Genomic DNA, 111,356 nt, shown 5'->3' with positions numbered 1-111,356 from the left:
CGTGCTCGGCCAGCCAGGCCCACTTGGTGATCGTGAAGGAGGCGCTGGGCACACTGCCCGTGCGCTCCGCCCACGTCTTGGGGCCGCCCAGTTCCTCGACCAGCCGGCGGGCCTGCGGCGCGGAGCGCACGTCGTTCCACAGCAGGGCCGGACGCACCGGGTCGCCCTGGGCGTCCAGCGTGACGAGTCCGTGCTGCTGTCCGCCGATCGACACCGCCGCGGCCTCGCGTGCCGCGTCGCCGCACTGGCTCAGGGCCTGGCACAGGGCGTCCCACCACTGGCGCGGGTCGCTCTCGCGGCCTGCTCCGGTGGACACGGTGTGGGGCGCCTGGCCGCTCGCGACGACCCGGCCGGTGGCCGAGTCGACGACCAGCGCCTTCGTGGACTGGGTGGACGTGTCCACGCCGACGACGAGCGGACCCTCGGCTGCTGACATCGGGCTACTCCCTTTTACGCGGCTCTGCGGGGGTTCTGACCTGGGGTTTTGCGGGGCGTCCGGGCCACTGCGAGGTGGACGTCACCTTTTCGGGGACACCCTGTCCCTTCCCAGGGGTGCGTCCGCATATTAATTTGTAAACCGCCATGACGAAATAGGCGCGAGCGAGCAAGGAGCCGTGGAATGAACTACCAGCCCACTCCCGAGGACAAGTTCACGTTCGGTTTGTGGACGGTCGGTTGGCAGGGCAGGGACCCCTTCGGTGATGCCACCCGGGGGGAGCTGGACCCGGAGGAGTCGGTGCGACGGCTGGCCGAGCTGGGCGCGTACGGCGTGACCTTCCACGACGACGACCTGATCCCGTTCGGCTCCTCGGACGCGGAGCGGGAAGCGCGTGTGAAGCGCTTCCGGCAGGCGCTGGACGCCACCGGCATGAAGGTGCCGATGGCGACGACGAACCTGTTCACGCATCCGGTCTTCAAGGACGGCGCGTTCACCGCGAACGACCGGGACGTGCGGCGCTTCGCGCTGCGCAAGACGATCCGCAACATCGACCTGGCCGTGGAACTGGGCGCGAAGGTGTATGTCGCCTGGGGCGGCCGCGAGGGTGCGGAGTCGGGGGCCGCCAAGGACGTGCGGGACGCGCTGGAGCGGATGAAGGAGGCCTTCGATCTGCTGGGCGAGTACGTCACCTCGCAGGGCTACGACCTCAAGTTCGCGATCGAGCCGAAGCCGAACGAGCCGCGCGGCGACATCCTGCTGCCCACGGTGGGCCACGCCCTGGCGTTCATCGAGCGGCTCGAGCGGCCCGAGCTGTACGGGGTGAACCCGGAGGTCGGTCACGAGCAGATGGCCGGGCTGAACTTCCCGCACGGCATCGCGCAGGCGCTGTGGGCGGGCAAGCTGTTCCACATCGACCTCAACGGCCAGTCCGGGATCAAGTACGACCAGGACCTCAGGTTCGGCGCCGGTGACCTCCGGTCCGCGTTCTGGCTGGTGGACCTGCTGGAGTCGGCCGGGTACGCCGGTCCGCGGCACTTCGACTTCAAGCCGCCGCGCACCGAGGACCTGGAGGGTGTCTGGGCGTCCGCCGCGGGCTGCATGCGCAACTACCTGATCCTCAAGGAGCGGGCCGCCGCCTTCCGCGCCGACCCGGCCGTGCGCGAGGCGCTCGCCGCGGCCCGCCTGGACCAGCTCGCCCAGCCCACCGCCCCCGACGGCCTGGCCGGCCTGCTCGCCGACGCGTCCGCCTACGACACCTTCGACGCGGATGCCGCCGCCGCCCGCGGCATGGCCTTCGAGCACCTCGACCAGCTCGCCATGGACCACCTCCTCGGCGCCCGCTGAACCAGGCCCGGGAGGCGACGCTCCGGCCTCGTCCGGGTCACGGACGAGGCCGGAGGGCTTACGCGTTGTATGACAGGAGCTGAGCACTCGTTGCCGCCGCCGGGTGTTTCCCGTGTGGCTGTGCAGGGATGTGCACGGCTGCGCATGTCGGCCGGCCGCGGCTCTGGCTGATGGCGGCTGCCTGTGCCGGGGCAGGCTGCCGCCTCGTCCGTTTTCGCAGCCACCGGTGCCTCACTCGACGGGCAGACCGGTGTGCAGCACGGGTGAAGCCCGATCTCCGCACGTCCTGAATGACGTTCAGGGCGTGCTCAACACCGTGCCTCTCCTGCCCGTACTCTGAGTCCCGTCCGCACTTCTGGGAGAGTCATGACCAGTAGGTTCACCGAATTGGCCGTTGACTGCCACGATCCGGAGAGACTCGCCGCCTTCTGGTGCGAGGTCCTGGACTTCAAGGTGATCGACCGGGGCGAGGGCAAGGTCGAGATCGGCTCCTGGGTACCGACCGTCGAGGATGTCCGGGCCCGCCAGATGGCGCCCACCCTGCTGTTCATCCAGGTACCCGAGGGCAAGTCCGTGAAGAACCGGCTTCACCTCGACGTCAGCCCGATCGACGGCAGCACCGAGGACGAGGTGACCAGGCTGCTCAGCCTCGGGGCCACCAAGACGGATGTCGGCCAAGGCCCAGGCCGAAACTGGGTGGTCATGGCAGACCCGGAGGGCAACGAGTTCTGCGTCCTTCGCACCCTGGCACCGCAGAACTAGGTGTGGTGTCTCGGAAGGTCTGCCGCCGCAGCGCCTGTCCCCTGCCGGTGGCGCTCCTGGACTCGGCGGCCGCGTTCATCGGGAGCCCTGGGATCAGGGCTCCCGCCTGAGCGGCTTTGCGTGGTGTCGTCAGCGTGCGAACTTTGCGATGGCCGCCGGCGTGACGGGGGTGAAGAAGTTGACGAGGTTGCCGTCGGGGTCACGGAGCAGCAGCGACCGGTTGCCCCAGGGCATCGTGGTGGGCTCCTTGACGAAGTCGGTGACGAAGCCGGTCAGGTTCTGGTGAACGCGGTCCACGTCGTCCACGAGGAACTCGGTGATCACGCTGTGGTTGTCCGCCGGGCGGGCAGAGCCCGGGGCGAACAGCGGGACGGTGCTGGTGCCGGCGATCGCGAGGGTGGCGCCCGCGGTGTTGAGTTCGGCGAAGTCGTCGGTGGCCCACGTCGCCCGCGCCCCGGTGGCTCGCTCATAGAACTCGACGAGGCGCGCCACGTCGCTGGTGATGATGCGGATCGAGACGAACTCCATGGGGATCTCCTTGGCTGTGCTGGAGGCGTGCACTGCGCAGGCTAGGAGAGATAGTGGACAGAATCGGTCCTGTATTCGCATTAGGCTGTGCACGTGCCCCGACCCACTGCCCGCGTGCTGACCCTCCTGGAGCTGCTGCAGTCGGGCGGCACCCGGACGGTGGCCGAACTGGCCGACCGGCTCGGCGTCGAAGGGCGCACCGTGCGGCGGTATGTGGAGCAGCTGATCGAGCTGGATATGCCCGTGGAATCGGTGCGCGGCCGCTACGGCGGGTACCGGCTCGCTCCCGGGTACCGCTTGCCTCCGCTCATGCTCAGCGACGACGAGGCGCTGGCCGTGCTGCTCGGCCTGGTCGCCGGCCGCCGAGCAGGGCTGACGACGACGCAGCGCACGGCGAACGAGACGGCATCGGCGAAGATCCGGCGGGTGCTGCCCAAGCACATCGCCCGGCGGCTCGACACACTCCTGGAATCCCTCGCCTTCACGGAACAGCCCGGAGAGTTCGACACCCCGGACGCCGGGGTCCTGCTCACCATCGCCGACGCGGTGCGCCACCGCCGGCCGGTCTCGATCCGCTACACCGACCGCGACGGACGGCGCAGCGAACGCACGCTGCACACGTACGGGATCGTCGCCCATGCGGGCCGGTGGTACGTCACGGGCAAGGACGCCCGGATCGGCGAGGACCGAACCTTCCGGCTCGATCGCATCGCAGACGCGCGGACCCTGCCCGGCTCATTCGAAGCGCCCGAGGGTCCCGGTCCGGCACAGCGCGTGTTGTCAGCGTTCGCCACGGCCGAGTACCGACATGAGGTGACCTTGCGCATCCACGGGACAGTCGAGCAGATCCGCGCCCACCTGCCCGCCAGCGTCGCGAGCGTGGAGGAGCACGAGCCCGCGGCAGGTCAGGACCGGGCGACCGAGCGCTGGCTGCGCGTCGAGCTGCGGGCGGAGCGGCTCGACTGGTTGCCTCCCGTACTCGCCTCACTCGACCGGCCGTTCGTCATCGAGCGCCCCGGTGAACTGCGCGATCTCGTCACCGCGCTCGCCGATCGCCTCGCGTCCTACGCTCGCCAAGCCTGACCGCGAGGAACCGATGTCATGAGACGGCACAACTAGGAGCGTGGGTCAGTAAACAACTCCCGGAATGCCGCGCCTCGTGGTGGAGTGGGGCTGTCGGGCGCTGCTGTTGAAAAGGCGTGGCTGCCCGTCAGTCCGTGATGCGACGATCAGTTCCGCATCCTGATCCACATCCGCATCCCGGAGGTCCGTATGGACGTCACCTCGCTGCTGCCGTTGACCACGCGCCGGTTGTCGCTGCGTCTGTTCACTCCCGGCGACGCCGACGACCTGTACGCCTACCAGAGCCTGCCGAGCGTGGCGCGCTACTTGTACCGGCCGGCGCACACGCGGGAGCGCAGTGAGCAGGTTGCGGCCGAGCGCGCGGCGCACTCGGTTTGGTGCGCCGACGGGGACAAGCTGGCGCTTGCTGTGTGCCGACGCGGTGAGCCCGGCGTCCTGGGCGAGGTGACGCTCACCCTGGCCAATGCCCGCGCCGCCCAGGCCGAGATCGGCTGGACTCTCGACCCACGTCACCAGGGGCACGGCTATGCGACGGAGGCGGCCAAGGCGCTGGCCGGGTTTGCCTTCGACAGGCTGGGCGTGCACCGGCTCTACGCACGGCTGGATGTGGAGAACACCGGGTCTGTGCGGGTCTGTGAGCGCCTCGGGATGCGTCGGGAGGCGCACCTGGTCGAGAACGACCTCGACGGGGATCGCTGGGGCAGCGAGTACATCTACGCGGCGCTGGCCGCGGACATCGGCGGTCAAGCGGGCAGTTGAGCCCGACGCCGCCTCCGACGACAATCCCGACGCCGTGCAGGCCGCCGGAGACAAGGCCGCCGAGGTTGCGCGGCCGAGGGACAAGGCGCAGGCCAACTTCACCGACCCGGACTCCCGGATCATGAAGAACAGCGACGGGGCCTACATCCTGGCTACAACGCCCAAGCCGTCGTGGACGGCGCGCACCAGATCAGCACCGCCGCCGATGTGACGACGAACGCCTCGGACGTGCTGAACTACACCATGATGCTCGACCAGTCCGCCGCGAACTCCGGTAACCATTCCAAGCAGGCGCTGGTCGACGCGGGGTACTGCTCCGAGGCGAACCTCGCGGCCGCGGCCGACCGCAAGAATGAACCCGGCACCGACACGTCCATGGCCACCGGTCGTCTGACTTACGACGAGCAGGTCAGCGCCACACCGCGCGGACGCATCCCACAGGACGCCACGGCCCGTGAGCGCATGGCCCGCAAGCTGCGGACCAAACCCGGCCGCGCCGCCTACAGCCGCCGCAAAGCCATCGCCGAACCCGTATCCGGCCAGATTATGACCTGCCAGGATGGCTGTGAGCTGTTGTGCGGTGGGAACGGGGCCCGTGGCGAAGGGCGACTGCTGGCGGCCTGCCACAATCTCCGCAAGATCTTCCGGCAGGCCGGAACCGCCGGGCCGGCCGCCGCCCGAGCCTGACGGCCCGGACGGAGCCCCTGGACAACGGCCCACCGAGCCCACCACTGCGGCACCAGGCCCGAACAAACGGCCGCGACCGGCCTTCAGCCGATCCACAACCGCTCGTCGGCTGGGCCATGAGCGACCCACGCTCCCAGGCCGCGAACCGGCACCCACGCCCCGTCACTCACCGCGACCGTCATGTTGCCGAGAAGACCTCGGTGACCTTCCGCGGAGGAGCCGGCTCGATGGCGCCGTGAGGCGAGGACGGAGCGGAGAGCGCACCGCCCGTCGGCGGCCTCGCGGCGAGCGCCCGGCCCGCCGCCCCGCAGGGGCTCTTGCAGGTCGACTCCGGGCACCCGGTCGCATTGCGACACCCGGTGCCCGGCCGCTGCCGGACGCGCGAGGCACGGTCGGTGCGAGCGGAGGAGCACTCGGCGTATGCCGGATGGCCTGAGGGCCCGCCCCGGCGCCCGGCCCGCGGCTGCAGCGGAACGGCGTACCGCTCCCGCCCCGGTCACGGTGCCGGATCGGCTCAGAGTTCGTCCGGCGGGAGTGCGGCGGAGGCCAACGCCGTGGCCGGGTCCTGAGACGCCTCCCCGGCGGGCACCCAGTGACCCCGCTCCCTGCGGTACGGCCACCAACAGCCGTCGCGATCCAGGCGGAGCTGGTGCGGCTCGCCGACGACGGTCCACCGGTTGGCCCTCGCCCGCAGGGACGGCCGCTCGTCCTCCTCCCACGCCGCCTCCAGGGCGGCACGCGCGCGTGCGAGCGTGTCGCCTTCGACCGCCCACTCCTGTTCGAGCACGGACAGCGCCGCCCGGCCCCCGAGCCGCCACGCCCGTACCGCCACGTCCAGTGCCTCCCGGTCGCGCCCGGACCCCTCGGCCAGGCGCTCCAGCACAGCGGGTCGGGGAGCACCCGCGGCCAGGCGCACCGCGTCCTCGGCCGCCGTCGGCCCGACTTCCACCGGCTGCTGGTCGTGCCCGGCTCGCAGCGCCGCGGCCAGCAGACGGTACGCCTCCGCCGCGGCCCGGGAGGCCAGGAACGACAACGCGGCCGGATCGGCCACGGGTGCGGGCACCGTTTCCGTGTCCAGGGACGGTGGAACGCCCGGCCCCTCCTGGAGTACGGGCGGGGTGGGCGGCGGAGGCAGGACGTGCCCCGCCGCGTAGGCCTCGGAGGCGTCCACGCCCTCCCGGCAGGGGGCCTGCACCGCGGACGCGCCGCCGTGCGTCTGCAGGGCGTCCATGACCGCGCGTTCGCCCCGTCCACGCATCAGCAGCAGGACGAAGGGGTCCTGGTCCAGCAGCCTCGCCACCTGGTAGCAGAGTGCCGCGGTGTGCCCGCAGTGGTCCCAGGCGCCGCAGTCGCACTCCGGCTCCAGATCGCCCAGGCCGGGCAGCAGCTCGATGCCGGCGGCCGCCGCGTCCTCGACCAGGTGCGGTGGCATCTCACGGTCCAGCAGGGCAGCGACATGACCGGCCCGCTCGACCGCCATGTCGACAAAGCGATCCCATTGCTCGTCGGACAGCTCCTCCAGCAGGACGTCCGCCCGGTGCGCGGTGCCGTCCCGGTCCTGGACGACCGCCGTGAGGCGCCCCGGCCGCACGGACACCGCGCCGACGGCACCCGCGCGTGCCAGCCGGCGGCCCGTCTTCACCTGCGCCGAGTCCAGCGCCGTCTCCTCCAGGGCCTTGAGCCAGGCTCGGCCCCACCAACTCTGTGCGAAGCCCCGCCCGTGCGCGGGCGGCAGCGCGGCGAACGTGCGCTCCGTGTCACCCTCGTAGGCAGTCATCGCAGGCCTCCTCGCAGCTCGACCAGTTCGGCCAGTTCGGCGTCCGACAGTTCCGTGAGCGCGGCCTCGCCGGCCCCCAGTACAGCGTCGGCCAGTTCCCTCTTGCGGTGCAGCAGAGCGGCGATGCGGTCTTCGATCGTCCCCTCGGTCACCAGCCGGTGCACCTGCACGGGCCGGTTCTGGCCGATGCGGTAGGCGCGGTCGGTGGCCTGCGCCTCGACGGCCGGGTTCCACCAGCGGTCGTAGTGCACGACGTGCTCCGCGCGCGTGAGGTTCAGCCCGGTGCCCGCCGCCTTCAACGACAGCAGGAAGACGGGGACCTCGCCGTCCTGGAAGCGCCGCACCATTCTCTCCCGCTCGGTGACGGACGTTCCGCCGTGCAGGAACAGCGAGGCCACACCCCGGGAGGCCAGGTGCTGTTCGAGGAGCCGTGCCATCTGCACGTACTGGGTGAAGACCAGCGCACCCGCGCCCTCGGCGAGGATCACGTCGAGGAGCTCGTCGAGGAGTTCCAGCTTCCCCGAACGGCCCGCGACCTTCGGGCGGTCCTCCTTGAGGAACTGCGCCGGGTGGTTGCAGATCTGCTTCAGGCCCGTCAGCAGCTTCACGATCAGGCCGCGCCGCGCCATGCTGTCGGCGCCGGCGATCTCCGCGAGCGCCTCGCGCACCACGGCCTCGTACAGCGCCGTCTGCTCCTGCGTCAGCGACACGGGGTGGTCGGTCTCGGTCTTCGGCGGCAGTTCGGGCGCGATCCCCGGGTCCGACTTGCGGCGCCGCAACAGGAACGGCCGGACGAGCCGCGCCAGCCGCTCCGCCGCGGCCGGATCCTGGCCGCCCTCGACGGCCTGCGCGTAACGCCTGCGGAAGGTGCCGAGCCGGCCCAGCAGCCCAGGGGTCGCCCAGTCGAGGATCGCCCACAGTTCCGACAGGTTGTTCTCCACCGGCGTGCCGGTGAGCGCCACGCGCGCGCGTGCGCCGATGGAGCGCAGCTGCCGGGCGGTCTCCGAGTACGGGTTCTTCACGTGCTGGGCCTCGTCCGCGACGACCATGCCCCACGGCACGGCGGCCAGCCGGCCCGCGTCCAGGCGCATGGTGCCGTAGGTGGTGAGGACGAACTCGCCGTCGGCCAGGTCCGCGAGATCGCGCCGCGCACCGTGGAAGCGCCGTACGGGCGTGCCGGGCGCGAACCGCTCGATCTCCCGCTGCCAGTTGCCCATCAGGGACGTCGGGCAGACCACGAGGGTGGGCCCGGCGGCCGCCGCGTCGGTCTGCCGGTGCAGGTGCAGGGCGATCAGCGTGATCGTCTTGCCGAGGCCCATGTCGTCGGCGAGACAGCAGCCGAGGCCCAGCGACGTCATGCGGGCCAGCCAGTTCAGGCCGCGCCGCTGGTAGTCGCGCAGGGTGGCGGCGAGGGCGGCGGGCTGGTCGACGGGCTCCTGCGCCTCCGGGTCGGCGAGCCGCTCCCTCAGCGCCGCCAGCCATCCCGTGGCCCGTACCTCGACGCGGTGCCCGTCGACCTCCGTCGAACCCGCCAGGGCCGCGGCGAGCGCGTCGACGGGGGTGACCTTGCGGTCCTGTCGCGCGCGGGCGCGCCGGGCCTCCTCGGGGTCGACCAGCACCCACTGGTCGCGCAGCCGCACCAGGGGGCGGTCGGCCTCGGCGAGGCGGTCCAGCTCCTCGCGCGTGAGCCGCCGGTCGCCGAGCGCGAACCACCAGTTGAAGGCGAGCAGCGCGTCCGCCGACAGGAAGGACGGCCCGCCGTCCGAGAAGACCGGCGCCCCGCGGCCCTGCTCGTCGTCGGACGGCCCGACCTCCGCGCGAGCCGTCAGATCACGGGCCAGCTCCTTCGGCCAGTGCACGTCGACACCCGCGCCGGCGAGTGCCCGGGCGCCTGCTCCGAGGAGCTCGGTGACCTCCTCGTCCGCGAGCTCGACCGCATCCGGCACGGCGGCCGACAACAGGGGCGTGAGCGTGGGCCAGGCGCGCGCCGCACCGCGGAGCGCGAGCAGGGCGTCCATCCGCGCGCGCGTGCCGAAGGCGTCACCCGCGGTATCGGCCCACACGTCTGCCGCGTCCGCGACGAGCGCGGGATCGCCGACACTGTGCACCTGGAGCACGGCCCGGAAGACCGGTACCGACTCCTCGGCGGCCACGGGCGACAGACCGCGCACCTCGACGCGCAGCGACAGCCGTACGCCCGCGTCATGACCCGCGGCGACATCGGCGGCCCATGCCCGCAGCTCGGGCGCGCGCACCGGCTCCCGCACCGCGTAGGCAGGGCTGTCCGCCACCAGTGCGGCGGCGGGAGAGCGGGGGAGCGTGTCGGCGACGGCGTCCAGGAACGCCCGCACCAGCCGCTCCGGGTCGGGCAGGCGCGGCGGCTCGGCATCGTTCACCGGCACGGCGTGCGCCTCGGGCGGCATCGCGGCGGCGAGATGACGGACCCGCTCGATGTCCTCCGCGCTCAGCGGACCGGCGCGCCAGGCGTCGTGGTCGGCCTCGGACAGGCCGGGCAGGAGCAGCCCGCGGGACACGAGATGGAGGGCTTCCACGGCGGCCGCGCCCCAGAACACCGCCGCACGGTGCCCGGAAGCGCAGGCACGCGCGCGCGTGAGAAGCGGCAGCGCCTCCCTCACCGGCAACAGGACCGCGGGCACACTCACCAGCTCGACACCATCGCCGTCGCTCTGGGGCACGACGACCGTCAGCTCTTCGCCGCCGCCCGACGGGACGGCCGGGGGAGCCTCGCCGTCGAGACGCCAGAAGGCGATCCTGCCGGTGCGCGCGGGATCGCCGGGCAGGAAAACCGCGCAGCAGCTGGCGAGTTCGGAGATCTCAGGGGACGTGGCCGGGAGAGTCGTCTGCGCAGCGATGACGTATTCCTCAAATTTGACTAGTGGAGACGGAGTCGCCGAATATACATGATTCCCGGGGTTGTGAGGTGCGGTCGGCTTGTGGCTTGCGTCACTATTCAGGTGAGGCGAGGCCCGTTCCCGGAAGGCGCCGGAGACGGGTCTCAGGGACGCGTAAGGGTCCCGTCTCAGGGGCGTCTCAGGGTCGCGGTACGGAACCGCGGGGAGCGCGGGCCCGTTTTCAGGACAGAGAGCGGCAGTGGCCGCGAAGGAGGCGACACCATGTCGAAGAACGCCAAGATCGCCGCAGGGGGTGTGGCGGCCGGGCTCATCCTGTGGATCTGGCTGCCCTGGTGGGCCGCCCTCCTGATAGTGCTCGGAGTCCCGGCCGCCGCTTATCTCACACTGGACCCCTCGCAGCGGCGCAGGCTTCGCCGTGTGACCCGCAAGGAGCTCGGACGCTGAGGGCCTAACCGCGTGCCGGGACCCCGTCGGTCAGAGTGCAGGAGTCGACCACGTCGCCGTCCGCCGGCCTGCTGACCGTCCGGTCGGCGGGCGGCGGGGTGCCTCGCTCCACCCACCCGGTCAGCGCGTCGAACGCCGACCGGAAGCAGGGCAGGATCGGTCGCAGCCGCTCCGGGTACGTGTCGTACAGCCCGTCCACGTGGGTGCCGCCCTCGACCGTGTAGTAGCGGTGCAGCGCGCCTCGACCGCTCGCATCCACCATGCGGGAGTACACGTCGGAGTCGGCCGACTTGGGCAGCAGCGCGTCCAGATCGCCGTGCAACGTGATGAGCGGCCTGCCGATGCGTCCGGTGAGGGCCACCCGGGCCACGGCCCGGTGGACCGACGCGGGGCGCGCCGCGTACGCGTACGCCGCGTCGGCAGGACACGGCGCCAGGATCTGCTCGAGTGACGACCCGGCCGTCGGGCCCGGGCAGGCGGGATCGTACGACGGGTCGAACTCGGCGCGGTAGATCTTCTGCGTCAGGCCCCAGTAGGCCTTCTCGTGGTACGGCCACAGGAACTCGGAACCGCGGGCGAAGCCCGCCGCGTACAGGTCCTCGTCCCGTGCCGCTCCGAGCGTGCGGGCCACCGCCGGGGGCAGGGAGGTGAGCAGGTTGGGACCGTCGGCGGTCCACAGCGCGCCCTCCCAGTCCACGCCGCCGTCGTACAGCTCCGGGTGGTTCTCCAGCTGCCAGCGGGTGAGGTAGCCGCCGTTGGAGATGCCGGCGACGTACGTGCGGCGCGGCGCGTGGCCGTAGCGCTGGGCCACCGCACGCCGGGCCGCCCGGGTGAGTTCGGTGGTCCGCGTGTTCCACTCGGCGACCGCGTCGCCCGGCCGGCTGCCGTCCCGGTAGAAGTCCGCGCCGCTGTTGCCCTTGTCGGTCGCGGCGTACGCGTACCCCTGGGCCAGGACCCGGTCGGAGATCGCCTTGTCCGTGGCGTACTGCTTGCGGGTGCCGGGCGCTCCCGTGACGACGAGGCCGCCGTTCCAGTGGTCCGGCAGCCGGATCACGAACTGCGCGTCGTGCCGCCAGCCGTGCGTGGAGTTGAAGCGTGATGAGTCCGGGAAGTAGCCGTCGATCTGTATCCCGGGGACGCCGGACGGTGTGCGGGTGGCGGCGGCCGTCAGACCTGCCTGGTCGGCCATGTCGGTGTACGGGGTGCCCGCGAGGCCGGTGGTGGTCAGGTCGCCGAGGCAGGCCGTGCGCTGCAGCTCCGCGCCGGGCACGCGCACGCGTTCCAGACGCGCGCAGTGGCCATCCTCCGCCGCCGCGGCGGCCGGGGCCGGCCCGGCGAGCGCGGCCGCCGTCAGGACGGCGGTCGTCAGGAACGGAACACCACGGGGCAGACGCATAGGGGCCTCCAGGGCACTACGGGGAGTCACGGCGCAGAGTTGCGGCGCAGAGTCACGCGGAGAGCCGCGGCAGAGACGCAGCCGCGGGCTGCCCCATGGTGCGGGCCCGCCCCGACCGCATCCATGGGTTGGAACCACATGGAAGGAAGGCCGGGCATAGGGGTTGAAGACAGCCGGGGAGGCGGGGCTTCGCCACTCGGGCGCCGAACGGGCCTCGGAAAGCCTGCGTCAGCTCGGCCGTACGGCCATCTTGTCGAGGGCCTCCAGCAGCCCGGGAAGCTCGGGCCCCCGGCCCACCGGCAGCACCTCTCCGGGTTCCTCGTCGAGCAGGACGAACGCGATGTCGTCCGTTCTGGCCACGAGCGACCAGCCCGGGCCGTCGGCGCGCAGGGTCCGCGCGTCTCCCGGTGCGAACGACGACCGGACCCGGCCGAGCGGCGGGGGAGTGTCGACATAGGCCCGGGCCTCCGCGAGCACCCGCCGGACCCCGCTGTGCCCCGTGGCCCCGCGCCCGGCCCCGGCGGCCGCCTCCGCACCTGCCTTGGTGCTCTGCTCCCCACTCGCCTCGGCGCCCTGCTCCGTACTCGCCTCGGTGCTCTCCTGCGCACCGGCCTCGGCGCTCTCCTGCCCACCGGCCTCCGGGTGCTCCTGTGCGCCCGCTGCCGAGTCCTCCTCCGCACCTGCCGCCACGCTCCCGCCCGAGCTCTCGGCGGAGCCGGAGCCGTCGTCCGGCAGCGGGAAGTCCGCGTCGTCGACCTGCTCCCGCCACTGGGCCCACTGCACGGCGATCTCGTCGGCCCCCAGACGCCGCTGCGCGGGCCCCCACACCGTGGTGTCCGGCGGCGACAGCGCAGGCCGGTCGGCGGACTCGGGACCGGGGTCGTGGGGCGCGGGGACACCCGGAGCCGCCACGGCCACCGCAAGGGGCCAGCCGGGCAACGCGGCGACGACCGTGCGCTCGTCCGGCGACAGGTCGTACTCCATGCCGCAGTCCCAGGACGCGATGGCGACGGCGACCAGCGAGACGTCGTCGATGACGACGGTCCACCGGGCGCCCTCCCCGTCCTGGCCGAGCACCAGCCCGTAACCGTCGGCCAGCGGCGGGAGGCCGAGCGCCGCGCACGCCTCCGGATAGTCGTCGCCCAGCACGCTCGGGAACTTCGCCGGTGTCAGCAGCACCGCCGTGAGCACATAGAGCGCATCGTCCGCGGCGGCGACGGCGTCCTCGTCCGTCCCGGCCATCCCAGCCTCCCCATCGCTTCGTCCAACGGCGCGCACCCTAGTGCGACCGGAAGGCGGTTGTCACGACTCCTCCTGCCACGGCCGAGCTGCAGTTTTCCGACGGGACGGGACGAAATCGACCACCGGTGAGAGCAGCGCGCGTCACACCGCCGGAAGCCCGAGGAGCACCCGGGCCACGTCCTGCGGCGACTCGTCGCGTTCACGCGCGAGCGCGATCACGGCCCGGCACGCCAGCTCGTTCACCCCGAACGACAGCGCCTCCGGCGACACCCAGCCCGCCGCCTCGTCCATCCGCTCCTGGTCGTCCTCCGCACACGCCGAGACGTAGGTGGCGGCGGCCTCGAAGAGATTGTGCGAGCGTGCCTCCCGCCCCGGCCTTCCCTCCGCCTTCCCCTCCGCCCGCCGGCCGGCGGAGAATCTGCCCCAAGCCTCACGGATCCTGCCGAACAAGGTGACCACGTTCCCCCCTGAGGTTGCCATGGCTGATCGTCCATCTCCTGCTACTCAACGTAGAGTTGAAGCTTCGACGGCAGAAGGGGACGGCCACGGTGAAGCGCTTCGAACGGCTGGAACAGATCCGGCGGATGGACCCCTACCGGGACGCTTCGGAGATCTATCGGCTCGCATCGGCCTACGAGTTCCCGTGGGACTTCACCCGCGCTCTGGAGCTGGCCCTCTACCGCACCTACGCCGTCCCGAGCATCGGCCGACTGCTGGCGGAAACGGGGGAGCTCACGGACCGGACGCAGAAGCGGTACGACGACACGGTGCTGCTCCTCGACGCCGTCGTCGAGCACGGTTTCGGCAGTGAGCAGGGCCGCACGGCGATCCGCCGCGTCAACCGGATGCACCGCAGCTACGACATCGGAAACGACGACATGCGGTACGTCCTCTGCACGTTCGTCGTGATGCCCAAGCGCTGGATCGACGCCTACGGCTGGCGCAGGATGTCCCGCCACGAGACCATCGCCTGCGCCGTCCACTACCGCACGCTGGGACGGCACATGGGCATCAGGGACATCCCGGAGTCCTACGAGGAGTTCGAAGCCTGTCTCGATGCCTACGAGGAGGCCCACTTGGGCTGGGACGAGGGCGCGCGGCGGGTCTCCGACGCCACGCTCGGCCTCATGACCTCCTGGTACCCGCGCCCGCTGGCCCCCCTGTTGCGCACCGCCACGCTCGCCCTGCTCGACGATCACCTCCTGCGGGCCTTCCGCTACGCCCCGCCGAGTCCCGCGACCCGTGCGATCGTGCGCCGCGCGGTACGGCTGCGCGGACGCGCGGTCCGACTGCTGCCCCCGCGGAGCGCCCCGCACCACGCCCGGCAGAACTGGGAGGTCAAGGGCTACCCGAACGGCTACCGGCTGGAGGACCTGGGCACCCGCCCGGTTCCCGGCGTACGGGGCTGCCCTGTGCGGCACGTCGACCTCTCGGCCCACGACTGAACCGGTCGTGCCACCGCGGAGCGCCGGCCCCCTGCGGCGGCGGCCGTCACGGGACAGGGCCGACCGGATCAGCCCTCCCGGACTGCCAGGGCCAGGAACCGGGCGTCCTCGTCGACGTACGACGTCATGCGCCATCCGGAACCGGCCAGCAGCGGGCGCAGGTTGGGCTCGGCACGCAGGTCGTCGGGGGTGATCCGCCGCCCCTGCCGGGCCGCCAGCGCCGCCCTTCCGATCGGGTGGAACAGCGCCAGCACACCACCGGGACGCACGACGCGCGCCAACTCCCGCAGGTTTCCGGCGGGGTCCGGCAGATGTGCGACGAGGCCCGCCGCGAACACGGCGTCGAGCGAGCGCGAACGCAGCGGCAACGCGGTGACGTCGGCCAGCAGCAGCCGTCCGTCACGGTCCCTGCCGGCGCGTACGGCGGCCTGGAGCATGGCAGGCGTCAGATCCGCCCCCACGACCACTCCCGAAGGCCCTACGGCCGCCCGCAGCGGCGGCAGGGCGCGTCCGGTGCCGCAGCCCGCGTCGAGCACGCGGTCCCCCGGGCGCAGACCGAGCTCGGCGACCGCCGCCGCGTAGGCGGGTGCGTCGTCGGGGAACCGGCTGTCCCAGTCGGCGGCACGGGCGGTGAAGAATTCCTGGACGTGTGTGTGGTCGTCGCTCATGTTCCGCATGATCCCTCACCGGCACGGATGACACCTCAGCGCACACGTTCGAGCGGGACGCGATCGTTCCAGCACATCTCTCCGTCATATCCCAGCACCTTTCGAAATGCGCCCCTGTTGTGCGCCCCTGCCCGGACTAGCGTCCCGGGGCCATGGGACACCTGGACCACGCCGCTCTGGGCTGGCTGACCCCCGTGCTGTCGTACGCGATGGCCTGTACGGGCGCCGCCCTCGGACTGCGCTGCACCGTGCGCGCCCTCGGTGCCACCGGACGCTCGCGCCGCAACTGGCTCCTGACCGCGGCATCCGCGATCGGGACGGGCATCTGGACGATGCACTTCGTCGCCATGCTCGGTTTCCGGGTCAGCGGCACCGACATCCGCTACGACGTGCCGCTCACCGTCCTGAGCCTGTTCGTCGCCATGCTCGTCGTCTGCGCCGGCGTCTTCGCGGTCGGCTACGGCCGTGACCGCGGCCGGGCGCTCCTGCTCGGCGGACTCACCACCGGCCTCGGCGTCGCGAGCATGCACTACCTCGGCATGGCGGCCGTGCGGCTGCACGGCGACGTGAGCTACGACCCGGCGCTCGTCGGACTCTCCGTCCTCATCGCCGTCGCCGCCGCCACGGCGGCCCTGTGGGCGGCGCTCAACATCAAGTCGCCGGTCGCGGTCACCCTCGCCTCACTGATCATGGGGGCGGCGGTGAGCAGCATGCACTACACCGGAATGTTCGCGGTGGGCGTGCGCGTCGAGCCGTCCGGCGACGCCCTGCCCGGGGCCACGGCGATGCAGTTCATCTTCCCCCTCGCCGTCGGCCTCGGGTCCTACCTGTTCCTGACCTCGGCCTTCGTCGCGCTGTCGCCGACGGCAGGGGAACGCGAGGCGTCCGCCTCCGCCCAGCAGCCCGTCGAGGGCGCTACCCGCTAGCGGCGGACCGGGCTTCGACGGTCCGGACGCAACCCCCGGACCAGTACCCAGCGAGGAGGCCATGCCTACACCCCGTACGACCCACGCCACAGGCGCCGAGGCGCCGTCCCCGCCACCTGTGCGCGGCCGACGGGCGCACGCCGGACCACCGGCCGACGAGGGCCCGTCGGAGGCCATGGACGCGGCACCGGACCAGGCGCCCACGCGCGCGTGGCGCCGACGTGTCCGGCCCCGCACCGTACGCGCCAAGATCGTCTGCCTGCTGATGGTGCCGGTCGTCTCCCTTCTGGCCCTGTGGGCGTACGCCACCGTCACCACCGCCCAGGACATCTCAGGGCTGCGGCAGGTGCAGCGCGTGGACACCCAGGTCCGGTCTCCCCTGAGCGCCGCCGTCGCCGCGCTGCAGGCAGAGCGCGCGGCCGCGGTGCGCCACGCCACCGACCCGTCGGCGGTGCCGCGCGGCGACTACAAGGAGCTCTCCTCCCGAACGGACGAGGCCGTACGGAAACTGCGGCTCGGAGAGCGCAACACCGTCGCCGACAGCGAGGAAATGCCCGCCGGAGTGGCCCGGCGGCTGGAGCAGTTCGTCAGCGGCGTCGAGCGGCTGGGTCCCCTGCGCAGCGCCGTGCTCGACCGCCGAACGGGCTGGGAGGAGACGTACAGGCAGTACACGACGACCATCTCGGCGGCCTTCGGGGTGGGCGGTGCGCTGAGCGGCATCCAGGACGCCGGTCCGGGTTCCGACGCGCGCGTGCTGGTCGAATTCTCACGGGCGGGCGAGGCGCTGGCCCAGGAGGACGCGGTCCTCGCCGCCGCCCGCCTCGACGGAGGGCTCGACGGTGAGCGGCTGCGGCTGTTCACCGGGGCGGTCGCCACACGCCGCACCCTCACCGAGTCGGCCGTGGCCGACCTGGGCGGACCGGAACGAGCCGCCTGGCAGGCCCTTGCCGCCGACGGCGACTACGCGACCCTGAGCGCCGCCGAGGACAAGTTGCTCTCCGGTGGCCCGGGAGCACGGAACCTCGACACCGCGGCACCCCGGGCCGCCTGGGACCGGGCGCACGCGCGCGTACAGGACGGCATGCGGTCGATCGAACAGGACGCCGGGCGAGGAGTCGCGGACCGGGCCGATCCCTTCACCCGGGGCGTGCTCACCCCGGCCGGGGCCGCAGTCCTCCTCGGCCTCGTCGCGGTCGCCGCCTCGCTCGTCATCTCCGTCCGCATCGGGCGCGGCCTCGTCGTCGAGCTGATCAGCCTGCGCAACAGCGCACTGGAGATCGCCCGGCGCAAACTCCCCGAGGCCATGCGGAGGCTGCGTGCGGGCGAGGAGATCGACATCCGCTCCGAGGCCCCGCCCAAGGCGCCCGCCGAGGACGAGACCGGCCAGGTGGCGGAGGCACTGGGCACCGTGCACCGCGCCGCGCTGCGCGCCGCCGTGGAACGCGCCGAGCTCGCCAGCGGCATCTCCGGAGTCTTCGTCAACCTCGCCCGCCGAAGCCAGATCCTCGTCCACCGCCAGCTGAGCCTCCTGGACAGCATGGAACGCCGCTCCGACGATCCGAACGAGCTGAGCGACCTCTTCCGCCTGGACCACCTCACCACCCGGATGCGGCGCCACGCCGAGAGCCTGATCATCCTCTCCGGCGCGGCACCCGGACGGGCCTGGCGCATGCCGGTCTCCCTGACGAACGTGGTCCGGGCGGCCGTCTCCGAAGTCGAGGACTACGCGCGCGTGGAGGTGCGTCAGCTTCCCGAGGCCTCCGTCACCGGGGCCGCCGTCGCCGACCTCACCCACCTCCTGGCCGAGATCATCGAGAACGCCGCCCAGTTCTCGCCGCCCCACACGCGCGTGCGCGTCACCGGTGAGCCCGTCGGCAACGGCTACGCGGTCGAAGTGGAGGACCGCGGGCTCGGCATGGGCAGGGAGACGCTGGCCGAGGCCAACCGCCGCATCGCCCAGTCCGAGGCGCTCGACCTGTTCGACAGCGACCGGCTCGGTCTGTTCGTGGTGAGCCGGCTCGCGGCCCGGCACGGCATCAAGGTGCACCTGCGGACCTCGCCCTACGGCGGCACCACCGCCGTCGTCCTCCTGCCCACCGCCCTTCTGCACGGTGGTGCTGCGGACCGCGCCACCGGTGAGGCGCAGGAGACACCAGGGACCGAGGAGGCGGTGTACGCGCGCGTGCCGGATCCCGTCCCGCGCCAGGAGACCGTCGCGGCGGCGGCCAACCGGCCGGCTCTGGTGGCACCCGTCCCTGCCGCGGCGGAGAACACCGCGCCGAGCCCACCCCCAGGAGTCCCCGCCTTGCGACTGCACCGGCCCCAGGACGGCTCCCCGGACTCCGACGACCTGCCCCGACGGGTGCGGCAGGCCAGCCTCGCCCCTCAACTACGCGACGGGCGACCCGCGGAGCCCGCCCCCCCTCCGCCCCGCGGCGACGACGACCGCACCCCCGAGCTCGTACGGGACCGCATGGCGGCGTACAGAGACGGCTGGACGCGCGGTGGCGGCAGGCACCCCGGCCGCACGACCCCGCCCGCGCCGACGGCCGGCGGCAACAGCAGCGAAGGAGACCCCGCATGATCCAGGACCCGAGCATGAAGGCCGCCCAGCGGTCCGGCGAACTCGACTGGCTGCTGGACGACCTGGTCGTGCGCGTCGGCGAAGTACGGCACGCCGTGGTGCTGTCGAACGACGGACTCGCGGTGGGCGCGTCGACCGGCCTCGGCCGCGAGGACGCCGAGCACCTGGCCGCGGTCGCCTCCGGATTCCACAGCCTGGCCAAGGGCGCGGGCCGGCACTTCGGCGCCGGGGGCGTGCGCCAGACCATGGTGGAGATGGACGAGGGATTCCTGTTCGTGGCCGCCGCGGGCGACGGCTCCTGCCTCGCCGTCCTCACCGCCGTGACGGCCGACATCGGCCTGGTGGCCTACGAGATGGCACGGCTGGTCAGACGCGTCGGGGAGCACCTCCACACGCCGCCGCGCGCCGCCGCGCGCCCGCCGGCCGCCGGATGACCCGGGAGGGCGGTCCGCACAGATGACCGAGGACATGACGGGCGGCCCGGACCGGCTGGGCAGCCAGTGGTACGACAGCGAGGCCGGTCCGCTGGTCCGCCCGTACGCGATGACGGGTGGACGCACCCGGTCCGGCCCCGCCGGAGTGCGATTCGACCTCATCTCCCTCGTCACGCTGGACCCCGGCGCACCCGGTGCCGACGAGGCCGCGCTGGGACCGGAACACCGGACCCTGATCGACCTGTGCCGCACGGAGACCCAGTCGGTCGCCGAACTCGCGGCGGGCGCCGACCTTCCGGTGGGCGTCGTCAGGGTGCTCCTGGGCGACCTGGTCGAACTCGGCTCCGTCACCGTCAGCCGCCCCGTACCGCCCGCACAGCTGCCCGACGAACGGATCCTGCGCGAAGTGATCGACGGACTGCGCGCGCTGTAGAGGAGGAGGGGAGCAGACAAGACGCCATGTCAGAGATGAACGTTCATGACCGACCGGGCACCCGCCGGGCCCGCTCGCGCACGGTTGAAGGACATCCGCGCGCAGCTGATCGCCCCGATCGAGCACAAAGCGGTCGAACCCCGCGACGGCGTTTGGCAGTTGTCATCATGCAGGCTTCGCGCACGTGCTTCGACGCCCCGCGCGCAGACACCGTGTTCCCGCGGCACGTACGCACGGACGCCGGCCGATGCCCGCACTCCCGAGAGAAGTGATCGATGGTCACCGAGCACTCCGCAGCCACGGACGGCGAGACAGCCGCACTGGCGCTGAAGATCCTGGTCGCCGGAGGGTTCGGCGTGGGAAAGACCACCCTGGTGGGCGCGGTCAGTGAGATCAGGCCGCTGCGCACGGAGGAGCTGCTCAGCGAAGCCGGGCAGTCGGTGGACGATCTCGACGGCGTCGACCAGAAGGTCACCACGACCGTCGCCATGGACTTCGGGCGCATCACCATCCGGTCCGGACTCTCCCTCTACCTCTTCGGCACGCCGGGCCAGGACCGCTTCTGGTTCCTGTGGGACGAGCTGTCACAGGGAGCCCTCGGAGCCGTCGTCCTCGCGGACACGCGGCGCCTGGAGGACTGCTTCCCGGCGGTGGACTACTTCGAGCACCGGCGCATCCCGTTCGTGGTCGCCGTCAACTGCTTCGCGGGCGCACGCCGCTATGGCCCCGAGGACGTCTCGCGCGCCCTCGACCTCGACTCGGGAACGCCCGTGGTGCTGTGCGACGCACGGGAGCGCGACTCGGGCAAGGAGGTGCTGATCCGGCTCGTCGAGTACGCCGGGCGGATGCACACCGCCCGGCTGCTCGACTCCGTGGGCTGACCGGACCGCTCCGCCTCGCGGAGCCGTGCTCAGTCCGCCACGGCCTTCTGCGCCAGGACCTTGTCCACCGTGACACGGACGAGGAGTTCGCCGGGAACGCCGTTGCGGGCCCCGAACTCCTCGGCGCGTTCCTCACCCATGTACCGGGCGCCGATGCGCGCGGCCCAGTGCCGCAGATCGTCCAGGTCCTCCGAGATCCGGGCGCGGCCCTGGAGCACGACGTAGTCGAAGGGCGGCCGGTCGTCGTCCACGCACAGGGCGACCCGCCCGTCACGGGCCAGGTTGCGCCCCTTCACGGTTTCCTTGCCGGTGTTGAACACCACCTCGTCCCCGTCCAGCAGGAACCAGATCGGTGCCACGTGCGGACTGCCGTCCGCGCGGACGGTCGAGAGCTTTCCCGTGCGGGTGCCGTACGAGACGAACGCCCGCCACTCCTCATCGTTCATCTTCTGTGCCATGACCCCATCCTCCTTGCCCGGAGCCCGGGGGTGGGGAAGGCTGGCTGGCAGATCCCCCGGCCAGGGGGAGACAACGCACGGGGACGACACGGGGAGAACGGAACATGGCGCAGAAGCAGGGACTTGGCTGGCTGCTGGACGACCTGACCGAACGCGTCGAACATGTGCGGCACGCGTTGGTCCTGTCCAACGACGGACTGGTGACGGGAGCGAGTACCGGGCTGCGGCGCGAGGACGCGGAGCACCTGGCCGCCGTCTCGTCCGGACTGCACAGCCTGGCCAAGGGCTCGGGCCGCCACTTCGGCGCCGGACAGGTCCGCCAGACGATGGTCGAGTTCGACGACGCCGTGCTGTTCGTGACCGCGGCGGGCTCGGGCAGCTGTCTGTGCGTGCTCAGCGGCGCGGATGCCGACATCGGTCAGATCGCCTACGAGATGACCCTGCTCGTCAACCGGGTCGGCGAACACCTCGACGTCGATGCGCGGCAGCCGGACCGGACCTCGTCCATAGATCTCTGACCTGGGGATTCATGGCCCCGTGGGGTTGGCCGCGGAGTTATCCACAGGTCTGCCACGGATGCCGCGGAAGCGGCTACGGTCTTGTGTCAGGCGGGCGCGGACAGCGCCGGCCCGCACACTCCACGGGGGAGACGTCATGTCCGGCAACTTCATCACGCACCAGACCGAGCGCGGAGCCACGCACCGGGCCGCGGACGGGACCGGGCGGATCACCGCCCTGCACGACCCGCCGGTCGCGCCGAGCCGTGCGGCACGGGAACTGGGCCTGAGGCGCAGCGAGTTCGACATCGCGGTGTACCTCGGACGCATCCGCACCGTACGCGACGAAGGGGGAGGCGGCCGACGCGTCGCCCGGTCCGAGATCGAGCGGATCCGCGCGCAGGAGGGATTCCCCCAGGCACTGCGCGACAGTGCGCGGACCGTGGGCACGACGGAGGGCGCGGCCCTCATGGGGGTGACGAAGGACCGCTTCACCCGCCTCGCACGACTCGGGCTGCTGGTCCCGGTGAATTTCTACCTCAACCGGTACAGGGCCGTCGTCTGGATGTACCTGGCCGAAGAGATCGAGCGGTTCGCGGCCGACGTCGCAAACGCACCGCTGCTCAAGGGCCGTACCCCCGAGGGACTGCGGGACCAGCTGAAGGAGGGACTCGACCTGCGCGCCCGCAACTGGCGGGGCCGGTACCTGGGTTTCCTGCTCGGCCAGGCCGAGGACCCCTGGGCCCGCGCCGCGGCCGTGGCGTCGCTGCTCGATCCGGTAGAGGTCTCGGAGGTCGTCAGGGACCCGTACGAGCGGTCTCACCTCGGCAGGTTCCGCCCGGCCTCACCGTCCCACGGCTCGCCGGGCTCACCGGCCGCGCAGATCGCCGAGGAGATCATGACGGCGGCCGAACCGGACGAGACCGCCCGGCTCCGACGGGAACTGGCCCGCGAGCTGGACACCGCCCGAGAGCAGCGTCCGGCGCCACGGCCGGCCCCCAGGCCACGTGATCACCTCGCCGTGCCGCGCTCGGCTCAGAGGACGCGCGAACACGGGCGGGTGCCGCACCCCGCCGCTGCACGGGAGCCGGGCCCCGCACCGTACTCGGCCCGTCGACCGGCAGCGGCCACGTCCGGCCCGGCGCCGGAGAGGCCGCGGCCCAAGGAGCCCCGGCGCCCGCGCGGCCTGCTGAGCCGGCTGCGGCGCAGAGGCTCGTGACCTACAGAGCCCGGAACAGCCCTTCCTGGACGACGGACACCAGCAGGCGCCCCTCCACGTCGTAGATGCGTCCACGGGCCAGCCCCCGTCCGCCGGTCGCGATCGGTGACTCCTGGTCGTACAGGAACCACTCGTCCGCGCGGAACGGCCGGTGGAACCACATGGCGTGGTCCAGCGACGCCATGTCGAACCCCCGTGGCCCCCACAGGGGCTCCACCGGGATCCGCACGGCGTCCAGAAGGGTCATGTCGCTGGCGTAGGTGAGGGCACAGGTGTGCACGAGCGGGTCGTCGCCGAGCGGTCCCACCGCGCGCATCCACACGGCGCTGCGCGGCTCGGCGTCCGCGACGTCCTCGGCGCTCCAGCGCAGCCGGTCGACATAGCGGATGTCGAAGGGCTGGCGGCGTGCCATCCGCTCCAACTGCTCGGGCAGCGCGCCCAGGTGCTCCCTCACCTCGTCGGCGACCGTCGGCAGGGACTCGGGGGCCGGGACCTTGCGGGCCGGCGGCAGCTGGTGCTCGAAGCTCCCCTGTTCAGGCTTGTGAAAGGAGGCGGTGAGATTGAAGATCGTGCGGCCCTGCTGCACGGCGGTGACCCGGCGGGTGGTGAACGACCGCCCGTCCCGGACCCGTTCGACCTGGTACACGATCGGCACTCCCGGGCGGCCGGGGCGCAGGAAGTACGCGTGCAGCGAGTGCACCGGGCGGTCGCCCTCCGTGGTGCGGCCCGCGGCCACCAGCGCCTGTCCGGCCACCTGGCCGCCGAACACCCGCTGGAGTGACTCCTCGGGGCTGCGGCCACGGAAGATGTTGACCTCGATCTGCTCCAGGTCGAGCAGGTCGACGAGGCTCTCGGCCGGGTTCGTCATCGGTGGGATTCTCCTGTGTTCACAGCTGGCCGACATCGGTCACGCGGACGACCGCCCGGCCCTCGGCGTCCGAGGCCGCGAGGTCGACCTCGGCGCTGATGCCCCAGTCGTGGTCGCCGTTGGGGTCGTCGAAGATCTGGCGGACGCGCCACAGACCGTTCTGCGGCTCCTCCTCGATCACCAGCAGCTTGGGACCGCGGGCGTCGGGGCCGGTGCCGAGGTCGTCGTACTCGTCCCAGTACTTGTCCATCGCCTCGCCCCAGGCATCGGCGTTCCAGCCGGTGTCGGCGTCCATCTCGCCGAGCTCGTCGACCTGGTCCAGAGCGGCGAGTTCGACACGGCGAAACAGGGCGTTGCGGACGAGGACGCGGAAGGCTCGCGCGTTGGTGGTGACCGGCCGCACCTGGTCGGCCTTCTCCTGCGCCTCCTCGGCGGTCATCTCCTCCGGGTTGGCGAGCTGCTCCCACTCGTCGAGCAGGCTGGAGTCGACCTGGCGCACCATCTCACCGAGCCACTCGATCAGGTCCTGGAGGTCGTCGGACTTCAGGTCGTCCGGGATGTTGTGGTCCAGGGCCTTGTAGGCGCCGGCGAGGTAGCGCAGCACGATGCCCTCGGTGCGGGCCAGCTCGTAGAAGGAGACCAGTTCCGTGAAGGTCAGCGCCCGCTCGTACATGTCCCGGATCACCGACTTCGGCGACAGCGGGTGGTCGCCGACCCAGGGGTGGCTCCGGCGGTAGGTGTCGTACGCGTGGAAGAGCAGTTCCTCCAGAGGCTTCGGGTACGTGATGTCCTGGAGACGCTCCATGCGCTCCTCGTACTCGACGCCGTCCGCCTTCATGGCGGCCACGGCCTCGCCGCGAGCCTTGTTCTGCTGGGCTGCCAGGATCTGCCGGGGGTCGTCCAGGGTGGACTCCACGACGGACACCATGTCCAGCGCGTACGACGGCGACTCCGGGTCGAGCAGTTCGAACGCGGCCAGGGCGAAGGTGGACAGCGGCTGGTTCAGCGCGAAGTCCTGCTGCAGGTCCACCGTGAGCCGGACGATCCGGCCCTCGGCGTCCGGCGTGTCGAGTTTCTCGACGATGCCGCCGTCGAGCAGCGAGCGGTAGATGGCGATCGCCCGCCGGATGTGGCGCAGCTGCTGCACCCGCGGCTCGTGGTTGTCCTCCAGCAGGTGCCGCATCGCGGTGAAGGCGTTGCCGGGACGGGCGATCACCGACAGCAGCATGGTGTGGGTCACCCGGAAGCGGGAGGTCAGCGGCTCCGGCTCGGAGGCGATGAGCTTCTCGAAGGTGTTCTCCGTCCAGGCCACGAAGCCCTCGGGCGCCTTCTTGCGGACGACCTTCCGGCGCTTCTTCGGGTCGTCACCGGCCTTGGCGAGCGCCTTCTCGTTCTCGATGACGTGCTCGGGGGCCTGGGCGACGACGAAGCCCTCCGTGTCGAAGCCCGCCCGCCCGGCCCGCCCGGCGATCTGGTGGAACTCCCGGGCCCGCAGCGTGCGGACACGATTGCCGTCGTACTTGGTCAGCGCCGTGAACAGCACGGTACGGATCGGGACGTTGACACCCACACCGAGCGTGTCGGTACCGCAGATCACCTTCAGCAGACCGGCCTGCGCGAGTTTCTCCACCAGACGCCGGTACTTGGGCAGCATGCCGGCGTGGTGCACACCGATGCCGTGCCGGACGTAGCGGGAGAGGTTGCGGCCGAACTTCGTCGTGAAGCGGAAGTTGCCGATCAGCTCGGCGATCTTGTCCTTCTCCTCCCGCGTGCACATGTTGATGCTCATCAGCGCCTGTGCGCGCTCGACGGCCTGCGCCTGCGTGAAGTGCACGATGTAGACGGGCGCCTGCCGCGCCTCCAGGAGGTCCGTGAGCGTCTCGGTGAGCGGCGTGTAGCGGTACTCGTAGGAGAGCGGCACGGGACGGGTGGCCGAGCGGATCACCGCCGTGGGACGGCCGGTGCGGCGCGTGAGGTCCTTCTCGAAGAACGAGACGTCACCGAGCGTGGCCGACATCAGGACGAACTGCGCCTGCGGCAGTTCCAGCAGGGGAATCTGCCAGGCCCAGCCGCGATCCGGTTCCGCGTAGAAGTGGAACTCGTCCATCACGACCTGGCCGATGTCCGCGTCCTTGCCGTCACGCAGCGCGATCGACGCCAGCACCTCGGCGGTGCAGCAGATCACGGGGGCGTCGGCGTTCACGGACGCGTCGCCCGTCAGCATGCCGACGTTCTCCGTACCGAACAGCTTGCACAGCTCGAAGAACTTCTCCGACACCAGCGCCTTGATCGGAGCCGTGTAGAAGGTGACCTCGTCCCGGGCCAGCGCGGCGAAGTGGGCACCTGCCGCGATCATGCTCTTGCCGGAACCGGTGGGCGTCGACACGATCACGTTCGCGCCGGACACCACCTCGATCAGCGCCTCCTCCTGGTGGGGGTAGAGCGTGAGACCGCGCTCCTGGGCCCACGACTCGAAGGCTTCGTAGAGGGCGTCGGGGTCGGCGGTCGGCGGCAGCTGATCGATGAGGGTCACGCCCCCATCTTGCCTGGCCCGAGCCGCGATGCGGGAATCGGATGCCCGCACGAAGATCGCGAACGCTACGCTGGGTCGCCGACTGCGCGTCAGCGGACCCGGTCAACTGGACAGCGGCACATGAGGAATGGGGCGGGCAACGGCGATGATGGGACCAGCACACTCACTGTCGGGCGCCGCTGCCTGGCTCGGCGTAGGAGCGGCCACGGCCGCCGCCGGGCACCCGATGCCCTGGCCCGTCCTGCTCGCCGGAGCCCTCATCTGCGCCGGGGCCGCGCTCGCCCCGGACCTCGACCACAAGGCCGCCACCATCTCCCGGGCCTTCGGACCCGTCTCGCGGGGGCTGTGCGAGATCGTCGACAAGCTGTCGTACGCCGTCTACAAGGCCACCAAGAAGCAGGGCGACCCACGCCGCTCCGGCGGCCATCGCACGCTGACGCACACCTGGCTGTGGGCGGTCCTGATCGGCGCGGGCACCTCGGTCCTGGCCATCACGGGCGGGCGCTGGGCGGTGCTGGCGATCCTCTTCGTGCACATGGTGCTCGCCATCGAGGGACTGCTGTGGCGGGCGGCCCGCGGCTCCAGCAGCGACGTCCTCGTCTGGTTGCTGGCCGCGACCAGCGCGTGGATCCTCGCCGGGATCCTGGACAAGCCGGACGGAGGCTCGGACTGGCTGTTCACCGCGCCCGGCCAGGAGTACCTGTGGCTCGGGCTGCCGATAGTGCTCGGCGCGCTGGTGCACGACATCGGGGACGCGCTGACCGTCTCGGGCTGCCCCATACTGTGGCCGATACCGGTGGGCCGCAAGCGCTGGTACCCCATCGGCCCGCCGAAGGGCATGCGGTTCCGGGCCGGCAGCTGGGTGGAGCTGAAGGTGCTGATGCCGGCGTTCATGGTGCTCGGCGGAGTGGGCGGCGCGGCCGCACTCAACGTCATCTGACCAGGCCGGCTCTTTCAGCCCGTCCCGCCGGCGCTCTGCCCCTCGCCGCCGCCGTAGCGGCGCTCGAAGCGGGCGACGCGTCCCTCCGAGTCCACCGTCCGCGCCTTGCCCGTGTAGAACGGGTGGCTCTCCGAGGAGATCTCCACGTCCACCACCGGGTAGGTCTCGCCGTCGTCCCACGCGATCGTCTGGTCGCTGGTCGCGGTGGACCGGGTGAGGAAGGCGTAACCGGCGGCGCGGTCGCGGAAGACCACGGGGTGGTAGTCCGGGTGCTTGTCCTGCTGCATGACTGCTCCTCGTACGGCACGGGTCGGGGTGACGGCTCACGAACGGCGCGGCCGGCGGGGGCGAAGCGGTCAGCGAGGCAAGGAGTCCTCGTCGACGATGTGCACCGCCGCCTCCTCGGCGGAGGCCGCCGCACCGTCGATGCCCACGTCCGTGGCGACCAGCGCGGGTTCGTCGTCCTCGTGGGCCCCTTCGTCGGGGGCCACGAGCCGGCCGGAGCGGGCCGCCCCGACCTCGTTGTCCAACAGCTCGCCGTCGGTCCCCTGGGCATCGCCCAGGCCGTCGCCGTCGGGCGCGAGAGTGTCCGGCTGCTCCTCGGCGAGCCGCTGGTCCAGCGTTTCGCCGCGGTGGCGTTCCCCGGCCGTCACGCCGGTGTGCTCCACCGCCCAGGGCCGCTCGGGCGGGGACCAGCCGCGGTCGAGGGGGTCGTCGACACCGTCGTACTCCAGGGTGTCCTCCGCGTCGAGCAGCCCGGTGTCTTCCCTCTGCTCGGAACCGTCGGGCTGGTAGACGTCATCTCCCCATCCGTCGGCGCTGTTCACGGGTACCTCCTGGGGGTGGGGACGGGCCCCTTCTCGCCGTGGGTCGCGGCGGGTCGCCGCTGCACGGGGCACAGGCGTCGCCCGTCGCCGTACGGCGCGCCGTGCGGGCGCTCCCCGAGCCGGTGCCTCCTCCCAGACTTCCACCCCCGTTCGGGAGCACGCAACGGCACGGGCCCGTGCTGGGGACCGGGTACCCCCGGTCCGCCCCCGCAGACCGGCGGCGGGACGTGCCCGAGTCCGGTCCCTGACCGTCCGGGGGTGGGTCGTTACCGTCCGTATCCGGCCTTCCTCGATCGCAGGAGTCAGTCGGCCAGTGGTGTTCTGGGCCGGGCGCTGGGCTGTCCGGGCTGGGCCATGGAGCGTCTGGGCGGGGGCCCGGGGTGCCTGGACCGGGCGTGTGGCGTTCCGGGCTCGGCGGGCTCGTCCCTCGGCCGTCCGAGCCGGGGCCTGAGCAGCCCGGCCCCGGCACGACCAAGCCCGCTCGCCTCCCCGAGCCCGTACGTTTCACCGGGCCGGCCCCCGCGCGCCCGAGCCCGCCCCCGACGGTGCAAGGCAGCCTGGCCGGGAGCCAGCACCTTCACGAGCCGGAGCGGGGCGCTTCGGTCAGCCGTGCCAGGACCGCCAGAGGGCCGCGTAGGCGCCGTCCGCCGCGACCAGCTCGTCGTGACTGCCCAGCTCGCTGATCCGGCCGTTCTCGACGACGGCGATGACGTCGGCGTCGTGGGCGGTGTGCAGCCGGTGGGCGATGGCGATCACGGTACGGCCGTCCAGGACGCGGGCCAGGGACCGTTCGAGGTGGCGTGCCGCCCGCGGGTCGAGCAGGGACGTGGCCTCGTCCAGCACCAGGGTGTGCGGGTCGGCCAGCACCAGCCGGGCCAGCGCGATCTGCTGGGCCTGCGCCGGGGTGAGCGCGAAGCCGCCCGAACCGACCTCGGTGTCCAGCCCTTCGTCGAGGCCACGGGCCCAGTCATCGGCGTCGACCGCGCCCAGCGCCGCCCACAGCTCGGCATCCGTGGCACCGCTGCGGGCCAGGCGCAGGTTGTCGCGCAGGGAGCCCACGAAGACGTGGTGCTCCTGGTTGACCAGGGCCACGTGCGAGCGGACCCGCTCGGCGGACATCCGGGAGAGTTCCGCGCCGCCCAGGGTGATCCGGCCGTCGCGGGGGCCGTAGATGCCGGCGAGCAGTCTGCCCAGTGTGGACTTGCCGGCGCCGGAGGGACCCACCAGCGCGAGCCTCGTGCCCGGGGCGACCTCCAGCGACACCTTGCGCAGGACGTCCACGCCCTCGACGTAGCCGAAGTGCACCCCGTCGGCGTGCACCTGCCGCCCGTCGGGGGCGAGCGACGGGTCCCCGGCGTCCGGCTCGATGTCCCGGACGCCGACCAGCCGGGCCAGCGAGACCTGGGCCACCTGCAGCTCGTCGTACCAGCGCAGGATCAGGCCGACCGGGTCGACGAGCATCTGCGCGATCAGTGCCGCCGTCGTCAGCTGACCGACCCCGATCCAGCCCTGCAGGACGAACACACCGCCGATGAGCAGGACGGAGGCGAGCACGGTCACATGGGTGACGTTGATGACCGGGAAGAGCACCGACCGCAGCCAGAGCGTGTAACGCTCCCACGCCGTCCACTCCCGGACCCGGCGCTCGGACAGCTCGATGCGGCGGGCGCCGAGGCGGTGGGCCTCGACGGTGCGTCCGGCGTCCACGGTCTCGGCGAGCGCGGCGGCCACGGCGGCGTACCCGGCGGCCTCCGAGCGATAGGCGGAGGGCGCCCGGCGGAAGTACCAGCGGCAGCCGATCACCAGCAGCGGAACGGCGAGGAGCACGGCGGGTGCCAGGGGCGGAGCCGTGACCACGAGCCCGCCGAGCAGCAGGGCCACCCAGACGACGCCGATCGACAGCTGGGGCACGGCCTCGCGCATGGCGTTGGCGAGGCGGTCGATGTCGGTTGTGATCCGGGAGAGCAGATCGCCCGTGCCGGCCCGCTCCAGCACGCCCGGCGGCAGTCCGACCGACCGGACGAGGAAGTCCTCGCGCAGGTCGGCCAGCATCCGCTCGCCGAGCATGGCCCCGCGCAGCCGTACCTCCCGCACGAACACGGCCTGGACGACGAGCGCGATCACGAACATCGTGGCCGTCAGCCCCAGGTGCAGCTCGCGGGCGTCGTCCGACACCCGCTCCACGAGCCCGCCCAGCAGGTAGGGGCCGGCCATGGAGGCGACCACGGCGACGGTGTTGACGGCGACGAGGAAGAGGAAGGCCCGGCGGTGCCGGCGCAGCAGTTCCCCCACGTACGCACGTACGGTCGTGGGGGCACCGACGGGCAGGGTGCTCGCCGTGGTGGGGGCCGCCGGGTCGTACGACGGTGGCGCCACGCCGATCATGCCGTCTCCTCGATCTCTTCCAGTCGGTGCAGTACGTCGTCGTCACCGAGCGCGTCGTCGTCCAGGGTCCTGTCCCGCGCCTCGTCCCGGTGCGCGGCGGTCTCCTCGTCGGTCTCGCGCGTCACCACCGCCCGGTACCGGGGCTCGCTGTGCAGCAGCTCCCGGTGGGCGCCGACCGCCGCGACCTCGCCGTCGTGCAGGAACACGATCCGGTCCGCACGGTCCAGCAGCAGCGGCGACGAGGTGAACACCACCGTCGTGCGCCCCGTACGCAGCTTCCGCACCCCTTCCGCGATCCGTGCCTCGGTGTGCGAGTCCACCGCGGAGGTCGGCTCGTCCAGGACGAGCACCTGCGGATCGGTGATCAGGGACCGGGCCAGCGCGAGCCGCTGGCGCTGGCCGCCCGAGAGCGAGCGGCCGCGTTCGGTGATACGGGCGTCCATCGGGTCCTCGGCCCCGAGCGATCCCTGCACCAGCGCCGCCAGGACGTCCCCGCACTGGGCCGCGGCCAGCGCGTCCTCGGCGCCGACGGCACCGGACGCGGGTACGTCGAGCAGTTCGCGCAGCGTGCCGGAGAGCAGCACCGGGTCCTTGTCCTGCACCAGGACGGCGGTGCGCGCGGAGTCCAGCGGAAGTTCGTCGAGCGCGACCCCGCCCAGCAGCGCAGACGTCCCCTTCTCCGAGGCGTGCCCGCCGAGCCGTTCCGCCAGGCGGCCGGCCGCGTCCGGGTCGCCGCACACCACGGCGGTGAGCCGGCCCGCCGGAGCGAGCAGACCGGTGGCCGGGTCGTACAGGTCCCCGGACGGGACGGCCCCGGCGCGCGACCCCGTGGTGTCCGTGGCCCGTTCCAGCGACAGCACCCGGGCGGCCCGCTTGGCCGACGGCCGCGAGAAGGAGTACGCCATGGCGATCTCCTCGAAGTGCCGCAGAGGGTAGGTGAGGATCATGACGGAGCTGTACACGGTGACGAGTTCACCGACGCCGATCCGGCCGTCGTGGGCCAGGCGCACGCCGTACCAGACCACCGCGATCAGCAGGAGCCCCGGCAGCAGCACCTGGATCGCGGAGATCAGCGACCACATCCGCGCGCTGCGCACGGCCGCGTGCCGGACCTCCTGGGAGGCGCTGCGGTACCGGTCGAGGAACAGCTCCTCGCCGCCGATACCGCGGAGCACGCGCAGACCGGCGACGGTGTCCGAGGCCAGTTCGGTGGCGCGGCCGGCCTTCTCCCGCTGGACGTCGGCGCGTCGGGTCGCCCGGGGCAGCAGCGGCAGCACCGCGAGGGCGAGCACCGGCAGGCCCACGGCCACGACGACGCCGAGCGCCGGCTCGTAGACCACCAGGCTCACGCAGACCAGCACGATGGTCAGCGCCGCCGCGGTGAAGCGGGACAGGGCCTCCACGAACCAGCCGATCTTCTCCACGTCGCCCGTGGAGACGGCCACGACCTCACCGGCCGCGACGCGCCGCGTCAGTGCCGAGCCCAGCAGCGCGGCCTTGCGGGCGAGCAGCTGCTGGACGCGGGCCGCAGCGGTGATCCAGTTGGTCACGGCGGCGCGGTGCAGGAAGGTGTCGCCGAGCGCGTTCCCCGCGCAGCACAGCGCCAGCAGGCCGCCCGCCAGGGCGAGTCGCGTACCGGAGCGGTCGACGACGGCCTGGACGGCGAGGCCGACACAGAACGGCAGGGCCGAGACAGAAGCGAAGTGGAGAAGTCCCCAGGCCAGCGACTTGAGCTGCCCGCCCAGCTGGTTCCGGAAGAGCCACCACAGGAATCGAGGGCCCGAACGCGCGTCCGGCACGCCCGGGTCGGGAAACGGAAGGTCTTGGATCTGCATGGCGTCCCAGTGGCTCGTGTCAGGGAGGTGCCGTGCAACACGGCATCAAGAGGCTGCAAACCGTGCAAGGTTCGCGTCGCCGCGTGGTCGAAAGCAAGCGGTTTTCCGCGTCGGGGCACGGATTCGGCTGCCGTCCGCCGCGGTCCGGTCGCCCGGTGTGGCGGGGCAGCGCCGTGGCGGGGTGACGGCCGTGGCGAGGGAGGAAAGGAGAGGCCCGCGGCGGGGGAAGGACCGCGGCCGGCCCGGAGCCGGCGGTGGCGTCCGGGAGCGGGTGCGAGCGAGTGCGAGGATGGAGCGATGCGGAATGGCGGTGCACGGCGTACGGCGGTCGCGTTGGTGGCCCTTGGATCCCTGCTGACGGCGCTGTCCGCCTGCGGTGGCCCGTCCGGGCACCGGGCGGACCCCACGGCGGTGCCGCCCACGGGCGGTGCGGCCGGCACGCACGGCGCCTCCGCCGACCCGACCCGTATCCCCGGCGTCGGCGACCGGTTCCAGCGGCAGATCCCCGCCGAGTCCCGGCAGGTCGTCGCGGTGTACGGCGACGGCAAGGACTCCGCCGACTCCACGGTCGTGCTGTACACCAGGGAGGGCTCCGCCTGGCGCCGGGCGGGCAGTTGGGCGGCGCACAACGGGACGAAGGGCTGGACGGCCGACCACCACGAGAACGACAGGCGCAGCCCGATCGGCGTGTTCACGCTCAGCGACGCGGGCGGTGTGCTCCCGGACCCGGACGCGGATCCGGACGACGGCCTGCCCTACACCAGGTCCGCCGCCTTCGCGGCGCCGCGCTGGTGGGCCAAGTCGTACTGGCACGACTTCGACTACGTCATCGCCATCGACTACAACCGGGTCAAGGGCACCCCGCCGAACGATCCGACCCGCCCGGAAGGCACGTCCAAGGGCGGCGGTATATGGCTGCACATGGACCACGGAAGCGGCACGTCGGCCTGTGTCAGCCTGCCCAGGCAGGCGATGGAGCACCTGTTGCGCACGCTGGATCCGGACCGGCACCCCGTGGTGGTGATGGGGGACAGGGCGGATCTGAGGGCCTGACCGCGAGCCCACCGGCTGGGCGCGGAAGGGATCGGCAGCGCCCGAGCCCTCAGGCTACGGCGCGGAACACCGGCCGCCCTCGCCGGCGCTCCCGTCGATCAGCGTGTCCAGGAGTCCGCCCAGTGCCGCGCGCTGCTCCTGCGTGAGCGGGGCGAGGATCTCCTCGGCGGCCGAGCGGCGCGCGCGGCGCAGTTCCCGCAGGGCCGCGCGCCCGTCGTCGGTGAGCTCGATCCGGATCACCCGGCGATTGGCCGGATCCGGCACCCGGCGCACCTTCCCGGCCGCCTCCAGGCCGTCGACCAGCGTCGTCACCGCCCGGGGCACCACCTCCAGGCGCTCGGCGAGGTCGGCCATGCGGGGCGGTGAGCCGTAGTGCGCGAGGGTGCGCAGCAGCCGGGACTGGGCCGGAGTGATGCCGAGGTCGCGTATCTCCAGGTGGCGCTTCTGGATGCGGTGCACCCGGCGGGTGAGCCGCAGCAACTGCTCGGCCAGCAGGCCGTCGGGGTCGGGGGCGGTCATGCGGGAACAATATCAGGACGACGTTCATTGTGAGTATAGGTAACAATGAGCTACGATCCGAGCGCCGTCCCGCGGCCAGCCCTGCCGACCCCCGTAGGAGCCCATGCACCCCGATCACGAACCCACCTGGACCCCGCCCGCCGACGCGCAGGAACAGCCCCGGCAGGTGCGCCGCATCCTGAAGCTCTTCCGTCCCTACCGCGGCCGCCTCGCGGTCGTCGGTCTGCTCGTCGGCGCCGCGTCACTGGTCTCCGTCGCCACGCCCTTCCTGCTCAAGGAGATCCTCGACGTCGCGATCCCCGAGCGGCGCACCGGCCTGCTGAGCCTGCTCGCCCTCGGCATGATCCTCGGTGCCGTCCTCACCAGCGTCTTCGGCGTGCTGCAGACACTGATCTCCACGACGGTCGGCCAGCGCGTCATGCACGACCTGCGCACCGCGGTCTACGGCCGGCTGCAGCGCATGTCCCTCGCCTTCTTCACCCGCACCCGCACCGGCGAGGTCCAGTCCCGCATCGCCAACGACATCGGCGGCATGCAGGCCACCGTCACCTCCACGGCGACCTCCCTGGTCTCCAACCTCACCAGCGTGATCGCCACGATCGTCGCGATGATCGCCCTCGACTGGCGGCTCACCGTAGTCTCGCTGCTCCTGCTGCCGGTGTTCGTGTGGATCAGCCGCCGCGTCGGCCGCGAACGCCGGAAGATCACCACCCGGCGCCAGAAGCAGATGGCCGCCATGGCCGCCACCGTCACCGAGTCGCTCTCCGTCAGCGGCATCCTGCTCGGCCGGACCATGGGCCGGTCCGACTCGCTCACCCGCGCCTTCTCCGAGGAGTCCGAGCGCCTGGTCGACCTGGAAGTGAAGTCGAACATGGCGGGCCGCTGGCGCATGGCCGTCATCACGATCGTCATGGCCGCGATGCCCGCCGTCATCTACTGGACCGCGGGCGTCGCCCTCCAGCTCGGCGGCCCCGACGTCTCCCTGGGCACGATCGTCGCGTTCGTCTCGCTCCAGCAGGGTCTGTTCCGCCCGACGGTCAGCCTGCTGTCGACGGGCGTCCAGATCCAGACGTCGCTCGCGCTCTTCCAGCGCATCTTCGAGTACCTCGACCTGCCGATCGACATCACCGAGCGGGAAGACCCCGTCCACCTCGACCGCGTCAGGGGGGAGGTCCGCTTCGAGGGCGTCGAGTTCCGCTACGACCACAAGGGCGGCCCGGTCCTCGCCGGCATCGACATCACCGTCCCCGCCGGCGGCAGCCTCGCCGTCGTGGGTCCGACCGGCGCGGGCAAGTCCACCCTCGGCTACCTGGTGCCCCGGCTGTACGACGTGACGGGCGGCCGCGTCACCCTGGACGGGGTCGACGTGCGCGACCTCGACTTCGACACCCTCGCCCGTGCGGTCGGCGTCGTCTCGCAGGAGACGTACCTCTTCCACGCCTCGGTCGCCGAGAACCTGCGCTTCGCCAAGCCCGACGCCACCGACGAGGAGCTGGTGGCGGCGGCGAAGGCGGCCCAGATCCACGACCACATCGCCGCCCTGCCCGACGGCTACGACACGGTGGTCGGCGAGCGCGGCCACCGCTTCTCCGGCGGCGAGAAGCAGCGCCTGGCCATCGCCCGCACGATCCTGCGCGACCCGCCCGTCCTCATCCTCGACGAGGCGACCAGCGCCCTGGACACCCGCACCGAGGCCGCCGTCCAGGCGGCCATCGACGCCCTGTCCGCCGACCGTACGACGCTCACCATCGCGCACCGGCTCTCCACCGTCCGCGGCGCCGACCAGATCGTGGTCCTCGACTCCGGACGGCTGGCCGAACGGGGCACGCACGAGGAGCTGCTGGAGCGGGACGGGCGCTATGCGGCCCTGGTCCGAAGGGACGCACGACTGGAGCCGACGAAATGACGATATGCCAGGTTTGGTGAGATTCGGAGGTTACCGTGCCCGCATGCAGATGAACACTCCGTCACGGAGCGCGAGAAGCATGAGGAACAGGATCCGACTGACGCGCCGGGGCCGCATCGCCCTGATCGCGAGCGGAGCGGTCGTGGCCGGTACCGCCGTGGCGGTGCCCCTGCTGACCCCGGGCGACGACGAGGGGGAGCCCCGCCCCACGTCCCTGGTGATCCGTGAGGGCTGGCGCGCCACCCAGATCTACGATGCCGTCGACAAGACCCTCGAACTGCCCCCCGGCACCACCAGGAACTCGCTCGCCAAGGCGAACCTGAAGCTGCCGAACGACGCGGAGGGCAATCCCGAGGGCTATCTCTTCCCTGGGACGTATCCGCTCGGCGAACGGCCGACCCCGGAGAAACTGCTGGCGGCCATGGTCGACAACGCGAACAGGAAGTTCCACGGCGCCCCGATCGCCGCGGGTGCCCAGCGCAACGCGCTGAACGTCTACCAGGCGGTCACCATCGCGAGCATCGTGCAGGCCGAGGCCGCCACCAAGGGGGACATGGGCAAGGTGGCCCGGGTGATCTACAACCGGCTGGCGCGCGGCATGCCGTTGCAGATGGACTCCACCATCAACTACGCGCTGGGCCGCTCCGCCCCGAAGGCCGCCGCCAAGGACACGGGGATCGACAGCCCCTACAACTCGTACCAGCGCATGGGCCTGCCGCCGACTCCCATCGACAATCCGGGCGAGGCGGCGATGCGCGCCGCGATCAGTCCGGCCCCGGGCGACTGGCTGTACTTCGTCACGGTCAAGCCGGGCGACACCCGCTTCACGGCCGACCAGGACGAACACGAGCGCAACGTCGCCGAGGCCGACCGCAACCGGCGGAGCGCCTCGCCCCGCGAGGGAGCGAAGACCTGATGAGCCGACGGGGCGTCACGCGGCGGCCGGTGCCTCCTCGGCCAGCAGCCGCCTGATGTCCCGGACGGCCGCGCGCCCCGCCCGGTTCGCGCCGATGGTGCTGGCCGACGGTCCGTAGCCGACGAGGTGGATCCGGGGATCGGCCACCGCGCGCGTCCCCTCGACGCGGATCCCGCCGCCCGCCTCGCGCAGCCGCAGCGGTGCCAGATGGTCGATGGCGGCCCGGAACCCGGTCGCCCACAGGATGACGTCGGCGCTCCACCGCCGTCCGTCCTTCCACGCCACCCCGTCGGGCGTGACCCGGTCGAACATGGGCCGGCGATCCAGCACGCCCGAGTCGATGCCCGCCCGGACCGCGTCGTTCAGCGGCAGCCCGGTCACCGACACCACGCTCTGCGGCGGCAGCCCCCGCCGTACCCGCTCCTCCACCAGCGCCACCGCGGCCCGGCCCGCGTTCTCGTCGAAGGGCCCCTCACGGAAGACGGGCGGTCGCCTGGTCACCCATGCCGTGGCCGCGGCGTACGGCGCGATCTCCAGCAGGTGCTGGGTGCCCGAGGCACCCCCGCCCACCACGACCACCCGCTGCCCCGCGAACTCCTCCGGCCCCGCGTACTGCGCGGTGTGCAGCTGCCGCCCCCGGAAGGTCTCCTGGCCCGGATAACGCGGCCAGAAGGGCCGGTCCCAGGTGCCGGTCGCGTTGATCAGGGCCCGCGTCGGCCAGGTACCGGCCGAGGACTCCACGAGCAGCCGCCCGTCGCTCCCCTCGCGCACGGCGTGGACATCGACGGGGCGCCGTACCCGCAGATCGAAGGCGCGCTCGTAGGCGGCGAAGTACTCGGCCACGACCTCAGAGGACGGCCGGGCCGGATCCGCGCCGGTCAGTTCCATTCCCGGCAGCGAGTGCATCCCGTGCACCTTGCCGTACGTCAGCGACGGCCAGCGGAACTGCCAGGCGCCGCCCGGTCCGGGGGAGTGGTCCAGCACCACGAAGTCGCGCTCCGGCTCGAACCCCGTGCGCCGCAGGTGGTGGGCGGCGGCCAGTCCGGCCTGACCGGCACCGATGACGACGACCTCGACCTCGTGTGTGTTGTTCACGATTCCACCAACGGCGCCGAGGCCCTCGATCTTCCCCCCGCCGCTCACCGGCCCGACGCTCCCGCGCCCGGGCCGCCGCGTGCGTCAGGATGGGGGGCATGCCAGATGCCTTCACCACCCGAGTCCTGAACCTCGCCACCGGCTCCACCGAGCGGGTCGCCGACATCACCGGCGACTGCGAGTCCTTCCTGCGCGAGGTGGCGGCCGGCCGCGACGGCCTCCTCAACGTCTTCGTCCCGCACGCCACCGCCGGGATCGCGATCATCGAGACGGGCGCGGGCAGCGACGACGACCTGCTGGCCGCCCTGCACACCCTGCTGCCCGCCGACGACCGCTGGCAGCATCGCCACGGCAGCCCCGGCCACGGCCGCGACCACGTCCTGCCCGCCTTCGTACCGCCGCACGCGACACTGCCGGTGCTGGGCGGACGGCTGGAGCTGGGCACCTGGCAGTCGGTGTGCCTGGTGGACACCAACAAGGACAACCCCGAGCGCCGGGTGAGGTTGTCCTTCCTCGGGTGACTGTCGTGGTCGAGGGTGTGGGCCGGGCCGGGCTTCCGGGCCGGCCCACACCCGTCACCGACGGCACCGGGACGCGGTACGGCCGGCTCGCGGTCCTGGGCGGAGGTCAGGCTGCGGTCCGGGTGCGCCTGCGGTTTACCTGACGCCGTACCAGCGGCCATGCCAGCAGCAGGGCGATCACCGCGTACACCGTCACCGCGAACGGCGTGTTCACCAGGCCCGTGACGCTGCCGTCGCTGATCTGCAGGGCACGGCGCAGTTGTTGCTCGGCGTTCGGGCCGAGGATGACGCCGATCACGGCGGGCAGGATGGGCAGGCCGTAGCGCCGCATGCCGAAGCCGACCAGGCCGATGACCAGCAGGGTCACCAGGTCCACGACCTCGCCGCCGACCGCGTAGGCGCCGACCGCCGCGAAGAACATGATCCCCGCGTAGAGGTACGGCCGCGGGATGCGCAGCAGTTTGGCCCAGACCGGCGCCAGCGGCAGGTTGAGCGCCAGCAGCAGGACCATGCCGACGAAGAGCGAGGCGATCAGACCCCACACCAGCTCGGGCTCGTGCTCGAAGAGCAGCGGACCGGGCTGGATGCCGTACTGCTGGAACGCGGCCAGCATGACCGCCGCGACCGCCGTCGTCGGCAGGCCCAGGGTCAGCATCGACACCAGCGTGCCCGCCGCCGAGGCCGACGCCGCCGACTCCGGGCCGGCGACGCCCTCGATGGCGCCCTTGCCCCACTCGTCCTTGTGCTTCGACAGGCGCTTCTCCGTGACGTAGGAGAGGAAGGTGGGGATCTCCGCGCCGCCCGCCGGGATCGCTCCGAACGGGAAGCCGATGAACGGGCCTCGCAGCCACGACCTCCAGGTGCGGCGGACGTCGTCGCGGCCGAGCCAGGGGCGGCCGACCGGGATCGGCTCGGCCGGCCTGCGCCGCAGATGGGCCGCCACCCACAGGGCCTCGCCGATCGCGAAGAGACCGACCGCGACGATCACCACGTCGATGCCGTCGGCGAGCTGGAGCGAGCCGAAGGTCAGACGCTGCTGGCCGGTCATCTGGTCCAGGCCCACCAGGCCGATCGTCAGGCCGATCAGCAGGGAGGCCAGGCCCCTGATGCGCGAGGAGCCCAGCACCGACGTCACGGAGATGAACGCCAGCACCATGATGGCGAAGTAGTCCGGCGCGCCGATGTCCACCGCCAGGTCCGCGACCGTCGGCGCGAGCGCCACCAGCAGGACCGTGCCGACCATGCCGCCCGCGAAGTGGCCGATTGCGGCGGCCGCCAGCGCCTGCGCGCCGCGCCCCGACTTGGCCATCGGGTTGCCCTCCATCGCCGCGACCACGGCGGCGCTCTCGCCGGGCGTGTTGAGCAGGATCGAGGTCGTCGAGCCGCCGAACATGGCGCCGTAGTAGATGCCGGCGAACATGATGAACGCCGCCACCGGGTCCAGCCCGTACGTGACGGGCAGCAGCAGCGCCACCGCCATCGCGGGGCCGATACCGGGCAGGACGCCGATGGCCGTGCCGAGCAGGACGCCGAGGGCGGCCCAGAGGAGGTTGAGCGGGCTGAGGGCCGTACCGAAGCCGTCCAGGAGGGAGTTCAGGGCGTTCATCTCACAGCACTCCCATCAGCGGACCGCCGGGCAGCGGCACTCCGAGCAGCTTGTCGAAGACGGCGTAGGTGACCAGGGACAGCACCGCGGCGATCAGCGGATCACGGTCGAGACGGCGGCTGCCGAGGGCGAACGCGGCTCCCCAGAACAGGAGGGCACCCGCGGCGGGGAAACCGAGGGGCTCGATGAGCACGGACGCGCCGAGGAAGATCCCGGCGAGCAGGAGGACCGTGCGCCAGTCGGCCGGTTCGGACAGGTCGACGTCCTCGCCGCCCTCGGCCTGGCCCCGGCCGCCGCGCAGGACGTCGACGGCGAGCAGGGCGGCGATCACGAGCAGGCCCACGCCGACGACCACCGGGACCGTCTTCGGGCCGACCGGACCGCGCTGGGTGATGTCGACGTCCATGGTCAGCGCGTCGGTCAGGACGAGCACGCCGAGCGTCAGCAGCAGGGCGCAGACGCCGAGTTCGGAGTGCTCGCGCAGCCACGAGCCGCGCTCGGCCGCCGGGGCCGGAGCAGGTTTCGTCCGCGTCGTCACAGCCCCAGCTCCTTCAGCACCGACACCACACGCTTGTCCTGGGCGTCCAGGAACGCGCCGAACCGCTCTCCGCTGAGGAAGGCGTCGTCCCAGCCGTTCTGCTCCAGGGACTTCTGCCACTCGGGAGAGTCGTGCAGCTCCTCGACCAGCCGGGTCAGCTTGTCCCGCTCGGCCTCGGACAGGCCCGGCGGGGCGACGATGCCGCGCCAGTTGGTGAAGTTCACGTCGTAGCCGGACTCCTTCAGCGTGGGCGCGTCCTTCAGCTCCTCGACCCGCTCCGGCCCGGTCACCGCCAGCACCCGCAGCTCGCCGGCCTTGATCTGGTCCAGGTACTCGCCGACGCCGGAGACACCGAAGGCGACCTTGTTGCCGAGGATCGAGGCGAGCAGCTCGCCGCCGCCGTCGAAGGGGATGTAGTTGACCGCCTTGGGGGAGATCCCGGCGGCCCGGGCCATCAGCATCGGCGCGAGGTGGTCCGGTCCGCCGGGCGACGATCCACCGCCCACGGGGAGCTTGCCCGGGTTCTTCTTCCAGGCGGTGATCAGCTCGTCGATGGTCCGGTACGGGGAGTCCTTGGCGACCACGACGACGTCCTGCTCCTCGGTGAGCCGGGCGATCGGCGTGGTGTCGGCGAGCGTCTTCGGGGCGTGGTTGGAGCGGACGGCGCCGACGACGCCGAGGCCCATCGACATCGCCAGCTTGCCGTTGCCGTGCTCGCTGACCAGCCGGCTCAGGCCCACGGTGCCACCGGCGCCGGGCAGGTTGAACACCTCGATGCTGTGCGTGAGCCCGGCGTCCTCGGCGTTCTTCGCGGCCGTGCGGGCGGTGATGTCGTAGCCGCCGCCGGGCGTGTTGGGGACCATGAAGCGCAGGCCCGGGATCTGTGTGCCGGTCTCGGCGCCGCTGCCCGTGGAGAGCAGCGGCGGTCCCGCGAGCACGAGCACGGCGGCCCCGAGCAGGGCCAGGGGGGTGCGCAGGCGCACGGATGTCACCACCTGTCGGGTTGTGTCGAGCGGTAAGGGGAGCCCTGTGGGGGAGGGTGAGGTGGGCCACATGGTGCCCGCACGCCCGGGGTCTGTCTGCCTTGCGGAAGCAAGGGAGGTTGTGGTCATTGCGGTCGCCGGTTCCCGCCGCGGGCCGCGCATCCCTTCCCTTCGCCGCAGGTGGGCGCCATGATGGCGACCCACACACCCGCCGTACCCGCCCATCCGCCGTACCCGCACGCCCGTCGTCCCCGACGTACCCGTACATCCGCCATATCCGCGCCCCCTCCCCGTCCTCCCCGTCCTCCCCGTCAGCCGAGATCGAGTCCGCCGTGGCCCCCACCTTCCGCCGACAGACCCTCGCGGGCGAGATGCTGGTCCTCCAGCTCGCCATCGTCGTCGTGGTGCTGCTCGCGGTCGCCGCCGTCTCACTCGCCCAGTCCAGGGCGACCTTCAACCGGGTCGAGGGCCGCCGCGTCGGCGCCCTGGCCGAACAGCTCGCCGCCATGCCCCTGGTACGCAGCCAACTGTCGCGGCCCGAGCCGCAGGAGGCCCTCGCCCCGCTGGTGAACGCCACGCAGACCCAGTCCGGGGTCACCTCGGTCACGGTGGCCGACGCCGACGGCCGGATCGTCAGCTCCACCGACCCCACCGTGATCGGCGGCCGGCTGCCCCTCGGCCGGGGTGCCGTCGAGGGACGTGGCTGGTCGGGCGCGCTGACACTGCACGGCAGCCGTGAACTCGTCGCCCAGGTGCCGGTGCTGGGCGCCACCCGCCAGAACCTCGGCCGGCACCTGGGCACGGTGATGGTCGGCGAGGCCGACCCGACGGTGTGGCAGCGGCTGAGCGGCGCCTCCTCCTACCTCCTCGCCTACCTCGGCATCGCCAGCGGTCTGGGCGTGGCCGGCTCCTGGCTGCTCGCCCGGCGCGTGAAACGGCAGACCCTCGGTCTGGAACCGCGCGAGATCGCGGGGCTCGCCGAACACCGGGAGGCGATGCTGTACGGGATCGCCGAGGGCGTGATCGCCCTGGACCCGCAGCACCGGCTCACCCTGGTCAACGAGATGGGCCGGCGCCTGCTCGGCCTCCCGGAGGACTGCGTGGGCCAGAGCCTGGACGCTCTGGGCATCGACGGGCGGCTGCGCGACGTCCTGTCCGGGTCCTCGGCGGACGCCGCCGAGCGCCGCCACGACGAGGTCGTCGTCCGCCACGGGCGGGTCCTGGTGATGAACCGCATGACCGTCACGAAGGACGGCCGCCGGCTCGGCTCGGTCACCACCCTGCGCGACCGCACCGAGCTCGCGCGCCTGGAGCGGGAGATCGGCGCCTTCCGCAGCACCTCCGAGCTGCTGCGCGCCCAGGCCCACGAGTTCGCCAACCAGTTGCACACCATCTCCGGGCTCATCCAGATCGGCGAGCAGGACGAGGTGGTGCGCTACATCCGCGCGCTCAACCGGCGCCGCGCCTCCCTGGACGTCACCCTCAGCCGCCGCGTCCGCGACACCGCCGTCGCCGCCCTGCTGACGGCGAAGTCCTCCCTCGCGGCCGAACGGAAGGTCTCCCTGCGCGTCTCCGACCGCACCGCCCTCGGCCGGCTCGCCCCGGAGGACGCCGCCGACGTGGCGACCGTGGTGGGCAACCTCGTCGACAACGCGGTGGACGCCGCCGCGGCGGCGGACGGCGACGGCGAGGACGCCTGGGTCGAGGTCGAGCTCAGACAGGACGCCTCCAGCGTGGAGATCGTGGTCCGCGACTCCGGACCCGGCGTGGCGCCCGAACTGGCCCGCGAGGTCTTCTCCCACGGTTTCACCACCAAGGCCGCCCGGCAGGGCGAGCGCGGCATCGGCCTGGCGCTCACCCGGCTGGTCTGCGAACGTCACGGCGGTGAGATATCGGTGACCAACACGCCCGAGGGGGCCGTGTTCACCGCACGCATGACCGTCAGCCACCTCACCGACGCGGTGGCGGAAGGAGCAGCATCATGAGGGGTACGGGCGCCCTGTCCGGGACGGCCGCAGCGGTCGAGGCGACCGGCGCGAGCGAGGCGAGCGGGGCGGCCGACGTGATCGGCGTCCTCGTGGTCGACGACGACTTCATGGTGGCCCGGGTCCACCGTGCCTTCGTCGAGCGCGTCGAGCCCTTCAGGGTCGTCGGGGTCGCCGGCACCGGCGAGCAGGCCGTCGCCGCCGTCGACGAACTCCGGCCCGATCTGGTCCTGCTCGACCTGTACCTGCCCGACCTCTTCGGCCTGGACGTCATTCCGCGGCTGCGCGCCGCCGGGCACGACTGCGACGTCATGGTGATCAGCGCCGCCCGGGAGGCGGACACGGTGCGGGGCGCCGTCCGGCACGGCGTCGTCGACTACCTGCTCAAGCCGTTCGAGTTCGAGGACCTGCGGGTACGGCTGGAGCGCTACGCCGTCCAGCGGGGCCGTCTGCTCGGCACGGTGGTACGCAGCCAGGCCGACGTCGACCGCGTCCTGGCCGGCGTGCCGGCGCCGCCGGCCCCGGTACCGGCGCTGCCCAAGGGGATGAGCGTGGAGACCGCCGAGCTGGTCGAGCGCACGCTCCGGGAGGCCGACGGCACCCTGTCCGCGAGCGAGTGCGCGGCCCTGACCGGTGTCTCCCGGGTCAGCGCCCGCCGCTACCTGGAGCACTTCCACACCATCGGCAGCGCCGAGGTCTCCCTGCGCTACGGAGCGGCGGGCCGGCCCGAACGCCGCTACCGCTTCCGCGGCCGTCCCGCGGGACCCGGACCGCGTGCCGAGACGCCGGCCGGCGGACAACCGGCCCCGGCTCGGGATCTGCCGCGGCCACAGGGCGAGCACGGACGCCGGGAACGCCGGGAACACGGACACGCCGGCTGACCCGCCGAACGTCCCCGCACCGGCTCGGCGAGCCGTCCCACCGTTTCGCCGAGCCGTCCCGAGCAGATCGACGGGCCGTCCCGAGCGCTGGACGGGCCGTCCCGAGCAATTCGGCGGGCGCCCGCCGACCGGTTCAGCGTGCGCCCTGATCAGTTCGGCGCAGTCCTGCTCGATCCGGCGACAGGCGGTGATCGATGCGGACGGCGGCCATGATCGGTTCGGGCGACGGGGGCCTCGATCGGGGCACGTGAGGCAGGTGCCGTGATCGGCCCGTGGTGGCACCGGCCGGCGCATCACTGTCGGCACGACAGCATCCCTGCGTCCCGGGCCGGCCGGCCTCGCCGAGCCCGCGCCCATCCGGCGTCCGGACGACGGGCGAGCGCGTCGCCCGTCCCGGTCACCGTCCGGCCGCGCCTGCCCGCAGGCCGTCCATGACCAGGTCCAGCAGCCGGGCGGCGCGCGGCTGCCAGTCCCCCCGGGGGTCGATCTGCCAGAGACCGGCGATGGCGAGGAAGAGGTCGTCGGCGGTCATCCCGGGGCGGATCGTGCCCGCCTCCTCGTTCGCCCGCAGCAGCATCTCGGCCGCGGTCGTCACGGGGGCGTTCCCCGGTTTGGCGGGGCTGCCCGGACCGCTGGTGGCCTTGCGGATGGCGTCCGCCAGCCCCGCCTTGGCCATGGCGAAACGGGCGACCCGGTCCATCCACTCACGCAGGGCCTGATCGGGCTCCCGGACGGCGAGCAACATGGCCGCGCTGTCGGCGACCTGCTGCATCTCGTAGCGGTAGATCTCCAGGACGAGCGCCTCGCGACTGGGGAAGTGGCGGTAGAAGGTGCCCTGCCCGACGCCCGCCTTCTTGGCGATCGCGCTCAGCGGGACGTCCGCGCAGCGCGTCAGCTCGGCCGTGGCCACGTGCAGGATGCGCTCGCGGTTGCGCTGCGCGTCCGAGCGCATCGGGGTGTCCCTCTTCGGCTGCGGCACTCGTCCTCCCTCCGGGGTAGTGGCCGAATCCCGTCCTTGCTAAGCGGACAGCTGTCCGTTACGTTGGCATTGAACGGACAGTCGTCCGGTTGTGTTTCACCATAGCGGCGGATGCGCTCCCGCGGTGAGCGTCCGACCGCGCCCGGCCACGGGCAGTCCCCCCACGTCCGACACTTTTCCGACACGTTCCCGGTTCCCGACGCGAACTCGCTGCGTACAGCGCCAACACTTTGTCTCCTGACGCAAAAGAAGGCTGATCATGGCCCCAGCTTCCTCGTCGACGCACAGTGCCATCACCCTGAACATCAACGGCGAGAAGTACCCGCTGTCCGTCGACCACCGCACCACCCTGCTCGACGCCCTGCGCGAGCGCCTCGATCTCACCGGCACCAAGAAGGGCTGCGACCAGGGACAGTGCGGCGCCTGCACCGTCCTGATCGACGGGCGCCGCGCCGTTTCCTGCCTCCACCTCGCGGTGGCGGCCGAGGGGCGCGAGATCACCACCATCGAAGGCATGGCCGAGGGCGACCGGCTGCACCCGGTCCAGCAAGCGTTCCTCGACCTCGACGGCTACCAGTGCGGCTACTGCACGCCGGGCCAGATCTGCTCGGCCGTCGCCGTCATCGAGGAACACGCGGCCGGCTGGCCGAGCGCCGTCACCGACGACGTACGGCCCGAGGCCGGACCGCCACCGCTGACCGCCGAGGAGATCCGCGAGCGGATGAGCGGCAACCTGTGCCGCTGCGGCGCCTACGTCTCCATCGTCCAGGCGGTCGCCCGCGCCGCCGAAGCCCACGAGGAGACCACGAAGGAGGCGTCGGCATGAGGGAGTTCGACTACCGGCGCGCCCCCGACGTCACGGGCGCCGTGGCCCTGCTCGCCGCCGACCCCGACGCGCGCTTCCTCGGCGGCGGCACCAACCTCGTCGACCTGATGAAGGCCGGCGTCGAACGCCCCGCGCTGCTCGTCGACGTCCGCGAACTCCCGCTGGACCGGATCGAGCCGGCCGACGACGGCGGCCTGCGCATCGGCGCCACCGTCACCAACAGCGACCTCGCCGCCCACCCGGAAGTCCGCCGCCGCTACCCGGCCCTGACCCAGGCCGTACTCGCCGGCGCCTCCGGACAGCTCCGCAACATGGCCACCGTCGGCGGCAACCTGCTCCAGCGCACCCGCTGCGGATACTTCACCGACGTGGCGGGGCCCTGCAACAAGCGGGTCCCCGGCAGCGGTTGCCCCGCCGTCGGGGGCGAGCACCACAACCACGCCGTCCTCGGCGCCTCCGACCACTGCGTGGCCGTGCACCCCTCCGACATGGGCGTGGCCCTCACCGCCTTCGACGCCGTCGTGTCCTACGAAACGGTGGACGGGCCCGGCGAGTTGCCGCTCGCCGACTTCTACCTGCCCGTCGGCGACACCCCGCACCGCGAGACCGCACTGCCGCCCGGCGCCCTGATCACCGGCGTCACCCTCCCGCCCGCCCCCGTCGCCGCCCACTCCCGCTACCGCAAGGTGCGCGAGCGCGCCTCCTACGCCTTCGCGATCGGCTCGGTCGCCGCCGCGCTCGACGTGCGGGACGGCGTCGTGCGCGAGGCCCGGCTGGCGCTCGGCGCGGTCGCCTCCCGGCCGTGGCGGGCCCGCGCCGCCGAAGCCGTGCTGACCGGAGCACCGGCCTCCGGCGACACCTTCGCCGCCGCCGCGGACGCCGAACTGGCCGCCGCCAGGCCGCTGCCCGACAACGGATACAAGGTGACCCTCATGCGCAACCTCGTCGTGGCCGTGCTGACCGAACTCGCCGAGGAGGCCGCCCGATGACCACCGCCACGACCGGCCGTACGACGGTCAAGGGCGCCGTCGGCACCGCCCACACCCGCGTCGAGGGCCGCGACAAGGTCACCGGAGCCGCCCGCTACGCCGGTGAGATCCCCTTCGCCGATCTCGCGCACGGCTGGCTGGTCCTGTCGACCGTCGCCCGCGGGCGCATCCGCTCGGTCGAGACCGGCCCCGTCCTGGACATGCCGGGCGTGCTCACCGTGCTGCACCACGGCAACGCCCCGCGGCTCACCACCGACTACGTCGGCATGCTGGGCATCCCGGACCCGACCGCCGCCCTCTTCCAGCACGACCGGGTGCCCCACGTCGGCTGGCCGGTGGCGCTGGTCGTCGCCGAGACGCCCGAGCAGGCCAGGGAGGCCGCCGAAGCGCTCGTGGTGACGTACGAGCGGGAGCCGCACGACACCGCGCTCGTCGCCGCCCACCCGGACGCCTACGCCGCCGACGGGCACATGCCCGCGGTGACCGAGAAGGGCGACCTGGAGGCCGAACTCGCCGCGTCCGCACATGTCGTGGACGCCGAGTACACCACCCCCGAAGAGCACCACAGCATGATGGAGCCGCACGCGGCGACCGCGCGGTGGGACGGCGGCCGGCTCGAGATCGTCGACTCCAACCAGGGCGCCAGCTGGGTGCAGAGCGAACTCGCGAAGCTGTTCTCGCTCGACGAGTCCGCGGTGCGGGTGCGGTCCGAACACGTCGGCGGCGGCTTCGGCAGCAAGGGCGTCCGCGCCCACCAGGTGTCCGCCGCGATGGCCGCGACCACCCTGCAGCGCCCGGTGCGGGTCGTGCTGACCCGCCGTCAGATGTTCTCCCTCACCGGCTACCGCAGCCCCACCGTCCAGCGGGTCAGGCTCGGCGCCGACCCCGATGGCCGGCTGCGCGCGCTGGAGCACCGCTCGCTGAACCAGACGTCCACCGTCTACGAGTTCGTCGAGCCCAGCGCCGGCGTGGCCCGGGTCATGTACGACGCCGACGCCCACCGCACCGCCAACCACGTCGTACGGCTCGACGTGCCGTCACCGACCTGGATGCGCGCCCCGGGCGAGGCGCCGGGGTCGTTCGCGCTGGAGGCCGCGCTCGACGAGCTCGCCGAACGCTGCGGCGTCGACCCCATCGACCTGCGGCTGCGCAACGAACCCGAGACGGGTCCCGTGTCCGGGCTGCCGTTCGCCGGCCGCAACCTGGCCGCCTGCTTCCGCGAGGGCGCCCGCCGCTTCGGCTGGGCGGACCGCGACCCCCGCCCCGGGCTGCGCCGCGACGGGCGCTGGCTGCTCGGCACCGGCACGGCGGCGGCGTCCTTCTTCGCCGGCGCCGGGCCGTCCACGGCGCTGGTCACCGCCGAGGCGGACGGCGGCTTCACCGTGCGGATCGCCGCCGCCGACATCGGCACCGGCGCCCGTACCGCCCTCACCCTCGTCGCCGCCGACGCGCTGGAGGTCACGCCCGAGCGGGTGCGGGTGCGGATCGGCGACAGCGACTTCGGGCCCGCGATGATCGCCGGCGGCTCGATGGGCACCCGCTCCTGGGCATGGGCGGTCACGGCGGCGGCCCGGGAGCTGCGCGAGCGGCTCGCCCTGGGCACGGACATCCCGCCCGAGGGCATCACCGTACGGTCCGACACCACCGAGGCCCTCGGCGCCCTCGCCCAGAAGGAACGGCACTCCTACGGGGCGCAGTTCGCCGAGGTCGCCGTGGACACCGCCACCGGCGAGGTGCGGGTGCGCCGCATGCTCGGCATCTTCGCGGCCGGCACGATCGTCAACCCCCTCACCGCCCGCAACCAGCTCGTCGGCGGCATGACCTGGGGCATCTCCATGGCCCTGCACGAGGAGGCGGTCCGCGACCGGAACACCGGCGGCCACTACGGCCCCGACCTCGCGGGCTACCACGTCGCCACGCACGCCGACGTACCCCTGGTCGAGGCCGACTGGGTGGAGGACCACGACCCGGACGACCCGGTCGGCATCAAGGGCGTCGGCGAGATCGGCATCGTGGGCGCCGCGGCGGCGATCGCCAACGCCGTCTGGCACGCGACCGGCGTCCGCCACCGCAGCCTGCCCATCCGGCCCGACCGCGTCCTGTCGGCCGGCACGGGAGCGTCCCGTGCTTGACATCGCGGACGAGCTGAACCGCTGGCTCGACGAGGGCCGCGACTTCGCCGTCGCCACCGTCGTGTCCGTCGGCGGCAGCGCACCGCGCGGACCCGGCGCCGCACTCGCCGTCGACGGCGACGGCACGGTGATCGGCTCCGTCTCCGGCGGCTGTGTGGAGGGAGCGGTGTACGAGCTGTGCGTACGGGCCCTCCAGGACGGCGAGACGGTCCGCGAGCGGTTCGGCTACAGCGACGAGGACGCCTTCGCGGTCGGCCTGACCTGCGGCGGAGTCATCGACGTGATGGTCACTCCGGTCACCGCGGACGCGCCCTCGCGCGAGGTGTTCCGGGCCGCCCTGCCGGCCTTCGCCCGGCAGGAGCTGGCGGCCCTCGCCCGGGTGGTGCGGGGCCCGGCGGAACTCCTCGGGCGGGCCCTGCTCGTACGCCCCGACGGCGCCTGCGAGGGCGGCCTCGGCGGCCACCCCGAGCTGGACCGCACCGTGGCCGCCGAGGCCCGGGCCCTGCTCGATGCCGGACGCACCGGCACGGTCGCCCTGTCGGAGGACGGGTCGCACTGCCCCGGCGGTCTCACCCTGCTCGTCGAGTCGAGCGTGCCCCCGCCCCGCATGATCGTCTTCGGCGCGGTCGACTTCGCGGCGGCACTCGTACGGGCAGGAAAGTTCCTCGGTCACCACGTGACCGTGTGCGACGCACGGCCCGTCTTCGCCACCCCGGCCCGCTTCCCCGAGGCCGACGAGGTGGTCGTCGACTGGCCGCACCGCTACCTGCGGAGCACCCCGACCGACGGACGCACCGTGCTGTGCGTGCTCACCCACGACGCCAAGTTCGACGTGCCGCTGCTGACGGAGGCGCTGCGCATGCCGGTCGCGTACGTCGGCGCCATGGGCTCCCGCCGCACGCACGAGGACCGGGCCCGCCGGCTGCGCGAAGCCGGCGTGGGCGAGCGCGAACTGGCCCGGCTGCGCTCGCCCATCGGCCTGGACCTCGGCGCCCGTACACCGGAGGAGACCGCGCTGTCCATCGCGGCGGAGATCGTCGCCGCCCGGCGGGGCGGTACCGGCGTCCCCCTGACCGGCGGAGCGGCACCGATCCACCGGGACGGCGAGGAGCGGGGCCCGCTGGCCGCGGCGTGACGGCGCACGCCGCCCGGCGTCAGGGCAGCGCCGGGACGCCGCCCAGCCGGACGGCACACTCCAGCAGCAGCGCGTGCACGAACGCCTGCGGAAGGTTGCCGCGCAACTGGCGCTGACGGACGTCGTACTCCTCGGCGAACAACCCGGGCGGCCCGCACGCCGCCCGGGTCCGCTCGAACCAGCGGAACGCGCCGACCCGGTCGCCGAGCCGCTCGGCGGCGAGCGCCATGGTGAACCCGCAGAGCAGGAAGGCGCCCTCCGCCTCTCCCAGCGGCACGCCGGGATGCTCGAACCGGTACAGGTAGCCGTCCTCGGTGAGCCGGGACTCGACGTACGCGCGCGTGGCGGCGCCGCCGTCGTCGCCGCCCGGACAGCCACGGGCCACCGGCATGAGCAGCGCGGCCTCGGGACCGTCGTCGTCGGCGGCCCGGTACCAGCGGCCGTCGGCGCCCGCGCACCGGCGCCGGGTCTCCCGCAGCACGGTGCCGGCGAGTTCGCCGCACCGCCGCCCCGCCGGGCCCGGCAGCACCGCGGCCATCCGCCGCAGACCGCACACCACGCTCAGCCGTGAGTGGGTCCACCACCGGTCCTCCAGCTCCCACAGCCCGGCGTCCGGCCGGAGCCAGTGCCGCTCCACGACGTCCACGGCGACGGCGGCGGCGCGTTCCGCGTTCTCGCCGAGCCGGTCGTGCACGGCGGCCGCCGCGAAGAGCTGGAGCACCTCGCCGAAGGTGTCCAGCTGGAACTGGGCTCCGGCGTCGTTGCCGACGTGGTCGTCGCCGCCGGGATAGCCCGGCAGCCGCAGCGTGCGTTGCGCTCCGACCGGCCGCCCGTCGACCGTGTAGGCGGGACGGAGCCCGTCGCCGTCCGTGAGGACGCGCTCCGCGACGAAGCGCACGGCGTCGTCGAGCAGCTCGTGCGGGCCGTGCGCGGCGACCGCGAGACCGGCGTAGCACTGGTCGCGCAGCCAGGCGAAGCGGTAGTCGTAATTGCGCCCCCGATTGGCGCGCTCGGGCAGCGAGGTGGTCGCGGCGGCGACCATGCCGCCGGAGGTGCTGGTCAGGCCGCGCAGCACGGCGTACGCGTGGCGGGCGTCGCGCGGTGCGGCCAGCCGCGAACAGTCCGGAACGGCGCGGTCCCACTCCCGCTCCGTCGCCCGCCACAGCGCGTCGGCGTCGAGCGGCTCCTGCTCGACGCCCTCGGAGAGTTCCAGCACCAGGTCGTGCGTCTGCCCCTCGCGCAGCCGGAACTCGCCGGCCAGTCCCACCCCGGGCCGCAGGACCGCGTCCGGGGCGCCGGTGAACCGCATCCGCAGCCCCGCCGCCCCGGCGGTCCACGTCCCGCCCTCCCGCCGGGGGTCCATCCGCCGCTCGCCGAAGCCCGGCCGCACGTCCAGGCCCATGCGCAGCCGGGCCTCGCCGCGCACCATCCGCATCCGGCGCAGCAGCACGAGCCGGTCCGGGCGGGCCGGCAGCGCCAGGGCCTCACGGCACTCGATCACACAACCCGAGGTCAGCCAGCGGCTCACCCGGATCAGGGTGCCCTCCTCGTAGTAACCGCCCCACACGTTGCGGCGGTCCACCGGTCCGACGGTGAAGTGCCCCGTGCCGCCGATGAGCGCGGAGAACACCGCGTCGTCGTGCCACCGCGGGGCGCACAGCCAGACGATCCGGCCCCGCGGGTCCAGGACCGCCCCCCGCTCACCGTCGGCGAGCACGGCGTACTCGCGCAGCGCCCAAGGCGGACAGGACGCGTCCGGCTCCGCTGCGGACCGCTCGGCTCCGTGGCTCATGACGGTACGGCTGTCCCGGCGCCGGTGACCGAAACGGCACCCGGGTGCGTGCCGTCGGGCGCGGCCCGCTCACCCTCCGGGCGTGTCCTCATCGCCGCGTCCTCGGCCCGTCCTCGCCGGTCATGCCGTGCTCGGCGAGCGGCCCCACCACCAGGCCGGTGACGCGGCAGTCGGCGACGAGGCCGGGCAGGGCGCCGAGGGCGGCTCGCCAGCTGCCCGGGGCGGAGGCGTGGTCGGCGTCGTGCAGGAGCACCGTGCCGCCGCCGCGCAGGTCCGCCGCGACGGCGGCCCGCACCGATTCGGGCGTGGCGTCCCGCCGCCAGTCCTTGCCCCATGCCGTCCACAGGACGGGCCGGAGCCCGGCTCGCCGGGCCGCGGCCCAGCGCCCCGAGGTGAGGACGCCGTAGGACGGGCGGTACCAGCGCGGACCGTCCCGGCCGGTGACCTCGCGGACCGCTTCGGCGGCGCGCAGCAGGTCGCGTGCGTCGCGCCCCGGCGACGGCAGCCAGGGACGGTCGTGCCTCCAGCCGTGGACGCCCAGTTCGTGTCCCCGGCGCACCATCTCGCGGCTCAGCTCCGGGTGGCGTACCACGTTCTCGCCGAGGACGAAGAAGGTCGCCCGCACGCCGAGTCCGCCCAGCGCGTCGAGGAAGTGAGGCGTGGACACCGGATCGGGACCGTCGTCGAAGGTGAGCGCGACGTGGTCGGGCCGGCCCTGACCCGCCAGCCCCGGGAACCACCTCCGGCGCAGACCCGGCAGCCAGGTCACGGCCGGACCGATGTGGGCCAGCGCGACGACGGCCGGCGCCACGGCGCAGGCCACGCGTCCACGTCCCGCACGTCCCACAGGTTCCGCAAGGGACCGCTCACGCATCCGCGGTGCCTCCTCGCCTCCAGGGAGCCGGACCCGGCTCACGATCCCGCCTCCGGCGTGTCCGCTCGCGTCCGCGGCCGGACCGCTACCGGCCGCTCGCGTTCCCCACCGGTTCCGTTTCGCCGTTGCCCCGCTCTCGGTCCCGCCGCTCCGTCTCGGGCCGCTCGCGCCGCCCGCCGCCTGCGCATCCCATCCGTTCCGTGGCCGCCCTGCCGATCCTGCCGCTTCCGTCTCCGGCCGCCCCCGCCTGCCGGCGTTCGCGTTCCCACCGTTCATGATTCCTGCCGTTCGGGTTTGCGCACGCCGGAGCCCGGGCCGTCGCGCGATGACGAAGCGGTGTCCCACGAGCCGTGGACCGAGGGCGCGCGCGCCAGTCCGACGCTGCCGACACCGATCAGGGCCACGCCGACCAGCTCGGGCAGCACCCGCACCCCGAGGCCGATCTGCTCGCCGAACAGGGCCCAGCCCAGGGCCACGCTGGTCAGCGCGTCCCCGAGCGTGAGCGCCGGCTGCGAGGCCGCCAGGGACCCCGCCCGCAGGGCGCTCTGCAGCAGCACGAAGCTGATCACGCCGACGACCGCCGTGGCGTAGGGCGGCCACTGCGACAGAACCGCGCCCACCCCCTGGGGGAGCCGCCCCGTCACCTCCTTGAGCAACGCCGCCGTCCCCCCGAACGACACCGCCGACGCCAGCCCGAACAGGGCGGCTCGGGGCGAGCCCCGCACCAGCCGGCCCGCCAGGACCAGGCCGGTCACCATGCCGGACAGCGCCACGCCCGCCCACAGCCACAGGTCCGGGGACGCGGTGTCGTGCCCGGCCGACGGCGCGGCGGCGCCCAGGAACAGTGCCAGCCCCACGGCCAGGGCCACGAACGCCAGCCAGGTCCGCGGGTCGGGACGCCGGTGGAACACCATGCTGCCCACCATCAGCGTGAACAGCAGCTCCGTCGCCATCAGCGGCTGGACGACGGCCAGACTCCCCACCGAGAGGGCCGCCGCCTGCAGCACGGTGGTCACGGCGAGCAGCGCCGCACCCGCCACCCAGTACCGGTCGCGCACCAGGCGCAGCATCGAGCGCACCGCCGAGCGGGCGCCGCCACCGTCGTCCCCGTCCTGTGCCGCGGCGTGCCGTTGCAGTACCGAGGCCGCGGCGTTGGACAGCGCCGCGAACAGGGCGAGGACGACGGTGAGGACGCTCACCGCCGCGCGCTCCCGGTCATCCGAACCGCGCCGCCATCCACCGGTACAGCCCCGGAGCGGCTCCCCGGACCCGGCACGGCAGCCGCAGCCAGCCCGGCACGTACACCTCGTCCCGCCCCCGCACGACCGCCGTGCGGACCGCGTCGGCCACGCGCTCGGGCGACACCGGCCGCGGCCTGGACCGCCGGTACGGCGCGCCGCGGTGCTCGAAGAAGGGCGTGTCGACGACCCCGGGCACCACGTGGGTGACGCCCACACCGGTGCCCCGCAGCTCGTAGCGCAGGGCGTCCGCGAAGGCGCCGAGCGCGGCCTTGGCGGCGGAGTACACGGCCTCGTCGCGCACTCCGACACAGCCCGCCAGCGACCCGATGAGCACAACCCGCCCGGATCCGGACTCCACCATGCCCGGCAGCAGCAGCCGTACGAGCCGCAGCGTGGCCAGTACGTCGGTGTCGAGCACTTCGTCGATGGTGTGCGGGGGCATGTCGCGAAACTCCCCGGCCCAGCCGATCCCGGCCCCGGCCACCAGCAGGTCCACCGGGCCCGCCGAGGCCAGCGCGAAGTCGGCGAGTTGCCGGTCCGCGTCGGGCAGGGTGAGGTCCATGGCGAAGGCCGTGGCCGCCGTGTCCTCGGCGACCTTGCGCAGCCGCCCCGGATCTCGGCCGCTGAGCACCAGCCGCCAGGTGCCCTCGGCACCCAGCCGGCGGGCGACGGCCGCGCCGATGCCGGAGGACGCCCCGGTCACCAGGGCGGTGCGGGTCCGTGACGCCCCGCCGCCGGTCCGCTGCAGGGGCTTGGCGCTGTCCGCGTCGGGTGCGACGACCGGCGGGCCGGGCGCGGGCCGGGTGCGGGAGAAGGCATGGACCATGGGGGACCACCTTGGCTGCGGGGCGGACGCCACGGGAGCGGCCGACCGGGGTCGGGGCTCCACCCGTCCGGCGGGACGGGCGGTCAAGGAGTATCCCGGCCACACCGCCCGAAACGCCCCGGTGCGCAGCGGTTTGGAACCCGGCGGGACGGCAACCTGCACAGCCGTGCCTTCTCGCAGCCGGTCAACGCCCCGCCGGCCGCCGGCAGCGCGCCCCGCGCGGGGCGGCATGCGCCTGCTGGTGGTCAGCGCGAGCATGGGCGCCGGCCACGACACGGTCGCCGCCGAACTCGTCCGCCGGGCCCGGGAGCGCGGCGACGACGCGGTGGTGGCGGACGTCCTGGCGCTGCTCCCGTACGGCCTGGGCGGTGCCCTGCGCCGCTTCTACCGCGGATCGGTCCGGTACGCCCCCTGGGTCTACGCCGCCGTGTACCGCCTCTTCCTGCGCCCCGGCACCGGCCGGCGCCCGAGCGGCACCCCGCTGGCCCGGCTCGCCGGCCCCCGTCTGCGGGAGCTGGCCGAGCGCACGGACGCCGACGTCGTCGTCCCCGTCTTCCACCTCGGCGCCCAGCTGACCGGGCACCTCCGCTCCCGCGGACTGCTGTCCGTGCCCAGCGTCGTCCTCGTGATCGACTTCGCCGTCCACCGGCAGTGGCTCCACCCCGGCAACGACCACTGCCTGTGCCTCACCGACGACGCCGCGGGCCAGGTCCGGGAGAGCACCGGCACGTCCGCCGAGGCGTGCGGGCCGGTGGTGGCGCCCGAATTCTTCGCCGACGCGCCCGGCGCGGCCGGCTGGCAGCGGCTCTTCGACCGTGCGGCTCCCGGCCGGCCCCCCGTCGTGCTGTCGGCCGGCGCCTGGGGAGTCGCCGCGCGGCCGGACGCCACCGTCCGGGTGCTGGCGGACCACGGCTTCCTGCCGGTCGTGCTGTGCGGCGGCAACGAACGGCTGCGCCGCGAGCTGTCCGGCCGGACCGGGGTGCTCGCGCTGGGCTGGGTCACGGACATGCCCGGCCTGCTGCACGCGGCCCGCGCACTGGTCGACAACGCCGCCGGACAGACCGCCGTCCAGGCCCTCGCCGCCGGCCTGCCGGTCGTGGGGTTCCGTCCCCTGCCCGGACACGGCGCGGACGGCGTCCGGCGGATGGCCGCGCTCGGGGTGTCCGAGGTCGCCGAGGACGATGCCGCGCTGCTCGGGGCCCTGCGGCGGCTCACCGTGCCGGGTCCGGCCCGGCGCGAGCGGATCGCCGCCGGGCGCGCCCTGTTCCGGGACGACGCCGTGGCACGGGTGGCGGACTTCGCCGCCACGGCGCGCGCTCGCCGGTGACCCGGGCCGTTTTCCCGCCCGGCCGACGGGCACCCGGTGCGCGATCGGGAACCGGCGGATGGAGGCGTGTCGTGACGCTGAACGAGTTCCTGGCCCGGGTCGGTGACCGCGGGGAGTACCACAGTCGGGACGAGTCCGAGCAGGTCAGCACGGCCGTGCTCTGGGTGCTCGCGTCCCGGATCACCCCGGAGGAGGCCACCGGCCTGGCCGCACGGCTGCCCGCGCCGCTGGACGACGCGCTGCGCCTGGAGCGGGGGCGTCCGGAGTCCTTCGGCCGTGAGGAGTTCCTCCGGCGCGTGGCCCAGCAGACCGGGGCCCGGCCGCGGACGGCGGAATGGGACGCGGGCGCCGTGCTCTCCACGGTCGCCGACGTGGTCCCCGACGAGCAGCTCGATCATCTCCTGTCACAGTTGCCGGCGGACTGCGCGGAACTCTTCGGCAGACCGGCACCGGACTGACGCCCCGAGGAGGAACGCATGACGGACGGTGAGCGGCAGTACGACGGCGACGAGGAGACGCCCCTCGCGGGGTACGCCGCGCTGGCGACGACCTTCGCGGTGGGCGCCGGGCTGTTCACGGCGGCGGCACGGCGCCGCGGGCTGCGGCTGCCCGACACCGTGCCGCCCTGGGACGTGGCCCTGCTGGGCACGGCGACGTTCAAGGCGTCCCGGCTGCTGTCCAAGGACAAGGTCACGAGCTTCCTGAGGTCGCCGTTCACCCGTCGTGAGCAGGAGGGCGAAGCCAACGAGGTGATGGACGCACCCCGCGGCAGCGGTCTGCGGCGCGCCGTCGGCGACCTGGTGTCCTGTCCGTTCTGCGTCTCCGCCTGGGTGGCGGGCGTGCTCTTCGGCACCTACGCGTGCGAACCCCGCGCGGCCCGACTGCTGGCCGCGGGGCTGAGCGCGGTGACGGTGTCGGACTGGCTGCAGTACGCGTGGAGCCTGACCGAGCAGAGGGCGGAGGGCTGAGCGGTGTGACCGAAGTGGCCGTCATGGTCGGTCTTCAGGCCACGGGGAAGTCCACCTTCTACCGGCAGCGCCTCCAGGACGGTCACATCCTGGTGAGCAAGGACCTCTTCCCGCGCGGTGCCCGCAACAAGCAGGCCCGGCAGATGCGGTTGATCGAGGAGGCCCTGAGCGCGGGCCGGTCGGTGGCGGTGGACAACACCAACCCGTCCGCGGAGGAATGGGCCCCGCTGGTGGCGGCCGGGCACGCCCACGGCGCCCGCGTCGTGGCCTACTGGTTCCCACCCGACCTCGCGGGTTCGCTGCGGCGCAACGCCGTGCGCACCGGGCACCGGCGCGTCCCGGTCGTCGGCATCCGCGCCACGCTGAAGCGGCTGCGCCGCCCGTCGCGGGCCGACGGCTTCGACGCCGTGTACGACGTGCGGTTCGACGGTCACGGCGGTTTCGACGTACGCGCCGCACCGGCAGCGGCCGGCTGAACCGGCGCACCGGCATCGCCGCGACCGGCACCGCGGGGCGGGCGGACGGCGGCCCTCAGACCTCCGTCTCCACGGCACGCGTCGTGGGCAGCAGCTCCCGGATGTCCGGGGGCAGCGCGCCCGCGACCTTCGTCATCTGCTCGGGGGAGACGACGGCGTCCAGCACGTTCAGCACGACGGCCGAACGCTGGAGCGCGGCCTCCTCGTCGATCCCGGCCCGCCAGGCGACCCGGCCCGCGAACGCGGTCAGCCCGAACCGCTCGGCGCCCGACGGCTGCCCGGGCCCGCCCGGCGCCCCCTCCGGCGAGCGGATCTCATCGGCCAGCTCGTGCGGCAACTGCGCGACCAGATGGCCGGCCAGCCCCTCGGGGAGCCGTTCGGCCAGGGTCCGCAGTACGGCCTTCACCGTGGCCTCGGCCTCCTCGCGGCCGACCGAACGGCTCTGCTCCTGGACCGTCCGGACCACATCGGCGTACTTCATGAGCCCTCACTCCCTTCGCCGGGACACCCGTTCCTCGGGTTTCCCGTCGGGGCACGGTGACACCGCGGGGGACGGCTGCGGGACTCGGCCGGGGGAGCGCTCAGCCCTGCTCGGCACGCTCGGCGCGCTCGGCGTGCAGCTTCCTGACGCGCGCCGCCTCCTTGCGGACGTCGGCCTGGACGGCCTGTTCCCGCTCCAGCCACTCCGGGCGCTCCTGCTTCAGCGCCTCGATCTGCTCCGTCGTGAGCGGTTCCGTGACCCCGCCCCGGTGCAGGCCCGCGATGGAGACGCCCAGCTTCGCCGCCACCACCGGCCGGGGGTGGGGACCGTCGCGGCGCAGGTCCCGCAGCCACTGGGGCGGGTCGGCCTGCAGTGCGTTCAGCTCGGCGCGCGAGACGACGCCCTCCTGGAACTCAGCGGGTGTGGCCTGGAGGTACACACCCAGCTTCTTCGCCGCCGTGGCGGGCTTCATGGTCTGGGTGCTCTGGTGCGACGTCATGGCTCCAGGGTATCGAGCGTGTGCGCGACCTCTGACCACGCCGGGTGACCGCGACCGCCGACGGGCACCGGTCACCGTCCCCCCGGCCACGCCCGGTAACCTGGCCGGGTGACAGCCTCGGAAGAACCCCCCTCGTTCCGGCTCGCGTACGTCCCGGGGGTGACGCCCGACAAGTGGGTGCGCATCTGGAACGAGCGGCTGCCGGACGTCCCGCTGTCCCTGACCCAGGTCTCCGCCGCCGAAGCGGGCGGCGTCCTGCTGGGCGGCGGCGCCGACGCCGGTCTGGTGCGGCTGCCCGTCGACCGGACCGTCCTCAGCGCCATCCCCCTCTACACCGAGACCACGGTCGTCGTCGTCCCCAAGGACCACCTCGTCACCGCGGCCGACGAGGTGACCGTCGAGGACCTCGCCGACGAGCTCGTGCTGCACCCCCTCGACGACGTGCTCGGCTGGGAGCGGCCGCCGGGCCGGCCCGCCATCGAGCGCCCCGCCACCACGGCCGACGCCGTGGAACTGGTCGCCGCCGGAGTGGGAGTGCTGGTCGTGCCCCTGTCGCTGGCCCGGCTGCACCACCGCAAGGACCTCACGTACCGCACGGTCACCGACGCCCCCGCGTCGGGTGTGGCGCTCTCCTGGCCGGAGGACGCGCACACGGACCTGGTGGAGGAGTTCATCGGGATCGTCCGCGGACGGACGGTCAACAGCACCCGGGGCCGCAGGCAGCCCCAGGCGCAGCCCAAGGCCGAACGCACCGACACCGCCGGTGCGCGGCGCAAGCCGGCGGCCGGGAAACCGGCCGGAGGCGCGCGCCGCGGCTCGAACAGCACGAAGGGCGGCGGCAGGCGGGGCAGGCCCCGCCGCAGGTGACGCGCCCGGCCCGGCCGGCGGCCTCAGCGGATCGTCGGACCGGGCGTCGGGGAACCGGTCTCGACATCCAGTCCGGGCGGCTCGGTGAGGGTGAGAACCGGCTCCCCCGGCTGCGGCGCGGGCGGGGTGAGCTGAGCCTTCGGCAGGTCCGGCGGGGCCGACTGCTGGAGGTTGACCTGGTCGAAGTTGACCAGGCCGGTCTTCTCCAGCACGGTGATGTGGTCCAGCACGGTGTCGTTGGCCTGGTCGGCCAGCTGCCGCACCAGGGAGTTCTTGGTGTTGGCGCGGACCTTGGCGACGACCGGGAAGATCTGCCCGTGGGTGATCCGCATGATGTTCACCGCCGTGGTGTCGAACTGCCTGCCCGTCGTGCCGTCGGCGGTCGACACGAACTGCTGCTGCTGGGGTGACGCCTGGTTGGGCAGCGTGATGCCCAGCTCGGGCGCGATCCTGCGGCAGGTCGCGTCGAGCCGGGCGTGTCCGACGACCAGGTGCTCGCCGGCCTCTCTCATCTCCGGGGTCGTCCCCCGTTCCATGGCCATCAGCCCGAGCGGGTGCTCCCACAGCCCGGCGGCGCGGACCTTCACCACGAAGTCCCGGTCCGCCTCGGTGAGCGGTCCGTAGCGCGTGTCGGCGACGACGCGGTCCTGACCGCCGGCCGTGTTCCGCACCCCGAGCATGGTCGGGTAGGCGAGCGCGGTGAGGGTGAGGACCAGGGCACCGCACACGAAGGCGGTCCCTGCCGTGGTGCGCGTCATGCGCATCGTGCCTCCAGGGGCGAAGACAGGCTCGGTGAGCGGACTGGGACACCTGGAGATACGGATCCGCGCGGCGAACCGATCACCGTCCCGGGCAAAAACCTGCCCGCCCGGGATGTGTTCTTCCTCTCGTCGCCCCGGTCCGCTCGCGTTCCGTGTCAGTCCGCGTACGTGGCCGTCCGGGCCGTCCTCACCACCCGCTCGCCGTCGCCGCGCGCGAGCAGCCCCGCGGTGACCCACTCCTCCACCGTGGACCGCACGTGCGCCACCAGGGCGCCCTTGCCACGGAACGGGGCGGCGGCCCAGACGTCGTCCAGGAGCGTGGTGCCGTCGGCCCTGGCGGGGTTGGCGACGCCCGAGTCGGTGCCGCCGAGGACCACCCGGGGCTCGGAACGCCGGAAGTAGGCGTGCGCCGGATCCTCGGTGCCCTCGAAGAACGGCGCCCACTCGGTACCGTCCAGCAGGAAGTGGAGCGGCCTGCCGGAAACCGGCGTGAGCGTGGGCAGCAGGTCGCCGGACAGACCCGTGTTGCGGTACAGGCCCACCTCCAGGTGGCCGGTGGCGGAGCTGCGGGCGACCAGGTTGACCGGGCCGAGGAACAGGGCCTGCAACGACGGGTCGTCAAGGGCCTTCTCCACCCGCAGCCGGAACGGCATGGCGATGCGTACGGTGTCCCCGCTGCGCCAGGTCCGGGACACGGTGAAGTAGCTGCCCGGCCTCGGAGTCCCCGGCACCGCGCGGCCGTTCACGGTGACGCGGAACCCGGCGGTCGCCCACGACGGGACGCGCAGCCGCAGCGCGAAGGAGGCGCTGCCGCCGCCGACGGTGAGGGTGCTGCCCTGCTCGCGCGGGAAGTCCGTGCTCTGGGTGACGGTGACACCCCGCTCGGCCCAGGTGAGCGTGGACGGGCTGTAGAGATTGACGTACAGGGCGCTGCCGTCGGCCGCGGCGAAGTACACCGAGTCCTGGTACTTCGTGGCACTCTCCATGCCCGTGCCCTCGCAGCACGTCGTCCCCTGCTTGGGCGTGTAGTCCGTACATGGCCGGGCGTCAGGCCGACGAAGTAGGTGACGAGCGGCTTCTCCGCGTCCGGCAGGTCCCGCTTCGAGCCGAGCACCTGGTTGTACAGCGCCCGCTCGTAGTAGTCCATGTACGCCGGGTCCTGCTCGTGGAAGAACAGCGTCCGGCTCAGCTTCAGCATGTTGTACGCGCAGCAGGTCTCGGCCGTGGTCGCGCCGATCGTTCCCGCGATCACGCCCCTGGCCTTCCAGAACTCGCCGGTGCTGGTGCCGCCGATGGCGTACATGCGGTGCGGTACGACCATGCGCCAGAAGTTCCTGGCGGCGGTGAGGTAGCGCTCCTCGCCCGTCTCGTCGTGGAGCCGCGCCAGGCCCGTGAAGATCGGTATGTGCTGGTTGGCGTGCAGGCCGTCGAGGACGTCGGTGTCCGCGGCGCAGGCGTCGATGAGCCGGTCGAGGTCGAACAGCCGGGCCAGCGCGAGGTGTTCCGGCCTGCCGGTGCGGGTGTGCAGCTCGCAGACGGCCTCCACGATGCCGCCGAACTCCCCGCTGGAGAAGATGCCCCACATGCGCTGCAGCGTGGCGGCGGGCAGCTTCGACAGCCGGGAGTGCATCCAGTCGCCCATGCCGGAGGCGAGGTCCAGCGCCCGGTCGTCGCCGGTGGCGAGATGGGCGTCCAGCAGCCCCTGGAGGATCTTGTGCGCGGTGTAGTACGGCGCCCAGACCTGGGTGTAGTCGCTGCCGGTCATCGACTCCAGCCGGATGAACTGCGTCTCCGGGTACGCGGCGAGGAACCCGGGGTGGCTCGGCCCGCCCCAGGTGCGGCGCAGCGTGGCGGTCAGTTCCCGGCCCGAGGCGTCGGCGAAGGTCCCGCCGCTCGTCTCGTCGAAGGCGTACGACGCGAGGTCGCCCCGGCCCGCCGGGGTGTCCGCGGCGCGGCTGTCCCGGAGGGCGCCGATCTCGGCGGCGGTCAGGGCGCGTGACCAGACGTTGAACTCCTCGAAGGCGCCCGCGAAGACGGGGTCGGCGGGGTAGTGCGAGCGTCCGAGCCAGTGGTCGGCGAGGGCGCCGAGGGCCGCCGGGGTCAGGGTCATGCCCGTGTTCCGCGCCACGGCCGTGCCGTCGACGTAGAGGGTGCCGGTGCCGTCCGCGAGGGTCACGGCCAGGTGGCTCCACTCGTTCAGCGGCAGGGGCGCCGTGCCGTCGAGGCCCTGCTCTCCGCCCGGGCCGCCGGTGGTGACGGCGAAGCGGGGCACGCCGTCGGCGTTGCGGGCGGCGAGGTACAGGTAGCGGGTCGTGTCGTCGCCGCAGTCGAGGACGCGGGCCCAGGCGCCGTCGTGGGCCGGCTTCACCCAGACGGCCAGCGTGATCGCCGCGGCGCCGCCGAGGACGCCGGCCGGCAGGTCGACGTACTGGTAGGAGCCCCGCGGGTTCTCCGCGGCCGTGCCGAACCGGCCCGCCACGCTCAGCACCGCCGGGTCGCGCCGCAGCGCCTCGCGCACCTCGGACAGCGCCCCGACCATGGTGCCGATCCGCTCGGCGAAGACCTGTTCGCCGGTGCTGCGGTACGCCTGGGACAGCATGGTCAGGAAGTGACCGGTGTAGTGCCCGCGCAGATTGCCGTTGGCCTCGCCGTCCAGCCCCTCCCAGCCGCCGGGGGCGACGGCACCGAGCGTGGACAGCCCGGCATTCGCCCGGAAGACCTGCAGCAGCCGGTTCACGTCGTAGCCGCGGGCGTGGTCCAGCATCAGCCGCCGCTTGTCGGCGAAGACGCCCCGGCCGAGCGTCACGTCCTCCAGGGCGAACGGCCGCACGCTCCAGGCCGCCGGTGCCGGGAGGGAGGCCGGGGCCTGCGGCCGGCCCGAGGCCGCCGAGGCCCCGGTGGGCCGGCCGCCGCCCGCCGCGTACGACAGTCCGGGGGTGCCCGCGGTGACGGCCGTGGCCAGCAGAAGGGCCCGCCGGGAGAGGGGCGCTGCCATGTGCTCCTCGCTTCTTCTGGGGGTGACGTGACGTTCGATATATCGAGCAACGTTCGAACGATCGCCCAGAAGATAGGCACGGGACCCGTGAGCGTCAACGGTACTGACGAGTTCGGTCAGGAGGCCCGTGCCGGCCCCGTCAGCCAGTCGTACGCGGCCCGCGCCGTGAACTCCCGCTGACCCCCGCGCACCAGCAGGCCGGCCGTGGCGAACTCCGGGGCGTCGGCCTGCGCGGCGACGTACGGGATCGCGATGCAGCGCATCCCGGCGGCGTGCGCCGCGGCGGCGCCCGGGGCGGCGTCCTCCACGACCACGCAGTCGGCCGGTTCCGCGCCGAGCCGGCGGGCGGCCTCCAGGAAGACGTCGGGGGCCGGCTTGCCGTGCGTGACCTCGTCGGCCGAGACGAGGGTGCGCAGATACCCGTCCAGGCCCGCACCGGCCAGGGTCGCCTCGATGGCCTCGCGCGACGAACCCGAGGCCACGGCCAGCGGCACGCCGTCGCCCGCGAGCAGCTCGACGAACTTCCGCATCTCGGGGTACGCGCGCGTGGAGCCGCGGACCAGTTCCAGGTAGCGGCGGTTCTTGTCGGCGAGCAGTTCCTCCACCGAGGCGCGCAGGCCGTACCGCTTCTTCCAGTCGGTGACCGTCTCCTGCGTGCTGATGCCGACGTAGCCCTCGTGGTCGGCCCAGGTGAAGTCCGTGACGCCGTGCTCGGCGAGGGTCTGCCGGCCTGCTTCGTAGTAGTTCGGCTCGCTGTCCACCAGTGTGCCGTCGAGATCGAAGATGACCGAGATGCTGCCGAGAGTGTTCATGGGGTCCAGGATGCCAAGGATCATCTCCTCGCCGTCCGCCCGATCGACTCGACCAGGGGCAGCAGCCGGTACGCGACCCGCTCGCGCAGGGCCACCTCGGTGCGCGTGCGGACCACGCCGGGCAGACTGATCAGCTTCTGGATCACGTCCTCCAGGTGTGCGTTGTCCCGAGCCACGACCCGCGTCAGCAGGTCTCCGCCGCCCGTGATGGAGAAGGCCTCGACGATCTCCGGTACGCCCGCCAGCGCGTCGCCGACGTCGTCCAGATGGCCCTGGGTGACCTCGATGTGCACGAACGCGAGCACCGGGTGGCCGAGGGCCGCGGGGGAGAGGGCCGGGCCGGTGCCGGTGATCACGCCGTCCCGTTCCAGGCGGTCCAGGCGGGCCTGCAGTGTGCCGCGGGCGATGCCGAGGATGCGGGCGTACTCGCGCACGCTGGTGCGCGGCTGGTCCAGCAGCAGGCGCAGGATGCGGGTGTCGAGCTCGTCCACGGTCATGGCGCCGGGTCTCCTCGTCGGCCATTGGCTCTTCGGTGGCCCTGGGAAAGCCGTGATCACTGTACCAATGGCCCACTTCTGAAGACGACAGTTGAGCCACTGGTGGAAGAGATGCTGATATGGAGGGGTCGATGGCGCTGCGGGTTCCCGCGGCGCCTTTTTCATGCCGATGAGTCTGCGGGCGACGACCGGTTCGCGAAGGGGGCGGTAATCAGTGCTGAAGAGGGTGTTCACGGCTCCGGACCCGGGGCGGACGCGGCTGCGCTTCGCCGCACGGGCCGTCCTCGGCATCGCTCTGGCCGTGCTCGTCTGCGGCCTGGCCGGGCACTCCCTCGTGGGCGCCGTCACCGGCGGGCTTGCCGCGCTGCTCGCGCTGTTCACCGTCACCGACGCCACCGTGCGCGGGCAGGCGGTCACCACCGCGCTGCTCCCCGCCGTCGGGTTGCCGGTGCTCACCGCCGCCGCCTTCCTGCACGACCATCCGGTGGCCCGGGACCTCACCTTCCTCGCCGTGGTCGGCGCGGGCGTCTACGCCCGCCGCTGGGGCCCGCGCGGACACAGCCTCGGCGTGTTCGCGTTCATGACCTTCTTCGTGGCGCAGTTCCTGCACGCGACCACCGGCCTGCTGCCCGAGCTGTACGCCGCCGTCCTGCTGTCCGTGGCCGCCGCCGCGGCGGTCCGCTTCGGGCTCTGGTGCTACGAGCGCCGCCTGCCGCCGGCCGCCGTGCCCGCCCCGCCCGGCGGCACCGGCCTCGCCCGCGTCACCACCCGCCAGGCCGTCCAGGCCACCGTGGGCGCCGCGTTCGCCCTCGTCGCGGGGCACCTGGTGTCGGGGGACCGCTGGTACTGGGCCGTCGGCGCCACCTGGTGGGTCTTCGTCAACACCACCTCGCGCGGCGAGACCCTCGTCCGTGGCTTCCGGCGGGTCCTCGGCACGGTCATCGGCATCGGCCTCGGACTGCTGATCGCCGTCCCCGTGGACGGTGCCGCGGTGCCCACGGCCGTGCTGGCCGCCGCCAGCGTCTTCGGCATCTTCTACACGGCCGCGGTGTCCTACACCTGGATGATGCTCTGCGTCACGCTGCTCGCCGAACTCCTCTACGGGCTCCTGGGTGTCCTCACCCCCGGCCTGCTCGCCGTGCGGCTCGCCGAGACCGGCGTCGGCGCGCTCGGTGCCGCGCTCGCGGTGGTCCTCGTCCTGCCGGTCACCACGCACGCCGTCACCGACGCCTGGATCCAGCGCGCCCTGCGCTGCGTCCACGCCTGCACCGCCGAGGCCGCCGCCCGCCTCGCCGGCACCGAGGGCGCCGACCCGGCACCCCGGGTGGCCGAACTGGAGCAGCTGCTCGCCCGGGTACGGCTGTCCGTCGCCCCGCTCGTGCACCCGCTCAACCCGGCGTACGGACGCAAGCGGCGCGCCCGCAGGGTGCTGGAGCTGCTCGACGACTGCGCCCGCGAGATCCGCGGTCTGGTCGCCGTCGCGGCCGACCCCGAGGCCTCGCACGACGCCCGGCTGGCCGCCGCCTGCTGGCGGGTCGAGGCCGCCGTCGAGGCCCTCACCGGCGGCGGAGCCGTCCCCGCCCACCCGGACCGGCCGCTCGCCACGGAGCCGGCGCTGGCCCACCTCCACGGCGTGGAACGCGCCCTCGCCGAACTCGCCGCACCCCTGCGCTCGCCCTCGCGCCCGCCGCTGGTCGGGGCCTGATCCCACCGGTGCGCCTCCACCTTGGTCTAGACCTGGCGTGATCGACTGCTACCGTCGGCCCGGGCGGCACAGGACCGGTCCGCGAAACGAGGCGCGCGACGAGAGGGGCCAGCGGTGGCAGAGGGCGGCAAGCGGCAGCGGCGGGCGTTCATCGGCTCGTTCACGGCGGCGGGAGGCCCGGGGATCGTGACCGCGGCCGTCGCCGCGGACAGCGGCGCACTGACGGTCCTGAGCACCGTGGACGGCGTGCCCGACCCCTCCTACCTGGCCCTGGCCCCCGGCGGCGACACGCTCTACGCGGTCAGCGAGACCTCCGAGGGCGCGGTGGCCGCCTACCGCGTGACCGGCGACAGGCCGGAGCCGGCCGGGCCTGCGGTGGCCGTCGACGGCGACGGGCCGACCCACCTCAGCCTGTTCGCCGGACACGTCCTGACCGCCAACTACGGCTCCGGCAGCGTCACCGCCGTCCCCGTACGCTCCGACGGAACCCTCGCCCCCGCCGCGTCCGGCGTGCTCCGGCACACCGGCTCGGGCCCGCACACACTGCGCCAGCAGGCGCCCCACGCCCACCAGGTGCAGCCCGACCCGAGCGGGCGGTGGGCCGTGAGCGTGGACCTCGGCACGGACTCGGTGCGGGTGTGCACGCTGACGGACGGCGCCCCGGCCGTGCACCGGGAGATCGCGCTGCGCCCCGGCTCGGGTCCGCGGCACCTGGCCTTCCACCCGGACGGTGCACGCGCCTACGTGGTCAACGAACTCGCGCCGACCGTCACCGTCTGCCGCTGGGACGCCGCGAGCGGCCTCCTGACCCCGCTCACCGAAACGCCCGTGCTGCCGGGAACCCCGGCCGGCGACGCCTATCCGTCGGGCATCGTCGTCTCGCCCGACGGCCGCTTCGTGTGGACCGCGACCCGGGGCGAGGACATCCTGTCCGTGTTCGCCGTCGAGCCGGACGGACTCCGGCCGGTGGGCACGGTGCCCTGCGGCGGGCACTGGCCGCGGGCGATCGCCGAGTCGCACGGCCACCTGTACGTGGCGAACGAGCGCTCCGGAGATGTGACCTGGTTCACCGTGGACCCCCGGACCGGCCTCCCGCACCGCACCGGTTCCCTCGCCGTGCCGGCGGCGTCCTGCGTGATCTTCGGCTGACCGGCGGGACGGACCGACCGGGGCAGCCGGCCCTTGGCCCGGCACGGAACGACGAAGGGCCCGCTCCTGCACCGGAGCGGGCCCTTTCGGCCCTGTGCGGGCGCCGTGCGCGTCAGCGGACCGGCGCGCCCTGCGGCTGCTGCGGGGAGATGCCCAGCGCCGTCGTGTACTTCGCCAGCGCCAGCTTGCCGATCGCCGGGTACGGGCCGAGCGCCTCGGCGGCGGAGCAGTCCGCCTCCTTGGCCGCCTCCTCCAGCAGGGCCGCGTCGATCTCGGGACCGATCAGGTACGGCGCGAGCGCCAGCTGCTGCGAACCCGAGGAGCGCAGCTGCTCGGCCACGGACGCGATCGAGCCCTCCTGGTCCAGGGCCGCGGCCATCACCGGCACGGCGAGACGCGCGGCGAGCAGCATGCCGGTGATCCCGGCCGCCTGCACGGCCTCGTCACCGCCCACGGAGGCCAGGATGATGCCGTCCGCGGCGGTCGCCACGGTGAACAGGCGGGCCCGGTCGGCGCGGGCGAGACCGGCCTCGGAGAGCCGGACGTGCAGCGCCTCGGCCAGCAGCGGGTGCGGGCCGAGCACGTCGGTCAGCTCGGCCGCGACCCGGCTGTCCATCACGGCCTGGCGGATCCGGCGCAGCAGCGCGCTGTCCGGACCGGCGAGCAGCGGCACCACGACGGCGACGGGGCCCTCGGGCTCCTTCACCTCCGCACCTGCGGCGACGGCCTGCTCGTAGCGGGCGGTGCGCTCCTCGGCGGCGCGCACGAGCACGGCCGAGAGCGAGGGGAACTCGGTGTCGTCCCCGTCCACGTACCCGATCCGGGCGTCGAGGCCGGGCAGCTCGGAGCGGGCGATGCTCACGACCTCGTCGGCGAGGCCGCGGGTGGCGCTACTGGGCGTGCCCGGCACCGCGAGGACGAGCGCGGGCGCGCCCTCGGGAGCCACCAGGGGTTCGGGACGGCGGTGCCGTCCGGGCTGGCGGGGGCGCGGCATTCGTACTGGCAGGCCGGACGCGGGCCCAGTGGGGGAGCTCATGGCGCCGCATGTTACTGGCTTATTGGGCTCCCCTGTTCGGGGAGGGTGCAGGTGAGCGGTATCCGTCCGGTTTTGTCTGATGAGTTACGTACGGATCGGACGACATCGGCACGATTTCCCTCTCACGGGTGACAACACCCGCGGTGGGAAAGTCGACTTGTCGACGCTTCGAGCGATGACTCTCAGCCGTCCGTCGCGCCCGTCACGTACAACATCCGCTCATCACCCGGGAGGGTGAGCGAACCGGTCGCCAGATCGGTCGCGATGCGAACCGCCCCGTGCAGCGGATCGCCCTCGGCGGTCACCTTTTGCGCATGCGGCAGCCGCTTCGCCAGCTCCTCCTCCAGCGGTACGACGAGAGGCTCGCCCATCTTCAGCAGGCCGCCGGTGACGGCGATCCGCGGCGCGCCGCCGGACGGGCAGACCGCGGCGGCCGAGTCGGCCATGTGCCGGGCGGCGGTGCGCAGGATGTCCGCGGCGACGGGGTCCCCGGCCGCGCACGCGGCCACCTCGGGGGCGAAGGAGGCGAGGACGGCGGGCCGGTCCGGGCGCGGGTAGAGCTTCCCGGGCAGTCCCCACGCCGGTCCGAACCGTTCCTCGGCCGCGGCCAGCAGCCGGACGGAGCCGCCGTCCCGCCCGTCATGGGCGCGCAGGGCCGCCTCCAGCCCGGCCCGCCCGATCCAGGCACCGCCCCCGCAGTCCCCGAGCAGATGGCCCCACCCGTCCGCGCGGCGCCAGCGGGCCAGGTCGGTGCCGATCGCGATCAGGCCCGTGCCCGCGGCGACGACGGCACCGGGCCGCGGCCCGAGGGCACCGGCGTACGCGGTGACGGCGTCGGCGACGAGCGCCACGGACCGTGCGCCCAGCTCCCGGGCCAGGGCACCCGGCAGTTCGGCGCGCAGGGCGTCGCCCAGCGTGGCCAGCCCGGCCGCTCCGACGACCACGGTGCCGACCCGGTCAAGGCCGGCCTCGACGGTCAATGCCCGGGCCATGGGCACCAGTTGCTCCATCAGGTGCCCCGGCTCGATGCCCCGGGCCCCGGTGCGCACCGGCTCCCGCGACGCACGCCGCCCGAGCGGCCCGCGCCCGGTGGTGCCGACGACGACACGCAGACCGGAACCGCCCGAGTCCACGGCGAGGAACCCCGAACCGGCCGCCGCACCGGGCGAACCCGGTGCACCCGCCCCGGACCCGGTCACGGCAGGCGCCAGTCCACCGGCTGACCCCCCGCCCTCATCAGCAGCTCGTTGGCCCTGCTGAACGGGCGGGAGCCGAAGAACCCGCGGTCGGCCGACATCGGGGACGGGTGGGCGGACTCCACGGCGGGCAGATCACCGAGCAGCGGACGCAGATTGCGGGCGTCGCGGCCCCACAGGATGGACACCAGCGGCTTGCCGCGCCCGGCCAGCGCCCGTATCGCCTGCTCCGTGACCTCCTCCCAGCCCTTGCCGCGGTGGGCGCCCGGACTGCGCGGGGCCGTGGTGAGCGCCCTGTTGAGCAGCAGTACGCCCTGCTGCGTCCACGGTGTCAGGTCGCCGTTGGACGGCTGGGGCAGGCCCAGGTCGGTGTTGAGCTCGCGGAAGATGTTGATGAGGCTGCCGGGCAGCGGGCGCACCTCGGGCGCGACCGAGAACGACAGCCCCACCGCGTGCCCCGGGGTCGGGTACGGGTCCTGTCCGACGATCAGGACCCGTACGTCGTCGAAGGGCTGCTGGAAGGCTCTCAGGACGTTCGGTCCGGCCGGGAGGTAGGTGCGTCCGGCGGCGATCTCCGCGCGCAGGAAGTCACCCATGGCGGAGATGCGCCCGGCGACGGGTTCCAGGGCCTTCGCCCAGCCCGCTTCGACGATTTCATGCAAGGGTCGTGGTGCCACGGGCGTCACCCTACTGCCGTACGGGTGACGGCGATCAACCGGTGGCCGGGCCAGTCCCCCCCGGTCCGGCTCATGCGACGACCGCGGCCCGCACGCACAGCACGTCCGGCAGGTGCGAGGCCAACTGCCGCCAGCTGTCGCCGTCGTCGGCGGATGCGAACACCTCGCCGTTGCGGTTGCCGAAGTACACACCCGCCCGCTCCGCGTCGTCGGTGCACAGCGCGTCGCGCAGCACCGTGCCGTAGTGGTCCTCCTGCGGCAGTCCCGCTGTGAGCGGCTCCCAGGTCTTGCCCGCGTCCGCCGTGCGGAAGACGCGACAGCGCCGCTCGGCCGGGACCCGGTCCGAGTCGGCGTTGATCGGGAACACGTACGCCGTGTCGCCGCGGTGCGGATGGGCGGCCACCGCGAACCCGAACGTGGACGGCAGTCCCTCGCCGATGTCCGTCCAGTGCGCGCCCGCGTCGTCGCTGCGGTACACGCCCCAGTGGTTCTGCAGATACAGCCGGTCCGGGGTCGCCGAGTCCTGTGCGATCTTGTGCACGCACTGGCCGAACTCCGGGTTGGGATCCGGCAGGAACACCGCGGACACACCGGAGTTGGACGGCGTCCAGCTGGCACCGCCGTCGGACGTGCGGAACACGCCCGCGGTCGAGACGGCGACCGTCACGGCCCGCGGGTCCCGCTTGTCGGTGACGACGGTGTGCAGCCCCTCGCCGCCGCCGCCCGGCACCCACTGGGACCGCGTGGGGTGCTCCCACAGGGGGCGGACCAGCTCGAAGCTCTCCCCGCGGTCCTCCGAGCGGTACAGCGCGGCCGGTTCCGTGCCCGCGTACACCACGTCCGGCTCGGCGGCGGCCGGGTGCAGCTGCCACACGCGCTCCAGGGAAGCCCCCGTGTCCTTGGGGAACTTGACGGCCGGCCGGGCCGGTTCCGTCCAGGTCCGGCCCAGGTCGTCGGAGTGGAACACCGACGGACCCCAGTGCGAGCTGTCGCCGCCGGCCAGCAGCCGCGGGGTGGCACGGCGCGTGTCGATGGCGACCGAGTACACGGCCTGCGCGTTGAAGTAGGGACTCTCGTCGAACTCCCAGGCGCCACCTCGCCGGCGCCCGATGAACAGGCCCTTGCGGGTGCCCACGGCGAGTAGTACCTCGGTCATGCCGATCACCTCCGCGGCGTCCTCGTCGACGCCTTCGTCTCGGACACCGGCTAGTCTGCACCCCGCCACTGACAGTCACCTCCGCACACGCCGTCACCGCAGTTCACAGCGGTGATGCGCCCCGCTGCCCCGGGGCGCACCGCCCGCCCGGGGGTGGCGGCACGGGGCTCGGGGACAGGGGGCGCGGATCGTTCGCGGCCCGGCTCCGGAGGGGCGGGCCGGCGCGCGCCCTCCTCCGTCACGGCGCGTGCCGGCCCCGAACACGCGGCGCCCGGTTCGCTCAGCCCTCGCCCGGCAGCGCGCGGTCCAGGATGCCGGTGAGATCGGCGCCGTCCGGAAGCGTGCCGAAGGCGTGCCCCCAGTCGCCGCCGAGCCGGGTCGCGCAGAACGCGTCGGCGACCGCGGGCGGGGCGTGCCGGACCAGGAGGGAGCCCTGGAGGGTGAGGGCCATCAGCTCCACCAGCCGACGGGCACCCGCCTCGGACCCCTCGGCCAGTGCGCCCTCCAGCCGCGTCACGGCCGCGTCCAGCCGGGCGTCCGCCCCGCGCGCGAGGGCGAGTTCGTCGAAGAGGGCGTGGGCGGTGGCGGGCTCACGGCCCAGCGCCCGCAGCACGTCGAGGGCGTTGACGTTCCCCGAGCCCTCCCAGATCGACAGCAGCGGGGCCTCACGGTAGTGGCGGGGCATGCCCGACTCCTCCACGTAGCCGTTGCCGCCCAGGCACTCCAGGGCCTCCGCGGTGAACGCCGGCCCCCGCTTGGTCACCCAGTACTTGCCGACGGCGGTGGCGATCCGCCGGAACGCCGCCTCCCCGGCGTCCCCGCGCACCGCCCGGTCGGCCGCGCCGGCCAGCCGCAGCGTGAGCGTCGTCGCGGCCTCGGACTCCAGCGCGAGATCGGCCAGCACGTTGCGCATCAGCGGCTGGTCGACCAGCCGGGCACCGAACGCGCTGCGGTGCCGCACATGATGCCCCGCCTCCACCAGCGTCTTGCGCATCAGCGTCGCCGAGGACATCACGCAGTCCAGCCGCGTGCAGTTGACCATCTCGATGATCGTCTTGACGCCCTGGCCCTCGGGACCGACCAGCCAGGCCACCGTGCCGTCGAACTCGGGTTCCGAGGAGGCGTTGGACCGGTTGCCGAGCTTGTCCTTCAGCCGCTGGATGCGGAAGGTGTTGCGGCTTCCGTCGGGCAGCACGCGGGGCACCAGGAAGCAGGACAGACCCCCGGGCGCCTGGGCCAGCACAAGGAACACGTCGCACATCGGCGCGGACGTGAACCACTTGTGCCCGCGCAGCGTGTACACGCCGGCCTCCGCGGTCGGCGTGGCCGTCGTGGTGTTCGTACGGACGTCAGAGCCGCCCTGCTTCTCGGTCATCCCCATGCCCGCCAGCAGACCCCGCTTCTGTGTGGGCGTCCGGAGCCCCGGGTCGTACTCACGGCTGGTGAGCAGGGGCTCGTACACCTTCGCCAGCTCCGGCTGCCGCCGCAGGACGGGGACCGCCGCGTACGTCATCGACGTCGGACAGCCGTGCCCCGCCTCGGTGTGGCCCCACACCAGCCCGCCCGCGCTGCGCGCGACATGGGCGCCCGGCCGGCCGTCCGCCCAGGGCGCGGCGGCCAGGCCCTCGCCGATCGCCACGCGCATCAGGTGGTGCCAGCTCGGGTGGTACTCGACCTCGTCGACGCGGTTGCCGTACCGGTCGTGCGTGCGCAGTACGGGTTCGTGGCGGTTGGCCAGGTCCCCCCACTCCTGCGCCTCGGCGCTGCCCGCGCGCCGGCCGAGCCGCCGCAGATCCTCCTCGGCCCACCCGGCGCCCTCCCGCCGCAGCCCCTCCAGCAGGGCCGTGTCGTCGGACGCGTCGTACGGGGCCGGCGGAGGGGGCTGGTTGGTCACGTCGTGCGTGGCGTATCCCTCCGGGCGCCCTCCGGATTCCTCGTACCGCTCGTGCGCGCGTGTCGTCATACGATGAGTGTTGCACTATTCCTACGGCCGCAGCAATCGTGCAACACGCGAGGCGCACGTACAGTACGTGCACATGCCGATGAACCACTCCGCGCCCCCCGGCGAACCCGCGCTGCGCCCGCTGTCCGCGCGGTCGGTCGTCCTGAGCCTGCTGCTGGGCACGCATCCCCCCGAGCTGCCGGTGAGGGAGCTGATGCGGCTCGTGGAGGGCTTCGGCGTCGGCGGTTCAACCGCGCGGGCGGCGCTCAGCAGGATGGCGGCCGCCGGAGACCTGCGGCGCACCGACACCGGCTACCGCCTCAGCGAGCGGCTGCTGGAGCGCCAGCGGCGCCAGGACGAGGCCGTACGCCCGCACACGCGCGCGTGGGACGGCGACTGGGAAATGGTCGTGATCACCGCGACGGGCCGCGGTCCCGCCGAACGCGCCGATCTGCGGGCCCGGCTGACCGCCCTGCGGCTGGCCGAGCTCCGTGAGGGCGTCTGGCTGCGCCCCGCCAATCTGCGCCGCCCGCTGCCCGGCGACCTCGACCGGGTGGCCGAGCACTACACGGCCCGGCCCGGCCGCCCGGCCCGTGAGCTGGCCGCGAGTCTGTGGCCGCTGGACGCCTGGTCCGCCACGGCCGGCGCGCTGCTCGCCCACGTCGCCGACGCCCGGCGGCCCGCCGACCGCCTCACCGCCTTCGCGGCCGTCGTCCGCCATCTGCTCGCCGACCCCGTCCTGCCCGGGGAACTGCTCCCGGCCCACTGGCCCGGCGCGGCTCTGCGCGACGCCTACCGGGACTACCAGCGCGAGCAGGCGGGACGGATCGGGGCGCACGAGACCCCGGCCTGATCCGGCAATGGCCGTGCGCGGCGCCGGAACGCCGCGCACGGCCGCCCCTCACCGTGGGGGCGTCACGGAGACGTCACTTGTACGTGATGTCGGACGACGAGTACTTGCAGTAGGTGCCGTCGGGGCCGGAGCCGTTGGAGTCCGGCTCGTCGCCGTCGTCGTTGCCGATGTACTTCTGGCAGGGAACGATCTTCTTGCTGGTGTCCCCGACGATCGTGATGTTCCTGAGGGTCGCGCTGTCACCGTAGTTGGTGTTGATGCCGACGAGCCGGCTGCCCTTCCACGTCGCCTCGATGGTGTTGAGGTTGATCGTCCGCTTGTACTGCGTGGAGCAGTTGCCGCACGAGCGGATGAAGGTGCCGAAGTTCTTCACGGCGAAGTTCGAGACGTTCAGCGTGCCGGCGCCGTTGAACTGGAACACCTTGTCGCTGGCTTCCTTCGCGCCACCGCCGGAGACGGTGTAGACGTTCGACGACGAGGAGCCCCGGAACGTCGCCGCGTCCTCGCCGACGTCCTCCCACCAGACGTTCTGCAGCGTGCAGCTGCCCTTGCAGTGGATGCCGTCCGCGGCGGGCGCGCCGATGATGACGTTCTTCAGCACGGCGCCGGGTGCCAGCTCCAGGATCGGGCCCTGGTCCTCGTCCTGGCCGTCGGAGCCCAGGTCGCCGGTGCCGTAGAGGCGCTTCATCCCGTAGTCCTTGGTGCCGGAGACCGAGATGGTGGAGGAGACGCCCTCACTGCCGTTGGGGGTCGGCCAGGTGGCGGCGTGCGCCGACGTCGCCCCGGAGGTCATGATCATGCCAACCGAGAGCCCGAGCGCGGCCAGCGCGCCGGTCATGGCGCGCCCGCGTGCGCGTGGTCGTGTCGCAGAAGCCATGTCCTGATTCCTTCTGTGTGGGGGTTGTGGGTTCATGTACGTGAATGGCGTACGTCATTCTGCTTGCCGCATGCGAGAACTGCCGGGCAATGCGACCCGTGGGTCACATCGCTGAACGGAACGTAGAGTGCAAGCGCTTTCTAGTCAACGCTTCGTGCAGCATCCGTTCCGTCGGTGGCGTGTCGCGCCAGGCCGGCCGGGCCGGGACTGTGGGAGCGCTTCCATGATGAGCGTGTCCATGCCACGATGCGTTCCACGAGTCACGACCGGAACCCAGAAGGGACAAGGACGTGCCCACCACCCCCCACCCCACCGCGACGAGACCGCGGCGCACGGCGCTCGGCGCGCTCCTCGGCGCGCTCGTCGCGCTGTTCACGGCGATGACCCTCGCCGCACCCCCGGCCTCCGCCGGCACCGGAGCCCCGGCCCCGGCCCGCACCGGAACCCCGGCCGCCCAGGCCCCCACCGCGACGCTCACGCGGATCGCCGACTTCGGCGCCAATCCCAGCAACCTGGAGATGTACCTGTACGTGCCCGACAGCGTCACCGCGCACCCGGCCGTCCTGGTGGCCGTGCACTACTGCACGGGATCCGGGCCGGCGATGTACTCCGGCACCGAGTACGCCTCCCTCGCCGACCGCCACGGGTTCGTCGTCGTGTACCCCTCGGTCACCCGGGCGAGCAAGTGCTTCGACGTCTCCTCGCCCCAGGCACTGCGCCGCGGCGGCGGCAGCGACCCGGTCGGCATCAAGTCCATGGTCGACTGGGTCGTCCGCACCTACGACGCCGACACCGGCCGGATCTTCGCCACCGGCATCTCCTCGGGGGCGATGATGACGAACGTGCTGCTGGGCGACTACCCGGACGTCTTCTCGGCGGGCGCCGCCTTCGCGGGCGTACCGTTCGGCTGCTTCGCCACCACCGACGGCTCCGAGTGGAACAGCGCCTGTGCGAACGGCACCGTGACCCGCACTCCCCGGCAGTGGGGCGACCTGGTCCGGGGCGCCTACCCGGGGTACACCGGCCCGCGTCCCCGCATGCAGCTCTGGCACGGCACGCAGGACGACACCCTGCGCTACCCCAACTTCGGGGAGGAGATCAAGCAGTGGACGGACGTGCTCGGCACCGGCCAGACACCGGCGGCCACCGACACGCCCCGGCCCGGCTGGACCCGCACCCGCTACGGCGGCACCGGTGACCGGGCCCCCGTCGAGGCGATCAGCCTTCAGGGCGTGGGCCACAACCTCTACGCCGCCGGCATGGGCGCCCATGTGATCGCCTTCTTCGGTCTGGACGCCCCGGACCCCGAGCCCGAACCCCCGGCCGGCGCCTGCCGGGTGACCGTCGCGACCAACGCCTGGAACTCCGGCCTGACCGCCTCGGTGACGATCACCAACACCGGCACGGCCACGGTGAACGGCTGGCGGCTCGGCTTCACCCTCCCCGCCGGCCAGGTCATCACGGGCGGCTGGGGTGCCACGTATACGCCGGCCTCCGGAGCGGTGACGGCGGTGAACGCGGCGTACAACGGCACGCTCGCACCGAACGCGAGCGTCACCGTCGGCTACCAGGCGACCCACGGCGGCGACAGTGCGGCCCCGGGCGCCTTCACGCTCAACGGGGCCGCCTGTACGAAGGGGTGACGGCCCGGCTCACATGTTCCAGCCGTACTGGTCCGGCATGCGCACCTCGCCGTCCAGCTCCCGTGCCGCGGCCTGCGCCCAGGAGGGGCTGCGCAGCAGCTCGCGGCCCAGCAGGACCGCGTCGGCCTCGCCGTTGGCCAGGATCTTCTCCGCCTGCTCGGCGTCGGTGATCAGGCCGACGGCGGCGACCGGCAGCGTGGTCTCCGCCTTCACGCGCGCCGCGAACGGGACCTGGTAGCCCGGCCCGGTCGGGATGCGGACGCGGGAGGCGTTGCCGCCGGTGGACACGTCGAGGAGGTCGACACCGTGGGCCTGGAGGTCGCGGGCGAAGCGCACGGTGTCGTCGGGCGTCCAGCCGCCCTCGTCCAGCCAGTCGGTCGCCGACACGCGGAAGAACAGCGGCTTGTCGTCGGGCCACACCTCGCGTACGGCGTCGACGACTTCGAGGGCGAAGCGGGTGCGGTTCTCGTAGGAGCCGCCGTAGGCGTCGGTGCGGTGGTTGGAGTGCGGCGACAGGAACTCGTGGATCAGGTAGCCGTGGGCGCCGTGGATCTCGACGATCTCGAAGCCGGCGGCGAGGGCCCGGCGGGCGGCGTCCGCGAACTGCCCGACGATCTCCCGGATCCGGTCCGTCGTCAGTTCGGTCGGCACCGGGTGCCGTGCGTCGAACGCGAGCGCGCTGGGGGCCACCGGCTGCCAGCCGTGCGCGTCCGGGCCGACGGGCGCCCCGCCCTTCCAGGGCCGGTCGGTCGATGCCTTCCGGCCGGCGTGAGCGAGCTGAACGGCCGGCACGGTGCCCTGGTCGCGCAGGAAGCGCGTGATCCGGCGGAACGCCTCGACCTGGGTGTCGTTCCACAGACCGAGGTCCCGCGGGGAGATGCGGCCCTCCGGGGACACGCCGGTGGCCTCCACGATGATCAGGCCGGTGCCGCCCACCGCGCGTGCGGCGTAGTGGGCGAAGTGCCACTCGCCGGGAACGCCGGCCGAGGGGCCCTCCGGTTCGGCCGAGTACTGGCACATCGGCGGCATCCACACGCGGTTCGGGATGGTGACGTCACGCAGGGTGAGGGGCTGGAAGAGGGCGCTCACAGGGGTGCTCCAGTTCGTCGCGGACCGAGGACGACTCGTACGATAGGCATCGTAGTACGGCGAGTGTCAAACTACGGTGACTCTCGTACAATGGAGGTCTCCCGGATGAACTGGAGCCACCGTGACCCCCGCCGCCACCGCCCCGAGCAGCCGTGACCTGCCGCACCCGGCGCGTGAGGAGATCCGGCTGGAGGGCGTGCTGCACGCGCTGTCCGATCCGATGCGGCTGCGGATCGTGCGGGATCTCGCGGCCGACAGCGACGAGCTCTTCTCCTGCTCGTACTTCGATCTGCCCGTCACCAAGTCCACGACCACGCACCACTTCCGGGTGCTGCGCGAGAGCGGCGTGATCCGGCAGACCTACCGGGGTACGGCCAAGATGAACGGACTGCGCAGGGACGACCTGGACGACCTCTTCCCGGGACTCCTCGACGCCCTCCTGGCCGCCGCCGACCGCCAGTCCGCCCGCCTCGGCACCGGCTGACCACGACCGGCGGCCGGGGTGGCGCGGACGGCCCGGGTTCCGACGCGCTCACCCGGCGAACGGCCGCCCCCGCCGCGGCCGTGTCCGCTCAGCCGTCCGCCGTCCGCGCCGCGGCGGTGTCCGCTCCGCCGTCCGCCGTCCGCGCCGCCGCCAGCAGCGAGACCCAGTCGGGCAGCTTCACCACGCTCCGCCCCAGCGAGGCGCCCAGCTCCGCCTCGGCCCGTTCGATGGCCCGCCACCCCGCCCACTCGACCGGCTCGACCCCCTCGGCCCGCAGGGCGTCCAAGGGATCGGCGGACGCCTCCCGGCGCTCCATGGCCGCGACGTCGGCCAGCAGTGACGCCACCGTCTCCTTCGCGCACGGCCGGTTGGTGCCGATGACGCCGGTCGGTCCCCGCTTGATCCAGCCGGCCACGTACTCGCCCGGGGCGACGGCGCCGTCGCGCAGGACGCGCCCGGCCCGGTGCGGCACGGTGCCGGTCACGTCGTCGAACGGCAGACCCTCCAGCGGCACGCCCCGGTAGCCCACCGAGCGCAGCACCAGCTCGGCCCCGATCTCCTCGTGCCGGCCGGTGCCCGTCACGCCGCCGTGTCCGTCCGGCGCCGTCCGCTCGAAGCGCACGGCGCCCACGTGTGCGCCGTCGGCGAGCAGTTCCACCGGACGCAGGAAGAAGCGCAGCCGGATCCGGCGCGCGGCCTCCCGCCGCGGCTCCTCGGCCCAGCCGCGCAGCACCTCCACGTTGCGCCGCTGCGGAGCGGGCAGCCCGGAGGGGTCCCGGTACGCCGGGTCCAGCGCGAGTTCCGCCGGGTCCACCACGACCGCGGTGTCCGGCAGGGAGCCCAGTTCGCGCAGCTCCTTGGTCGTGAAGCGGGCCTGCGAGGGACCCCGCCGGCCCACCATGTGGACGTCGGTCACCCGGCCGGCGGCGAGCGCGTCGAGCGCGGCCTGCGGCATGTCGGTGCCCCTCAGCTCCGCCGCGCCACGCACCAGCATCCGCGTGACGTCGACGGCGACGTTACCCACGCCGACCACCACCGCCGACCGCGCCCCGCTCAGGAACCCGTCGTCGGCGGCGTCCGGATGAGCGCTGTACCAGGACACGAACTCGGTCGCCGACCAGCTGCCGGGCAGGTCCTCGCCCGGGATCCCCAGCCGCCGGTCGGTGGCGGCGCCGACGCAGTAGACCACGGCGTCGTACAGCTCCCGCAGCCGCGCGGTCGGCACGCCCCCGGGGCCGACCGGCACACCGCCGAGGAAACGCACCCGCTCGTGCTCCAGGACTGTGCGCAGGGTGCTCTGCAGCGACTTGATCTTCTCGTGGTCCGGCGCCACGCCGTACCGCACCAGCCCGTAGGGGCACGGCAGCCGGTCCAGGACGTCGACGTGCACCCCGGGGCTGAGCTGGACGAGGCTCTGGGCGGTGTAGCACCCGCTGGGACCCGAGCCGACGACGGCGACACGCAGCACGGCGGAACTCCTTCTCCGGGGATCCACGGGGGATCGGAGGAGATCGCTGATGGTCTCCAGCATGGCACCGCTTCCGCTCCGCTGACAGGGTGCCGCGCCCGGCGGGGGAGGCGTGTTCGTTCGTATGGAGTGTGATCATGCGGTTACGTTGCGTGTGTGCTCGAAGCATCCTTCGTACATCGTTCTCTTCAGCTTTCCGATCGCTGCCCGGACGACGGCGACGTGTCGGTGCGGCAGACGTGGGCCGTGCGGCAGGACGGCGGCACCACCTCGTGGTTCGACGTCCGGCTGACGTTCGCGGACGGTGCGCGGGTCGACGCGCTCGCCGTGCTCTGCGGCGAGGGCGTCCGGATCGAGGACGTACGGGCCGAGCCCGCGCTCTCCCTCGACGACCTGGCGGTGCTCGCCGACTGGCTGGAGGACCCGCTCTTCGAGGCGTGCGTGACCGCGGCCGCCGGCGGCCCGCCGGCTCCGGCACGGAGGGCCCGCCCGGAGTGGCCGCGCGGCAGGGAGGGGTGCCGGCTCGTCGCTCAGGAGTACCGCGCCGCGCAGGAGGCGGGCGCCGACGCCGTCCTCGCGGTGATGCGCGCGACCGGGCACAGCCGCCGCAAGGCGCTCAGGCTGATCGGCCAGGCGCGCGACGAGGGGTTCCTGACCCCGCGTCGCGCGCGGCGCGGCACGGCCGGGGACGGCTGAGGGCTGCCCGGCCGCGGTTGCGGACGGTCCGTCAGAGCATCTGCCGCATCCGGGTGATCTCGCTCGTCTGCTGCGCGACCACGTCGTCGGCCATCTCCTCGATCTGCACGTTGTTGCCCTGTGCCTTCACGTCCGTGGCCATCGTGATCGCGCCTTCGTGGTGGGTGATCATCAGGGTGAGGAAGAGCCGGTCGAAGGCCTCTCCCTGCGCCGCGCGCAGCTTCTTCAGCTGGGCCTCGGTCGCCATCCCGGGCATCGCGGAGTGGTCGTGCCCGCCGCCCGTCTCCTTCTCGCCGTGCGTCTTCAGCCAGCCCTTCATGGCCGTGATCTCCGGCCCCTGGGCCGCGGATATCCGCTCGGCGAGCGCCTTGACCTTCCCCGACTCGCCCTGCTCCGGCACGAGTTCGGTCATCTCCAGGGCCTGGGCGTGGTGCTGGATCATCATCCGCGCGTAGGCGACGTCCGCGGAGTTGGGGGAGTCGTCGTCGGCGCGCTGTGCCTGGGCCTCCTCGGCGGACAGCGTCCGGTTCGCCTCGCCCGGCCTGCCCGGGGCGATGACCGACGGCCCGGTCGCCGCGGCCGTCTTCGGTTCCGCGCCTGAGTCGCAGGCCCCCAGTCCGAGCACGGCCAGAGCGGTCAGCGAGGCCGCGACGAGCGACGCGCGGGGCACGGGACGGAAGGGCACAACGACCTCCTGTGGCTGGGGGTGCCCCCTCCGGGGAGGGGCGGGGGACACCTCGTGAGTGTCATGAACGTCCTAGCACGCTTACGCGCGTCACTGATCAAAAAAGTTCATTGCGTTTCTGTTAGCCCCTGTTGGTATGTGCATGGCGAAGACGATACTGCGGGGGTGCATGAACCGTTCCCCCGTGAACGGAACCAGGGAGGAAGACAGTGATCCTGTTGAACGGCCCCAGAACACGGCGCAGACGCCTGGGAGTTGCGGCAGCCGCCGCCGGACTCCTGTCCGCGCTGCTCACCGCCGCCCCGGCCGCGGCGACGCCCGACCCCGGCGACGGGCCGGCCGCGTCGAAGGAGGTGTCGGGCAGCGCCCGCGCGGAGGTGCGCGACGCCATAGCCGGCGGTGAGATACCCGGCCAGGACGAGATCGTCCACTCGGCCAACATCGAACACCTCGTCAACATCCCCAAGGACACCCTGCCGGGCACGAACTCGGACCTGGCCTTCCAGGGGAAGTACGCCTTCGCCGGCAACTACGACGGCTTCCGCATCTTCGACATCAGCAACCCGAAGGCGCCGAAGACGGTCTCCCAGGTGCTGTGCCCCGGCTCGCAGAACGACATCTCCGTCTCGGGCGACCTGCTGTTCCTGTCCACCGACTCCTCGCGCAGCGACAGCAGTTGCAACAGCACCACGCAGCCCGCGACCGAGAAGTCCTCGTGGGAGGGCATGAAGGTCTTCGACATCAGCGACAAGCGGAACCCGAAGTACGTCGCCGCCGTCGAGACCGCCTGCGGCTCGCACACCCACACGCTGGTGCCCGAGCGCAAGAACGTCTACGTCTACGTCTCCTCGTACTCGCCGAACGCCGCCTACCCGGACTGCCAGCCGCCGCACGACGGCATCTCGGTCATCAAGGTGCCGCGCAACGCCCCCGAGAAGGCGGCGCTCGTGGGCTTCCCGGTGCTGTTCCCCGGCGAGGGCCCCGACGGCGGCGGCAACCCGGGTGCGCCCACCAACCCGGGCGTGTCCAAGACCACCGGCTGCCACGACATCACCGTCCTGCCCTCCGAGGACCTGGCGGCCGGCGCCTGCATGGGTGACGGCATCCTGTTCTCCATCGAGGACCCCGAGCGCCCGAAGGTGATCGACCGCGTCCAGGACAACGTCAACTTCGCCTTCTGGCACTCGGCGACCTTCAACCAGAAGGCGAACAAGGTCGTCTTCACCGACGAGCTGGGCGGCGGCGGCGCGGCCACCTGCAACGCGGAGATCGGCCCGAACCGCGGCGCGGACGGCATCTACGACATCGTCGGCAAGGGCGACAAGCGCAAGCTCGTCTTCCGCAGCTACTTCAAGATCCCCCGCCACCAGGCGGACACCGAGAACTGTGTCGCCCACAACGGCTCGCTGATCCCGGTCAAGGGCAAGGACCTCATGGTCCAGGCCTGGTACCAGGGCGGCGTCTCCGTCTGGGACTTCACGGACTCCTCCCGCCCGAAGGAGATCGCCTACTTCGAGCGGGGTCCGGTGACCACCGACCGGATCGTCACCGGCGGTTCCTGGTCCGCGTACTACTACAACGGCTACATCTACTCGAACGACATCGCCAAGGGCTTCGACGTCCTGAAGCTCGACGACCGGCGCACGGACCCGGCCCAGCGGGTCCACCTGCGCGAGCTCAACGTGCAGACGCAGCCGGACTACTTCGACTGACCCGGCTGCTCCGGCCGGTCCGGCTCCTGCGGCCGTTCCGGCCGGTCCGGTACGCCGGTCGCGAAGAACCGCGACAGATCCGTGTCGCACCTCCCGCCGGGCGCTTCGGCGTCCGGCGGGACCCCGAGATCCCAGTCCAGCCGGTAGCGCTTGAACAACTCCGCGCGCAGCACCGGCACGGGCATCGGCACCCCGGGCACCAGCGCGGCGTAGACGGCGCCCATCAGCAGCGCGCGCAGCATCGGGTAGTCGCCGTCGACGTCCCGCGAGCCGTGCCGCGCCACGGTGTCCCGCAGCAGCTCGGCCAGGCGCCGCTGCTCCGGGCACGGCACGAAGCCCTCCGCCTGCAGCAGGCCCGCCATGTGCTGGCGCATGAGCACCGGCCGGTCCCTGGCCAGGCCGAGGATCGCGTCGATGGCCCGCGCCATCCGCTCCGCCCCGTCGGCGGTGCGCGGCTCGCGCTCCAGGGCCTCCTCCAGCGTCCGGTGCATCAGCCGGTGCACGGCGGACTGCACCAGCTGGCGCTTGCCGGGGAAGTAGTACGACACCAGCCCGCGGGCCGAACCGGCCCGGTCGGCTATGTCGCCGAGCGTCGTCGCGTCGTAACCGTGCTCGCCCACCAGCTCCACCGCGGCCTGCAGCAGCCGCTCCTTCGAGCGCCTTCGCAACTCTTCATTGACCGAGGCGCTGCGCGGGGACATGCTGTAACTCCTGCGTTGACTGGCTGACAGCCAACTATACTCAGGGCATGCGGACAGACCCCGCGGGGCCGGGTCCGCATACCGTCTGCCTCGGGCGACACGGGGGATCGTCCGGGGCGGACGGGACGCCCTGGTGGTTGCTTCGGGCTACCGACTCTCGCGGGCGCCCGGAGAGCGCGACGTGTCCGCCCCGCCGCCCGGGTCGAGCGTCCCCGCAGGTCGTGGACGCAGGCGTCGGTGGGCCAGTACCGCCAGGGACACCACCAGGGCGCCCAGGAGCCAGCCGCCGACGACGTCCGTCGTCCAGTGGACGCCCAGCCACACCCGGGTGACGCCCACGCCGGCCACCGAGACCAGCGCCGCCGCCAGAGCCGTGCGGCGCGGGCCGCGGGTGGCGCCGTAATGGTGGAGCAGCCACAGCAGCAGGCCGCAGACGAACGCGGCGGTCATGGAGTGGCCCGACGGGAAGGCCGCGTAGTGCGCGGAGTCCACGGGGTCGGGCCAGACCGGGCGGGCGCGGCCCACCGCCGCCTTCAGGCCCTGCTGCAGCAGACTGCCCAGGACGCAGGCAGCCGCCAGCCAGACGGCCGTCCACCGGTCGCCCTTTCGCCACCACAGCCACACCACGGCCACCGCGCACAGCAGGCGCATCGTCCAGGTGTCCCACACCCAGTCGGTCAGGATCCGCATCGCGTGCGTGATGCCCGGTTCGTCGACCGCCCAGCGGTGCGTGGTGGACGAGACGTCCTCGTCCAGGCCGATCAGCGGGCGCCACTCGGCGGCGACCAGGACGAGCAGCAGCGCGGAGCACAGGGTGAGGACCCAGGTCACGTGGAGGGCGGTGCGGGGCTGCGGCGGACGGGGCGGGGAGTCGACGGGCGGCGTCTGCATGCTGTGATCCTCACCGACCCGGGGGGCTCGGGGCCAGTCTCCGCGGAGGCGGGCCGGCCCGGAGGGTCATCCCAGCGCCCGGAGCCCCGGTACGAACGCCACCAGCACCGGCACCACCGGCACCAGGGAAGCCGCCGCCGTCAGCCGGAGGCGGCGGGCGGCCGTCAGCCGGTTCGGGGGCGTCAGCAGCCGGTGCACCCGCTGCGGGACGTGGGCCCGGGCCGCCGGGCAGGGGCCGAACACGCCCCGGTCCTCGTTGAGTCCCACCAGGGCCAGGGCCGTCGTGAGCCGTCCGAAGCGGCGCGAGGCGGTGTCGTCGGCGGCGAGTTCGACCAGGCGGTGCATCTCGTCGCGGAACGCGGCGAACACCGGCACCTGCGGGAAGCCGTCCGCCAGCGCCGACGAGCAGTGCAGCAGCCAGTCGTGCCGTGCCTGCGCGTGCCCCTGCTCGTGGGCGAGGACCGCGTCCAGCTGCCGGCCCTTCAGGCGGCGCAGCGCGGCGGTGGTGACGACCAGTTGCGGGGGAGCGCCGGGCAGCCACCAGGCGTCGGGCCGCTCGCCCTCCAGTACGACCAGCCGCCCCGCCCCCCGTTCCTCGCCCGGCAGCAGCGGGGCCCGGTCGAGCAGTTCGGCCCTGCGCAGCCGGCGCCGGGCCCGGCTCCTGACGACCTCGCGCACCAGCATCGCCGCGCTCCACAGTCCGCCGCAGGCCAGCGCGACCGCCGTCGTCGCCGCCCAGTGGCCGGCCGTGCCGAGCGCGTACGCCTCCACCACCGCGCTCGGGGCCGTCGCGAAGACGTGACCGCCCACCGCCGACCAGGCGGCCGCCGCGCTGAGTGTCATCGACAGCGCGCAGCACACCAGCACGGCCGCCACCACGCACTGCCAGACCCACAGCGCGACCACCGGTTCCCGGTCCGGCCAGTCGGCCCGGGCGAGCAGCCGGGGGGCGAGGACGGCGGTCAGGGCGCCGAGCAGCAGCAGTGCCGCGGGGAGGATCATGAGAGCAGCCTAGGAGCGCCGCACCTCCCGGGACACCGCCCGTCGCGGCAAAGTGACGCAGGCAACGGTTGCGGGGACGTACGGCGCCGCGGGCGCCACGGCTCACATCGTCACGAGGCGCCTCGCGCCACATGGGGAGCAACGCGGCGCCTCGCGTCAGATGGCGGCAACGCGCCGCCTCGCCGTCACATGGTCAGCAGCATGGCCAGCATCGCGATGCCCATCGAGAGGCGGCATGCCCGCGCCAGCTCGGGCCGGTCGCCCCAGCCGGCGCCGGGCCCGCCGCCGGCCACGGCGGCGACGGGAACCAGACGTATGCCGGTCAGCAGTACGTACGCGGTGAAGTACAGCAGCAGGGTCCCGGTCAGCAGGGGGACCCCGGAGCCCCCGTGCCCGTGCCCGTGGGCCGGGGCTCCGGCCATCACCGCGGCCATGTAGACCATGGCCGCGGCACCGACGAGATGGTGCAGGTGGTGCCGGTCGGCGCGCGCCGCCCACAGGGAGCGCAGCCCGGCGGCGCCGAACACCAGCGCGTAGGCGGTCCAGGCCCAGGAGGGCGGGCTGAACACCGCGGCGGGCACGGCCATGGCCGCCATCCCGAACCCCATGAGGGCCTCGCCGCCCGCGGCACGGCGCTGCTCCTCGACGCTGCTGCGCATCCGCAGCAGGCAGTAGGCGCCGGTCGCCGCGCACAGCGCGACCAGCAGCCAGCCGTACGACGCCGGTCCGTGCACGCGCACCTCCCCGTTCGGCAGTCGGTGGAAGGAATGCCCGGGCGGTGCGGTGCGCACGCGAGCGCAAGGGTGTACGCGGGGGGCATACGGCGGAGCGCGGTGCGTAGCGCCTGGTCAGCGCCGAGGCGGGGTGACCGGTCCAATATTTTTTACAGGTAAAACACCTGCTAAAATATTTTCATGAGCAGTGCGTCCCCCACCTCCGGCACCCCGCTCGGCCGGCATCTGCCACTGGCCGGCGTGCTCCGCCTACGCCGTCCCTCCGAGATCTGGTTCAAGCCCGCGCTGAGCGTGGTGGCCGCCGTGGCCCCGCCCAACCTGATCCTGCTGGCGCTCGGCCGGCTCGACCTGGCCATGTACACGATGGCCGGGTCCCTGTGCGCGCTCTACGCCCACAACCGGCCCTACCCCGCCCGGGCCCGGGTCCTCGCGTGGGTGGTGCTCGGCATGCTCGCAAGCGTCGCCGTCTCCCTGGTCACCGCGTCGCTCACCGGCGACGCGGTCGTGCTGGTCACCGTCGGCGCCCTGCTCGCCGCCGCGCAGAAGACGCTGTGCGACGCCACACGGATCGGCCCGCCGGGCAACGTGATCCTCACCTTCATCAGCTCCGCATCGCTGTTCGCGCCGCAGACGCTCGGCCAGGTCCCGGGGCACCTGGCGCTGACCGCCGCGGCGGGCGCCTTCGCCTGGATCGTCGGCATGGCACCCGCCTTGGTCCGCCCGCACGGCCCGGAACGCCGGGCCACCGCCCAGGCACTGAACGCCGCCGCCGCGTACGCCGGCACCCGGGGCACCGGCGACGGCCACACCCAGGCCCGCGCCGCCGGTTACGCCGCGGTGCAGGCCGCCTGGCAGACGCTGCTGTCGCTGCCGGCGACCGGTGCCCGGGCCGCCACCCGGCACGCCCTGGAAGCCCTCGTCGTCCGTGCCGAGGTCGCCCTCGCCGCACCCGCCGACACGGACCCCGAACGGCTGCGGGACTGGGCGCGCGCCCTGCGCGGCACCGGACGGATCCCGCGCACCGGCACCCCGCACACCGCCGCCCCCGGGGCCTTCGCCGACGAACTCCTCGGCGTGGACGCCGAACTCGACGCCCGGCCGGCGCCGCTGTGGCGCGGGCTCGGCCCGCTGGCCCCGATCGCCGTGCGCACCGCCCTGGGCTGCGCCCTCGCCGGCTACGCCTCCCTCGCCCTCGGCATCGGCCGCCCCTACTGGGCGCTGGTGACCGCCGCCGCGCTCTACCAGGTGAACCTGACCCTGACCTGGAGCCGGACCGTCCAGCGCGTCGTCGGCAACCTCGCCGGAGTACTCCTCTTCGCGGCCGTCGCCCCGCTCGCCCACCTCGGGCAGGCACCCCTCGTCCTGCTCTGCCTGGCCTTCAACTTCGGCGCCGAGGCGCTCATCACCCGCAACTACTGGCTCGGCAGCGTCTGCGTGACGCCGATGGCGCTCCTGATCACCGAGTTCGCCGGATACCAGGAGCCCGGCGAGCTGATCACCGAGCGGGTCGTGGACACCCTCGTCGGCGCCCTCGTCGGCTTCCTGGCCGCCGTCGTCGTCACCAACCGGCGCGCGGGCGACCGCGTCGAGCAGGCGGTGACCGCCGCCGACCGCGCCCGCGAGCGCGCCGCCCGCCTCCTGGCGGAGCCCGAGCCCGCCCCCGCGGCGCTGGAGGCCGCCCGACGGAGCCTGGCCGCCGCGCTGGCCGACCTGCGGGCCACCGCCGACGCCGCGGCCGGTGAATGGTGGCAGCGCGCCCTGCCCCACGAGAGGGTCGTGCTCGCCGAGCAGTCCGGACACCGTACGCTCGCCGCAACGGTGCGCCGCCGCACAGCGTGTGCGGACCGGGACACAGGTACGAGGACGGAGGACGTACGGCCATGACCGCAAACGACGGGCGCTCGGCGACCGGCGGCGGCGCGACGGACGCCACGAGAGGGGACACGGTCGCCGCGGTCGTCCGCCAGTGGCGGGCCGTCCACCCCGGCCTCGACACCGGCCCCATGGAGATCATCGGCCGCATCAACCGCTGCGCCGCCCTCCTCCAGCAGGCCGAGGACGCCCCGCTGCGCCGGGCCGGCCTGAGCCGCCCCGAGTTCGACCTGCTCGGCGCGCTGCGCCGCACCGGGCACGAGCTGACCCCCGGTGAGCTGGCCCGCGAGACCTTCTCCTCGGGCGCCGCCGTCACCAAGCGCCTCAAGCAGCTCACCGAGCGCGGACTGGTCGAACGCCGGGGCGACACCCGGGACCGCCGCGTCGCCCACCTCCGCCTCACGGACGCCGGACGCGACCTCGTCGACGGCATCCTGCCCGAGCAGCTCGCCTACGAGTCCGCCGTCCTCTCCGGCGTACGGGCCCCGGAGCGGGACGAACTCGCCGCGCTCCTCGCGGAACTGCTCGGCCAGCTGGAGGGCCGCCTGGACGCGCTGCGGGTCTGAGGGCACGTGCGCGTCGGGGACCGGCGATCACACCGGGTGGTCCCGGCCCTCGTCCGCCGCCCGGTACACGCCGAACATCGCCCCCTGCGGATCCCTCAGCACCGCGATGCGCGGTCCGTCGGGCAGGGACGTGGGCACCATCAGCACGGTGCCGCCCCCGCCGGTCGCGTCGGCCGCGGCGGTGTCCACGTCCTCGACCGCGAAGTACGGCAGCCAGTGCGCCGGCACCTCGTGCGGGAACTTGTCGTCCATCGTCACCATGCCGCCGAAGTCCGCGCCGCCGACACCCCACTGCGGATAGCGGTCCGAGGCGGTGACGCTCCAGCCGAACACGGTGGTGTAGAAGTCCCGGGCCCGGTCCGGCTCGCGGGTCAGCAGCTCCACCCAGCCCAGCGCGCCGGGCGCGTTGAACAGCCCCGCTCCCGGGAAGGCACGCGCCTGCCAGAGCTGGAACACCGCGCCGGTCGGATCCACGGCCACCGCGAACCGGCCCGCGTCGAACACGTCCCGCGGGCCGAGCGGAACCGCCCCGCCCGCCTCCGTGATCCGCCGTACGGCGGTGTCGGCGTCGCTCACCGCGAACGACACGTTCCAGGCGACCGGCTGGGCCTGCTGGTACAGCGGTGTCAGGGCGGCGACCGCCGCGTCCCCGAGGCGGGCGATCGTGTAGCCCCCGGCCTGCTGTCGCGGGTCCGTCTCGGGACGCCAGCCGAACAGCCGCGCGTAGAACCGCTTGGCCGCCTCCAGATCGCTGGTGCCCAGCTCGGCCCAGCAGGGCCCGCCGGTCACCGGTGCGTCGAGCTTCATGGCGTGGGGCGTCCCTTCCACAGCGCGATCGTCCCCCTCCAGCACGCTAAGCCCCGGCCAGTGCCCCGGCCATCCGGGAACCGGCGGGGCAGCCACGTGCCCCGCCTGCCCCCGACCCCGCACCGCACACGGCGTCGGCCCGCCCGGCCGGCCCCGCGGGCGGAGCCGGCCCCGGCACCCCGGCGAAACCCCGCCCCGCCCCGCCCCGGCACCCCGGCGAAACCCCGCCCCGGCTCCCGCAGACCGGGACACCCGGGTGGACACGCACACGCGGACGGCCCGCCCACCGCCCACGCCCGTCCGTGAGGCGTGCTCAGATGCCCGGCCGGTACCTCAGCGGATGGTCCTCGGGCACCTCCACCAGCACGATCCGCGTCCCGTCCGGGTCCTCGATCCACATCTCCACCAGGCCCCACGGCTCCCGCACCGGCGGCCGGACGATCCCGACGCCCTTCGCCCGCAGCTCCTCGTGCGCCGCCGTCACGTCCTCGACCTGCATCCAGAGCATGAGCGCCGGGTCGACCGGGCCGTCGGAGCGGCCGGAGAGCTCCAGGAAGCCGCCGCCGAGGAAGTACACGGTTCCGCGCTCCGGCCCGGTGCCGAACTCGCGGTGGACGGCGAGGCCGAGCTGGCCGCCGTAGAACGCACGGGAGCGTTCCGGGTCGGTGGGGCGGAGCAGGACGCGGCTGCTGAGTACATGCACCATGCATCCGGAGCCTATCGGCAGCGCTACTCTCGTCGGTGCCCTCGCCGCGCCCGAGAACCGGAGACGTCACCCATGGACACTGCCGCCCGACACACCTTCCGCGACGCCACCGATGCCGACGTGGACGCCCTCGTCGCGCTCGTCGAGTCCGCGTACCGCGGGGACGCCAGCCGTGCCGGGTGGACCACGGAGGCGGACATCCTCCAGGGGCAGCGGACGGATCCCGAGGGCGTGCTGGAGGTCATCAAGTCGCCGGACAGCAGACTGCTGACGGTCGAGCGCGAGGGGCGGATCGTCGCCTGCTGCCAGCTCGAACACCGCGGTGAGCACGCCTACTTCGGGATGTTCGCCGTGAGCCCGGCGCTCCAGGGCGCGGGGCTGGGCAAGACCGTCCTCGCGGAGGCGGAACGGCAGGCCCGCGAGGCGTGGGGCGTCACCGAGATGCACATGACGGTCATCTCCGTGCGCGAGGACCTCATCGCCTGGTACGAGCGCCGCGGCTACCGCCGTACGGGCCGGATGACCCCCTTCCCGTACGGCGACGAGCGCTTCGGCATCCCGCAGCGCGACGACCTGCAGTTCGAGCTGCTGGTCAAGCCGCTGGCGTGACGCTCACGCGGTGAAACGGCCGGTGCGTTTGATCTCCGGATAGTCGGTCGTGGCGCCGTCCAGCCCCAGGGCGCGCACCAGCCGCAGGTGGTCCTGGGTGTTCACCACCCACGAGAAGACCCGCAGGCCGGCCTTGCGCGCCCGCTCCACGATCTCCAGCGTGATGCGGTTGATGTCCAGGCAGAGGGTCCCGGCGCCGGCCTCGACCGCCCGGTCCACGACATCGGGGCCGTAGTACTGCGCGACCAGTGCCGTGCGCACCCCCGGCACCAGGCGGGCGATCTCGACGATCGCCTCGTCGTGGAAGGAGATCACCTCCACCCGGCCGGCCAGGTCCCGCCGGAGCATCACCTCCGCCAGCGTCCGGGCCGCCGCCGTGTCCTTGATCTCGGCCTGCAACGGCACCGACACGGCGTCCAGCACCTCCTCGAAGACCGGGACCCGCTCCCCGCGCCCGGCGTCCAGGGCGCGCAGCTCGGCGAGGGTCTGCTCGGCGATGGCGCCGGTGCCGTCCGTCGTGCGGTCCACGTCCGCGTCGTGCATGACGACGAGCGCGCCGTCCTTGCTCAGGTGCAGGTCCAGTTCGACGACGTCGAGGCCGGCCTGCTCGGCGGCGACGAAGGAACGCAGGGTGTTCTCGGGTTCGACACCCATCACTCCGCGGTGACCGATGGTGAGGAAGTTCAAGGCTCGACTCGCTTCCGTCGACGGCGGCGATGGCAGGGCGGCAGCCTAACGGCCCTGCGGAAGCGTTTCCCCTGTGCCGCGCTCGGTATACGGATCTGGCCGACACCGCTTCGGTGATGTGCCCCACCTCCGGGCATCCGACAGGAAAAAATGCGGTGAAGGTGGGGGAGTGGCAGGATATTTTGCTGGGTCTCCCCTTGCTGGGAGGAACCACGTGTGCATACGGTGTCCTTACGCGAGGTTCTCCCGTGGAGGATGGGACATGACGGAAATTCTTGTGCAGGTGGGTTCGGAGGAGAAGGTTTCTCCGGTGAGCAGGGTGGTGGAGCACCCGGCCTGGCCCGTGCTCAAGGATGCCGTGGAGCAGATCCGGCCATGGCAGTCCAAGGACGGGTCGATCGACTTCGACGCCGAGGGCGCCCCCGAGCGCGCCACGGCCGAGGACGCCGTGCGCCGAGTCGCCGCGTCCGTCCAGGAACTGTCCCCGCTGCTCCCGCACGACCGCGCCTACCACGAGGCCCTGGTGGCGGACCTCGGCCGCTGGGCCGACGGCGGTTTCCAGGTGCCCGACTTCCTCGACTCGCTGCTGGCCTTCCAGCCGGCCGCGAACCGGCAGGACGGCCTCCAGCACCTGGTCGTCTTCCCGATGTACACGCAGAACGGCAATCCGGACCGCAACCTCGAAGCGGTCGTGCTGCGCATGGTCTGGCCGGACTGGCTGGCCGAGCTGGAGCGCACCCGCTACGACAACCCGCTGTTCTGCGGCATCACCTTCGAGGACTTCACGTCCGGCTACGACACCAACTCCGCGGTCCTCTTCCCCGAGACCATCGCCGTGCGCGAGGCGCCCGAGCGGTTCAGCTGGGGCGGCATCTTCTGCGACCGCGAGGCAGCCCGCTTCCGCCGCGTCACCGATGCCGCGGTCCGCATCCTGGGCCTGGAGCTGCCCGAGGACGTCGCCGCCATGGTCCACGACCAGAAGCGGTGCGAGGAGGCGTTCGTCCTGTGGGACATGGTCCACGACCGCACCCACAGCCACGGCGACCTGCCGTTCGACCCGTTCATGATCAAGCAGCGCCAGCCGTTCTGGATGTACGGCCTGGAGGAGCTGCGCTGCGACCTCACCGCCTTCAAGGAGGCCGTGAAGCTGGAGGCCGACGGCGTCCCGCAGGCCCGCGACGTGCAGTACGCGGTGCTCTTCGACCGCATGTTCCGCTTCCCGGTCACCGGCGAGCGCGTGCGCAACTACGACGGCCTGGGCGGCCAGCTCCTCTTCGCCTACCTGCACAAGCACGACGTCGTCCGCTGGACCGACAACAAGCTCTTCATCGACTGGCAGCGCGCCCCGCAGGTCACCAACCAGTTGTGCGCCGAGATCGAGAAGCTCTACCGCGACGGCATCGACCGCCCCAAGCTCGTCCACTGGTTCGCCGGGTACGAGCTGGTCTCCACCTACCTCGCCCCGCACCCGGGCTCCAAGTGGGCCAAGGGCCCGGACGCGCTGGACCTGACCCTGCCGCCGCGCAAACTCGTCGATGACGTGCTTCCGGACGAGTTTCCGCTGAGCATGTTCTACGAGGCACTGTCCAAGAAGCTGAAGAACGTGATCGCCTCCACCAAGGGCATCACGGCGGACGGCGCCGAGCGGGCCGCCGCGTGAGCGACGGCACCGACAACCAGGAACAGGCTCGGGAGGCGAGGACCATGGGGAACGGGGCGCTCAACGGCGCGGTGATCGCGGTGGCCGGTGCGGGCGGGCCCGCCGGACGGGCCGCGCTGCTGCGGCTCGCCGAGGCCGGCGCGGTCGTCGTCGGCGCGGACAACGACCCGGAGCGGCTGGCGGAGGCCGTCGACGCGGCGCGCTACGCGCACGGTGGGGCCACGGTGGTCGGCGAGACCGTCGACCTGCTGGACCTCGACTCCACCCGGGAGTGGGCCGGCCGGATCGAGAAGGAGTTCGGACGGGTCGACGGCCTGGTCCACCTCGTCGGAGGCTGGCGCGGCAGCGAGACCTTCACCAAGACCAATCTCGACGACTGGGACCTGCTGGAACTGCTGCTGATCCGCACCGTCCAGCACACCTCCCTCGCCTTCCACGAGGCGCTGCAGCGCAGCGACCGCGGCCGCTACGTGCTGATCAGCGCCGCGGGCGCGAGCAGGCCCACCGCGGGCAACGCCGCCTACGCGGCCGCCAAGGCCGCCGCCGAGGCGTGGACGCTGGCCATGGCGGACTACTTCCGCAAGGCGGGGGGCGAGCAGGGGCCGACGTCCGCGGCTGCGATCCTGGTGGTGAAGGCGTTGGTGCACGACGCGATGCGCGCCGAGCGCCCCAACGCGAAGTTCGCGGGCTTCACGGACGTCAAGGACCTGGCCGAGGCCGTCGCCGGAGTCTGGGAGAAGCCCGCCGCGGAAGTGAACGGAAACCGTCTGTGGCTGACCGAGAAGCCGTGAACCCCCCGAAGACCGACGCGCGTCGCCATCACGACCCCGAGGTCCGCGGTTTCGCCAGTGACAACTACGCCGGGGCGCACCCGGAGGTGCTCGCCGCCCTGGCCCTGGCCAACGGCGGGCACCAGGTCGCGTACGGCGAGGACGTCTACACCGAGAACCTCCAGCGTGTGATCCGCAGTCACTTCGGGCCCACGGCCGAGGCGTTCCCGGTCTTCAACGGCACCGGCGCCAACGTCGTCGCGCTCCAGGCGGTCACCGACCGCTGGGGCGCGGTGATCTGCGCCGAGAGCGCGCACATCAACGTGGACGAGTGCGGGGCGCCGGAGCGGGTCGGCGGCCTGAAGCTGCTCACCGTGCCCACGCCGGACGGCAAGCTCACGCCCGAGCTGATCGACCGGCAGGCGTACGGCTGGGACGACGAGCACCGCGCGATGCCGCAGGTCGTCTCGATCACCCAGAGCACCGAGCTCGGCACCCTCTACACCCCGGACGAGATCCGCGCCATCTGCGAGCACGCCCACGCGCACGGCATGAAGGTGCACCTGGACGGCTCCCGGATAGCCAACGCCGCCGCCTCGCTGGACGTGCCCATGCGGACGTTCACCAACGCGGTCGGCGTGGACCTCCTCTCGCTCGGCGGCACCAAGAACGGTGCCCTGTTCGGCGAGGCGGTCGTCGTCCTGAATCAGGACGCCGTGCGCCACATGAAGCACCTGCGCAAGCTGTCGATGCAGCTGGCCTCCAAGATGCGCTTCGTGTCGGTGCAGCTGGAGGCGCTGCTCGCCAAGGACCTGTGGCTGCGCAACGCCCGGCACTCCAACGAGATGGCCCAGCGCCTGGCCGAGGGCGTGCGTGCCGTGCACGGGGTGGAGATCCTCTACCCGGTGCAGGCGAACGCGGTCTTCGCCCGGCTGCCGCACGAGGTGAGCGAGCGCCTGCAGCAGCGGTTCCGTTTCTACTTCTGGGACGAGGCCGCGGGCGACGTGCGCTGGATGTGCGCCTTCGACACGACCGAGGACGACGTGGACGCGTTCGTGGCGGCGCTGAAGGAGGAGATGGCGCGCTAGAGCACCCGGCGTTATGCATAGGTATGCGGTCACCTGAAAAGTCATTGACCTTCGGGTGATCGCTTTCCTATGCTCTGCGGGCATGGAGCTGATCCAGAACACGCCCGACCTGTCCGCCTACTTGGCCGCCGACGAGGTCATCGACCATGACCATCCGCGGGTGCGGGAGACGGCCGCCCGGCTTGCCAAGGAGGCGGACGACTCGTATGCCTATGCGCGGCTCGCCTTCGAGTTCGTGCGCGACACCATCCCGCACTCCCAGGACTCCGGCGATCCGCGCGTCACCTGGCGGGCCTCGGACGTCCTGGAGCAGCGCACCGGCATCTGCTACGCCAAGGCCCATGCGCTCGCCGCCCTGCTGCGGGCCGAGGACATCCCGACCGCGCTGTGCTACCAGCGGTTCGACGTGGTGCACGGCCTGGTCGCCGTGCGCTTCAACGGGGCCTGGCACCGGCAGGACCCGCGCGGCAACAAGCCGGGAGTGGACGCGCGGTTCTCGCTGGACGGCGAGGTGCTGGCCTTCACTCCGGACACCGAGGCGGGTGAGGAGGACCATCCGGTCCTGTATGCCGAGCCGCACCCCGCCGTGCTGGGCGTCCTCAAGGCGGCCAGGGACCGGCCGCACCTGTGGGAGACGCTGCCCACCGCTCTCTGAGCGGTCAGTGCGCCTCGAAGCGGTCAGTGCGCCTCTGCTGTGCGGACCTGTTCCGGAGTGGGCGCCGTGCCCCCGAGGTGGGCCGGCATCCACCAGGTGTCGTCCGGGCCCTTGGGCCGTACCGGATAGGCCCGCTGAGCCGCCTCCAGCAGCTCCTGGACCCGCTCGCGCAGCCGCCGGGTGATCGCCCCCGCGTACTGCTCGCGGGACGCCTCCATGGCCTCGCCCACCCGGATGGTGATGGGGGTGTGACTGCGCTTGAAGTTGCGCGGGTGGCCCTTGGTCCACAGCCGCTGCGTGCCCCACACCGCCATCGGGACGAGGGGGACGCCCGCTTCCTGGGCCAGGCGCGCGGCGCCCGACTTGAAGCTCTTCAAGGTGAACGACTCGGAGATGGTGGCCTCCGGGAAGACCCCGATGACCTCACCGGACCTCAGCGAGTCCAGGGCGTGCGCGTACGCGGCCTCGCCCTGCTTGCGGTCGACCGGGATGTGCTTCATCCCGCGCATCAGCGGACCCGAGACCCGGTGGCGGAAGACCGACTCCTTCGCCATGAAGCGGACGAGCCGCTTCTGCGGGAGCGCGGCCAGGCCGTTGAAGATGAAGTCCAGGTAGCTGATGTGATTGCTCACCAGCACGGCGCCGCCCGAGCGCGGGATGTTCTCCGACCCACGGCAGTCGATCTTGAGGTCCCACACCTTGAACATGGTGCGGGCGAGACCGATGACCGGGCGGTAGACGAGTTCTGCCATGGGCGGGTCGGGCCCTTCCTGCTCTGCCTGGGAAGGGGTCTCCCAGCCGAAAGTTACGCAGCCGTAGGTTTACGGCATGTCGCAGATCGTGCCCCAATAACGGCCCGGGAACCAGTCCTGGTGCCCGCCCTGGGCGAGATCCTCATCACGTCGTCGGCCACGTGATGGCCAAAACACCACGGTCGGCCGGGAATCTCCACCATCTCGGGAACGCTGCACGGAAGAACGACCGGAATGGCGGCGCGCGTGTCGACGCGCGCCCATGGAGTGCCGTGGTGACGGCGGAGCGGGGTGTGCGGGTGCGCGGGCAGGACGACGGCAGGCGGCTCGGCGCGCCCGACCTGGGTGCGGAACTCGGCGCACGCGCAACGCTCGTGCAGTTCTCCAGCGCGTTCTGCGCCCCCTGCCGGGCCACCCGGCGCGTCCTCGGTGAGGTGGCCGGGCTGGTCCCCGGCGTCGCCCACATCGAGATCGACGCCGAGGCGCACCTCGGTCTCGTGCGGGAACTGGACGTGCTGAAGACCCCGACCGTGCTCGTCCTGGACGCCGGCGGGCGGGTCGTGCGACGGGCCGTCGGGCAACCGCGCAAGGCGGACGTGATCGCCGCGCTGGGGGAGGCGCTGTGACCGCTGCCACGCCGGCCGTGAGGCATCTGCCACATCTTCCGGCCGCGGGGACGTAGTTGACTGTGCGTACCACCTGTCGCCGGCGCCCACCCCACGCCTTCGGTCCCCTTCCTTCAGGGCGGAGGCGCAACGCAGAAGGACACCCCGCATGACGGCCACGCCCGACCTCGGCGCGCCCCGGCTCGCCACCGCCGACCTGCTGCGGTCCGTCTTCCGGCGGCACGCGTCGGGGGTCGCCGTGATCACGGCCGGCGGCGAGGCCGGCCCGGTCGGCTTCACCGCCACGTCCCTCACGTCCGTCTCGGCCGAGCCGCCGCTGCTCTCCTTCGGCATCGGCACCGGCTCCTCCAGCTGGCCCACGGTGTCCGAGACCGAGTACGTCGGCGTCCACATACTCGGTGACCACCAGGAGGAACTGGCCGCCACGTTCGCCCGCAGCGGCGCCGACCGTTTCGGCCCGCCCACGGCCTGGCGCGAGGGTCCGCGGGGTGTGCCCGTCCTGTCCGGCGTCCTCGCCTGGCTGGTGTGCCGGGTCGTCGGGCGCGTCCCCGCCGGCGATCACCGCATCGTGATCGCCGAGGTCCTCCTCGGCGATCCCACGGGCACCGGCAGTCCCCTGCTGTACCACCAGGGACGGTTCAGTGGCCTGCGCGAATGACCAGGCGGGGGGCTCTCCTGCGAAGCCGTCGAGTTCCGGTTACGCTGCGTTGCAAAGGTCACAGTTCAAAGCGCTTGCTTAGCGGGAATGAACTGGGTGTACTGACGAGTAATATTCCGGGCGGGAGCGCGGGTCGCCCCGACCGGGATCGGCCGCTTGGGGCGCCTATGCTGCCTGCAAGCAGGCAGCACTGAAAAAGACGATGCAGTAGGAGAGCCGGCGTGAGCTTGAGGATCGTTGTCACTGTGAAGTACGTGCCCGACGCCACTGGCGACCGGCACTTCGCCGATGACCTGACCGTCGACCGCGACGACGTGGACGGTCTGCTCTCCGAGCTGGACGAGTACGCGGTCGAGCAGGCGCTGCAGATCTCGGAGAACTCCGACGACGACGTGGAGATCACCGTCCTGACGGTGGGCCCGGAGGACGCCAAGGATGCGCTGCGCAAGGCGCTGTCCATGGGCGCGGACAAGGCCGTCCACGTCGAGGACGACGATCTGCACGGCACCGACGCCATCGGCACCTCCCTGGTCCTGGCCAAGGCGATCGAGAAGGCCGGCTACGACCTGGTGATCTCCGGCATGGCCTCCACCGACGGCACCATGGGCGTCGTCCCGGCCCTGCTGGCCGAGCGCCTGGGCGTGCCGCAGGTGACCCTGCTGTCCGAGGTGAGCGTCGAGGACGGCACGGTCAAGGGCCGCCGCGACGGCGACGCCGCCTCCGAGCAGCTGGAGGCCTCCCTGCCGGCGGTCGTGTCGGTGACCGACCAGTCGGGCGAGGCCCGCTACCCGTCCTTCAAGGGCATCATGGCGGCCAAGAAGAAGCCGGTGGAGTCCTGGGACCTGTCCGACCTGGACCTGGAGGCCGAGGAGGTCGGCCTGGAGGGCGCCTACACCACGGTCGACGCCGCGGCGGAGCGCCCGGCCCGCACGGCGGGCACGATCGTCAAGGACGAGGGCGAGGGCGGCAAGCAGCTCGCTGAGTTCCTCGCGAGCCAGAAGTTCATCTGAGGGATCGCCTCCCTCACCCGCCCCTCAGACTTCGCGATTGTCGCAAGGAGATCCATTCCCATGGCTGAAGTTCTCGTCTACGTCGATCACGTGGACGGTGCCGTCCGCAAGCCGACCCTGGAGCTGCTGACGCTGGCCCGCCGCATCGGCGAGCCGGTCGCCGTCGCGCTGGGCAACGGCGCCGCCGACACCGCCGCCACGCTGGCCGAGCACGGCGCGGTGAAGGTCCTCACCCACGAGGCCGCCGAGTACGCCGACTACCTGGTCGTGCCGAAGGTCGACGCCCTGCAGGCCGCCTACGAGGCCGTCTCCCCGGCCGCCGTCCTGGTCCCGTCCTCCGCGGAGGGCAAGGAGATCGCCGCCCGCCTGGCGCTGCGCATCGGCTCCGGCATCATCACCGACGCCGTCGACCTGGAGGCCGGCGACGAGGGCCCGGTGGCCACCCAGTCGGTGTTCGCCGCCGCCTACACCACCAAGTCCCGCGTGTCCAAGGGCACCCCGGTCATCACGGTCAAGCCGAACTCGGCCGCCGTCGAGGCCGCCCCGGCCGCCGGTGCGGTGGAGGCGCTGTCCGTGTCGTTCTCCGCGCAGGCGACCGGCACCAAGGTCACCGCCCGTACGCCGCGTGAGTCGACCGGCCGTCCGGAGCTGACCGAGGCCGCGATCGTGGTCTCGGGCGGCCGTGGCGTCAACGGCGCGGAGAACTTCGCGATCATCGAGGCGCTGGCCGACTCGCTCGGCGCGGCCGTCGGTGCCTCGCGTGCCGCGGTGGACGCGGGCTGGTACCCGCACACCAACCAGGTCGGCCAGACCGGCAAGTCCGTCTCGCCGCAGCTGTACATCGCCTCCGGCATCTCGGGCGCGATCCAGCACCGGGCCGGCATGCAGACCTCGAAGACCATCGTGGCCATCAACAAGGACCCCGAGGCCCCGATCTTCGACCTGGTCGACTACGGCGTCGTCGGCGACCTGTTCGACGTCGTCCCGCAGCTCACCGAGGAAGTCAAGACCCGCAAGGGCTGAGCATCCCGTCGGGACCACAGGCCGAGGCCCCCGCGACCGTCGCCGGTCGCGGGGGCCTCGGCCTGTGTCCAGGATGGTGTTGACCGACGGGAACGTCGCCGGATAACTTCGCTCTACGGATTGTTGATTCCGTACAGCGGAAAATAGGAGGGCATGGGATGGGTCAGCAGGAGAAGGTGGCAACGAGCCTCGCGGGCGCCGTCAGCGAGGAGATCAGTGCCTCCCTCGCGCCGGTCGACGCGGAGCTGGAGCGCCGCTACCCCGGAGACCCGGGCACCCGCCAGCCCGTCCACACCGTCTACGTCCCCGGTGACGTCTTCGCCGCCGACACGATCCGCTCCTGGGGCGACCGGGCCCTCGCCGCACTCGACGAGCACGCCCCGGACGCCGCGTCCTTCGCCGCCGTCCTCGGACTGTCCGACGAACTCGCCGAGCCCGTGTACACCCGCGTGCGCGCCAAGCTGGAGCGGGAGCCGATCGAGGACCTGCGCGTCGACTTCGAGGACGGCTACGGCAACCGCACCGACGCCGAGGAGGACGAGGCCGCCGCCCGCGCCGCCCGGCTGATCGCCGAGGCGTACGCCGACGGCACGGCCGCCCCGTACATGGGCATCCGCATGAAGTGCATGGAGGCCCAGGTCCGGGACCGGGGCATCCGCACCCTCGACGTCTTCCTCAGCGGCCTCATGGAGGCCGGCGGCCTGCCCGACGGGCTGGTCCTCACCCTGCCGAAGGTCACCTACCCCGAGCAGGTCACCGCCATGGTGCGGCTCCTGGAGGCGTTCGAGAAGGCACGCGGCCTGGAGCCCGGACGGATCGGCTTCGAGATCCAGATCGAGACCAGCCAGTCCATCCTGGCCGCCGACGGCACCGCCACCGTCGCGCGCATGATCCAGGCAGCCGAGGGCCGCGCCACCGGGCTGCACTACGGCACCTTCGACTACAGCGCCTGCCTCGGCGTCTCCGCCGCCTACCAGGCCAGCGACCACCCCGCCGCCGACCACGCCAAGGCGATCATGCAGGTCGCCGCCGCCGGCACCGGCGTACGCGTCTCGGACGGCTCCACCAACGTCCTGCCGGTCGGCCCCACCGAGAAGGTCCACGACGCCTGGCGCCTGCACTACGGCCTCACCCGCCGCGCCCTGGCCCGCGCCTACTACCAGGGCTGGGACATGCACCCCGGCCACATCCCCACCCGGTACGCCGCCGTCTTCGCCTTCTACCGCGAGGGCTTCGAGCAGGCCGCCGCACGCCTCGCCCGCTACGCCAACCGCACCGGCGGCGACGTGATGGACGAGCCCGCCACCGCCAAGGCCCTCAGCGGCTACCTGCTGCGCGGCCTGGACTGCGGTGCCCTCGACATCGCCGAGGTCGCCCGGCTGACCGGCCTCACCCGCGCCGACCTGGAGGGCTTCGCCTCGCCCCGGCGCGGCGACCTCACGGCCTCCGCGTAGCCGACGGCACCGGTCCTCAGGCGGTTCCCGGACCTTCCGTCCGGGAACCGTCCACGTACCGCTCCAGGCCGGACGCCGTCACCCACTTCTCCTCGGCGAACAGCCGCGTCCCCCGCTCGCACAACCGCCGGTCGGCCCGCGCCCGCGCGCAGAACTCCTCGGGCGTGACCCCGAACAGTTCCCGCAGCCGGGCCGAGCGGACGAGCAGTTCGGTGAGCAGGGCGCGCTGCCCCGGGTGGGTGCGCGGTGCTCCGGTGCCGTTGTGCAGGACACCGTGGCGGTTGACGTAGGCGTACGCGCCGCTCAGCACCACGCCGTCGGCCTCGATCCGCACGTCCCGTGCGGGCAGCCAGGCACGGTCGAAGTTGCCCATCGGCAGTGGCACGCCCTCGCTGACGTCGATCACGGCGAGCTGTTCCGCGTCGAGCCAGATCACGAACAGCTCCCGCACGGTGTCCGGGGCGCTGACCGGCGAGGCGGAGACGTAGCCCAGGCGGCTCACATGGGCCGAGACGCCGATGTCGACGCCGGTGACCCGGGCCTTGACCATCGGGATCGGCGACGTGATGCCGAACCCGGCCATCTTGTGCCGTAACTGGCCCGGGCTGGCGTTGGAGCCGATCGCGAGGACGGGCACGCGGTCCTCGTGGACCGGCCCGTCCAGCGGCAGCAGCCGGTCCCCGACGAGCAGCCCGGACTCGGCCGGCCACGCGCCCGGATACAGCAGCGGACGGTCCCGCGGCGCCTCGTCCAGCCCGAGCGCCCGCAGGGACCGGTCCTCTCCGGGCCCCGGGGGCCGCATGTCGCGGTGAGCGGGCTCCTCGTCCCGCGTGCGGTCCTCCACGGGCGCTCAGCCCGCGGGCGGCAGTTCGCCGGAGCCGCGGGTGACGAGCCGGGTCGGCAGTTCGATCCGCTCGGGCGTCAGCAGGGTCCCGTCCAGCTGCCGGAAGAGCCGCTCGGCGGCGGTGCGGCCGAGGGCCGCCGCGTCCTGGGCGACCACGGTGACGCCCGGCTGGAGCAGATCGGCGAGCTCGATGTCGTCGAAGCCGACGAGGGCGACCGCGTGGGAGTGCTCGGCGAGGACCCGGATCACGGTGACCGTCACCCGGTTGTTGCCCGTGAAGATCGCCGTGACCGGGTCCGGGCCGGCGAGCATCTCCTCGGCCGCCCGGCGCACCCGCTCCGGGTCGGTGACGCCGAGGGACATCCAGGAGCCCTTCACCGGTATGCCGGCGTCCTCCATGGCCGCCCGGTAGCCGCGCAGCCGCTCGGCGGCGGTGTGGATGCGGGGCATGTCGCCGATGAAGCCGATCCTGCGGTGCCCGTGGGCGATCAGGTGGGCCACGCCGTCGCGGGCGCCGCCGAAGTTGTCGGACAGCACCACGTCGGCGTCGATGCGCCCCGCCGGACGGTCCACGAACACCGTGGCGACGCCCGCCTTGATCTCCGGCTCCAGGTACCGGTGGTCGTCACCGGCCGGGATCACCACCAGCCCGTCCACGCGCCGCGCGCACAGGGCCAGCACCAGCTCCTGCTCGCGATCCGGGTCCTCCGCGCTGGAGCCGTTGATGAGCAGGGCGCCGTGGGCGCGGGCCACCTCCTCGACCGCGCGGCTCAGCGGCCCGTAGAACGGGTCGGCCAGGTCCTCCAGGACCAGGCCGATGCTGGCCGTACGGCCCTTGCGGAGCACCCGCGCGCTGTCGTTGCGGCGGAAGCCGAGCGCGTCGATCGCCTCCTGGACGCGGCGTTCGGTCTCCGGGGTGACCCCCGGCTCCCCGTTGACCACCCGGGAGACGGTCTTCAGCCCGACCCCGGCCCGGGCGGCGACGTCCTTCATGGTCGGACGGTTGCCGTAGCGGGTCCCGGGGAGGCGTCCTGCGCGGCGGGGCGTGTCGGGCACGGTGCGGTGTCCTGTCCTGTCGTCCACGGGATTGCGTCGGCTCCTGTCGTTCCACAGGGGATGTGTCGGTCATGCGTTTGTATGAGGATGTGGCGTCGAGCATAGAGCCTGGACAACGTTGTCAGATGCGGGGGACACTGTCCATCGCAAACTCGGGTCCGTGCCGTCACCGTGCGACCGGCCTGCTGTTCTTCTTGTGATTCTCATGGTTGACGGGGAGATCCGACACTGATGCACACCGACCTCGTGGCCGCGCTGGACATCGGCGGCACCAAGATCGCCGGAGCGCTGGTGGACGGCCACGGCCGGATCCAGGCGCGGGCGCAGCGCGCGACGCCCGCCCGGGAGGACGGCGAGACCGTGATGCGGGCCGTCGAGGGGGTGCTCGGAGAGCTGATCGCCTCGCCGCTGTGGGACAGGGCCACGGCCGTCGGCATCGGCAGCGCCGGCCCGGTGGACGCCTCCGCGGGCACGGTCAGCCCGGTGAACGTGCCCGGCTGGCGCGACTACCCGCTGGTCCGGCGGGTCCGCGCCGCCGCCGGTGACCTGCCCGTCGAGCTGATCGGCGACGGGGTGGCCATCACGGCCGCCGAACACTGGCAGGGCGCCGCCCGCGGACACGACAACGCGCTGTGCATGGTGGTGTCGACGGGGGTCGGCGGCGGTCTGGTGCTCAACGGACGCCTGCACCCCGGCCCGACCGGGAACGCCGGCCACATCGGGCACATCAGCGTGGACCTGGACGGCGATCCGTGTCCGTGCGGTGCGCGCGGCTGCGTCGAACGCATGGCGAGCGGCCCCAACATCGCGCGGCGCGCCCTCGACGACGGCTGGCGGCCCGGCCCGGACGGCGACACGTCGGCCGCCGCGGTGGCCGCGGCGGCCCGCCGGGGCGATCCCGTGGCGGTGGCCTCCTTCGAGCGGGCCGCGCAGGCGCTGGCCGCGGGGATCGCCGCCACCGCGACCCTCGTGGAGATCGACATCGCCGTGATCGGCGGCGGCGTGGGCAAGGCGGGCGACGTGCTCTTCGCCCCGCTCCGCAAGGCCCTCACCGAGTACGCGACCCTGTCCTTCGTGCAGCGCCTGGCGGTGGTTCCGGCGCAGATGGGCACGGACGCGGGCCTGGTGGGAGCGGCCGCGGCCGCGCTCAGCAGGACGGCGGGAGTGACGGCGGCGGGCGTCTGAGACGGGCCCTGCCCGGCCTGGCGCCCCGGCAGCCCTGCGCGGGTCGCGCGGGGCCACCCGGGTGGGGGACGGTGGTGTGAGGGCGCCTTCCGGGGCAGCCGTCGGCGCGGCCGGTGGTGGCCCTGGCATTGGCCCCGGCTCCCCGGTGGCCGCGGGGAGGTGGTCGGCCGGCTGGGCGGGCCGACGGTGGCGTGAAGGCGCTCCGGGTGGCGATCGGCGCCGCTGTCCAGGGCCTTGACGTGGCGTCGGCTCCCCCGGGGGCCGTGGGCGGGTGGCCGGCCGGCCGGGGCGGTCCCAGGGTGACGTGCCGGCAGGTCCCACCATCACCGTGCCGGGAGGTCCCACCGTCACCGTGCCGGCAGGTCCCACAGTCACCGTGCCGGCACGTCCCACCGTCACCGCGGCGGCACGAACCACCGTCACCGTGCCGGCACGTCCCACCGTCACCGCGGCGGCACGAACCGCCGTCGCCCGAACCCGGACCTGAGCCACCGGCCCCGGCAGCAGCCACCGAGTAGTCGTCAGCCCGCCTCTGCCCGGCCGGTGGCCGCCGTTCGAGTGAACAGTGGCCGGCCGGGCGGCGGCCGCGGGCGCCATCCGTGGCCCGGCCGTGACCCCGGGGCGGTGAGCGCGTTGAGTCCGGCATGAAGAAGCGCAGCATGCTCGCCATCGCCTCCCTCGCCACCGGCTTCGTCGTCGCGGCCGTCACCCCGTCCCACGCCCATGGCGAACTCCCGGTCACCGTCGAGGTGGAGGAGACCCTCGGCACGGTGGAGCGCACCGTCGACGCCCAGAACCTGCCCCTCGACAACGCCGTCCTCGGCGCGAGGGGCTGACCCGCAGGATCCTCCGCGCGGCGCCGGTGCCCCTCGTCCGGGGGCGCCGGCGCCGTTTCGTGCGCCCTCAACTGGGGCTGGTTTCCGTGGCAGGGTGGAGCGGGCAAGCCACAGGGGGCCAACGGAAGAGGGGGACCTGTGACCGTCGTCTGGATCAACGGCGCGTTCGGTGCGGGGAAGACGACCACCGCACGGGAACTGATCGAACTGATCCCGAACAGCACGCTCTTCGACCCCGAGGTCATCGGCGGAGCGCTCGCACACCTGCTGCCGCCCAAACGCCTCGCGGAGGCCGGCGACTTCCAGGACCTCCCGATCTGGCGCCGCCTCGTGATCGACACGGCGGCCGCGATGCTCGCCGAGCTCGGCGGGACCCTCGTGGTCCCCATGACCCTGCTGCGGCAGGAGTACCGCGACGAGATCTTCGGCGGTCTCGCGGCCCGCCGGATCCCGGTCAGGCACATTCTCCTGGCCCCGGCCGAAACGATCCTGCGGGAACGAATAGCCTGCCGCGAGGTCCCGCCCGACCTCCCCGACGGCGAACTGCGGGTACGGCAGTGGGCGTACGACCACATCGAGCCGTACCGCGCCGCCCTCGCCTCCTGGCTCACCGCCGACGCCCACCCCGTGGACACCAGCAGCCTCACCCCGTACGAGGCCGCCTCCCGCATCGCCGAGGCGGTCAGCGCGGGCACCGTGCCCGCCTGTGACATCGTGCAGACCCCGGAACCCACCTCCGAGACCCTCGCCGCCGGCGTCCTGCTCTTCGACGAACAGGACCGGGTCCTGCTCGTGGACCCCACCTACAAGCCCGGCTGGGAGTTCCCCGGCGGCGTCGTCGAATCCGGGGAGGCACCCGCCCGCGCGGGGATGCGCGAGGTCGCCGAGGAGACCGGGATCGTCCTGGACGACGTACCGGCCCTGCTGGTCGTCGACTGGGAGTCGCCCGCGCCTCCGGGCTTCGGAGGGCTGCGCCTGCTCTTCGACGGCGGACGGCTCGACTCCGCGGCCGCCGGACGGCTGCTGCTGCCGGGTCCCGAGCTGCGCGACTGGCGGTTCGTCACCGAGGAGGAGGCCGCCGACCTGCTGCCCCCGGTCCGCTACGCCCGTCTGCGCTGGGCCCTGCGGGCCCGGGAACGCGGGGCGGCGCACTATCTGGAGGCCGGCACTCCGGTCGGCTGAGCTCAGCCGGAAGCCGCCCGTGTCCCCGCCGCCTTCCGCAGCACCTCGCCGGCCCGGGCGGTCACCGGGTCCCCGTGGCCGAAGCACGCCACCTCCGTGTCCAGTCCGGCCAGCCGGCGGAAGGAGGCGACGGTCCGGTCCCGGTCGGTGTTGAACACGCCCGGCATCACGCTGCCGTCGACGGGTGACGCGGCGACGGTGTCGCCCGTGAACAGCACGCCGTGGCGCGGCAGATGCAGCGCGACGCTGCCGTCCGTGTGGCCGGGGACGTGCACGACGCGCGCGCCGCCGCCGAAGTCGAGGACGTCGCCACCGGACACCTCCGTCACCCGTGCCGGGCGCTCGAAGCCGCCTCGGGGCAGGCGCCGGACGGCCTCCGCGTGCAGGGGGCGCTCCCAGTCCTCGAACACCGGTGGCGGGCCCGGCACCTCGCCGCGCACGACGGGCGCCTCCAGCGCGTGGGCCAGGACCTCGGCGCCGGTGAGCGCGGCGACCTCCCCGGCGCCGCCCGCGTGGTCCTCGTGGAAGTGGGTGAGGACCACGCGCCTGATGCGGCCGAGTGCTTCGGCGGCCTCGGTGATGCGGGCGCCCGACCCGGCCGGTCCGGCGTCGATCAGCGTCAGCTCGTCGCCGTCGCGCCACAGGTAGGCCTGGCCGACCGGGAAGCGCAGCAGGCGCAGTCGGGGGAGGAGCTCGATGACGTCCATGGGACGACCGTAGGGAAGGCCCCCGTCCGGTGGCGAGGGCCTTCTGCGGTCGGCAGAGCGGGTGGCGTGCTCAGCTCGCCGCGTAGTTGCGCAGGAACAGCGCCTCCGCCACCGACAGCCGCTCCAGCTCCTCGGGGGAAACGCTCTCGTTCACGGCGTGGATCTGCGCCTCCGGCTCGCTCAGGCCGATCAGCAGGATCTCCGCCCGCGGGTAGAGCGCGGCGAGGGTGTTGCACAGCGGGATGGAGCCGCCCTGTCCCGCGTACTGCATCTCCTGCCCGGGGTACGCCACCGCCATCGCGTCCGCCATGGCCTGGTACGCCGGGCTCGTCGTGTCGGCGCGGAAGGGCTGGCCCTGGCCGATCTGCTCGACCTGCACCCGCGCGCCCCACGGCGTGCGCGTCTGAAGGTGCGCCTGGAGCAGCTTGGTGGCCTCGGCGGCGTCCACGCCCGGCGGCACCCGGAGGCTGATCAGCGCCCGGGCGCTCGCCTGCACCGACGGGGTGGCGCCGACGACCGGCGGGCAGTCGATGCCGAGGACGGTGACGGCGGGGCGGGCCCAGATGCGGTCGGCGACCGTGCCGGAGCCGATCAGCTGCACGCCGTCGAGCACCTTCGCGTCCCGGCGGAACTGCTCCTCGTCGTACTCCAGGCCGTCCCACCGGTCGTCCCCGGTCAGCCCGTCGACGGTCGTCGAGCCGTCCTCGGCGCGCAGCGAGTCCAGTACGCGGATCAGCGCGGCCAGCGCGTCGGGGGCGGCGCCGCCGAACTGGCCGGAGTGGAGGTTGCCTTCCAGCGTGTCGACCTGCACCCGGACCAGGGTCATGCCGCGCAGCGTCGAGGTGACCGTCGGAAGGCCGACCCGGAAGTTGCCCGCGTCGCCGATGACGATGGTGTCCGCCTCCAGCAGGTCCGGGTGCGCCTCGGCGTACCGCTCCAGGCCGCCCGTGCCCTGCTCCTCCGAGCCCTCGGCGATCACCTTGACGTGCACCGGCACGCCGCCGTTCGCCTTCAGCGCGCGCAGGGCCAGCAGGTGCATCAGCACGCCGCCCTTGCAGTCGGCGGCGCCGCGCCCGTACCAGCGGCCGTCGCGCTCGGTCAGCTCGAACGGCGGGGTGACCCAGCCGGCCTCGTCCAGCGGCGGCTGCACGTCGTAGTGGGCGTAGAGGAGAACCGTCCTGGCGCCCTCGGGGCCGGGCAGGTAGCCGTACACCGACTGCGTGCCGTCCGGCGTGTCCAGCAGCGCCACGTCCTCGAAGCCCTCGGCGCGCAGCGCCTGCGCTATCCAGTTCGCGGCGCCCTCGCTCTCGCTGCGGGGGAACTGGTCGAAGTCCGCCACCGACTTGAAGGCCACCAGTTCGGTGAGCTCCGCCTTCGCCCGGGGCATCAACGAGGCGACGGTCTCGGCGACCGGATTCGACGACATGGGCACGCTCCTTGTGGGTGCGACGTTGTACCGAGGAGTACTTGGGCTGGTAGGCCGATCCTCCCACAGTGGCCTGCGGCGATGCCGCCGTAGGATGCGGGGGTCAGGTGCGGCATGCGGTTTGATCGGAGCAGTAGACCATCGTGAGCAGCGAGAACTCTTCGGCGGACGACGCGCGTCAGGTGTGGGACGTCGTCGTGGTGGGCGCGGGACCGGCAGGGGCCTCGGCCGCCTACGCGGCGGCGGTCGCGGGGCGGCGCGTGCTGCTGCTGGAGAAGGCGGAGCTGCCCCGCTACAAGACGTGCGGCGGGGGCATCATCGGCCCCTCCCGCGACGCGCTGCCCCCCGGCTTCGAGCTGCCCTTCCGTGACCGTGTGCACGCGGTGACGTTCTCGCACAACGGCCGCTTCACCCGCACCCGGCGCTCCCGGCAGATGCTGTTCGGGCTCATCAACCGGCCCGAGTTCGACCAGCAGCTGGTCGAGCACGCGCAGAAGGCGGGCGCCGAGCTGCGCACCGGCGTGACGGTCACGCGGGTCGAGCAGCACGGGTCGGCGGTGCCGGACCGGCGAACGGTCGCCGTCGTCCTCCAGGGCGGCGAGACGGTGCTGGCCCACGCCGTGGTCGGCGCGGACGGCAGCGCCAGCCGGATAGGGGCGCACGTCGGGGTGAAGCTCGACCAGGTGGACCTCGGCCTGGAGGCGGAGATCCCGGTGCCCGAGACGGTGGCCGAGGACTGGCGTGGGCGGGTGCTCATCGACTGGGGTCCGATGCCCGGCAGTTACGGCTGGGTCTTCCCCAAGGGCGACACCCTGACGGTCGGTGTGATCTCGGCCCGGGGCGAGGGCGCGGCGACCAAGCGGTACCTGGAGGACTTCATCGGCCGGCTCGGTCTGTCCGGCTTCGAACCGAGCATCTCCTCCGGTCATCTCACCCGCTGCCGTGCCGACGACTCGCCGCTGTCGCGCGGGCGGGTGCTGGTGTGCGGCGACGCGGCGGGGCTGCTGGAGCCGTGGACGCGCGAGGGGATCTCCTTCGCGCTGCGGTCGGGACGGCTCGCGGGGGAGTGGGCGGTGCGGATCGCGGAGGCCCACGACGCCGTGGACACCCGCAAGCAGGCGCTGAACTACGCGTTCGCCGTCAAGGCCGGGCTCGGGGTCGAGATGAGCGTGGGCAAGCGGATGCTGGCGGTGTTCGAGCGCCGCCCCGGCCTGTTCCACGCGGCGCTGACCGGCTTCCGTCCCGCCTGGAGGGCGTTCAAGGACATCACGCAGGGCTCCACGTCCCTGGGCGAGCTGGTCCGGGCCCACCCTCTGGCGCAGCGGGCGCTCGCCGCCATGGACCGCCGTCCCGCGGGTCCCGCGGCCGACGAGGTCAGTTCGTGACCTCGATCCGGAAGACCGGGTGGTCGGGGGCGGAGGCGATGATCGCCTCGTCCGAGGACTTCGCGGTGACCCCGTCGAAGTACTGGTTGACCTCCCAGCCCCACTTCTCCAGGTAGGTCCGCAGGATCGGGAGCTTCTCCTCGTCGGGAAGCTCCACCGCGGTGAAGACGCGGACCCGGCGTCCCACGCGCAGCTCTCCGCCGCCGGCGGCGCGCATGTTGCGCACCCACTGCGAGTGGCCGCGGGCCGAGACCAGGTACTGCCCGCCGTCGTACGTGTGCGGGTTGACCGGGATGCGCTGCATGCGTCCGCTCTTGCGGCCGCGGACGGACATCTCCGCGGTGCCCGCGAGGCTGATGCCGTGGCGGGCCAGCCAGCCGATGACGCTGTTGAGCCGGACGTTGAGCCGGCTGCCCTTGAGGTAGTACGGCGAGGACGACGACATGGGTGACCCCCGGGGAGCATAGGGAGAGCGCTGCTCCTTTTTGTGAGCGCTGCTCTCGTTCGTGCCCTCAGTGTGCATGAGAGCGGCGCTCCAGAGCAAGAGCAGTGCTCTCATACGTGTGCACTGCTCCGGATCCATGGGACACTCGTCGGCATGAGCAGCACCGCACGGGGCGTCCGCGCCCGAGCCAGGATCGAGGTCACCGCCGCCATCAAGGACGAGGCGCGCAGACAGCTCGCGGAGGAAGGCGCCGCCAAGCTGTCGCTGCGGGCCGTCGCCCGAGAGCTGGGCATGGCGTCCTCCGCCCTCTACCGCTACTTCCCCAGCCGCGACGATCTGCTGACCGCCCTCATCATCGACGCCTACAACGCGATCGGCGCCGCCGCCGAATCGGCACACGACGCGGCCTCCGGCAGCGACCCCGCCCGCCGGTGGACCCTCGTGTGCGAGGCCGTGCGGGCCTGGGCGCTGGCGCATCCCCACGAGTACGCGCTGATCTACGGGTCGCCCGTCCCCGGGTACACCGCCCCGCAGGACACCGTCCCCCCCGCCGCCCGGGTGGGCCAGGTGTTCTTCGGCATCACGCGCGACGCGCACCGCAGCACCGGTCTCGCCCTGCCCGAACTGCCCGCCGGACTGCGGCCCGAGGCCGAGCGGATGACCGCCGACCTCGCCCCCGACCTGCCGTCCGAGGCCGTGACCGCGCTCGTCGCGGCCTGGGCCGAGCTGTTCGGGCTGATCGGGTTCGAGGTGTTCGGGCAGTTCAACCGGGTGGTGGAGGACCGGGAGACGTTCTTCCGGCACGCCGCGGACCGCCTCGCCCGCGGCGTCGGCCTCACGCCCCCGCGGCAGGGCGGGAGCGAGGGGACGGCGCCTGCTCGGCGGGTGTGACGAGGGGTTCCTC

Annotated in this window: 105 protein-coding genes and 2 pseudogenes (1 of these 107 running past the window's edge); 54 read left to right on the top strand and 53 right to left on the bottom strand. The window is 73.1% G+C overall.

All coding sequences use genetic code 11. The features are described 5' to 3' along the window. Positions 1-436: the 5' portion of a xylulokinase gene (gene xylB / locus H0H10_RS19595; protein WP_188182307.1), read on the bottom strand. Its footprint begins 1,010 nt before the window's first position; 436 of the gene's 1,446 nt are visible here — the first part of the coding sequence; its start codon is at positions 434-436; its stop codon lies off the left edge, out of view. A gap of 183 nt (positions 437-619) precedes the next feature. Between xylB and xylA the strand changes: the two genes are divergently transcribed. Together xylA and H0H10_RS19585 are read left to right on the top strand one after the other, a co-directional pair. Further along, on the top strand, positions 620-1,783 hold the full coding sequence (gene xylA / locus H0H10_RS19590; RefSeq protein ID WP_188182306.1) for a xylose isomerase: 1,164 nt from the start codon (positions 620-622) through the stop codon (positions 1,781-1,783). Between the two features lie 366 nt (positions 1,784-2,149). Beyond that, entirely contained in the window at positions 2,150-2,545 is a 396-nt protein-coding gene (locus H0H10_RS19585) for a VOC family protein (protein ID WP_188182305.1), read from the top strand. Between the two features lie 129 nt (positions 2,546-2,674). On the opposite strand, the gene H0H10_RS19580 is transcribed toward H0H10_RS19585, so the two are convergent. After that, on the bottom strand, positions 2,675-3,073 hold the full coding sequence (locus H0H10_RS19580) for a VOC family protein (protein ID WP_188182304.1): 399 nt from the start codon (positions 3,071-3,073) through the stop codon (positions 2,675-2,677). Between the two features lie 93 nt (positions 3,074-3,166). On the opposite strand from H0H10_RS19580, the gene H0H10_RS19575 reads away from it, so the two are divergent. The 3 genes and pseudogenes from H0H10_RS19575 to H0H10_RS19565 all read left to right on the top strand — a co-directional run. Beyond that, positions 3,167-4,156 (top strand): helix-turn-helix transcriptional regulator, encoded by a 990-nt coding sequence (locus H0H10_RS19575; protein WP_188182303.1) that lies wholly within the window; start codon positions 3,167-3,169, stop codon positions 4,154-4,156. A gap of 189 nt (positions 4,157-4,345) precedes the next feature. Further along, a complete protein-coding gene (locus H0H10_RS19570) occupies positions 4,346-4,915 on the top strand; it encodes a GNAT family N-acetyltransferase (protein ID WP_188182302.1) in 570 nt (189 codons plus the stop codon). Between the two features lie 31 nt (positions 4,916-4,946). Further along, positions 4,947-5,602 (top strand): annotated as a pseudogene (locus tag H0H10_RS19565) (transposase); the annotation flags it as partial. A gap of 514 nt (positions 5,603-6,116) precedes the next feature. Here H0H10_RS19565 and H0H10_RS19560 read toward each other — a convergent pair. Both H0H10_RS19560 and H0H10_RS19555 read right to left on the bottom strand, forming a co-directional pair. Next, on the bottom strand, positions 6,117-7,379 hold the full coding sequence (locus H0H10_RS19560) for an SWF or SNF family helicase (RefSeq protein ID WP_188182301.1): 1,263 nt from the start codon (positions 7,377-7,379) through the stop codon (positions 6,117-6,119). Then, a complete protein-coding gene (locus H0H10_RS19555; protein ID WP_188182476.1) occupies positions 7,376-10,252 on the bottom strand; it encodes an SCO1167/SCO6262 family helicase in 2,877 nt (958 codons plus the stop codon). The genes H0H10_RS19560 and H0H10_RS19555 overlap by 4 nt, the downstream gene beginning before the upstream one ends. A 261-nt stretch (positions 10,253-10,513) precedes the next feature. On the opposite strand from H0H10_RS19555, the gene H0H10_RS19550 reads away from it, so the two are divergent. Then, positions 10,514-10,696 (top strand): tail-anchor membrane protein, encoded by a 183-nt coding sequence (locus tag H0H10_RS19550; RefSeq protein ID WP_188182300.1) that lies wholly within the window; start codon positions 10,514-10,516, stop codon positions 10,694-10,696. A gap of 4 nt (positions 10,697-10,700) precedes the next feature. Here the strand turns inward: H0H10_RS19550 and H0H10_RS19545 are convergent, their stop codons facing one another. The 3 genes from H0H10_RS19545 to H0H10_RS19535 all read right to left on the bottom strand — a co-directional run bounded on the left by H0H10_RS19545 (position 10,701) and on the right by H0H10_RS19535 (position 13,814). After that, positions 10,701-12,092 carry a tannase/feruloyl esterase family alpha/beta hydrolase gene (locus tag H0H10_RS19545; RefSeq protein ID WP_188182299.1) on the bottom strand — a complete coding sequence of 464 codons (1,392 nt, stop codon included), beginning with the start codon at positions 12,090-12,092 and terminating at the stop codon, positions 10,701-10,703. A gap of 228 nt (positions 12,093-12,320) precedes the next feature. After that, positions 12,321-13,334, bottom strand: coding sequence for a hypothetical protein (locus H0H10_RS19540; RefSeq protein ID WP_188182298.1), 1,014 nt, complete (start codon positions 13,332-13,334; stop codon positions 12,321-12,323). 141 nt (positions 13,335-13,475) lie between these two features. After that, positions 13,476-13,814 (bottom strand): hypothetical protein, encoded by a 339-nt coding sequence (locus H0H10_RS19535; RefSeq protein WP_223180121.1) that lies wholly within the window; start codon positions 13,812-13,814, stop codon positions 13,476-13,478. A 68-nt stretch (positions 13,815-13,882) separates the two neighbouring features. Between H0H10_RS19535 and H0H10_RS19530 the strand changes: the two genes are divergently transcribed. Continuing rightward, on the top strand, positions 13,883-14,779 hold the full coding sequence (locus tag H0H10_RS19530; protein ID WP_188182297.1) for an oxygenase MpaB family protein: 897 nt from the start codon (positions 13,883-13,885) through the stop codon (positions 14,777-14,779). Between the two features lie 68 nt (positions 14,780-14,847). On the opposite strand, the gene H0H10_RS19525 is transcribed toward H0H10_RS19530, so the two are convergent. Beyond that, complete coding sequence (locus H0H10_RS19525; protein WP_188182296.1) at positions 14,848-15,447, bottom strand: class I SAM-dependent methyltransferase; 600 nt, start codon at positions 15,445-15,447, stop codon at positions 14,848-14,850. A gap of 152 nt (positions 15,448-15,599) precedes the next feature. Between H0H10_RS19525 and H0H10_RS19520 the strand changes: the two genes are divergently transcribed. The 5 genes from H0H10_RS19520 to H0H10_RS19500 all read left to right on the top strand — a co-directional run bounded on the left by H0H10_RS19520 (position 15,600) and on the right by H0H10_RS19500 (position 20,705). Beyond that, positions 15,600-16,373, top strand: a complete 774-nt coding sequence (locus tag H0H10_RS19520) for an MHYT domain-containing protein (protein ID WP_188182295.1) — start codon at positions 15,600-15,602, stop codon at positions 16,371-16,373. 61 nt (positions 16,374-16,434) lie between these two features. Continuing rightward, a complete protein-coding gene (locus H0H10_RS19515; protein WP_188182294.1) occupies positions 16,435-18,957 on the top strand; it encodes a sensor histidine kinase in 2,523 nt (840 codons plus the stop codon). Next, positions 18,954-19,391: a roadblock/LC7 domain-containing protein gene (locus H0H10_RS19510; RefSeq protein ID WP_188182293.1), complete on the top strand. Its 438-nt coding sequence runs from the start codon at positions 18,954-18,956 to the stop codon at positions 19,389-19,391. Before H0H10_RS19515 ends, H0H10_RS19510 begins: the two co-directional genes overlap by 4 nt. Before the next feature lie 22 nt (positions 19,392-19,413). After that, complete coding sequence (locus H0H10_RS19505; RefSeq protein ID WP_188182292.1) at positions 19,414-19,824, top strand: DUF742 domain-containing protein; 411 nt, start codon at positions 19,414-19,416, stop codon at positions 19,822-19,824. A 275-nt stretch (positions 19,825-20,099) separates the two neighbouring features. Then, on the top strand, positions 20,100-20,705 hold the full coding sequence (locus tag H0H10_RS19500) for a GTP-binding protein (RefSeq protein WP_188182291.1): 606 nt from the start codon (positions 20,100-20,102) through the stop codon (positions 20,703-20,705). Between the two features lie 29 nt (positions 20,706-20,734). Here the strand turns inward: H0H10_RS19500 and H0H10_RS19495 are convergent, their stop codons facing one another. Continuing rightward, positions 20,735-21,163 (bottom strand): PPOX class F420-dependent oxidoreductase, encoded by a 429-nt coding sequence (locus H0H10_RS19495; RefSeq protein WP_188182290.1) that lies wholly within the window; start codon positions 21,161-21,163, stop codon positions 20,735-20,737. Positions 21,164-21,267: 104 nt separating this feature from the next. Here H0H10_RS19495 and H0H10_RS19490 point away from each other — a divergent pair, with 104 nt between their 5' ends. Together H0H10_RS19490 and H0H10_RS19485 are read left to right on the top strand one after the other, a co-directional pair. Continuing rightward, positions 21,268-21,681: a roadblock/LC7 domain-containing protein gene (locus H0H10_RS19490; protein WP_188182289.1), complete on the top strand. Its 414-nt coding sequence runs from the start codon at positions 21,268-21,270 to the stop codon at positions 21,679-21,681. 136 nt (positions 21,682-21,817) lie between these two features. Next, entirely contained in the window at positions 21,818-22,879 is a 1,062-nt protein-coding gene (locus H0H10_RS19485) for a DUF6397 family protein (protein ID WP_223180120.1), read from the top strand. A gap of 1 nt (position 22,880) precedes the next feature. On the opposite strand, the gene H0H10_RS19480 is transcribed toward H0H10_RS19485, so the two are convergent. Both H0H10_RS19480 and H0H10_RS19475 read right to left on the bottom strand, forming a co-directional pair. Beyond that, positions 22,881-23,747: an acyl-CoA thioesterase gene (locus H0H10_RS19480; protein WP_188182288.1), complete on the bottom strand. Its 867-nt coding sequence runs from the start codon at positions 23,745-23,747 to the stop codon at positions 22,881-22,883. 19 nt (positions 23,748-23,766) lie between these two features. Beyond that, entirely contained in the window at positions 23,767-26,280 is a 2,514-nt protein-coding gene (locus H0H10_RS19475; RefSeq protein ID WP_188182287.1) for a DEAD/DEAH box helicase, read from the bottom strand. A gap of 145 nt (positions 26,281-26,425) precedes the next feature. Between H0H10_RS19475 and H0H10_RS19470 the strand changes: the two genes are divergently transcribed. Next, on the top strand, positions 26,426-27,220 hold the full coding sequence (locus H0H10_RS19470; protein ID WP_188182286.1) for a metal-dependent hydrolase: 795 nt from the start codon (positions 26,426-26,428) through the stop codon (positions 27,218-27,220). Between the two features lie 14 nt (positions 27,221-27,234). On the opposite strand, the gene H0H10_RS19465 is transcribed toward H0H10_RS19470, so the two are convergent. The 4 genes from H0H10_RS19465 to H0H10_RS19450 form a co-directional block, all read right to left on the bottom strand. Next, the gene (locus tag H0H10_RS19465; RefSeq protein WP_188182285.1) at positions 27,235-27,507 is read right to left on the bottom strand and encodes a type B 50S ribosomal protein L31; all 273 of its coding nucleotides are present in this window, start codon (positions 27,505-27,507) and stop codon (positions 27,235-27,237) included. A 69-nt stretch (positions 27,508-27,576) separates the two neighbouring features. Beyond that, complete coding sequence (locus H0H10_RS19460) at positions 27,577-28,047, bottom strand: DUF5709 domain-containing protein (RefSeq protein ID WP_188182284.1); 471 nt, start codon at positions 28,045-28,047, stop codon at positions 27,577-27,579. 603 nt (positions 28,048-28,650) lie between these two features. Continuing rightward, the gene (locus H0H10_RS19455) at positions 28,651-30,432 is read right to left on the bottom strand and encodes an ABC transporter ATP-binding protein (RefSeq protein ID WP_188182283.1); all 1,782 of its coding nucleotides are present in this window, start codon (positions 30,430-30,432) and stop codon (positions 28,651-28,653) included. Next, positions 30,429-32,267 (bottom strand): ABC transporter transmembrane domain-containing protein, encoded by a 1,839-nt coding sequence (locus H0H10_RS19450; RefSeq protein ID WP_188182282.1) that lies wholly within the window; start codon positions 32,265-32,267, stop codon positions 30,429-30,431. The genes H0H10_RS19455 and H0H10_RS19450 overlap by 4 nt, the downstream gene beginning before the upstream one ends. Before the next feature lie 297 nt (positions 32,268-32,564). Between H0H10_RS19450 and H0H10_RS19445 the strand changes: the two genes are divergently transcribed. Next, positions 32,565-33,320: a L,D-transpeptidase family protein gene (locus H0H10_RS19445; RefSeq protein ID WP_188182281.1), complete on the top strand. Its 756-nt coding sequence runs from the start codon at positions 32,565-32,567 to the stop codon at positions 33,318-33,320. 54 nt (positions 33,321-33,374) lie between these two features. Here H0H10_RS19445 and H0H10_RS19440 read toward each other — a convergent pair whose 3' ends face one another. Continuing rightward, positions 33,375-33,839: a MarR family winged helix-turn-helix transcriptional regulator gene (locus H0H10_RS19440; protein WP_188182280.1), complete on the bottom strand. Its 465-nt coding sequence runs from the start codon at positions 33,837-33,839 to the stop codon at positions 33,375-33,377. Between the two features lie 103 nt (positions 33,840-33,942). Between H0H10_RS19440 and H0H10_RS19435 the strand changes: the two genes are divergently transcribed. Then, positions 33,943-35,745, top strand: a complete 1,803-nt coding sequence (locus H0H10_RS19435; RefSeq protein WP_188182279.1) for an ABC transporter ATP-binding protein — start codon at positions 33,943-33,945, stop codon at positions 35,743-35,745. Between the two features lie 43 nt (positions 35,746-35,788). Continuing rightward, positions 35,789-36,661, top strand: a complete 873-nt coding sequence (gene mltG / locus H0H10_RS19430; RefSeq protein ID WP_188182278.1) for an endolytic transglycosylase MltG — start codon at positions 35,789-35,791, stop codon at positions 36,659-36,661. Between the two features lie 15 nt (positions 36,662-36,676). Here mltG and H0H10_RS19425 read toward each other — a convergent pair whose 3' ends face one another. Next, positions 36,677-37,756 carry an NAD(P)-binding domain-containing protein gene (locus H0H10_RS19425; protein ID WP_188182277.1) on the bottom strand — a complete coding sequence of 360 codons (1,080 nt, stop codon included), beginning with the start codon at positions 37,754-37,756 and terminating at the stop codon, positions 36,677-36,679. Positions 37,757-37,854: 98 nt separating this feature from the next. Between H0H10_RS19425 and H0H10_RS19420 the strand changes: the two genes are divergently transcribed. Continuing rightward, a complete protein-coding gene (locus tag H0H10_RS19420; RefSeq protein ID WP_188182276.1) occupies positions 37,855-38,277 on the top strand; it encodes a YjbQ family protein in 423 nt (140 codons plus the stop codon). A 106-nt stretch (positions 38,278-38,383) separates the two neighbouring features. Here H0H10_RS19420 and H0H10_RS19415 read toward each other — a convergent pair whose 3' ends face one another. From H0H10_RS19415 to H0H10_RS19405, 3 genes are read right to left on the bottom strand one after another with little or no spacing between them, the layout of a single operon-like run. Further along, positions 38,384-39,883, bottom strand: coding sequence for a tripartite tricarboxylate transporter permease (locus H0H10_RS19415; protein ID WP_188182275.1), 1,500 nt, complete (start codon positions 39,881-39,883; stop codon positions 38,384-38,386). A 1-nt stretch (position 39,884) separates the two neighbouring features. Beyond that, complete coding sequence (locus H0H10_RS19410) at positions 39,885-40,421, bottom strand: tripartite tricarboxylate transporter TctB family protein (RefSeq protein ID WP_188182274.1); 537 nt, start codon at positions 40,419-40,421, stop codon at positions 39,885-39,887. Beyond that, complete coding sequence (locus H0H10_RS19405; RefSeq protein ID WP_309141842.1) at positions 40,418-41,404, bottom strand: Bug family tripartite tricarboxylate transporter substrate binding protein; 987 nt, start codon at positions 41,402-41,404, stop codon at positions 40,418-40,420. Before H0H10_RS19405 ends, H0H10_RS19410 begins: the two co-directional genes overlap by 4 nt. 332 nt (positions 41,405-41,736) lie before the next feature. Between H0H10_RS19405 and H0H10_RS19400 the strand changes: the two genes are divergently transcribed. Then, entirely contained in the window at positions 41,737-43,389 is a 1,653-nt protein-coding gene (locus H0H10_RS19400) for a sensor histidine kinase (protein ID WP_188182272.1), read from the top strand. Continuing rightward, positions 43,386-44,270, top strand: coding sequence for a response regulator (locus H0H10_RS19395; RefSeq protein WP_223180118.1), 885 nt, complete (start codon positions 43,386-43,388; stop codon positions 44,268-44,270). Before H0H10_RS19400 ends, H0H10_RS19395 begins: the two co-directional genes overlap by 4 nt. A gap of 397 nt (positions 44,271-44,667) precedes the next feature. On the opposite strand, the gene H0H10_RS19390 is transcribed toward H0H10_RS19395, so the two are convergent. Continuing rightward, positions 44,668-45,222: a TetR/AcrR family transcriptional regulator gene (locus tag H0H10_RS19390; protein ID WP_188182473.1), complete on the bottom strand. Its 555-nt coding sequence runs from the start codon at positions 45,220-45,222 to the stop codon at positions 44,668-44,670. A 286-nt stretch (positions 45,223-45,508) separates the two neighbouring features. Between H0H10_RS19390 and H0H10_RS19385 the strand changes: the two genes are divergently transcribed. Genes H0H10_RS19385 through H0H10_RS19370 form a run of 4 tightly spaced genes read left to right on the top strand, consistent with a single transcriptional unit; the run spans position 45,509 to position 50,331 of the window. Further along, a complete protein-coding gene (locus H0H10_RS19385; protein ID WP_188182271.1) occupies positions 45,509-46,075 on the top strand; it encodes a (2Fe-2S)-binding protein in 567 nt (188 codons plus the stop codon). Next, positions 46,072-47,064 carry an FAD binding domain-containing protein gene (locus H0H10_RS19380; protein ID WP_188182270.1) on the top strand — a complete coding sequence of 331 codons (993 nt, stop codon included), beginning with the start codon at positions 46,072-46,074 and terminating at the stop codon, positions 47,062-47,064. The genes H0H10_RS19385 and H0H10_RS19380 overlap by 4 nt, the downstream gene beginning before the upstream one ends. Beyond that, positions 47,061-49,196 carry a xanthine dehydrogenase family protein molybdopterin-binding subunit gene (locus H0H10_RS19375; protein WP_188182269.1) on the top strand — a complete coding sequence of 712 codons (2,136 nt, stop codon included), beginning with the start codon at positions 47,061-47,063 and terminating at the stop codon, positions 49,194-49,196. Before H0H10_RS19380 ends, H0H10_RS19375 begins: the two co-directional genes overlap by 4 nt. Continuing rightward, positions 49,189-50,331, top strand: a complete 1,143-nt coding sequence (locus H0H10_RS19370; protein ID WP_188182268.1) for an XdhC family protein — start codon at positions 49,189-49,191, stop codon at positions 50,329-50,331. Before H0H10_RS19375 ends, H0H10_RS19370 begins: the two co-directional genes overlap by 8 nt. A 19-nt stretch (positions 50,332-50,350) precedes the next feature. On the opposite strand, the gene H0H10_RS19365 is transcribed toward H0H10_RS19370, so the two are convergent. From H0H10_RS19365 to H0H10_RS19350, 4 genes are all read right to left on the bottom strand, one after another. Continuing rightward, entirely contained in the window at positions 50,351-52,123 is a 1,773-nt protein-coding gene (locus H0H10_RS19365) for a glycoside hydrolase family 15 protein (protein WP_188182267.1), read from the bottom strand. Positions 52,124-52,211: 88 nt separating this feature from the next. After that, positions 52,212-52,946, bottom strand: a complete 735-nt coding sequence (locus H0H10_RS19360; protein ID WP_373566854.1) for a polysaccharide deacetylase family protein — start codon at positions 52,944-52,946, stop codon at positions 52,212-52,214. 323 nt (positions 52,947-53,269) lie between these two features. After that, the gene (locus tag H0H10_RS19355) at positions 53,270-54,196 is read right to left on the bottom strand and encodes a DMT family transporter (protein ID WP_188182265.1); all 927 of its coding nucleotides are present in this window, start codon (positions 54,194-54,196) and stop codon (positions 53,270-53,272) included. 16 nt (positions 54,197-54,212) lie between these two features. Continuing rightward, positions 54,213-55,064 (bottom strand): SDR family NAD(P)-dependent oxidoreductase, encoded by an 852-nt coding sequence (locus tag H0H10_RS19350; protein ID WP_188182264.1) that lies wholly within the window; start codon positions 55,062-55,064, stop codon positions 54,213-54,215. A 229-nt stretch (positions 55,065-55,293) separates the two neighbouring features. Here H0H10_RS19350 and H0H10_RS19345 point away from each other — a divergent pair, with 229 nt between their 5' ends. The 4 genes from H0H10_RS19345 to H0H10_RS19330 all read left to right on the top strand — a co-directional run bounded on the left by H0H10_RS19345 (position 55,294) and on the right by H0H10_RS19330 (position 57,835). After that, entirely contained in the window at positions 55,294-56,391 is a 1,098-nt protein-coding gene (locus H0H10_RS19345; protein ID WP_223180117.1) for an MGDG synthase family glycosyltransferase, read from the top strand. 71 nt (positions 56,392-56,462) lie between these two features. Continuing rightward, on the top strand, positions 56,463-56,849 hold the full coding sequence (locus tag H0H10_RS19340) for a DUF2267 domain-containing protein (RefSeq protein WP_188182263.1): 387 nt from the start codon (positions 56,463-56,465) through the stop codon (positions 56,847-56,849). Positions 56,850-56,867: 18 nt separating this feature from the next. Further along, entirely contained in the window at positions 56,868-57,359 is a 492-nt protein-coding gene (locus H0H10_RS19335) for a DUF1360 domain-containing protein (RefSeq protein ID WP_188182262.1), read from the top strand. Positions 57,360-57,364: 5 nt separating this feature from the next. After that, complete coding sequence (locus H0H10_RS19330) at positions 57,365-57,835, top strand: AAA family ATPase (protein ID WP_309141841.1); 471 nt, start codon at positions 57,365-57,367, stop codon at positions 57,833-57,835. Positions 57,836-57,890: 55 nt separating this feature from the next. Here H0H10_RS19330 and H0H10_RS19325 read toward each other — a convergent pair whose 3' ends face one another. Further along, positions 57,891-58,316, bottom strand: coding sequence for a DUF2267 domain-containing protein (locus H0H10_RS19325; protein ID WP_188182261.1), 426 nt, complete (start codon positions 58,314-58,316; stop codon positions 57,891-57,893). Positions 58,317-58,416: 100 nt separating this feature from the next. After that, positions 58,417-58,815, bottom strand: coding sequence for a DUF5997 family protein (locus H0H10_RS19320; RefSeq protein WP_188182260.1), 399 nt, complete (start codon positions 58,813-58,815; stop codon positions 58,417-58,419). A gap of 108 nt (positions 58,816-58,923) precedes the next feature. On the opposite strand from H0H10_RS19320, the gene H0H10_RS19315 reads away from it, so the two are divergent. Continuing rightward, positions 58,924-59,682, top strand: coding sequence for a LysR substrate-binding domain-containing protein (locus H0H10_RS19315; protein WP_188182259.1), 759 nt, complete (start codon positions 58,924-58,926; stop codon positions 59,680-59,682). A 23-nt stretch (positions 59,683-59,705) separates the two neighbouring features. Here the strand turns inward: H0H10_RS19315 and H0H10_RS19310 are convergent, their stop codons facing one another. From H0H10_RS19310 to H0H10_RS19295, 4 genes and pseudogenes are all read right to left on the bottom strand, one after another. Next, complete coding sequence (locus tag H0H10_RS19310) at positions 59,706-60,446, bottom strand: DUF4142 domain-containing protein (protein ID WP_188182258.1); 741 nt, start codon at positions 60,444-60,446, stop codon at positions 59,706-59,708. Positions 60,447-60,598: 152 nt separating this feature from the next. Continuing rightward, positions 60,599-63,438: pseudogene (locus H0H10_RS19305) on the bottom strand (beta-L-arabinofuranosidase domain-containing protein). Positions 63,439-63,554: 116 nt separating this feature from the next. Then, positions 63,555-64,250, bottom strand: coding sequence for an HAD family hydrolase (locus tag H0H10_RS19300; RefSeq protein ID WP_188182257.1), 696 nt, complete (start codon positions 64,248-64,250; stop codon positions 63,555-63,557). Positions 64,251-64,270: 20 nt separating this feature from the next. Then, positions 64,271-64,747, bottom strand: coding sequence for an Lrp/AsnC family transcriptional regulator (locus H0H10_RS19295; RefSeq protein WP_188182256.1), 477 nt, complete (start codon positions 64,745-64,747; stop codon positions 64,271-64,273). A gap of 214 nt (positions 64,748-64,961) precedes the next feature. On the opposite strand from H0H10_RS19295, the gene H0H10_RS19290 reads away from it, so the two are divergent. Beyond that, a complete protein-coding gene (locus tag H0H10_RS19290) occupies positions 64,962-66,452 on the top strand; it encodes an FUSC family protein (protein ID WP_188182255.1) in 1,491 nt (496 codons plus the stop codon). Between the two features lie 114 nt (positions 66,453-66,566). Continuing rightward, positions 66,567-67,601 (top strand): lactonase family protein, encoded by a 1,035-nt coding sequence (locus H0H10_RS19285; protein WP_188182254.1) that lies wholly within the window; start codon positions 66,567-66,569, stop codon positions 67,599-67,601. A gap of 112 nt (positions 67,602-67,713) precedes the next feature. Here the strand turns inward: H0H10_RS19285 and H0H10_RS19280 are convergent, their stop codons facing one another. The 5 genes from H0H10_RS19280 to H0H10_RS19260 all read right to left on the bottom strand — a co-directional run bounded on the left by H0H10_RS19280 (position 67,714) and on the right by H0H10_RS19260 (position 73,629). Continuing rightward, the gene (locus H0H10_RS19280) at positions 67,714-68,637 is read right to left on the bottom strand and encodes a sirohydrochlorin chelatase (RefSeq protein ID WP_188182253.1); all 924 of its coding nucleotides are present in this window, start codon (positions 68,635-68,637) and stop codon (positions 67,714-67,716) included. A 182-nt stretch (positions 68,638-68,819) separates the two neighbouring features. Then, positions 68,820-69,836, bottom strand: coding sequence for an N-acetylglucosamine kinase (locus tag H0H10_RS19275; RefSeq protein WP_188182252.1), 1,017 nt, complete (start codon positions 69,834-69,836; stop codon positions 68,820-68,822). Beyond that, the gene (locus tag H0H10_RS19270) at positions 69,833-70,510 is read right to left on the bottom strand and encodes a uracil-DNA glycosylase (RefSeq protein ID WP_188182251.1); all 678 of its coding nucleotides are present in this window, start codon (positions 70,508-70,510) and stop codon (positions 69,833-69,835) included. The genes H0H10_RS19275 and H0H10_RS19270 overlap by 4 nt, the downstream gene beginning before the upstream one ends. Before the next feature lie 70 nt (positions 70,511-70,580). Next, positions 70,581-71,735, bottom strand: a complete 1,155-nt coding sequence (locus H0H10_RS19265) for a WD40/YVTN/BNR-like repeat-containing protein (protein WP_188182250.1) — start codon at positions 71,733-71,735, stop codon at positions 70,581-70,583. A 211-nt stretch (positions 71,736-71,946) separates the two neighbouring features. Continuing rightward, a complete protein-coding gene (locus tag H0H10_RS19260) occupies positions 71,947-73,629 on the bottom strand; it encodes a DNA alkylation response protein (protein ID WP_188182249.1) in 1,683 nt (560 codons plus the stop codon). A gap of 79 nt (positions 73,630-73,708) precedes the next feature. Between H0H10_RS19260 and H0H10_RS19255 the strand changes: the two genes are divergently transcribed. Then, on the top strand, positions 73,709-74,461 hold the full coding sequence (locus tag H0H10_RS19255) for a PaaX family transcriptional regulator C-terminal domain-containing protein (protein WP_188182470.1): 753 nt from the start codon (positions 73,709-73,711) through the stop codon (positions 74,459-74,461). Positions 74,462-74,534: 73 nt separating this feature from the next. On the opposite strand, the gene H0H10_RS19250 is transcribed toward H0H10_RS19255, so the two are convergent. Beyond that, the gene (locus H0H10_RS19250; RefSeq protein WP_188182248.1) at positions 74,535-75,338 is read right to left on the bottom strand and encodes a pectate lyase; all 804 of its coding nucleotides are present in this window, start codon (positions 75,336-75,338) and stop codon (positions 74,535-74,537) included. 290 nt (positions 75,339-75,628) lie between these two features. Between H0H10_RS19250 and H0H10_RS19245 the strand changes: the two genes are divergently transcribed. Next, the gene (locus H0H10_RS19245; protein ID WP_309141840.1) at positions 75,629-76,981 is read left to right on the top strand and encodes an extracellular catalytic domain type 1 short-chain-length polyhydroxyalkanoate depolymerase; all 1,353 of its coding nucleotides are present in this window, start codon (positions 75,629-75,631) and stop codon (positions 76,979-76,981) included. 9 nt (positions 76,982-76,990) lie between these two features. On the opposite strand, the gene H0H10_RS19240 is transcribed toward H0H10_RS19245, so the two are convergent. Then, on the bottom strand, positions 76,991-78,070 hold the full coding sequence (locus tag H0H10_RS19240) for an NADH:flavin oxidoreductase/NADH oxidase (protein ID WP_188182247.1): 1,080 nt from the start codon (positions 78,068-78,070) through the stop codon (positions 76,991-76,993). A gap of 121 nt (positions 78,071-78,191) precedes the next feature. On the opposite strand from H0H10_RS19240, the gene H0H10_RS19235 reads away from it, so the two are divergent. After that, positions 78,192-78,554 (top strand): ArsR/SmtB family transcription factor, encoded by a 363-nt coding sequence (locus H0H10_RS19235; protein WP_188182246.1) that lies wholly within the window; start codon positions 78,192-78,194, stop codon positions 78,552-78,554. An 88-nt stretch (positions 78,555-78,642) separates the two neighbouring features. On the opposite strand, the gene H0H10_RS19230 is transcribed toward H0H10_RS19235, so the two are convergent. Next, positions 78,643-80,022, bottom strand: a complete 1,380-nt coding sequence (locus H0H10_RS19230) for an FAD-dependent oxidoreductase (RefSeq protein WP_188182245.1) — start codon at positions 80,020-80,022, stop codon at positions 78,643-78,645. Between the two features lie 222 nt (positions 80,023-80,244). Here H0H10_RS19230 and H0H10_RS19225 point away from each other — a divergent pair, with 222 nt between their 5' ends. Continuing rightward, on the top strand, positions 80,245-80,718 hold the full coding sequence (locus H0H10_RS19225; protein ID WP_188182244.1) for a DUF6214 family protein: 474 nt from the start codon (positions 80,245-80,247) through the stop codon (positions 80,716-80,718). 31 nt (positions 80,719-80,749) lie between these two features. On the opposite strand, the gene H0H10_RS19220 is transcribed toward H0H10_RS19225, so the two are convergent. After that, positions 80,750-81,403 carry a DUF305 domain-containing protein gene (locus tag H0H10_RS19220; protein WP_188182243.1) on the bottom strand — a complete coding sequence of 218 codons (654 nt, stop codon included), beginning with the start codon at positions 81,401-81,403 and terminating at the stop codon, positions 80,750-80,752. Between the two features lie 209 nt (positions 81,404-81,612). Here H0H10_RS19220 and H0H10_RS19215 point away from each other — a divergent pair, with 209 nt between their 5' ends. Continuing rightward, positions 81,613-83,115, top strand: coding sequence for an LVIVD repeat-containing protein (locus H0H10_RS19215; protein ID WP_188182242.1), 1,503 nt, complete (start codon positions 81,613-81,615; stop codon positions 83,113-83,115). Here H0H10_RS19215 and H0H10_RS19210 read toward each other — a convergent pair. From H0H10_RS19210 to H0H10_RS19195, 4 genes are all read right to left on the bottom strand, one after another. Continuing rightward, the gene (locus H0H10_RS19210; RefSeq protein ID WP_188182241.1) at positions 83,103-83,816 is read right to left on the bottom strand and encodes a TetR/AcrR family transcriptional regulator; all 714 of its coding nucleotides are present in this window, start codon (positions 83,814-83,816) and stop codon (positions 83,103-83,105) included. The two genes, H0H10_RS19215 and H0H10_RS19210, sit on opposite strands and share 13 nt — an antisense overlap. A 147-nt stretch (positions 83,817-83,963) precedes the next feature. Further along, positions 83,964-84,707 carry a phosphatase PAP2 family protein gene (locus tag H0H10_RS19205; protein ID WP_188182240.1) on the bottom strand — a complete coding sequence of 248 codons (744 nt, stop codon included), beginning with the start codon at positions 84,705-84,707 and terminating at the stop codon, positions 83,964-83,966. A 66-nt stretch (positions 84,708-84,773) separates the two neighbouring features. Beyond that, positions 84,774-85,709, bottom strand: coding sequence for a M56 family metallopeptidase (locus tag H0H10_RS19200; protein WP_188182239.1), 936 nt, complete (start codon positions 85,707-85,709; stop codon positions 84,774-84,776). Between the two features lie 185 nt (positions 85,710-85,894). Next, a complete protein-coding gene (locus H0H10_RS19195; RefSeq protein ID WP_188182468.1) occupies positions 85,895-86,443 on the bottom strand; it encodes a DUF5134 domain-containing protein in 549 nt (182 codons plus the stop codon). A 180-nt stretch (positions 86,444-86,623) separates the two neighbouring features. Between H0H10_RS19195 and H0H10_RS19190 the strand changes: the two genes are divergently transcribed. Then, a complete protein-coding gene (locus H0H10_RS19190; protein WP_188182238.1) occupies positions 86,624-88,327 on the top strand; it encodes an FUSC family protein in 1,704 nt (567 codons plus the stop codon). After that, entirely contained in the window at positions 88,324-88,881 is a 558-nt protein-coding gene (locus H0H10_RS19185) for a MarR family winged helix-turn-helix transcriptional regulator (RefSeq protein WP_188182237.1), read from the top strand. The genes H0H10_RS19190 and H0H10_RS19185 overlap by 4 nt, the downstream gene beginning before the upstream one ends. Positions 88,882-88,908: 27 nt before the next feature. Here H0H10_RS19185 and H0H10_RS19180 read toward each other — a convergent pair whose 3' ends face one another. Both H0H10_RS19180 and H0H10_RS19175 read right to left on the bottom strand, forming a co-directional pair. Then, positions 88,909-89,688, bottom strand: coding sequence for a VOC family protein (locus H0H10_RS19180; protein ID WP_188182236.1), 780 nt, complete (start codon positions 89,686-89,688; stop codon positions 88,909-88,911). Positions 89,689-90,001: 313 nt separating this feature from the next. After that, positions 90,002-90,394, bottom strand: a complete 393-nt coding sequence (locus H0H10_RS19175; protein WP_188182235.1) for a VOC family protein — start codon at positions 90,392-90,394, stop codon at positions 90,002-90,004. Positions 90,395-90,466: 72 nt separating this feature from the next. Between H0H10_RS19175 and H0H10_RS19170 the strand changes: the two genes are divergently transcribed. Next, the gene (locus tag H0H10_RS19170; protein ID WP_188182234.1) at positions 90,467-91,003 is read left to right on the top strand and encodes a GNAT family N-acetyltransferase; all 537 of its coding nucleotides are present in this window, start codon (positions 90,467-90,469) and stop codon (positions 91,001-91,003) included. 3 nt (positions 91,004-91,006) lie between these two features. Here the strand turns inward: H0H10_RS19170 and H0H10_RS19165 are convergent, their stop codons facing one another. Continuing rightward, positions 91,007-91,690, bottom strand: coding sequence for a glycerophosphodiester phosphodiesterase (locus H0H10_RS19165; protein ID WP_188182233.1), 684 nt, complete (start codon positions 91,688-91,690; stop codon positions 91,007-91,009). Positions 91,691-91,952: 262 nt separating this feature from the next. Here H0H10_RS19165 and H0H10_RS19160 point away from each other — a divergent pair, with 262 nt between their 5' ends. The 4 genes from H0H10_RS19160 (at position 91,953) to H0H10_RS19145 (ending at position 95,863) form a co-directional block, all read left to right on the top strand. Next, positions 91,953-93,350, top strand: coding sequence for a DUF6421 family protein (locus tag H0H10_RS19160; RefSeq protein ID WP_188182232.1), 1,398 nt, complete (start codon positions 91,953-91,955; stop codon positions 93,348-93,350). A 44-nt stretch (positions 93,351-93,394) separates the two neighbouring features. Next, positions 93,395-94,141 (top strand): SDR family NAD(P)-dependent oxidoreductase, encoded by a 747-nt coding sequence (locus tag H0H10_RS19155; protein ID WP_188182467.1) that lies wholly within the window; start codon positions 93,395-93,397, stop codon positions 94,139-94,141. Further along, positions 94,138-95,208 (top strand): threonine aldolase family protein, encoded by a 1,071-nt coding sequence (locus tag H0H10_RS19150; RefSeq protein ID WP_188182231.1) that lies wholly within the window; start codon positions 94,138-94,140, stop codon positions 95,206-95,208. The genes H0H10_RS19155 and H0H10_RS19150 overlap by 4 nt, the downstream gene beginning before the upstream one ends. A gap of 82 nt (positions 95,209-95,290) precedes the next feature. Then, the gene (locus tag H0H10_RS19145) at positions 95,291-95,863 is read left to right on the top strand and encodes a transglutaminase domain-containing protein (protein WP_188182230.1); all 573 of its coding nucleotides are present in this window, start codon (positions 95,291-95,293) and stop codon (positions 95,861-95,863) included. Between the two features lie 23 nt (positions 95,864-95,886). Here H0H10_RS19145 and H0H10_RS19140 read toward each other — a convergent pair whose 3' ends face one another. After that, complete coding sequence (locus tag H0H10_RS19140; protein ID WP_188182229.1) at positions 95,887-96,615, bottom strand: lysophospholipid acyltransferase family protein; 729 nt, start codon at positions 96,613-96,615, stop codon at positions 95,887-95,889. A gap of 275 nt (positions 96,616-96,890) precedes the next feature. On the opposite strand from H0H10_RS19140, the gene H0H10_RS40050 reads away from it, so the two are divergent. The 5 genes from H0H10_RS40050 (at position 96,891) to H0H10_RS19115 (ending at position 101,386) form a co-directional block, all read left to right on the top strand. Continuing rightward, a complete protein-coding gene (locus H0H10_RS40050) occupies positions 96,891-97,241 on the top strand; it encodes a thioredoxin family protein (protein ID WP_373566853.1) in 351 nt (116 codons plus the stop codon). 148 nt (positions 97,242-97,389) lie between these two features. Further along, entirely contained in the window at positions 97,390-97,899 is a 510-nt protein-coding gene (locus tag H0H10_RS19130) for a flavin reductase family protein (RefSeq protein ID WP_188182227.1), read from the top strand. Between the two features lie 221 nt (positions 97,900-98,120). After that, positions 98,121-98,909, top strand: a complete 789-nt coding sequence (locus tag H0H10_RS19125; protein WP_188182226.1) for an electron transfer flavoprotein subunit beta/FixA family protein — start codon at positions 98,121-98,123, stop codon at positions 98,907-98,909. A gap of 60 nt (positions 98,910-98,969) precedes the next feature. Continuing rightward, entirely contained in the window at positions 98,970-99,932 is a 963-nt protein-coding gene (locus tag H0H10_RS19120) for an electron transfer flavoprotein subunit alpha/FixB family protein (protein ID WP_188182225.1), read from the top strand. A gap of 158 nt (positions 99,933-100,090) precedes the next feature. Continuing rightward, the gene (locus tag H0H10_RS19115; RefSeq protein ID WP_188182224.1) at positions 100,091-101,386 is read left to right on the top strand and encodes a DUF6986 family protein; all 1,296 of its coding nucleotides are present in this window, start codon (positions 100,091-100,093) and stop codon (positions 101,384-101,386) included. Positions 101,387-101,402: 16 nt separating this feature from the next. Here H0H10_RS19115 and H0H10_RS19110 read toward each other — a convergent pair whose 3' ends face one another. Together H0H10_RS19110 and H0H10_RS19105 are read right to left on the bottom strand one after the other, a co-directional pair. Then, entirely contained in the window at positions 101,403-102,188 is a 786-nt protein-coding gene (locus H0H10_RS19110; protein ID WP_188182466.1) for a hypothetical protein, read from the bottom strand. Between the two features lie 48 nt (positions 102,189-102,236). Next, positions 102,237-103,313: a LacI family DNA-binding transcriptional regulator gene (locus H0H10_RS19105; RefSeq protein WP_188182223.1), complete on the bottom strand. Its 1,077-nt coding sequence runs from the start codon at positions 103,311-103,313 to the stop codon at positions 102,237-102,239. 204 nt (positions 103,314-103,517) lie between these two features. Here H0H10_RS19105 and H0H10_RS19100 point away from each other — a divergent pair, with 204 nt between their 5' ends. From H0H10_RS19100 to H0H10_RS19090, 3 genes are all read left to right on the top strand, one after another. Beyond that, positions 103,518-104,471, top strand: a complete 954-nt coding sequence (locus tag H0H10_RS19100; RefSeq protein WP_188182222.1) for an ROK family protein — start codon at positions 103,518-103,520, stop codon at positions 104,469-104,471. 644 nt (positions 104,472-105,115) lie between these two features. Then, positions 105,116-105,307: a hypothetical protein gene (locus H0H10_RS19095; protein WP_188182221.1), complete on the top strand. Its 192-nt coding sequence runs from the start codon at positions 105,116-105,118 to the stop codon at positions 105,305-105,307. Between the two features lie 138 nt (positions 105,308-105,445). Next, positions 105,446-106,489: an NUDIX hydrolase gene (locus H0H10_RS19090; protein ID WP_188182220.1), complete on the top strand. Its 1,044-nt coding sequence runs from the start codon at positions 105,446-105,448 to the stop codon at positions 106,487-106,489. A 2-nt stretch (positions 106,490-106,491) separates the two neighbouring features. On the opposite strand, the gene H0H10_RS19085 is transcribed toward H0H10_RS19090, so the two are convergent. Beyond that, positions 106,492-107,196, bottom strand: a complete 705-nt coding sequence (locus H0H10_RS19085; RefSeq protein ID WP_188182219.1) for an MBL fold metallo-hydrolase — start codon at positions 107,194-107,196, stop codon at positions 106,492-106,494. 70 nt (positions 107,197-107,266) lie between these two features. Further along, positions 107,267-108,622, bottom strand: coding sequence for a dipeptidase (locus H0H10_RS19080; protein WP_188182218.1), 1,356 nt, complete (start codon positions 108,620-108,622; stop codon positions 107,267-107,269). Positions 108,623-108,765: 143 nt separating this feature from the next. On the opposite strand from H0H10_RS19080, the gene H0H10_RS19075 reads away from it, so the two are divergent. Then, positions 108,766-110,007, top strand: coding sequence for a geranylgeranyl reductase family protein (locus H0H10_RS19075; protein WP_188182217.1), 1,242 nt, complete (start codon positions 108,766-108,768; stop codon positions 110,005-110,007). Here the strand turns inward: H0H10_RS19075 and H0H10_RS19070 are convergent. Next, entirely contained in the window at positions 109,997-110,452 is a 456-nt protein-coding gene (locus H0H10_RS19070) for a nitroreductase family deazaflavin-dependent oxidoreductase (protein ID WP_188182216.1), read from the bottom strand. The two genes, H0H10_RS19075 and H0H10_RS19070, sit on opposite strands and share 11 nt — an antisense overlap. Before the next feature lie 153 nt (positions 110,453-110,605). On the opposite strand from H0H10_RS19070, the gene H0H10_RS19065 reads away from it, so the two are divergent. Beyond that, positions 110,606-111,343, top strand: coding sequence for a TetR/AcrR family transcriptional regulator (locus H0H10_RS19065; protein WP_188182215.1), 738 nt, complete (start codon positions 110,606-110,608; stop codon positions 111,341-111,343). Positions 111,344-111,356: the final 13 nt, after the last annotated feature.

It is taken from the genome of Streptomyces griseicoloratus (assembly GCF_014534645.1).
Taxonomy (GTDB): Bacteria; Actinomycetota; Actinomycetes; order Streptomycetales; family Streptomycetaceae; genus Streptomyces; species Streptomyces griseicoloratus.
Note: the sequence above shows the minus strand (reverse complement) of the source record. Positions and strands in the feature narration are given on the sequence as shown.

What these genes read in the sequence shown, in the direction of transcription:
- H0H10_RS19300 (WP_188182257.1), bottom strand. Translation starts at nt 64,250, where the DNA reads ATGAACACTCTCGGCAGCATCTCGGTCATCTTCGATCTCGACGGCACA.
- H0H10_RS19520 (WP_188182295.1), top strand. Translation starts at nt 15,600, where the DNA reads ATGGGACACCTGGACCACGCCGCTCTGGGCTGGCTGACCCCCGTGCTG.
- H0H10_RS19570 (WP_188182302.1), top strand. Translation starts at nt 4,346, where the DNA reads ATGGACGTCACCTCGCTGCTGCCGTTGACCACGCGCCGGTTGTCGCTG.
- H0H10_RS19500 (WP_188182291.1), top strand. Translation starts at nt 20,100, where the DNA reads ATGGTCACCGAGCACTCCGCAGCCACGGACGGCGAGACAGCCGCACTG.
- H0H10_RS19250 (WP_188182248.1), bottom strand. Translation starts at nt 75,338, where the DNA reads ATGGCTTCTGCGACACGACCACGCGCACGCGGGCGCGCCATGACCGGC.
- H0H10_RS19335 (WP_188182262.1), top strand. Translation starts at nt 56,868, where the DNA reads ATGACGGACGGTGAGCGGCAGTACGACGGCGACGAGGAGACGCCCCTC.
- H0H10_RS19070 (WP_188182216.1), bottom strand. Translation starts at nt 110,452, where the DNA reads ATGTCGTCGTCCTCGCCGTACTACCTCAAGGGCAGCCGGCTCAACGTC.
- H0H10_RS19200 (WP_188182239.1), bottom strand. Translation starts at nt 85,709, where the DNA reads ATGATCCTCCCCGCGGCACTGCTGCTGCTCGGCGCCCTGACCGCCGTC.
- H0H10_RS19485 (WP_223180120.1), top strand. Translation starts at nt 21,818, where the DNA reads ATGTCCGGCAACTTCATCACGCACCAGACCGAGCGCGGAGCCACGCAC.
- H0H10_RS19065 (WP_188182215.1), top strand. Translation starts at nt 110,606, where the DNA reads ATGAGCAGCACCGCACGGGGCGTCCGCGCCCGAGCCAGGATCGAGGTC.
- H0H10_RS19100 (WP_188182222.1), top strand. Translation starts at nt 103,518, where the DNA reads ATGCACACCGACCTCGTGGCCGCGCTGGACATCGGCGGCACCAAGATC.
- H0H10_RS19465 (WP_188182285.1), bottom strand. Translation starts at nt 27,507, where the DNA reads ATGCAGCAGGACAAGCACCCGGACTACCACCCCGTGGTCTTCCGCGAC.
- H0H10_RS19540 (WP_188182298.1), bottom strand. Translation starts at nt 13,334, where the DNA reads ATGGCCGGGACGGACGAGGACGCCGTCGCCGCCGCGGACGATGCGCTC.
- H0H10_RS19450 (WP_188182282.1), bottom strand. Translation starts at nt 32,267, where the DNA reads ATGCAGATCCAAGACCTTCCGTTTCCCGACCCGGGCGTGCCGGACGCG.
- H0H10_RS19130 (WP_188182227.1), top strand. Translation starts at nt 97,390, where the DNA reads ATGACGGCCACGCCCGACCTCGGCGCGCCCCGGCTCGCCACCGCCGAC.
- H0H10_RS19455 (WP_188182283.1), bottom strand. Translation starts at nt 30,432, where the DNA reads ATGATCGGCGTGGCGCCACCGTCGTACGACCCGGCGGCCCCCACCACG.
- H0H10_RS19345 (WP_223180117.1), top strand. Translation starts at nt 55,294, where the DNA reads ATGCGCCTGCTGGTGGTCAGCGCGAGCATGGGCGCCGGCCACGACACG.
- H0H10_RS19420 (WP_188182276.1), top strand. Translation starts at nt 37,855, where the DNA reads ATGCCAGATGCCTTCACCACCCGAGTCCTGAACCTCGCCACCGGCTCC.
- H0H10_RS19550 (WP_188182300.1), top strand. Translation starts at nt 10,514, where the DNA reads ATGTCGAAGAACGCCAAGATCGCCGCAGGGGGTGTGGCGGCCGGGCTC.
- H0H10_RS19205 (WP_188182240.1), bottom strand. Translation starts at nt 84,707, where the DNA reads ATGCAGACGCCGCCCGTCGACTCCCCGCCCCGTCCGCCGCAGCCCCGC.
- H0H10_RS19545 (WP_188182299.1), bottom strand. Translation starts at nt 12,092, where the DNA reads ATGCGTCTGCCCCGTGGTGTTCCGTTCCTGACGACCGCCGTCCTGACG.
- H0H10_RS19480 (WP_188182288.1), bottom strand. Translation starts at nt 23,747, where the DNA reads ATGACGAACCCGGCCGAGAGCCTCGTCGACCTGCTCGACCTGGAGCAG.
- H0H10_RS19325 (WP_188182261.1), bottom strand. Translation starts at nt 58,316, where the DNA reads ATGAAGTACGCCGATGTGGTCCGGACGGTCCAGGAGCAGAGCCGTTCG.
- H0H10_RS19080 (WP_188182218.1), bottom strand. Translation starts at nt 108,622, where the DNA reads ATGTCGTCGAATCCGGTCGCCGAGACCGTCGCCTCGTTGATGCCCCGG.
- H0H10_RS19140 (WP_188182229.1), bottom strand. Translation starts at nt 96,615, where the DNA reads ATGGCAGAACTCGTCTACCGCCCGGTCATCGGTCTCGCCCGCACCATG.
- H0H10_RS19310 (WP_188182258.1), bottom strand. Translation starts at nt 60,446, where the DNA reads ATGCGCATGACGCGCACCACGGCAGGGACCGCCTTCGTGTGCGGTGCC.
- H0H10_RS19390 (WP_188182473.1), bottom strand. Translation starts at nt 45,222, where the DNA reads ATGCGCTCGGACGCGCAGCGCAACCGCGAGCGCATCCTGCACGTGGCC.
- H0H10_RS19175 (WP_188182235.1), bottom strand. Translation starts at nt 90,394, where the DNA reads ATGGTGCATGTACTCAGCAGCCGCGTCCTGCTCCGCCCCACCGACCCG.
- H0H10_RS19490 (WP_188182289.1), top strand. Translation starts at nt 21,268, where the DNA reads ATGGCGCAGAAGCAGGGACTTGGCTGGCTGCTGGACGACCTGACCGAA.
- H0H10_RS19085 (WP_188182219.1), bottom strand. Translation starts at nt 107,196, where the DNA reads ATGGACGTCATCGAGCTCCTCCCCCGACTGCGCCTGCTGCGCTTCCCG.
- H0H10_RS19375 (WP_188182269.1), top strand. Translation starts at nt 47,061, where the DNA reads ATGACCACCGCCACGACCGGCCGTACGACGGTCAAGGGCGCCGTCGGC.
- H0H10_RS19210 (WP_188182241.1), bottom strand. Translation starts at nt 83,816, where the DNA reads ATGTCCCCGCGCAGCGCCTCGGTCAATGAAGAGTTGCGAAGGCGCTCG.
- H0H10_RS19365 (WP_188182267.1), bottom strand. Translation starts at nt 52,123, where the DNA reads ATGAGCCACGGAGCCGAGCGGTCCGCAGCGGAGCCGGACGCGTCCTGT.
- H0H10_RS19145 (WP_188182230.1), top strand. Translation starts at nt 95,291, where the DNA reads ATGGAGCTGATCCAGAACACGCCCGACCTGTCCGCCTACTTGGCCGCC.
- H0H10_RS19115 (WP_188182224.1), top strand. Translation starts at nt 100,091, where the DNA reads ATGGGTCAGCAGGAGAAGGTGGCAACGAGCCTCGCGGGCGCCGTCAGC.
- H0H10_RS19395 (WP_223180118.1), top strand. Translation starts at nt 43,386, where the DNA reads ATGAGGGGTACGGGCGCCCTGTCCGGGACGGCCGCAGCGGTCGAGGCG.
- H0H10_RS19170 (WP_188182234.1), top strand. Translation starts at nt 90,467, where the DNA reads ATGGACACTGCCGCCCGACACACCTTCCGCGACGCCACCGATGCCGAC.
- H0H10_RS19110 (WP_188182466.1), bottom strand. Translation starts at nt 102,188, where the DNA reads ATGCGGCCCCCGGGGCCCGGAGAGGACCGGTCCCTGCGGGCGCTCGGG.
- H0H10_RS19510 (WP_188182293.1), top strand. Translation starts at nt 18,954, where the DNA reads ATGATCCAGGACCCGAGCATGAAGGCCGCCCAGCGGTCCGGCGAACTC.
- H0H10_RS19585 (WP_188182305.1), top strand. Translation starts at nt 2,150, where the DNA reads ATGACCAGTAGGTTCACCGAATTGGCCGTTGACTGCCACGATCCGGAG.
- H0H10_RS19415 (WP_188182275.1), bottom strand. Translation starts at nt 39,883, where the DNA reads ATGAACGCCCTGAACTCCCTCCTGGACGGCTTCGGTACGGCCCTCAGC.
- H0H10_RS19525 (WP_188182296.1), bottom strand. Translation starts at nt 15,447, where the DNA reads ATGAGCGACGACCACACACACGTCCAGGAATTCTTCACCGCCCGTGCC.
- H0H10_RS19385 (WP_188182271.1), top strand. Translation starts at nt 45,509, where the DNA reads ATGGCCCCAGCTTCCTCGTCGACGCACAGTGCCATCACCCTGAACATC.
- H0H10_RS19280 (WP_188182253.1), bottom strand. Translation starts at nt 68,637, where the DNA reads ATGAGCTCCCCCACTGGGCCCGCGTCCGGCCTGCCAGTACGAATGCCG.
- H0H10_RS19295 (WP_188182256.1), bottom strand. Translation starts at nt 64,747, where the DNA reads ATGACCGTGGACGAGCTCGACACCCGCATCCTGCGCCTGCTGCTGGAC.
- H0H10_RS19120 (WP_188182225.1), top strand. Translation starts at nt 98,970, where the DNA reads ATGGCTGAAGTTCTCGTCTACGTCGATCACGTGGACGGTGCCGTCCGC.
- H0H10_RS19515 (WP_188182294.1), top strand. Translation starts at nt 16,435, where the DNA reads ATGCCTACACCCCGTACGACCCACGCCACAGGCGCCGAGGCGCCGTCC.
- H0H10_RS19580 (WP_188182304.1), bottom strand. Translation starts at nt 3,073, where the DNA reads ATGGAGTTCGTCTCGATCCGCATCATCACCAGCGACGTGGCGCGCCTC.
- H0H10_RS19350 (WP_188182264.1), bottom strand. Translation starts at nt 55,064, where the DNA reads ATGGTCCATGCCTTCTCCCGCACCCGGCCCGCGCCCGGCCCGCCGGTC.
- H0H10_RS19095 (WP_188182221.1), top strand. Translation starts at nt 105,116, where the DNA reads ATGAAGAAGCGCAGCATGCTCGCCATCGCCTCCCTCGCCACCGGCTTC.
- H0H10_RS19190 (WP_188182238.1), top strand. Translation starts at nt 86,624, where the DNA reads ATGAGCAGTGCGTCCCCCACCTCCGGCACCCCGCTCGGCCGGCATCTG.
- H0H10_RS19535 (WP_223180121.1), bottom strand. Translation starts at nt 13,814, where the DNA reads ATGGCAACCTCAGGGGGGAACGTGGTCACCTTGTTCGGCAGGATCCGT.
- H0H10_RS19255 (WP_188182470.1), top strand. Translation starts at nt 73,709, where the DNA reads ATGAACCACTCCGCGCCCCCCGGCGAACCCGCGCTGCGCCCGCTGTCC.
- H0H10_RS19505 (WP_188182292.1), top strand. Translation starts at nt 19,414, where the DNA reads ATGACCGAGGACATGACGGGCGGCCCGGACCGGCTGGGCAGCCAGTGG.
- H0H10_RS19260 (WP_188182249.1), bottom strand. Translation starts at nt 73,629, where the DNA reads ATGACGACACGCGCGCACGAGCGGTACGAGGAATCCGGAGGGCGCCCG.
- H0H10_RS19160 (WP_188182232.1), top strand. Translation starts at nt 91,953, where the DNA reads ATGACGGAAATTCTTGTGCAGGTGGGTTCGGAGGAGAAGGTTTCTCCG.
- H0H10_RS19560 (WP_188182301.1), bottom strand. Translation starts at nt 7,379, where the DNA reads ATGACTGCCTACGAGGGTGACACGGAGCGCACGTTCGCCGCGCTGCCG.
- H0H10_RS19380 (WP_188182270.1), top strand. Translation starts at nt 46,072, where the DNA reads ATGAGGGAGTTCGACTACCGGCGCGCCCCCGACGTCACGGGCGCCGTG.
- H0H10_RS19185 (WP_188182237.1), top strand. Translation starts at nt 88,324, where the DNA reads ATGACCGCAAACGACGGGCGCTCGGCGACCGGCGGCGGCGCGACGGAC.
- xylA (WP_188182306.1), top strand. Translation starts at nt 620, where the DNA reads ATGAACTACCAGCCCACTCCCGAGGACAAGTTCACGTTCGGTTTGTGG.
- H0H10_RS19155 (WP_188182467.1), top strand. Translation starts at nt 93,395, where the DNA reads ATGGGGAACGGGGCGCTCAACGGCGCGGTGATCGCGGTGGCCGGTGCG.
- H0H10_RS19440 (WP_188182280.1), bottom strand. Translation starts at nt 33,839, where the DNA reads ATGACCGCCCCCGACCCCGACGGCCTGCTGGCCGAGCAGTTGCTGCGG.
- H0H10_RS19320 (WP_188182260.1), bottom strand. Translation starts at nt 58,815, where the DNA reads ATGACGTCGCACCAGAGCACCCAGACCATGAAGCCCGCCACGGCGGCG.
- H0H10_RS19435 (WP_188182279.1), top strand. Translation starts at nt 33,943, where the DNA reads ATGCACCCCGATCACGAACCCACCTGGACCCCGCCCGCCGACGCGCAG.
- mltG (WP_188182278.1), top strand. Translation starts at nt 35,789, where the DNA reads ATGCAGATGAACACTCCGTCACGGAGCGCGAGAAGCATGAGGAACAGG.
- H0H10_RS19470 (WP_188182286.1), top strand. Translation starts at nt 26,426, where the DNA reads ATGATGGGACCAGCACACTCACTGTCGGGCGCCGCTGCCTGGCTCGGC.
- H0H10_RS19180 (WP_188182236.1), bottom strand. Translation starts at nt 89,688, where the DNA reads ATGAAGCTCGACGCACCGGTGACCGGCGGGCCCTGCTGGGCCGAGCTG.
- H0H10_RS19445 (WP_188182281.1), top strand. Translation starts at nt 32,565, where the DNA reads ATGCGGAATGGCGGTGCACGGCGTACGGCGGTCGCGTTGGTGGCCCTT.
- H0H10_RS19495 (WP_188182290.1), bottom strand. Translation starts at nt 21,163, where the DNA reads ATGGCACAGAAGATGAACGATGAGGAGTGGCGGGCGTTCGTCTCGTAC.